Here is an 86,422-nt window from a genome sequence, read left to right as displayed (position 1 = left end):
CGGTAGTCCACAAATACTGCGTACACCCACTAACCCTGTGGGAGCGGGCTTGCTCGCGAAGGCGTCGGCACAGCCAACATCATCGGTGGCTGAACTACCGCTTTCGCGGGCAAGCCCGCTCCCACAGCAGATTCGGTAGTCCACAAATACTGCGTACACCCACTAACCCTGTGGGAGCGGGCTTGCTCGCGAAGGCGTCGGCACAGCCAACATCATCGGTGGCTGAACTACCGCTTTCGCGGGCAAGCCCGCTCCCACAGTAGATTCGGTAGTCCACAAATACTGCGTACACCCACTAACCCTGTGCGAGCTCGCGAAGGCGTCGGCACAGCCAACATCATCGGTGGTTGAACTACCGCTTTCGCGGGCAAGCCCGCTCCCACAGTAGATCCGGTAGTCCACAAATACTGCGTACACCCACTAACCCTGTGGGAGCGGGCTTGCTCGCGAAGGCGTCGGCACAGCCAACATCATCGGTGGCTGAACTACCGCTTTCGCGGGCAAGCCCGCTCCCACAGTAGATTCGGTAGTTCACAAATACTGCGTACACCCACTAACCCTGTGGGAGCGAGCTCGCTCGCGATGGTCTCAAGAACACCGCGCTTAGCCAGCAAGCACGCGTTTTCGTTAACGTCCATCGCGAGCAAGCTCGCTCCTACAAAAGCAACAACGGGTTTGTCAGTTGTTTTTCGCGAGCCGGGTGTCGCCGCTGTCCCATCCGCCGCCCAGGGATTTGTAGATCGCCACAATGGCCCGGTACTGGTCGGTTTCACCCAGTGCCTGGGCATCTTCGGCGTTCAGGCGCTCGCGTTGTGCGTCGAGCAACACCAGGTAGTCCACCACCCCTTCCTTGTATTGGGTCGCCGCCAGGTCGGCCGCGGCACGGCTCGACTCGCTTTGCTTGATCAGCGACAGCAGGCGTTGCTGGCGCTTGCCATAGTCGCTGAAGGCGTTTTCCGACTCTTCCAGGGCGAGCAGCACCTGTTGCTCATAGGTCGCCAGTGCACCCTCGGCCTCGGCGTCTGCACCACGAATGCGCGCCCGCACGCTGCCCAGGTCAAACGCGGCCCAGGTGATGCTCGGGCCCAGGCTCCAGGCGCGGGCGGCACTGGAGCCGATTTGCGAACCACGCCCCGCGATGAACCCCAGGAATCCGCTCAGGCTCACCCGTGGAAACAGGTCGGCGGTGGCCACGCCGACATCCGCCGTTGAAGCCGCCAGGCGACGCTCTGCCGCGCGCACATCCGGGCGCCGCTGCAACAGCTCGCCGGGATCACCCACCGGCAACGCCTTGGCGATGGCCGGCAAGTCCTTCGGACTCAAGTCGATGCCCAGCGTGTCCGGGCGTTCACCCAGCAGCGTGGCGATGCGGTTTTTGTGATGCACCTGCTCCGCCTGCAGTTGCGGCACGCTCGCCTCGACGGCCGCCAGGCGGGCATCGGCACGTACCACGTCGAGTTCATTGCCCACGCCCGCGTCACGCAGGCTCACCGTGACGCTGCGCGATTCGCTCTGGTTCTTCAGGTTGGCCAGGGCGATTTTTTCCCGCAGTTGCGCACCCCGCAGCTGACCATAGGCATCCACCAACTCGGCAATCATGCTCACCCGCAGTTGGTACAGGTCCGCCGCCGTGGCGTCTTCCCGGGCATCGCTGGATTCCAGTTCGCGCTGGATGCGCCCGAACAGATCGATCTCCCAGGTCATGTCAAGGCCCAGGTCATAGCGATCGGTGTTGACCCGCTGCTCGGTCAGGCCCGGCACCTGTGACTTGCCCTGCTGGCTGCTGACCCGGCTGGTGACCACCGGCAGATTGTCGTTGCTGATGTCATCGCGGATGGCCCGCGCGGCTTTCCAGCGGGCGAAGGCCACGCGCAGATCGCGGTTGCCGTTGAGCGCTTTACCGACCAGCTGATTCAACGTGGGGTCATCGAATTGCTGCCACCACACCGTTTCGAAACGCGTTTGATCGTAGTTGGCCCCTTGGGCCGAGACGACATGGGCCGGTGCCGTGTCCGGGGTTTTGTAATCCGGCCCGACGGTGCAGGCGGCCAACGCGGTGACCAGCAGGCTCGGTAAAAACAGCTTGAAAGCCTTCATCAGTGTGCCTCCGGATCAATGACCTTGAGCGATTGAGCGCGGGCCGCCTGGCGCGCGGTTTTACGTTCGATGTAGCGACGGATAAGGACGTAGAACACCGGCGTCAGCAACAGACCGAAGAAGGTCACCCCGAGCATTCCGGAGAACACGGCGACACCCATGGCCCGACGCATCTCGGAACCGGCGCCGGTGGACGTCACCAGCGGGATGACGCCCATGATGAACGCGAACGACGTCATCAGGATCGGGCGCAGACGCTGCCGGCAGGCTTCGAGAACTGCGTCCAGCGGCGACAGGCCCTGGTCCTGTTTGTCCTTGGCGAACTCGACGATCAGGATCGCGTTCTTGCACGCCAGCCCCACCAGCACGATCAGGCCGATCTGGGTGAAGATGTTGTTGTCGCCCTTGGAGATGATCACCCCGGCAATCGCCGACAGCAGGGTCATCGGCACAATCAGGATCACCGCCAGCGGCAGGCTCCAGCTTTCATACAGGGCCGCCAACACCAGGAACGCCAGCAGGACGCAGAGCGGGAACACCAGCAACGCGGTGTTGCCGGAGAGGATCTGCTGGTAGGTCAGGTCGGTCCACTCGTAGGTCATGCCGTTGGGCAGCTCTTGCTTCAACAGCTTTTCAATCGCCGCCTGCGCCTGGCCGGAGCTGTAGCCCGGGGCCGCGCTGCCGTTGATTTCTGCGGTGACGAAACCGTTGTAGTGCGAGACCCGGTCCGGCCCCGACGTCGGGCTGACCTTGACGAAGGTGGCCAGTGGAATCATCTCTCCACGGTCGTTGCGCACCTTCAACTGACCGATCTGCTCCGGCTCCTGGCGGAACTGTTGCTCAGCCTGGACGTTGACCTGATAGGTACGGCCAAAACGGTTGAAGTCGTTGGCGTACAGCGAACCCAGGTACACCTGCAGCGTGTCGAAAATGTCGTTGATCGCCACGCCGTGGGTCTTGGCTTTTTCGCGATCGATGGCGGCTTCGACCTGCGGCACGTTCACCGTGTAGCTGGTGAACAGGTTGGCCAGTTCCGGCACGCTGCGGCTCTTGCCGATGATGTTCATGGTCTCTTTGTACAGCTCGTCGTAACCCAGGTTGCCGCGGTCTTCGATCTGCAGGCGGAAGCCACCAATGGTGCCCAGGCCTTGAACGGGCGGCGGCGGGAACACCGCGATGTAGGCGTCTTGAATGCCACCGAACTTGGCGTTCAGCGAAGCGGAAATCGCTCCGGCGGACAGGCTCGGGCTTTTGCGTTCATCGAAAGCGCTCAAGCCGATGAAGGCAATACCGGCGTTCGGGCTGTTGGTGAAACCGTTGATCGACAAGCCCGGGAAGGCCACGGCGCTGTCAAAGCCCGGTTCGTTCATGGCGATGGTGCTCATGCGCCGGATCACCGACTCGGTGCGATCCAGGCTGGCCGCATCCGGCAGTTGCGCGAAGGTCACCAGGTACTTTTTGTCCTGGGTCGGCACGAACCCGGTCGGCGTGGTGCTGAAGCCCATGTAGGTCATGGCGATCAGACCGGCATAGACCAGCAACGCCACGCTGCTGCCACGGATGACCTTGGACACGGTCCCGACATACCCGTTGCCGGCCTTTTCGAACAGCCGGTTGAAGGGCTTGAACAGCCAGCCACCGAACAGGCGATCCAGAATCTTCGAAAAGCGATCCTTGGGTGCGCTGTGGGACTTGAGCAGAACCGCCGCCAATGCCGGCGACAAGGTCAGCGAGTTGAACGCAGAGATCACCGTGGAGATCGCGATCGTCAGGGCGAACTGTTTGTAGAACTGCCCCGTCAGGCCGGAAATGAACGCCGCCGGGACGAACACCGCGCACAACACCAACGCCGTGGCGATGATCGGGCCGGTCACCTCGCCCATGGCTTTTTGGGTCGCTTCGACCGGATCGAGCCCTGTCTCGATATTGCGCTCGACGTTCTCCACCACGACGATCGCGTCGTCGACCACGATGCCGATGGCCAATACCAGGCCGAACAGCGACAAGGCATTGAGCGAAAAACCGAACAGGTGCATCACGGCAAAGGTGCCGATCAACGACACCGGCACCGCCACCAGCGGAATGATCGAGGCGCGCCAGGTTTGCAGGAACAGGATCACCACCAGCACCACGAGGATCAGCGCTTCGAACAACGTGTGAACCACCGCCTCGATCGAGCTGCGCACGAAGATGGTCGGGTCGTAGACGATCTCGTAGTCCATGCCCTCGGGGAAGCTCTTTTTCAGCTCGGCCATCTTCGCCCGCACCTGATCGGAAACGTCGATGGCATTGGAACCCGGGCGCTGGAAGATCGGCATCGCCACCGCTTCCTGGTTGTTGAGCAAGGCGCGCAAGGCGTACTGGTTGGAGCCGAGTTCAATCCGCGCAATGTCCTTGAGGCGGGTGATTTCGCCGTCCGCACCACTGCGGACGATCACGTTCTCGAACTCTTCTTCGGTGACCAGGCGGCCCTGGGAGTTGATCGACATCTGGAAGCTGGTGGCGTTGGGTGCAGGCGGTGAACCCAGTTGGCCGGCCGCCACTTGGCGGTTCTGTTCACGCACCGCATTGACCACGTCGGTGGCGGTCAGGTTGCGTGATGCGGTCTTGTTCGGATCGAGCCAGATACGCAGCGAGTAGTCGCCGATACCGAACATCTTCACGTCACCGATTCCGTTCAGGCGTGACAGCTCATCCTTCACGTTGAGGATCGCGTAGTTGGACAGGTACAGCATGTCGTAGCGCTTGTCCGGCGAGGTCAGGTGCACCACCATCGTCAGCTCGGGCGACGCCTTGTCCACGGTGATACCGATGCGCGTCACTTCCTCGGGAAGCTTCGGCTCGGTGCGGGTCACGCGGTTCTGCACCTGCACCTGGGCGTTGTCCAGATCGGTGCCCAGGGCGAAGGTCACGGTGAGCGTGAGTCGACCATCGGCCGTCGACTGCGAGGACATGTACAGCATGTTCTCCACGCCGGTGATGGCTTGCTCCAGGGGCGCGGCCACGGTTTCACCGATGACCTTGGGGTTGGCCCCCGGATAGTTGGCGTGAACGACGACAGTGGGTGGCACCACTTCCGGGTACTCGCTGATCGGCAACTGGAACAGCGCGATGGCGCCGGCGATCAGGATCAGCAGCGAGAGCACGGCGGCGAAAATCGGCCGCGTGATAAAGAACCGGGAGAACTTCATGGCTGTGTTCCTTTATCCGCGAGGCGAAACGGCGGCATCGGTTTTCACCAGCGCCGGTGACGGAGCGACGGGCTGATTACCCGCCTCGACGGCCTGCCGCTGACGGGCCAGGTTGGCGACGGTTTGCGCATCGGCCATCGGCGCGTCCTGAGGCGCGACCACCGCGCCGGGACGAACCCGTTGCAGGCCGTTGATGACGATCCGGTCGTCTTTTTGCAAACCGCTGCGCACGATGCGCAAACCTTCGAGCTTCGGCCCCAGATCGACGCTGCGGTACACGGCCTTGTTGTCCTGGTCGATCACCAGCACGAACCGCTTGCCGAGGTCGGTGCCCACGGCCTCGTCCTTGATCAACAGGCCGGCATAGGCCGCGCTGCCCACCAGTTTCAATCGGGCATACAGGCCCGGGGTGTATTGACCGTCGGCGTTGTCGAACACCGCGCGGCCACGGATGGTGCCGGTCTTGGGATTGACCTGGTTGTCAACGAAGTTCATCTGCCCCAGGTGGCTATTGCCCTCCTCGTTCGACAAGCCCATGTACACCGGCGTGGATTGACTGCGCCGGCCTTCACGGGAGAGCTGGCCGTACTTGAGGAACAGGCGTTCGTCGGCGTCGAAATAGGCGTAGACCTTGTCGGTGGATACCACGCTGGTCAGCGCCGAGGTGTCGGCGGTGACGATGTTGCCGGCGGTGATTTCGGCACGGCTGACCCGGCCGCTGATCGGCGCAGTGACGCGGGTGAAGCTCAGGTTCAGGCGCGCCAGATCCAGCTGCGCCTGAACCGAATCGACACCGGCCTTGGCTTCCTGGGCCGTGGTGCTGCGCGTGTCGGCCAGTTCCGCAGAAATGGCATTGCTGCTCAGCAGGCGCTGGCCGCGTTGCGCTTCGTTGGCGCTTCGAACCAGCGCGGCGCGAGCCTGTTGCAACTGCGCTTCGAGGCGATGCACTTCGTGTTCGAACGGACGTGGATCGATCTGGAACAGCAGATCCCCTTTCTTGACCGACTCGCCATCGGTGAAGGCGACACGATCGATCTGCCCCGAAACCCGCGGACGAACCACGACGGTTTCCGGCGCTTCCAGACGGGCGGTGACTTCGTCCCATTCGGTAATGGGTTGCTCAAGCACTTTGGCGACGGTGACAGTGGGCGCACCAGGCGCCTTGGCGGCATCGGGCGCGTGACCGCAGGCCGTGATGGCCGCCAGGGTCAGGGCAGCAAGGGGATAACGCAAAGGTTTGAGTGACTGTTCCATGGGGGTGTCCGCCAGACGGTTTAAGGGTTGGAGAATTCTCGGCCGCACAAGGAGCAGCGACGAATCGAACGGAGTGAACTTGGGTATCACCATTAATGATGACCATCATGTATAAGCACAAAAAAAAGGTTTTTCACGCAATTCCGGGAAACTGTAGGAGCCAGCCTGCTGGCGATGAACGCCAGTGCGCCGCGTTCATCCAGCTAACCCGCGTTATCGTTAACGACCATCGCTGGCAAGCCAGCTCCCACAGGGGACCGTGCCCACGCTGAAACCTTGCTGGCGATGGACTCCAGTGCGCCGTGTTTACTCGGTTCGCACGCCTATGAATCAGCAGGTTTTTTCATTACAAGCCGTCAGACTGACGGCGGAACAAATGGAGTCCAGTGCCGGCCCGAGCGTTTGCGCCACCTGCAAGGCTCGGGTGGTTGGTTCCATTTTGTGGCCAATGCGTTTAAACAGGGGGTCGTTGAACAGTGTGCGCAGACGAGCCAATGCGCCGCTGACCGCCGGTTGGCCCAGGGACAGTCTTTGTGCGGCCCGAGTGACGTTGCGCTCCTGAATGAGCGCCTCGAATACCACCAGCAGATTGAGGTCGATATTGCGCAGATCATTACGTTTCATGGGTCAGCACCTGTGAGGTGTTTTTCCTGCAAGGCCATTGCCGCGAATTTATATTACGACCATCATTAATACCAGCCCTTCAGCAAAAAATTGCCATGGCGCCCATTGGAAGACAGGACTCCACTCATGAAAGTGACGAAAGACAAGGCAGCGGCCAACAAGGAAGCGATCCTCGGCGCAGCCTCGAGGATGTACCGGGAAAAAGGCATCGACGGTATCGGGATCGGCGAACTGTCCCGTTCGGTGGGCCTGACCCACGGCGGCTTTTACGGACAGTTCCCAGGTGGCAAGGAGCAGTTGGCGTCGGAGGCCGTGAGCCGTACGTTCGAAACCAACATCGACGACTGGCGAGCGGCCAAATCCATCCCCGAACTGCTCAAGAGATACTTGAGCCAAGGCCACATGAACAACTGGACCGAAGGCTGCCCGATCCCTGCCCTGGCGGCCGATGTCGCGCGCAACGGCGGTACCGTCAGCCACTCGTTCACCCAAGGCGTGCAGACCCTGATCGAAACGCTGATGCCATTGGTCGACGGCGAAACCGATGATGAAAAGCACCAGGAAGCCTTGCGCATCCTGTCATCGATTACCGGGGCGATACTGATCGCCAGAGCCCTGGACAACCCGCGATTGTCGCAGCAGTTCCTGCAATCGGTGATCGATGCCTGGCCTGCCAAGGCCGAAAAAACCGCACAGGACGCACCGGTGCGACAAACCGGCGATACAAGTCAAGGATGAGGAGCCGCATCAGCGCTCCGGGCAGCTTCAACAAGACTGAACTAGCTTTACCTGCAACGATCCACGGCCACCCGGCAAGGAGTTGTGATGCGTGCCACGGCATTTTCAGTCGGTCAACCAGCCCCCTGGTTTCATTGCCGCACTCAACTACGAGAACGCTTTTGTTTCGACACCATTGCCGGTCGGTATGTCGTGCTTTGTTTTTTGGGTTCTGCGGCCGACCCTGTATCCACCAAGGTTCTGGAAGATATTCAGGCCCATCGCCCGCGATTCGATGATGACCAAGTCTGCTTCTTTGGTGTTTCCGTCGATCCAGAGGATGAAAAGCTGAAGCGGGTGGAGAGTTCGATACCCGGCATACGCTTCATCTGGGATTTCGATCGGTCAGTCAGCAAGCTCTACGGTACATTGCAGCCAGACGGCAGCATCAGGCAAATAACCTATGTGCTGGACCCTGCGCTACGTGTCCTGGCCATCGTCCCGATAAGCCCCCCCATTGATAACCATGTCCCATCGTTAATGCGTTTTCTGGATCGATTGCCGGCAACGGCCGCGCCACGTGCCGCCACACCACACGCCCCCGTCCTGGTGGTTCCCCGTATATTTGAGCCGTCCTTGTGTAAAGCACTGATCAGTTATTACGAAGAGCGCGGCGGAGAGGAATCCGGGTTCATGACGGAGCAGTCGGGTAAAACTGTCCACATCACCGACCATAATCACAAACGACGTCGTGACTGCGTCATTGAAGATGAGGCTCTGGCCAAAGCCTGTGAATCGCGCATAGCCAGCCGTTTGCTTCCGGAGTTACAGAAAGCGTTCCAGTTCAATGCCACTCGAATGGAGCGCTATCTGGTGGCCTGCTACAACAGCGAGGAAGGCGGGCATTTCCGGCCCCATCGGGATAACACCACGAAGGGTACGGCCCATCGCCGTTTTGCCGTTTCCCTGTTTCTTAATTCGGGAGAGTACGAAGGTGGTTTTCTGCATTTTCCAGAGTATGGAAAAGTCTATTACAACGCGCCGACAGGCGGGGCCGTGGTGTTTTCGTGTTCACTCTTGCACGAAGCCACTTCAGTTACCCAAGGTCGCCGTTACATGTTTCTGCCGTTTCTCTACGATGATGCTGCCGGCGTCATTCGAGAACAGAACCTCTCATTTATTGAAAAACAGCCTTGAGTGCCGGTTCGGACACGATCGCCAGGGTTCATGATCGCCGGATGCCCTCCGCTGATGTAAAAGCCGGAGGGCGAGCCGAGGCACTTTTTGCCGGTGGTGCCGGCGTTATCTCCTCTAGACGCGGCGATTCACGTCAAAGCGATCCAGGTTCATCACCTTTGTCCACGCAGCCACGAAGTCCTTGACGAATTTCTGCTGCGCATCGGCGCTGGCATAGACTTCGGCCAGCGCACGCAATTGCGCGTTGGAGCCGAAGACCAGGTCAACCCGGGTGCCCGTCCACTTCACCGCACCGGTTTTGCGATCACGCCCTTCAAACTCCTGCTGGGCATCCGACACCGGTTTCCACTCCACGCCCATGTCCAGCAGGTTGGTGAAGAAATCATTGGTCAGCGCTTCCGACCGTTGGGTGAACACACCGTGTTTGCTCTGGCCGACGTTGGTGTTCAACACCCGCAGGCCGCCCAGCAGTACCGTCATTTCCGGTGCGCTGAGCGTCAGCAGTTGTGCCTTGTCGATCAGCAAGGCTTCGGCGGGCACGCGGTACTGGGTTTTCAGGTAGTTACGGAAGCCGTCGGCAATAGGTTCAAGGAAACCGAAGGACTCGACATCGGTCTGTTCCTGGCTGGCGTCCGTGCGTCCCGGAGTGAACGGCACCGTCACACTGTGGCCGGCGTTTTTCGCCGCCTGTTCGACACCCGCGCCACCGGCGAGCACGATCAGGTCGGCCAGGGAGATTTTCTTGCCGCCGCTGTTGAACTCCTTCTGGATACCTTCCAGTTTGGCCAGCACATTGGCCAGTTGCTCCGGCTGGTTGGCCGGCCAGGACTTCTGCGGCGCCAGGCGCAGGCGCCCGCCGTTGGCACCGCCGCGTTTGTCGGAGCCACGGAAGGTGGAAGCGGCGGCCCACGCCGTCGATACCAGCTGCGACACCGACAGGCCGGACGCCAGGACCTTGCTTTTCAGGCCCGCCACATCGCTGTCGTTGACCAGCGGATGATCGACGGCAGGGATCGGGTCTTGCCACAGCAGTTCCTCGCCCGGCATTTCCGGGCCGAGGTAGCGCGAGAGCGGGCCCATGTCACGGTGAATGAGTTTGTACCAGGCGCGCGCGAAGGCATCGGCCAGTTGATCGGGGTTGGCCAGGAAACGCCGGGCAATCGGTTCGTAGATCGGGTCGAAGCGCAGGGCCAGGTCCGAGGTCAGCATGGTCGGATCACGGCGTTTGGACGGATCAAAGGCATCGGGAATGATCCCGGCACCGGCACCGTTCTTCGGTTTCCACTGATGGGCGCCGGCCGGGCTCTTGGTCAGTTCCCAGTCGAAACCGAACAGGTTTTCCAGGTAGTTGTTGCTCCATTTAGTGGGCGTGGTGGTCCAGGTCACTTCCAGGCCGCTGGTGATGGTATCGGCCCCCTTGCCGGTGCCGAATGTGCTCTTCCAGCCCAGGCCTTGCAGCTCAAGGCCCGCGGCTTCAGGTTCAGGCCCGACGTGGTCGGCGGGCCCGGCGCCGTGGGTCTTGCCGAAGGCGTGGCCACCGGCGATCAATGCCACGGTTTCCTCATCGTTCATCGCCATGCGGCCGAAGGTTTCGCGGATGTCCTTGGCCGAGGCGACCGGGTCCGGTTCGCCTTCCGGGCCTTCCGGGTTCACATAGATCAGGCCCATCTGCACTGCGGCGAGGGGGTTTTCCAGATTGCGGCCATTTTCGGTACGGCTGTCCTCGTTTCTGCCAGGCTCAGCCACCAAGGGCACATCGCCGGGTTTCTGCACCGGCTTGTCTTCTTTGCCGTAACGTGAGTCACCGCCCAGCCATTTGCTTTCGGAACCCCAGTAAACGTCTTCGTCCGGCTCCCAGACATCCGCGCGTCCACCGGAAAAACCAAACGTCTTGAAGCCCATGGATTCCAGGGCGACGTTGCCGGTGAGGACGATCAGGTCGGCCCAGGAGATTTTGTTGCCGTACTTTTGCTTGATCGGCCACAGCAGCCGGCGGGCCTTGTCGAGGCTGACGTTGTCCGGCCAGCTGTTGAGCGGTGCAAAGCGTTGCTGGCCGGAACCGGCGCCACCACGGCCGTCACCGGTGCGATAGGTGCCTGCGGCGTGCCAGGACATGCGGATAAAGAAAGGCCCATAGTGACCGAAGTCCGCCGGCCACCAGTCCTGGGAGTCGGTCATCAGCGCAGTCAGGTCTTTTTTCAGCGCCTGGAAGTCCAGGCTCTTGAAGGCTTCGGCGTAGTTGAAGTCGCCCCCCAACGGGTCAGACTTGGGCGAGTGTTGACTCAGGATCTTCAGGTTCAGTTGGTTCGGCCACCAGTCGCGGTTCGTCGTGCCACCGCCAGCGGCGTGATTGAACGGGCATTTCGATTCAGTTGACATGGCATCTCCTCTTGATTTTGTTTTCAGCTAACCACCCTTGAGCGTGGATCCGGATCACCGATTGATGAAATAGCTTTTCGGTATGGGATCCATAGCCTTGAGGCTATGACAGCCCCGCGATCAGTCGCTCCAGACCATCCATTAAAGTACCGGTCCGGGAAACTGTCGCTGTATCCGGCGGAGATAGCTGATAAACAGCGCAAATCAGTCATGCGATGCAAGATCATCAACACCTGCCACAATGGATTAATACTATTGCTACAGGGACGTCGGCGATCGGAAGGATCGTTTTGCGCGAGAGGTTTCGCCATGTACGTGAAAGCCATTGTCATCTGGGTAGTGCTGGCGATCATCGTCGTCGCCGTGCTCTGTCGCCTGGTGCATAACGCCAAGGCCGCCGACCGGGCGCTGAAGATCGCCAAGCCGGATCATCAGCCTCACGGGCGAAAGAATGACAAGGCCCCATGACTGACCCGGGGCAACAGGGACGGCGACGATTCGGATCGCCGCGCGGCCTCCATCACTCGGGACTTTGCTCCAGGCAATAAAAAACCGGCCTTTCAGCCGGTTTTTTATTGCTCACTCAACAGCACTTGGGTCCGGCTTTACTGCCGTAACGGGCCTCCTGGCGCTCGCGGAAGAACGCCTCGTAGTCCATCACCGGTTTGTCCGGGTGCTTGCTCTGCATGTGCTCGACGTAGTTGTCGTAGTCGGGCATGCCGACCATCAGGCGCGCGGCCTGACCGAGGTATTTGCCCAGGCGACTCAGGTCATTGAACATGCTGCGCTCCTCGCCTATGCATTCGGCAGCGCCTGGAATGGCGCTTCTTTATCCGTACGCTCTTTGCTGCCCCAGGCGGCGATACCGACCTTGAGTGCGAAGAACAGGATGCTGAACACCACGAACAGGAACAGCGCGGTCAGCGTGGCGTTGGTGTAGGCGTTGAAGATCACGTGCTGCATCTGCTCGATGCTCTTGGCCGGGGCCAGCACCTGACCATTGGCCAGGGCATCGCTGTACTTCTTCGCCAGGGCGAGGAAGCCGATCGCCGGGTTGGCATCGAACAGCTTGATGAAGCCGGCGGTGGTGGTGCAGATCAGCAACCACACAGCCGGCAGCAAGGTGACCCAGGCATAACGCTGGCGCTTCATCTTGATCAGCACCACGGTGCCGAGCATCAGCGCGATACCGGCCAGCATCTGGTTGGAGATACCGAACAGCGGCCACAAGGTGTTGATGCCGCCCAGCGGGTCGATCACGCCCTGGTACAGCAGATAACCCCACATGGCCACGCAACCGGCGGTGGCGATCAGGTTGGCGGTCCAGGACTCGGTGCGGCGCAGGGCCGGCACGAACGAACCGAGCAGGTCCTGGAGCATGAAGCGCCCGGCACGGGTGCCGGCATCGACCGCGGTCAGGATGAACAGCGCTTCGAACAGGATCGCGAAGTGGTACCAGAACGCCATGGTGTTCTCGCCCGGCAACAGCTGGTGCAGGATCTGCGCGATCCCCACCGCCAGGGTCGGCGCACCGCCGGCACGGGCCAGGATGGTGGTTTCACCAATGTCATGGGCCACCGCTTGCAACGCTTCCGGCGTGATCGCAAAGCCCCAGCTGCTGACGGTTTGCGCAACGGCCACCGCATCGGCGCCGACTACGGCCGCCGGGCTGTTCATGGCGAAGTACACACCCGGATCGATCACCGACGCCGCGACCATCGCCATGATCGCCACGAAGGACTCCATCAGCATGCCGCCGTAACCGATGTAGCGGGCATGCCCTTCATTGGCGAGCAACTTCGGCGTGGTGCCGGAAGCGATCAGCGCATGGAAGCCCGAGACCGCGCCACAGGCGATGGTGATGAACAGGAACGGGAACAGACCGCCTTTCCAGACCGGGCCGGTGCCGTCGATGAACTGGGTCAGGGCCGGCATTTTCAGCTCGGGCATGGTCACCAGGATGCCGATGGCCAGGGCGACGATGGTGCCGATCTTCAGGAAGGTCGACAGGTAGTCACGGGGTGCCAGGATCAGCCACACCGGCAACACCGCGGCAACGAAACCGTAGCCGATCAGCATCCAGGTGATCTGGATACCGGTAAAGGTAAAGGCCTTGGCCCACACCGGATCCGCGGCAATCTGCCCGCCAAGCCAGATCGAACCGAGCAGCAACAGCACGCCGATCACCGAGATCTCACCGATGCGGCCCGGGCGGATGTAGCGCATGTAGATGCCCATGAACATCGCGATCGGGATGGTCGCCATTACCGTGAAAATGCCCCAAGGGCTCTCGGCCAGGGCCTTGACCACGATCAGCGCCAGCACCGCAAGGATGATGATCATGATCAGGAAGCAACCGAACAGCGCGATGGTGCCGGGGATGCGGCCCATTTCTTCACGGACCATATCGCCCAGGGAGCGGCCGTTGCGGCGGGTGGACATGAACAGGACCATGAAGTCCTGCACGGCACCGGCCAGCACCACACCGGCGATCAGCCACAGGGTGCCGGGCAGGTAGCCCATCTGCGCCGCCAGTACCGGCCCGACCAGCGGACCTGCACCGGCAATGGCCGCGAAGTGGTGACCGAACAGCACGTGTTTGTTGGTCGGCACATAGTCCAGACCATCGTTATTGAGCACAGCCGGCGTGGCCCGAGTGGGATCGAGCTGCATCACTTTGTTGGCGATGAACAGGCTGTAATAGCGGTAGGCAACGAGGTAGATGGCGACGGCTGCGACTACGATCCACAGGGCGTTGATCGCTTCGCCGCGGCGCAAGGCCACGACACTCAGCGCAATCGCTCCCAGGACAGCCACGGCAAACCAGGCGAGGTGTTTAGCCAGACGGGGCATAGCGTGTCTCCTGCCGACAGCCAGTGACTGCGGCGGTAATTTTTATAATTGTGTCCGCATTGCGGAGCTGGCCCAATATCTGCGCATGCCGTCCACAAATAAATCCGCGTTACTACGTACGCGGCGTCTACGTAGTACTACGTAGACGCCGCGTACGTAGCCGCAACACCACCCCTGTAGGAGCTGCCGAAGGCTGCGATCTTTTGACTTTTTTGGGTATCAGGATCAAAAGATCGCAGCCTGCGGCAGCTCCTACAGAAGCGTATCTTTGGCATATGATGCCGGCCCCGCCGTCCCTCGGTCGGGCGCAAGCGCGGGGACAGGAGTAGAGATGCAGCTCAAACACAAGATCGTCGCCCTCGGGATTCTGCCGCTGGTGCTGGCCATTGCAGTCATTTGCGCGCTGGTGATTTCCCTCAACCGCCAATTGGGTGATCAACAGGCGCAACTGATCGAAGACAGCATTCTGGCGAGCAAACGCGCGGAACTGAAAAACTACGTGGAAATGGCCCAGAGCCTGATCGCCCCGCTGTACGACGACGGCCATGGCGACGCCCGCGCCCAGCAACAAGTGCTGGAAGAACTGCGCAAGCTCAGCTTCGGCATCAACGGCTACTTCTTCGTCTACGACCACGAAGGCCGCAGCCTGATGCATGCGCGCCAGTCGGACCTGGTGGGCCAGTACCTGTGGGACATGAAGGATCCCCACGGCCTGCCGGTGATTCAGGCGTTGCTCAAAAGCGCGCAATCCGGTGAAGGCTTCCAACGCTACGCCTGGAACAAGCCCTCCTCCGGCCAGGTGACCGACAAGCTCGCCTACGTGGTGATGCTCGACCGCTGGGGCTGGATGCTCGGCACCGGCATCTACCTCGAAGACGTAGAGCGCGCCACCCAGCAGGCCCGTGCCGAAGTGGCCATGGGCATCCGCAAGACCATGATGGCGATTGCCGTGGTCGCACTGGTCGCGGTGCTGTTCGTCTTCGCCACCGGCATGACCCTCAACGTCAGCGAGCATCGCCTGGCGGACAAGAAACTGCAGCGCCTGACCCAACGCATCGTCAGCCTACAGGAAGAGGAACGATCCCGGGTGTCCCGCGAGTTGCACGACGGCGTCAGCCAGGTGTTGGTCTCGATCAAGTTCCAGTTCGAACTGGCCAGCCATCTGCTGGAAAGCGGACAAGCCCGGGACAAGGGCCTGAACACCCTGAAGGACGCCACCGAACGCCTGGGCGATGCCATCGGTGAAGTCCGCAGCCTCTCCCATGACCTGCGCTCATCCTTGCTCGACACCCTCGGCCTGCCGGCGGCCATCGGCCAGTTGGCGGCAGAGTTCGAGCAGCGCAGCGGGCTGACCGTGACCTACAACGAAAATGAATTCGACTGCCAACTGGTCGACGGCGCGGCGGTGTCGCTGTTTCGCATCGTCCAGGAAGGCCTGACCAATATCGAACGCCACGCCCAGGCGAAGCACGTGTCCATTACACTGCGCGGCTGCGACGAGTCCGTGCGGCTGACGCTGGTCGATGACGGCATCGGTTTCAATGTCGCCCAGGTCGAACGGCGTCAGGCCGGCATTGGCTTGCGTAACATCCGCGAACGCGTCGAACATTATGGCGGGCGCTTCGACTTGATCTCGATGCCGGGCAGAAGCGAGCTGGACGTACGACTGCCGATGAAGCCTGGCGCAAAACACTGAGCCGGCCCCACCACTACAAGAGTGAATAGCTGCGATGAACCTGCCCTCCCCGATCCGCATCGCCCTGGTCGACGATCACTCCCTGGTGCGCGACGGCATCAAGGCACTGCTGGCCGTGATGTCGCCCCTGGAAGTGGTCGGCGAAGCGGAAAACGGCGCCGACGCCATCGACATGGTCGGGCGCTGCCAGCCGGACCTGCTGCTGGTCGACATCAGCCTGCCGGACATGAACGGCCTGGAACTGACCCGCGTGCTGCGCAGCCAGTACCCATCGCTCAAGGTGCTGGTGCTGAGCATGTACGACAATTACGAATACGTCAGTGAGTCGGTGCGCTCAGGCGCCAGCGGCTACGTGCTGAAAAACGCCCCGTCACGGGAAATCATCGCCGCCATCGAAGCCATCACCAGCGGCGGCACCTTCTACAGCGCCGACATCGCCCAGCGGCTGATCGCCGACAGGAACACCGACAACGAACTGACCCCGAGGGAAAGCCAGGTGCTGTCGAAGATGGCGCAAGGGCTGAACAACAAGGAAATGGCCCGGGAACTGGACATCAGCGTGCGCACGGTGGAGACACACCGCTTGAGCATCCGCCGCAAGCTCAACATCGACAAACCGGCGGCGCTGGTCAAATACGCCATCGACCACGGCCTCATTTCCCGCTAACCCCCCGCCGCCCCCCCCTGTGGCCACTGCAAAAACCTGTGGGAGCGGGCTTGCTCGCGAAAGCGTCGGCATTGCCAGCAATGTTATCGACTGACACACCGCCTTCGCGAGCAAGCCCGCTCCCACAGGGGGGGGGCACCGAATCATCCATTGACTGCATCAATAGTCACCATCAACTCAATGAAGTTCTCATAAAAAATCCACGGCGTAACATCTGCTCCATACCAACCCATCAGCACCCCGGAGCACACCATCATGAAACGCCAGACCCTCCTCAGCATCGCTTTCTCGGTTTTCGCAGTTAACGCTTTCGCCGCAACTTCTGCTCAACCTGTGGTCGCTGAAGGCGGCTCGGATCGTCTGATTGAAAGCCGTGTGGCTGAAGGTGGTTCCGATCGCCTGATCGAAAATCGCGTCGCCGCCGATGGTTCCGACAAGTTGATGGAGAACCGCGTTGCTGAAGGCGGCTCCGACAAACTGCTGCAGAACCGCGTTGCTGAAGGTGGTTCTGACAAACTGCTGCAGAACCGCGTTGCTGAAGGTGGCTCTGACAAACTGCTGCAGAACCGCGTTGCTGAAGGTGGTTCGGACAAACTGCTGCAGAACCGCGTTGCTGAAGGTGGTTCGGACAAACTGCTGCAGAATCGGATTGCCGAAGGTGGCTCGGATCGTCTGATCCAGAATCGCACTGCCTGAATACGTTGCTCTACCACCGCCCTCAAAAAAACCGGCCTGATCAGCCGGTTTTTTTGTATTGTTCAGCCTGACGGTGCTCTGGGATTCTCAGGCCAGACTCTCAACAGTCTCACCGCTGCTTGCCCGTTGAGCATCCAGCAGCACCTCCAGCGTCGTAAGGAACAGGTCATGACTCATGATGCCGGTGCACACCGTTGATAGAATCTGATTCCCCGCCTCGTCTTTCAGAGTGACCTTCTCACTCCAGGCGTTCAAATTGACTGAAGCAAGGGCCGACACCGGGACTTTACGTCCGTCAACTTCCAGAAACTCGCGTGTCACAATAATTGTTTGAGTGACGACATTCAGGAAGTCCCCCGAGACTCGCTTGCGCCAGACCTGCCCGGTCGGCACATACTTGAAGGTCACTGCGCCGTTAGACTCAAGTTTGTTCATCACAACCGGCAGACACTCGCGAACATGCAACTCACGCACCAGTTGCTGGAATTCCTGAAAGCCTTTCAGCGACTCGATGACGCGATGAAACGGCTCGCTTTCGTTACGACGGTACGCCAGGTTGGTGATCAGGCCAGTGAATACGGTTTGCCCTGAACTGAACAGGTAAAGGTCTTCTATTTCAGTAAACGCCGTATATTGTTGCTGTTTTCCACTGACAGCAACAATGCCGTGCTCGTAAACCTCATAATGGGTTCCGCGCAACTTCTTCTGCCACGGATAAAGCCCGAACAAGACCGCCGAAGTGACGACCAACAGGCCACTGACTGAATAGATCAACAACTGCGGACTGGAACCACGACTGGTGTTCGCCCCGGAACTGGCCACCGGCAGTATGGTACCCAGGTACAACACAAATCCCGCCATACAGAACAGGACAATTGCGAGCAACAGCAAGAAGACCAGAAAGCCTTTACCGTGACGGAAGGTAGAGATCAGTTGACCTGTCACCGTTGAAGCGGGTTTGGGTGATTGCTGCATGAGATGGTTACTTCCCTAGTGGTTGATTGTAAAAAACAACGTAATCCAGACGACTATCTTTCATTAAGAGGCGTTGCCTGCGAACACTGTCGACTCCATTGCAAACCTTCAGATACAGGTTGTACGGTTCAGCCCATTGATCACAGAGTCAAAGGATTGCCCAAAAGTCTTGGCATCTCGCTCGATGGGATTATTCATTTTCCACATCATTTGTCGTTGCTCATCAGGCTTGTAGCCACCGCTTCTCGCCGTGTTGATCGCTTCACGCCCTTTACCGACAAAACGGTTCAAATCACTGAGCAAGACACTGCATTTGAGAGCTGGTGTCTGAGCCTTGCCCTTCTTGTCCCAACCATCGATCATTTGGGCGGTCTTATTCAGGCTGTCTTCAAAATGTTTGGTAGCTTCCTGCGCACCAGATGACTGGAAAAAATCGCCAGACAATCGAACGGATTGCTTGGCGTAAAGCACGATGCCTGCACGGTAATAACCCAGGCTGTCTTTCTCGGCGCTATCAAAGGCTGTCTGGGTATTTATTTCGTCGAGCTTGTTAATACCGGCATAAAACTTCGCCTGCTCAACGGCAACGGCTTCCAAGGCTGCATCCAGCAATGGCTCCATTTCCCTGGCTTTTTTTCCGTCATCGGCCAGGTATCCCTTGGAATTGGCATAATTGGCGAGTTCTGCGTGGACAGGTTGCAATTTTGCGAGCGCTACAAGCATGCCTTTCGCAGGTTCATCCAGCTCTGGCATCGGGTAAGAGAGTTCCAATGCTTTGTTAAGGTTATTTTGCAGAATGCTGATATCATAACTGTTGAAGATGTAATAACTCGTCAGTTTCTTTTCTGACGCGAGGGTTTCCGAATATTCGGCCCTACGCTTCTCCAGTGTGGTGACGAAATCCCCGCCCCTGTTCGCGGCCTCGACATAAATATTGTATTTTTCTATCTCTGCCTGGCTTGAGTTCCGCGCCTCCAAATGCTCCTGATTGTGGGTCGCAACGTCTTGGGTGTTGTCGGATTTGTCACATCCGCTCAGAAAAACCCCTACCAACATCAACATCCCTGTCAGCATATTCCTTGAATACATGTTACTTCTCCCTATCCATACAGAAACCTATCTACCCCCGCCAAAACCACCTTTCAGTACAGCTTATGCACACCCTTCAGCCTCATGCCCCTTTTAACCACTCTTAGTAGTTAAAAACCGCCACAGCAAAGTGCGCAAAGACCTGTAAAACTAACAGATCACCAACTTAACGACCAACTAGCCTTGAAAGTCATCATTCTCAAGATAGTAAAGTGTCGCCTCCAAATACTTATTTAAATCAGGCTTGATTTTACTTCGATCCGCGACAGCCTTAACATCCAGCAAAGTAGGACATTCGACAAACGTACGCTTAGACTTCTCACACGCAATTTCCTCCAGATCATTTTCTGCCACATAAAAAACTGCAGAACTCACAGCATCCTTCGATGCTCTATCAACTGTAGAGTCGACGAAGATCCACCCAACAGCAGGTAGATGCTCTAGATTCAGAATAAGATCAGAAAAACCTTTATATTCTTTCATGAAACCCCTCTTTATTATCGACAGGCAGTACCACCGCCCCATTTATTCCGTCCACCCTTGCCATCTGGATGGTATATTTTGTGATATGTTTGATGATCTAGCCTATCAACCAACTGAAGCGATCCGGGCTTGTCTCCATGATGCCAGGTCATACCCGGAGGAGAACTACCACGGAACGAACCATCTACCCGAGGCTGAACATGCTCCACAACGCCAGGATACTTCGACTGCAACGTCTTTTTAAACTCATAGTCAACTTTAACGCGTTCATATACTGATTGATTGGCACGACTGAAGTGCTCAACATCTGTCATTTTGAACTCTGATTTCATCAGGGTATGTTCGTGACTAGCATGGTATTTACCTAAGTCACGTACGCCTTCTCCATTGTACCAGCCAAGTGGATCTATCCAACGTACTGCATTAATCGCATATTGATATAGATTATCCCCCCCCATTAACCCAATCGGATCCTGCGTAACAAACCGCCCCACCCCCGGATCGTAATACCGAAACGTGTTGTAGTGCAGCCCTGTCTCATCATCGAAATACTGCCCCTGAAACCGCAGGTTCTGCTCGACTTCGTTGACGTCCAATCGCTCCAGCGAGCCCCACGCCTTGTACGTCGCCTGCCAGACGATCTGCCCTTCCCGGTCAGTCATCTCCAGCGGCGTACCAATCTGGTCGGTATGGAAGTAGTAAAGCTGCTGCTCCCCACCCTCCTCATGGTCGACCCGCGCCAAAGGTGCATAACTCCCCGGCTCATACAGATACAGACTGCTCCGCCCCGGACTTTCCTCCCGCAGCATCCGCAAGCCTTGCCACAAAAAGTGCTTCTGCTCGGTCCGACCCTTGATCTCTGAAACCTTGGCAACCCGCCGCCCCAGACTGTCGTACCGATACGAACCGGTACTCTCCAATTTGCCGTTGACCAATGTCTCAGCCCGGACCAGCCGATTCTCACAGTCATACCGAAACGTCTGCAGCGTGCCCATGCCGCTGCGTTTTTCAATCAGGTTGCCCCACGCATCGTAGGCATACTCCTGATCCCGCCAGTGCTTGAGGCGGTTGTCCTTGACGTGGTCGAACTGGCTGGTGTTGAAGTTCAGCCGGTTCGCCGCGGCGTCGTAGCGGAACTCTTCGCTGTCGATCAGCTGGCCGGTGTCGCGGCTGTGCAGTTGGCCGTTGGCTTCGTATTCGTACTTGATCTCGCCGCGCAGTTTGTCGAGGGTGCGGGTCAACTCGCCGGCCGGGTCGTACTGGTGACGGCGGTGGATCGGGTTGTAGGCGTGCTCGACCAGCAGGTCGGGCTGGATGCCGGGGTTGTGGAGGCGCGAGAGTTTTTCCGCCGGCAGGCGCGAGGCGAACTGCCAGCTCTTGCGGCCCATCGCGTCGTAGCCGAAGCAGCTGGTGAGCGTGCCTTGGGTGCGCAGGACTTCGCGATGCAGGTCGTCGCGCTCGATGTCGCTGATCAGTTGGCCGTCGAGGTTGAGTTGATGCAGGTGGCCGCTGCCGTAGTACAGGTGGTTGAGGTGTTGGCCGGTGGGCAACGTCAGCGTGGTGAGGTTGCTCAGTGGGTCGTATTCGTAGGACAAGGCGCCTTGCGCCGTAGTCTCCTGGATCAGGCGGCCGAGCAGGTCGTAGGAGAATTCGAGGGTTTCTTCGCTGACGCCGAGTTGCTTGCCCTGCGCGGTCGGAAGGCGCTGGATCGACAGCAGGCGATCAGCGTCGTCGTACACGTAATCCTGACGGGCATCGGCATTGAGTTTGGCCAGCAGCCGGCCAATGCTGTCGCGCTCGAATTCAGTGCGGCGCTGTGGCCGTTCGCCGCGCTCGCCGTAGCCGGTTTCGTCGACCTGGGTCAGATGTCCGCCGAGGTTGTAGCTGAAGCGCCGGGTCAGGTTGTCGATGCGCGTTTCTTCGACCAACCGGTCGGACGCATCGTAGGCGAACTGGTACGCCGCGTTGTTTTCGTTGATCAGTGCCGTCAGGCGAATCGCCGGGTCGTACTCGTAGCGGATGCGCTGGCCCTTGGCGTCCTGGCGGCTGCTCGGCAGGCCCCGGGCGGTGCGTAGCAGGCGCGTGGTCTGGCCTTTGCCGTCGGTGTGCGTCAGTACCTGGCCGAGGGCGTTGTAGGTGAAGGATTCGGCGCTGCCGTCCGGGTGATGGATGCGCAGCACTTCGCCGTCGGGCTTGCGTTCCAACGTGGTGGTCTGGCCCAGCGCGTCGGTGACGGCGACCAGGTGCTGGCGCTCGTCGAAGCGATACGTGGTGTTTTTACCCGAGCAATCCTGGAAGCGCTCGACCTGGGCCAGGGTGTTCCACCACAGGTATTTGGACTTGTGGGTCGCGTCGATGATGGTGTGTGGCAGGCCATCGTCGCCGTTGAGGTATTCGGTGGTGTGACCGAGGGCGTCGACTTCGGCGATGAGGTTGCCCTTGGCGTCGTAGCGGGCCTGCCAGATGCTGCCGTCGGGGTAGTCCACCTGCGTGATCAGCGGGGTCAGGTGGTGATAGCGGTATTTGATTGTGCGCCCGAGCGGGTCGGTCTCCTCGAGCAGCCGTGCGTACTCGTCGTACTTGAGCGTGATCCTGTTGCCGTCAGGCAGCGTCAGGCCGGTCATGTTGCCCGTGTCATCGATGTCGATGACGTAGTGCTCGCCCCCGAAATCGCGGCTGGCGATGACGCGATGATCGGCGTTGTAGTGAATCTCGGCTTCGCGCCCGAGCACGTCGGTGACCCGGGTGGTGCGGCCCTTGATGTCGTAGCGGAACTGGAAACGTTCGCCATCGCTGGTCCAGTGTTCCACTACCCGTTGCTGGCCTTCGATGGGTTCCCAACGGTAGTTGCAGGTCAGGCCCAGGGCGTTGCTGTGGCTGGCCATCACGCCGTCGATGTAGCTGAAACGACGCAGCGAATCGCCGTTGCGGTTGATCACTTCAGCGAGCTGGCCGCTGTCGTCGTAACGGTACTGCACCAGGGTTTCAACGGCCTCGTTGTCGACCACGCGCCTGACGTCGGTCAGGCGGCCCAGCGGGTTGTCGTAATGCAGGTGCACTCGCACGCCCCCGGTGGCGCTGATGTCGGTGAGTGTGCCCTCGGCGGTGCGGGTGAAGTGCAGGAAGTGGCCCAGGGCGTTTTCGATGCGTTGCAGCGGTACCGGGACATTGTCGTCCGCGACTTCGCCGAAGTAGAAAAAGCTGTTGTCGAGGGTTTGCAGCAGATAATGACCGCCCTCGGTGCAGACCAGATACACCTGTTCATGGGGATTGTAGATGCGCTCCCCCGGCTGCACGTCCACGAACGGAACGCTGCGCCCCTGATTGTCGGTGAGGTACACGAAGGTGCCACTGCGACGCAGGCTTTGCTCCCAGGGCAAGACCCAGCCCTTGCCGAGCACGCTGTCGACGCTCAGGTCGCTGGCATAGAAACGGGACCATTGAATGGGCATCAGGCCCGGCAGGCTGAAGTCGGTTTCGTCGGTAATGACCTTGCGGCCGGTGGTGGCGTCAACGGGGTTGCCGATCAGGCCACCCACCGCGCGCTCGATGGCCGGTCCCACGACGTAACGTGAGGCAACCTCACCGGCGACAAACCCGGCGGTAAATTTCAGTGCGCAGGGCATGATGGCTTTCATGCCGGCCTGGGTCCCGGCCTTGATCAATTGGGCGATACCGCCCGCTGCACCGGCGACCGCCATGAGGATGTCGACCGTGGTCCGCAGCCAACCGGGAATCTCGTCGTCCACCGGCAGGTAGCGAAAGGTTCCGCCACCGATGAAGACATTGTCCGAGCCGCTGGAGAGCGTCGCGCCGCAGGTCATCTTGTCGCCCTTGCGGGCGGCGGCCGTACCGTTGATGAAGACGTTGGTCGAACCTTCGGCGACCTTTACCGGACCGGGATGCTTGTCGCAGGCCCCCGTGCTCTTTTCGACGTGGGCAGCCTTGCGACTGTTGATGAAGACGTTGGGCGACGCGGTGACGATCGTCCCCGCGGGTGAAGAAAACATACTGCCTATCTTCTCCCCGGCCGCGGTGAGCAGGCTACCTCCGACGCCTGCGGCCAAACCCGCCAACAAGGCCACGCCAAACCCACAGGTGAACGTCGCGATCGCCACCGTGGCAATCAGCGCAATACCGAGCGCCGCGCCGATGAGAAACCCGCCCAGGGCGCTGGTGTGCGACAGTTCATCGCCAAACCTTGCGGCTTCGAACATGGCCGTTACTCCTGTGCGCTGGAGTCGGTCTTGGAGCCGCCGGGCTGGCGAGGCTGAAAGCTCGCCAGCAGGTCTATCCAGTTCTGATTCTGCTCGCTGCTGAAGTCAGCCTGGGCTGTGGTGGAAAAAATGATCGCGCGTCCGGGCTCGATCAGAAAGGCCGCCTGGCGCTGATAGAAAGGTCGGCCATCGGTCATGTAATACGCATCGATCTGCACGCCCTCGATCGGCGCCGTGGTCGACAATGCAACGGCCTTCTTGCCCAGCAGCGTATAGCCACGCAGCTTGGACGCGAGCATCTTGATCTGACGCTCGACGTAGGCTTTGAGCACTTCGCCGGGCAGCAATGTGTCCCGGGAAATGGTGATGCTCAACGGCGCTGGAATACTCGCCCCCAACACAAACATGTTTACCGTACGGTCCTGAAAACCTTGCGGCAACGCGATGCTGCCTTCCTGCAACTCATAATCCATTCTGGGTAACTTCCTTGAATCAAAAAAATTAGGCGTTCAGCGCAAGGCAAGGCCGTCGAGCATGCCGTCAAAATCAACCAGCCACAGACTGAGCGCGGGCCGGGCCGGATCAATCTCGCAAGCAATACTCAGCCATTGCCCATCGTCACGCCCGGCGACAGGCACCAGGGCACCGACAAGGCGCGCGTGACGATCGGCATGACCGGTCTTGAAATGCAGATCCACGGCCTTCGCCGCACTGCCGGCCACACTGACATCGCGCTGGCGGATGATGCGCACGTCCGGATGCTCCTGGCGAAACGCTTGCACCGAGGCCTCGAAAAGCTGCTCCAGGGTCTGCCCCTGTTGCACATCACGACGACTGATCGTCAGGTTGACCGGCTCGCCTTCGTGCTCGAGGGTGGTCTGGACTTCGCGGAAGTTGAACCCCGTCGGAAATGCCAGGTTGAAACCAGCGAAGGTGAAACTGCTGGGCGTATCCTGCAGCGCCACCACCGGCTCGGGTTCTGGCTCGGGCTCAGGCTGGACGAGGAGCACGTTCTGCTGGGCAAGGCGTTCGACTTCCTCCTGCGCAATGCGCTTTTCGGAGATGCGATCGTAGAGACTGACTCTGGTCATGGCGCCGTTACCTCAGTCATTGACCCTGACCTCGGAACCGGTGATCTGGGTCGTGCCGGTGCTCGTCGTGGTGATCGCCTTGCCTTTGATATCGATGCCGTCCGGTGTGAGGGTGATGCTGCTGTCCCCCACCTGAAGAATGATGTGCTGATTGGCACTGACCTGAATGAACTGGTTGTCGACCTGAATCGTCAGCGAGCCTTCCTGGACATTCATCACCGTGTCTTTCTTGATCGTTTCGGTGTGCGTGCCACCGACCTTGATCGTGCGGTTGCTACCGACGGTATGGACTTCATCGACCTCGATCTCGGTGTCCATGTTGCGCTCGGCGTGCATGATGATCTGCTCGGCACCTGCTTTGTCTTCGAAGCGAAAGAAGTTCGCCGTGCCGCCGTCACCTTTCATCGACCGGGTCAAAAAACCGCTCTGGGTCTTGTTCGCCGGCAACGACCACGGCGGGGTGTTCTGGCTGTTGTAGAGGCTGCCCATGACCAGCGGGCGGTCGGGGTTGCCGTCGAGGAACACCACCACGACTTCATCGCCTATCCGGGGAATCTGGATGCTGCCGAAGCCGCCGCTGGCACCGGACTGCGCGACGCGGACCCAGCAGGAGCTCTTGTCGTTGTGCTCGCCCTTGCGGTCCCAGTGAAACTGCACCTTCACGCGGCCGAGTTCGTCGGTGAAGATTTCCTCCCCCGGCGGGCCGACGATGATCGCGGTTTGCGGACCCGAGATGGTCGGGCGCGGGGTGGTGAGCTGAGGGCGGAAGACGATCTTTTTGCGCACGCAGGAGAAGGTGTTGTAGTAGCTCGCCTGGTGCCCGTTGAGGTAGTTGTTGTGGCCTTCGCTTTCGACGCTCATCAGCAGGAACTGACGCTCATCGGCAGGGCCTTGATCGTGATCGTAATGCTGCAGCAGTTCGAAGGTATAACCGGGCTTCATCGCGCGGCAGTTACTGGCGCCATGAAAGCTCTTGCCCTTGAGTTCAAGCGCTTCGACCCGCAACCGCAGCAGCGCTTCGCCTTCGTCGTAGGTGCCGTGGGTGTATTGACCGGGGAAGTCATAGATTTCGAACTCGTCGACATCGCCCTGCTTGTTCAGGCTCTTCATGGCGACCGGCAAGCGGTTGGACGGCTGACGATAATCGAAGGTCTGGACCGCGATTTTCCCCGACTGCAACTGGCGGTTGCCGCTCCATTGGGTGATGGAGTCGGCGGTCTCGGTGACCGATGCCGTGTGGAAACGGATCTGCGGCTGCTCAGGCAACGGCACCAACGTAGTGGAGTCGTCGCAGATGATCATGGTGTGGCCTTCGGCGGTGTGCTCGAAGTAGTAAAACATCCCCTCTTCTTCCAGCAGGCGCTGGACAAAATTGAAGTCGGATTCGCGGTACTGGGTGATGTAGGTGTAATGCTTGAGCGGCTTGCTCAGGCGGAACTCGTGTCGGGAAAACGCGGTGCACAAGGCAAACACCTGGGTGACGACATCTTCCACCGTGCAACCCTGGAAAATGCGCGTGTCGAAACGGTTCTTCAGCATGGAGAACCAGGGGTTCAGCGTCGCCGTATAGCGGGCCATGCCACCATCGCTGCCGATACTGGCAAAACGCGTGAGGTAGCCTGCCAGGTAACGTGGCGTGGTGTCTGCCAGTTCGATTTCAAGAACCACGTGCTGACCCATCATCGACTTCAACTCGACGCCGGAGTCCTGGCACACCAGCAGCAACTCGAAGTTGTACGCACGCGACAGACCTTCAGTCCCCTTGAAGGACTCAAGCAACAATTGCTGTTCGGGGTTGGCGAGGTTCTTGAACTTGAACAGGCGCCGATTCTGCGGGGAAAGCATTGCGGCAAGGTCCATCAACATGTGTATCTCCTTGAAAACAGTGGAAAGCTACCGCCCTCTCTCAACCACTGCGCATAACGAATCAGATAAGAGGGTCAAAACCCTGTCTGCCACATCATCGATCTGGGCGAACACCTCGCCGCCCCATGTTTTCGGACTGTGGCAATTTGCAAGTCTTGTAAGCGACTGCCGGCAAAAACGCTTCATTTTCATCGGGTTTGTTTAAACGCCGAGTGAAATTCCTCACACGAAACAGGCGTCAGAAACTGCGACCGCAAGACAGTATGAAAGTGCCATCACTCATTAAAATATTTGAGAAATTTGTCACACTTTTGCAGGCATCACCGATGCTCGAACGCGGGAAGGAGACACCCATGTCATGCACTGTGTCAACCCGCACGCCGTATAGGCGCGCACTTCCACGCACCTGGAACTCAGTTCAGGATAATCCCTGAAAAATAATTATCGCCACACTGGCCGACCAGAAACGTCGATATATCAAGGATGAACGGGAAGTTAGTGGCCACTTGTTGGCGACTAATGCCTTATTGCCATCATTGCCGAATGTAACGCGAATAACAAAAATGGGATCCATGTTGAAATTTTCTACCCGCGCCGCAGTCTGAAGTGCGGCTGATAGCCATCACTTGGGCAATGATGTGAAGTCGGAGATTCGACAGCTCGACCGCAGCAACAAGGAAGCGCCTTACCCCCAAGGACAGTGACGTGTAAATGGATCTTTTAGCCAACGTGCCCAGCTGGGCCGATGTCGAACGCAACCTCGACCAGAAATTCAACGAGCTGAACCAGGGCGTCAACGACGGCTTGCAGAGCGTGCACGACAACTGGAACGGCTTCACCCGGCGTGTCAGCAATGGCGCGAGCCAGGCCTACGGCTACATGGGCGGTCGTCGCATCGATGCGGTGCATCAGGCGATGACCCTCTCTTACCCGATCATCCAGATGGACCTCAAGCGCAAGTGGGCCTCGATTGAAATCGAGCAGATCCTGCCGGTACTGCTGCAACTGGTCAAAGAAGTCTCGATGATTCTCGGCGGCAGCGTGGCGATCGGCACCGTGGCCGGCGGCGCAGCGGGGGCCTTCGCCTTTGGCGTCGGTGCGGCCCCCGGAGCCGCTGCCGGGGCCGGTATCGGCTTGCAGGTCGGCAACCTGATTCTCATGGGTCTGGGCCTGTCCGCCATCGCCGAATATTTTTACCAGGGCCTGCCCGCCTGCCTCTCGACCTTGCAGGAAGGCATCGCCACGGCCTGGCACGCCGAAGAAGGCGTCAAGCCGTCCGGCCTCGACCCCAGCGGCGGCTCCGCCGCACTGGTCCAGGAACGCATCGAACGCGCGGCACGACAACTGGCTCGCGGGCAGGAGCAGCTTGTACTCCTGTTGCTCACCGCCATCGTCACCTACCTGACCCGGGGCCAGATGAAAGCCGGTGTGATGAACAGCATGGAAAGCATCGCGACCCGCAGCGCGAAGCTTCAGGCGGAGATATCGAACAAGCAGTTGGCGGGTTGGTTGGCAAAGAATGAGCAGAAGCTGCTGGCTCGGGATGAGTTGCGGGTGAAGGAGCCGGCGCCTTTGGTGAAGGCTGAGGAGCCGCAGACGTTACGTGAGATTCCGGCGCAGCAACCGACAACCAAGCCCGCCAATCAACCGCTTATGGACTCAGCCGCACGTCGAGATTACTTAAATAAGAAATTTGGCCGAACGGGCGACGTGAAACAAGATATCTATATACGTGGAAACCAGGAAACCGCAGAAAATTTCTTCAAATCTGAAGGTTACAAACCAGCAGATTACGAAAACTACATGAACGGCTTGGATTTTTCTCAACCGGTTTATGTAGAGACCATTAATCGAGGCAAGAAGCTCTGGCAGTACCAAGTACCAGAAGGAAGGCAAGGCATTTGGTATTCTCCTACCCCAGAGGTGGTACCATCACAGCTAGGGATCAACCCCCTCGGTGAGATCTACAAAACGAAAACTGTTGTTCCGAAGGTCATAAACAGTTATCAAACCACGGAAAAAGTTACCTTGTTACGCAGCACATCTGCCCCGATTATGGACACGTGGTCCGTGCCGTCAAAACCTTTTCCAGCAACGGGGGGGGCACGACAGATGACATCTGGCCAGAAAGATCTGTTTAACTTAATTACTCCAGGTACACCATGAAACCAACAACACCACTTGAGTATGTTGAAAAAGCGATCATAGTCACGACTGATAGGCGTGATGGATGCCCACAGTTCTCGGTCTACACATCATTGCTCACACAGCTAGAGTATGTGAAAGCTGTATTTGACGGTTCCGAAAAAGACAAGTCCGGACTCCATAAACTTAGTATAGGAGCGATTGCTTCAAAGGAATTTGAAGAGAATGATCCAGAACTAGCCCGTGCACTCAAGGATGCGTATTACGTCGCGATACAGTCTGCACGAGGTCTGAAGATCAAGCTACCCGAGTAAATTTGGTGTCCGATAGCGCATGACAAATTCACACCTGACCGAACTATTTATTACGCTCAAAGAAATTTTTCACAGCGAGAACTGCCGAAACTTTGATTCGGGAATAAATGCGATAATCCGCATACTTTCCGATGACCCTTCACCGAACAGTAATGAATGGGCACAAGCCACCTCAATTTATAGGACCATGGCTGGCAGTAAATCAGGTTTCTCAGACGTCTACATTGATCGAGGGACCTCTGAACAACGAATCGCAGCTAACGCAAGACTGGATGCTATTCGACAGATTTTATGGGACGCATTTGAACGGGTCTGAAATCAGACGATAGGTCGTGACAGATCATTGCCTGGCGCCGAGTTTTTAAAAGATCTTGTTGATCTTGGGTTTTCAGATAGGGTTCACGATCAACGACGCAACACTACAACGTCGCGAGAGAATTAAATGGCAATTGCGAAGGGTGGGCGTTTCTCCAACGAAGACATTTTCATTGACTACTCATACGAAGAAGTTACCTATCGATGGGACCATCATTCGAAGCTGATATTCGTACGTTTCTACGGCAACGAAGAGAGCAGTCAACCCGTCCCTCATGACAACCGTTTATTCAATGAAGCTCTGTGCTGCGGCGAGGAGATCACCCGCCAGGACTACAATAGAGGTCGCTCTCGCCGATGATGGTACGTGATGTCACGCTATCGACGGCTACACCTCTGCAATGTGGTAAATACCGCTTGGCAAAAACCTGGGACCTTCACTGCACTATGGAAAGATGAGTATTGACAGATTGACAACAGTGGCAAACAACGTCCGAGACAGGCAATGAATAAACCACCAACACTTGAGCTAGAGAACCTGATCAAACAACATCCGGATATCGCCGCGTTTGGATCCCCCGCTGACGCCGTATCTGATGACTGGCTGGTCAAAGCCGAGAAACAAATCCGCCATAAACTGCCTGCATCCTACAAATGGTTCCTTCTCAATTATGCAGGAGGAGAAATCGGGACCGAGGAAATATATAGTATCTATGGAATGGACTTCGAGGACATCAATGGTGGAGATATAGTTTTCCAGCACATCAATGGCCTCAAACACAAATCAACAACCGCTAAAAAAGTAGTCATCAGCGAAACCGACTTTGGCGAGGTTTTTTTCTTCGACTACGATACATATAACGCCGAAGAATGCCAGATTTTCGTTAGAATTCCGTCGGGGCAAAACTTATTGTATGCGAACAACTTTTACGAATTTCTCACCAAGAGAATTAAAGCGCTTTTGCCATAACGGACGCCTTGTCGTGAAACATCATTGCCTCGCACCGAGAGGTTAAAAAACCATGTTTGATCTAAGAAGCTCAAACGAAGCGCTCACCCAATACACTGAACGCTACGACCACCTGCTCCCACCGCCCTCTCCTCAACTGCGCCAGCGCATGGATTACATGTTGCAGCCGGACGCGCCCAGATATCCGAACAGGAAACCTGAGTGGCTGACTTCCAGGCCTTGCACCCTCACTGAAGAGCAGGCGCTGAACCGCGCCAAGGGTTGCCTGTTGGGGCTCGCGATTGGCGACGCCGTGGGTACAACGCTCGAGTTTCTGCCCCGTGATCGTGAACATGTCAGTGACATGGTTGGCGGTGGCCCCTTCAAGCTGAAACCGGGTGAGTGGACTGACGATACGAGCATGGCACTGGCTCTCGCAGACACTTACGTTGCAAACAATAAATTCGATTTCCGCGACTACACGCAGAGGCTTTGTCGCTGGTATACAAATGGCGAAAATAGCCATAACGGAAAATGCTTTGATATTGGCAACGCCACTCGCGCTGCGCTTGAAGGTCGATTGGCGCAGGGCGTCGACTGGTACGGCAACGATCATCCATCCACAGCCGGCAACGGATCGATCATCAGGCTGGCACCGACCGCCATCTTCCGTCGCCACTCCTTGTCCGGTACCTGGCGAGAAAGCGCGGCACAAAGCCGCTGCACTCACAAGGCTGCAGAAGCCGTAAATTGCTGCGAACTGCTCGGCGCTCTACTGCACCTGGCCCTCAATGGCGCGGACAAGGAAGAAACCTTGTCGTCAATGGTTCGCGCGTTGTATCCCCGCCCCTTGATCATCAACGCTGGCGAATACAAACAAAAAACCCGCGATCAGATCCGCTCCTCCGGCTACGTCATCGATACGCTGGAAGCAGCTCTGTGGGCGGTCTGGAACACCGACAACTTCAAGGATGCAATCCTGTTGGCGGCCAATCTGGCGGACGACGCCGACAGCGTGGCAGCGACCGCCGGCCAGATAGCCGGGGCGCTGTACGGGGTGACGGGCATGCCTGAGGAATGGGTCAAAACGGTCGCCTGGTCAGAACACATTCAGGACCTGGCGCAAAAATTATTCGAATGCGCCCCACTCCATGACGAGATGGATGAAGTGATTTATGGGAATCGCTGAAACGAGACTGGCTATCAGAATAAAATGGACAGGATCGCCCTGAAAACAGCAGCACTGCTCCTGCGAGAAAAGCTGGATCTTTACACGCATAAAGATCCGGCAGCTGCATTGTTGCTTTCCGATCTAAACAAATTGCTATCCATGGCAGAACTGGAAAGCATCAAAGAAAACATGGAACCGCGCGATATTCCTGGTCACCGCCTTTTCGAAGAAACAAACCTGAGAATGCTGAGTGATCTGAAAGTCGCTTACACGAACTTTTACATTGAGCTGATTGGTGGTCGCGACTGGTCATCGTACAAATTAATTGAATCCAGAATGCGCGAAGATAAAAACCGCCAACCACCAGATCAAGGACAGGATGAAATTCAGTGACGCGTTCAAAAGCCGTGAACACATGTTTGCCCTAGGCATCGAAGAGACCACTGGCCGCTTTTACTTGTCGATTCCGGTTAGCAACGGCATGGTCGACTACGAGGAGTATTACCAAATTGACCGGGCACGCTTCGATCTCTTCCAAACGGATCTTGATACGGCCCTGGCGTTTGCCATGAGCTGTCGCCGCAGAGAGCTGGATGACCTGCTGATTGTGCAGCCGGGGGCCAATAGAGGAACGGCTATCTAAGGCAAGCTCGACACTCCGGCCCCATGGACCGCGGTCCTCAAAATCCTTGAACGGATATCCCATGTCAAAACTACTGCAGCGCTTGAAAACCTTTTTCGGGCAAAAGACCGCTCCTCCACCCGCCCCCACCGAGCAGGTTGTCGATACAGCCACCATGACCGAAGTGGACAAGCCACCTTCCCGAGTGGAAAGGAACCTGTCCTGGCTGCCGATCAATCGTGAGCTAGAGGTTTTTGTACCGTTGATGCCCCCCGCCTGCCCGGACCTGACGCTAGTGGATGCCCTCCTGTTGCAGCGTTATCGGGTATTCGTCATCGCAAATGACCGGGCCGGATGGATATCAGAGACGACGATAAACCGCGATAAAGCCAGCCAACTGGCTCGTGACTTGTACGGCAAAGGGACAGATATTGGTTATTGTCGAGGCACCGAATCCTCGTTCGAAATCTATTGGCTCATACAATGTGCGGCCATTGTTTCGTTGCTGGCCCATGGACCACAATCGGAACAATTCCTGACCTATAGAAAACATGTTGATTACAATCGAGACTCTGCCCGGATCGGAGAGCAGGTTCGAATGTTTGATCAATACGTGGCGTCACGCAGCAATCAAAACGCTGATACCGAGAGGGACCGCCTCTTGAAAACGCCGATAACCGCCCTCGACTACATCGACAATGCGATAACAATCACCGCGCTGAGATACAACGGCTGTCCAGAGTTCCAGATTTACTCAAGTTCGTTGATCCAGTTGCAATTCATCAAAAACGTGTTGCTGGGCGTTGAAAAAGATAAAGCCCGGTTGCACCAATTGACCATCGGCGTTTGGGCCGGCAAAGAGTTTGAAGCCGACGATCCTGAACTTGCTGGCGTACTGGGGGATGCCTTCTACATTGCCGATCAGATTGCACATGGCCTGAAGATTCAGCTGCCTAATGGATTGCCGCCGGAAAGTCTTCCTCGCACATGAAATTGCTGCGACTTCACGGATAACGCTAGAGGTAACGTCATGACCGAAACCTGGTACCACGTTGACAACGGCATCCTTTGGATAGCAGATCAATCCATTCACCTGCCTCACCCGGTCAAAGTCGCCTTGCAGCATGACGATAGGCTCGCGGTCCTGATCGAGCCCCCTTCAGATGTCACTTTCAACAAAAACATCCTTGCTCTATCGAGGCATGGAAAAGTGCTTTGGTTCATCCAGGAAAGTCCCCACGGCACGCAAGCAGACAAGCCCTACATGAGTCTTCAGTGCGACAAAAACGGGGCGTTGATCGTTGGTAACTGGAATGGCCTCAGTTACTCGGTCGATTGGCACAATGGTTCCGTCAGCGTTGTGAACGTTGATAAATGATTCGCTCAGGACTGGCGCCATGAAAGACATCCGCAAGATCTCCTCGAACCTTGTCCGAACAGCAGAACTGCTGAGGAGATTCGGTCACCCGCAATGGGCCGACAGACTTGAGGAGTGCAGCCTTGCGCTGCCCCAGGATACGGCATACGTACTGTCTCGACTGATGTCGCTGTACGGCGGCATGGGCTCGATCAACGACGTTGTTCTGTATGAAGACGAAACGCCCTTGCTGGCCGAAAATAACGAGCTTCAGACGCTGCTATCAGACCTCCATCAGCTCTGCGCAGGGTGCCATTGAACTTCGCACCCCACGCTTGCAGGCCAAAATCGGCGATGTGCCGGATCGGCAATGGCGCCTTTAGGTTCGCAAATACCAAGTGCTCGGGCGTCCGCAACAACGCCGTCTTGTTCGCTCGCTTGAGCATGCGCAACGAGAATGGCAGCAGGCACGCCATCAATACGACCAGCCCCCCGCCAGCAACCACTATCATCGATTTGCCGATGCAGTGGCCGGCGCTGGCGATTGCGGTTGTCTGCGCGGTGATTGCCTTGCTGAAGCAAGCTTACCGACCGCTCGCCAAGGGCGGTCGCGTTTCGACTTGTTCAAGGCTTACACGGTAGGTGGTGTAAGTGTCGCCGTCTTCAAGGTAAAGGTTGCTCTGGTAATTCGAGACTGCGCCTTTGAGTTTGATGTGCAGGCCGTTGGAGACACGCTGGATTACCACGTCTTTCAAGTCAGTGTCCGAGACCAGGAAGGGTGGGGTCTTTCCGAGGAGCACCTTCATCGTCTCATTATTCCTGCCGTCGCCATTGTTGACGTAGAACCTCAGGCTTTTGGGCTCATCTGCATCCCTGGCATCTTGAACGATGTAGATCGACTGCCCCGGAATGAAGTCTTGCTTGAGGACTATCTCAGAAGGAAACTCCGGTTTGTGCAGGTACGCATAGATGACAACGCCTACAAGGCAGAGCAAAAAGATAATCGCGAGATACTTTTTAACTCTGACTACAAGCGTTTGCAGTTCGGCCTTATTCATGGGATTCAACTGTAATCGAAGGTGAATAGCACCAAGCCTTCAATCGGCTCGTAGAACATGACGATCATGTCTGCGCCGGCCGTCCGGTAATGCCAGCCCGGAACGCTTGCCACGTGGAAAAACCGGTTACCCGCAGGGCTCAGGGGGTAGACATTCGAATCTCCGCGGTCGGGGTCCAGTTCAACGGTGTGCATTGGAAATTCGACCGCCTCCACCCAGTTGGCGCAGCCATCGACTTCGCCGCCCAGTTGCGCGACAAATTCCACTGCATACAACGGTTCACCATCCTCACGCGCCAGCACACCGCTGGTTTTAAACCTTTCAACGGTGGCGGCAAAAGCGCTGTGCTGATCGGCGTAGTGCCGCTCCAGATCCGCTCTTGCCTCCGGGTGAGGATCAGCCAGCTGTGCATTCTCCTCGTGCAGAAAGAAGTAGCGTGGATCGCCGCACAAGCGATAGCGCCCCTGCTCGACCTTGAAGCCGATCCAGTTGGTTTTCAGCAGGTAGCTATGGCACCCGTCCCACTCGGTCAGCTCGCCGACAAAGCCCTCGTACGGTTCCAACGGGTTGAGCATGTGCAGCACGCCCGACCACTCGGGGTTTACCGTGCTGATATCCAAGCTGAACAAAGGGTGCAGATGGTTGGCCAGCTCCAGTTGATCGGCGACAAACACGTCTTCAACAGGCGGGAACGGCAGCATGCCGGTGGGGACTTTGGTGAAATCGGGGGTGTGATCGTCGGTCATCAGAGCTTCTTCCTTGTAGGTCGCCATGGATTGAGCACTTTGGGTATCAATGGCTGTCCTGGTAAGCGCACAGCGTGGCGCAGTGGTGACATTTGAACAGGTAGGCGGTAGGTCCATGATCCTTATCCATGACATTGAAGAACGCTTGCCACTGCAGACCGTCCTCCAAGCCTGTTGAGCCATTGAACCCCGAACCCCACGCTTGCCGATGCTGAAAGCCTTCAGACCTGCTCGAATCGCTGCTGCAGCAAGTGCCGCGCAGTGCCTGCATTCAGATAGGTGCCAATCAGGTCCGCCAACTCCTGGTCCTTGAGTTTTTTGTCGTCACGGCAGATTTGAAGCAGCTGCAACTGGACCCAGCGCTTCTTCTTGTCGAGTTTCGCATCCGGCGAAAAGAACGAACGCGAGGCCAACTCAGGCATGGGGGCGTCGTCTTCCAGCAGCAAATTCAAGTGCACCCCGTGCCCCACTTGCAGACCAAAATCGGCGACGTGCTGTATTGGCAATGGCGCCTTGAAGTTGGCGAATACGAAGTGCTCGGGCGTCAGCAGCAACGCAGTCTTGTTCGCCCGCGTGAGCATGCGCAAGGAGAGTGGCAGCAGGAACGCCATGCTGATCAAGAGCAGAATGCCAACCAACTTCATTGTGGAATCCGCGTCCACGAAAACCTGCGGTAACAGGTACGGCAGGATCAGCAGGCCCAAACCCAACAATATGAAGAGCGAGAAGCAACCCAGGGTAATCCACCCGCGCAATCGTGCGCCTTCATGCAGCCGGACTTCCTCCGTGGCATTGCCGGCATGGCTACGCAACGCTTGCACAACCGCCGCATCCTGCTCCACATAGTGGCCGAGAAAGTCCTCGGTAATGCGCGCACGCAATGCCTGGGGATCGGCGAAATAGTGATCCATCGCGGCGCTGGCTTGTGCCGCGATGATCGGTCGGGCGCCACGGCTGACGGCCTCTTCGACCGTGACTTGCAGAGACGCCAGCCGCTCGCGATTGGAGGGGTGAGTGTCCGACGGATGAGGCAGGCTGGCTGCCATTTCCTCCTCGGGCAGGGTCAGCGGCTGCGCGGCCAGCTCCTGCAGCACGCTGCCTGGCAAGTCGCGGGTCAAGACGTGTTCGGCGCTGGGGTTTGTCGCGCGGACCACATGGGTCGATACTCCTTGGTGCAACAAGGGGTCGATGGCAGAGATGCGCACCAGCGCCGAAGCGATGGCGATATTCCCCGTCAACTGCGCACCCGCCGCGTCCGCCGCCAGCTCCCGCACGCGGCTCCAGTGGCTCACCGCATGATCGAAACGCTCCATGAAGTACTCACCGAGCATGTAGGCCGGCCACAGCGTCGTGCGTTGCAGCACGTCGCTTTGCAGCATGGTTTCGGCAATAACCCCGAGACTGCGGCCGATCCCCTCGTAGATCGGTACGAAGCGCAGGCTGTATTCGGTATCGGCACCGGCGAAGTGCGCCAGTTCGTGACCGATGACCGCGCCGGTTTCTGCCGAATCGAGCAAGCCCAGGTACATCATCGGCAGGTGCAGGGTGCGGCCCTTGAGCGCGGTGCCTGACGGGAGCAGGTTGACGTCGCTGGAGGTGACGTAAAAGCCTTCGGTCATGCCCAGCACGATGTGCTCGGGTGCCAGCGCTCCGAGCTGGTCCGCCAGTTCGCGAACATAGGCCCACAGCGCCGGCGCCTGTTCCGGTGTGACCACCTGGCCCAGCACGCTCATCGGCGTGGACTGGAACATGTGCAGCATGACCGGCAGCTGCTTGCCCATCTGCCAGATCGAATACAGGAAACCGAGCATCAGCATCAGCACGATGAGCATCAGCTTGAATTCACCGGCGGCCATTTTCCCCATGTGCCACAGTCCCAGGCCTTCGAAACCGAGGATGGCCGCCACCGCCGCGCCCATGGCGACGATGTGCCCCACCAGCAGGTACGGCAACAGGCGGCTCACTAGGCTGAAGGTGTGCAGCAATCGTTCACGGGAATGACTCGCGCGGGCACCGGCCCAACGCAGACCCAGCAACCCCAGCACACCGACCAGCGAGGCCAGCAGGCCGAGGACGATGACGCCTTTGGCCAGGTTGCCCATCACGGCACTTACCGGTTGCAGGATGGTCAGGTCGTGCTCGGCGTCAGTAATACGCGATAGAGCCATGGCAACACTCATGCGCTTGCCATTGATATCGACCAGTGCCGAGCTCGATCCCGGCTTTGCTGCCATCGCCTGGAGTTCAACACGCATATCGCTCAGTTCGGCGTTGATATCCGCGAACTCCGTGATGCACTCAGTACTGCGTTGCAACTCCCAGACGCCAAACAAACCCAGGCAAAGCGGCAGGAGAATAAGTACGGCAATGAGTTTCAACGTTCTCATGAGACAGGGCCTCAATAGTCGCGTCGCCAGATATCCGTGGCGAGCATAAATTCCATTTAACAAAGGCCCGAAAGGCCTCGCGCTATTGCACGGCCCGACATGAAAGTTACGGGGTGCAGTCGTACCTGGCGCGTTATACAGAAATATCGACGATATGTAACGCCATATTGCCCGAACACTCGTTCAGCATTGGAAAGGCCGCCTTGTATATCCCGGACACCCGAGATGCCATCACTTCGTTGGCGGCTATATGACACTCATCCTGCAATCTTTTCTTCAACGGACCCTCAAGCGGGTATTGGGTGAACCGGTTCACCTTTTTCAAATTATTTTCAATTAAAAATTGGATCCATTACCTGCCTGAAACCATTGAATTAATTGGGTTTCAGACACTTTCGCCATTCAGATCCAGCAAGTGATGGCAACAAGACATCATTGCGACCTGTATCAAAAAAAAGAAAAAATCCGCGCCTCGTAGGAACTTTCCTACACATCCTGTTGCCATACACGACGTTACTGGCAACTCGATATCCATATGCCAGCATCGCACTCCCAATGATTCCTGGCAGTGTGATTTTTTGATGTCAAACATCAGCAATCACAACTCGTGAACAGGTGTTCACTCGAGAAATTAGTCGCTCCGCACCCACTCCCGTTATATCCGGGTAGTGGTCGCGAAGTGTTCAAGGACGATGTACCGATGACTCAGACGTTTTTTGATGTTGAAGCATTGATCCAGCTGCGAAGCCAGACCCGGGCCATTTCCGATGCGCTCAAGGCGCAGGCCTCGGATTACCTGGCGACCCTGGCTTTGCTGATTCGTCCGCAAGCGTTTTTCGGTGAATACCTGCAAGGTGCGCAACGCAGCAGCGGGCGCGAGACCCAGCACCATTTCAAGGAACTCAAGGAGCTCTTCGACCGCATTGGCTCGGCCGCGCCGTTCCAGCTGGTCAATGAACTCGAAGTGCCCCTCAACCTGCTCAGTACGACCCCGCAATTGTTTGCGCTGGAGTACGACAAGGTGCTGTCCCAAAGCGGTCAATCCATTCGCATCACCAGCCCCGTGCGCTGGGTGGTGGGCTTCAGTTCGTTCGACCTGGCCCGTTTTCGCACCGTCATCAAAGACCCCAATCGCAGCAGCGCCGAGCTGTACCGCTTCGTGGTGCATTACCTGGTGCTGTTCTACTGCCTGAGCAAGTCGCCCGGCATCAGCCGTCTGCTCGAAGGCCTGCGTTTCCCCGTCAGTTTCGAACGCTTGAAGGAGTTCGGCGACCTGCCCTTCTGCGTCATCAGCTCGCCGGTTCGCTCGCAGTTGCCCGACGAGGCCGTGATCCGCAGCAGCACCCAGATCGCCGGCAACACCAGCTTCGAAGAGTTGGTGGGGCACGCCAACATCATGGAAATGAACGATGAAATCCGTCAGCGCCTGCTGCTGACGATCGAAGGAATGTAACGCGCTCGGCCACCCATTGAACCGACACGCAAACGACTTGCAGCGAATTGTTCGCACAGGAGATCACGATGGCGAAGAAGGAAAGTACCCAGCACAAACTCGACCGCGTCCGCGCGCCTCGGGTCCATATCACCTACGACGTGGATATCGGTGACGCTCAGGAAAAGAAAGAGCTGCCCTTTGTCGTCGGTGTGCTGGGCGATTTCTCCGGCAACCCGCTGGAGCCGCTGCCGAAGCTCAAGGATCGCAAGTTCATTTTCATCGACCGCGACAACTTCAACGGCGTGCTCAAGGGCATCAAGCCGCGCCTGACCTACCGCGTCGACAACACCCTGGCGAAAAACGGCACGCAGCTGGGCGTCGAGCTCAACTTCAACGCCCTCGAAGACTTCGAACCGCAGAACGTGGTCAAGCAGGTCGAGCCGCTGCGCAAGCTGCTGGAAGTGCGCAACAAGCTGGCGGACCTGCGCAACAAGATGGGTGGCAACGACAAGCTCGAAGAGCTGCTGATGGACGTGTTGCAGAACACCGAGAAGTTGAAAACCCTGGGCAAGGAATTCGGCCGTGAAGCCGCCGTTCCGGCCACCGACGGCAAAGCGTAGGAGCCTGACGATGAACGACAAGCAAACCGTGACTCAACAGGACAGCACGCTGGTTGAAGTGGACAGCTTCACCGCGCAATCCTCGTTGCTCGACAGCATCATTTCCGAAAGCCGCGTGGCCCGTTCCGAGACTGAACGCACCCGTACCCGCGACCTGATCGGCGAACTGGTCAACCAGATCCTGGAAGGCGAAATGACGCCGAGCAAGGACCTGATCGCCGTGCTCGATGCGCGCATCGCCGAGATCGACGCGATGCTCTCCGAACAGATGAACGAAATCATGCACGCCAGTGAGTTCCAGCAGCTGGAAGCCTCCTGGCGCGGCCTGAAGTATCAGGTGGACCAGACCGAGACCAGCACCACGCTGAAGATCCACTTGCTCAACGCGTCGAAGAAAGACCTGGTGCGCGACCTCAAGGCCGCTTCCGAATTCGACCAGAGCGCGCTGTTCAAGAAGATCTACGAAGAAGAATACGGCACCTTCGGCGGTGCACCGTTCGGCATGCTGCTGGGTGACTACGAGTTCAACCGCAGCCCGGAAGACATGTACCTGCTCGAAGAGATTTCCCACGTCGCCGCGGCCGCCCATGCGCCGTTCATCTCGGCGGCTTCGCCTGAGCTGTTTGGCTGGGATTCGTTCACCGACATGTCCGGCCCACGGGATCTGGCGAAGATTTTCGACACCGTCGAATACGCCAAGTGGAAGTCGTTCCGTGCTTCCGAAGACTCGCGTTATGTCGGCCTGACCCTGCCCCACGTGCTCGGTCGCCTGCCTTACGGCCCGGATACCACGCCGGTCGAGGAATTCAACTTCGTCGAAAGCGTCGACGGACGCGACCACAACAAGTACCTGTGGATGAACGCCGCCTACGCGCTGGGCACCCGGGTCACCGATGCGTTTTCCCGTTACGGCTGGTGCGTGGCGATTCGTGGCGTCGAGGGTGGCGGTCTGGTGGAAGGCCTGCCGACCCACACGTTCAAGACCGATGACGGTGAAATCGCCCTTAAGTGCCCGACCGAAATCGCGATCACCGACCGCCGTGAAAAAGAGCTGTCGGACCTCGGCTTCATTCCGCTGGTGCACTGCAAAGGCACGGACTACGCCGCGTTCTTCGGCACCCAGTCGGCGCAGAAGCAGAAGCAGTACAACACCGACATCGCCAACGCCAACGCCCGGCTTTCCGCGCAGTTGCAGTACATCTTCGCCACCTCGCGCATCGCCCACTACATGAAGGCGATCATGCGCGACAAGATCGGCAGCTTCGCCTCGCGCAAGGACGTCGAGCTGTTCCTCAACAAGTGGCTGTCGAGCTACGTGTTGCTGGACGACACCGCGAGCCAGGAAGCCAAGGCCAAGTTCCCGTTGCGCGAAGCCCGCGCCGAGGTGTTCGAAGTGCCGGGCAAGCCGGGGGTGTACAAGGCCGTGACCTACCTGCGCCCGCACTACCAACTGGACGAGCTCACCGCTTCGTTGCGCCTGGTCGCTGAATTGCCGCAATCGACCCGCGGCTGATCGAGCACATTGCCAGGGAGGCAATATGAGTAGTCAACACAAGCTGTTGCCATCACTGCTGGACCGGTTGCTGGACGATCGTCCGCACCAGTCCATCGAAGCGTCATCGCAGCGCTTGTGTTCGCTGGCCGATTACAAGGCCAGCATCGTTCGCGACCTGGAGATCCTGGTCAACACCCGCCAGTCCCTGGTCGCCAACGAGCTGGAAGGTTTCGTCAATCTGGGCGGCACCATCCTCGACTACGGCATGCCGGATTTCACCAGTCGCAGCGTGCTTGACCCCAAGGATCGCCTGTTGATCCAGCGGCAGCTGGAGAAGGCGATCTCGGTCGGCGACCGGCGCTTTCGCAGCGTCAAAGTCCAACTGCTCGCCCAACAGACCGGCCAACGCATGCTGACCTTTCGCGTGGACGCGGTCCTGCGCCTGCAGGACGTCACCCGTCAGGTGTCCTTCGACGCGGTGCTGCAGGTCAACACCCAGGAATACAAAGTGCAGAACCTCAACTGATGCTCGACGATCTGCTGCCCTATTACGAAAAGGAACTGTCGCACCTGCGCTTTTTGGGCCAGGAGTTTGCGAGCCAGTATCCGAAAATCGCTTCGCGGTTGCTCATCGAGGGCGATAACTGCGAAGACCCGCATACCGAGCGCTTGATCGAAGCCTTCTCGTTCCTGTCTGCACGCGTACACAAAAAACTCGACGACGAGCTGCCGGAAATCGTCGAGTCGTTTCTCGAAGTGCTGTACCCGCACTACCTGCGCCCTACCCCGTCGATGTCGATCGTCGAGTTCAACCTGGGCAAGCAGGAAAAAGTGACCGAAGCCTTCCACGTGCCCCGGCATACCGAAATCAGTGCCAACCCGATCGATGGCGTGGTGTGTAAATTCCGCACCTGCTACCCGGTCGAGCTGTGGCCGGTGGCGGTGCAACAGGCGTCGTTCATCGAGATGGAACGTTCGGCGTTCAACGGCCACAGCGCTGACCTGGTCGCACGCTTGCGCATCGGCCTGGTGGCGACCGGCGACATGATGTTCGGCAAGCTGGAACTGGACCGCCTGCGGTTCTTCCTCGACGGCGAAAGCACGTTGATGCTGCAACTGTACGAACTGCTGTTCAACAACCTGGCCAAGGCCACGCTGACCTTCGAAGATCAGGGCCGCACCCGCGAAGTCGCCTTGCCGGCCAACGCACTGAAAACCGTCGGCTATGGCCTGGACGAAGGCCTGGTGGATTACTCGGAGCGCTCGTTCCTCGGTTACCGCCTGCTGCACGAGTACTTCACCTTCCCCGACAAGTTCATGTTCTTCGACCTGTCGGGCTTTGCACGGATTCTGGCGGGCAAGGAGGTCGAGAAAGTCGAGGTCAATTTCTACTTCTCCGACTATGACCTGAACGACCGCCTGGCGCGCCTGACGCAGAACATCGGGCGCAATAACTTCAAGCTCAATTGCACGCCGATCATCAACCTGTTCCGCCAGCAGGCCGAGCCGATCAAGTTGACCCACGCCCAGCACGAGTACGCGGTGACGCCGGATGTGCGCCTGCAAAGCTCGGCCGAAGTGGTGTCCATCGATCGCGTGCGGCGCGTGCGCAAGGTGGGCAGCATCGACCAGGTGGGCACTTGTCATCCGTTTTTCGAGCCCCGTGGCGATCAGGGTCCGGGCCAGAGCTTCTGGATTGCCCGCCGTCGAGCGGTACAGACCGGCCAGCGCGATGGCTCGAACGTGTTTATCCGGGTGGTCGATCGAGAACTGGGGCTGATGGAAGCCAACAACGATACGTTGAGCATCCGCCTGACCTGCAGCAACCGCGACCTGCCCCTGATGCTGCCTTTCGGTGGCGAGCGCGGCGATTTCACTATCCCGGGCAACTCGGTGATCAAGGACATCCGTTGCCTGCGCAAGCCCACCGCCACCGCTCGCGTGCCGCTGGGCAACGGCGTGATCTGGCGACTGATTTCGCACCTGTCGCTGAACCATATGTCGCTGGTGTCCCGTGGTCGCGAAGTGCTGCTGGAGCTGTTGTCGCTCTACAACTACCGCAACCTGTCGGCACTGCGCAAACAGATCAACGGCATCGTCTCGGTGAGCAGCGAGCCGGTGGTGGCGCGCATCGGCCACCCGCGGCCGAACTTCGTGCGCGGCGTCGGCATCACCCTCAATTTCGATGAAAGCCAATACACCGGCAGCGGTGTGTTCCTGTTCGGCATGGTGCTCGATCACTTCTTTGGTCAGTACTGCAGCATGAACAGTTTTACCCAATTAACCCTTCGCACCTTGCAGCGCGAAAAGAGAGTCGTCCAATGGCCACCGCGAACCGGCGATCAACCCCTGGTCTGATCGACCAGGCAAGGGCTGAGCCGCACCGATTCGAGTTTTTCCAATTGGTGCGCCTGCTTCGCCTGCATTACAGCAGAACCGGGCGCATGGACCTGGAAACCCGACCGCACGAAGACCCTCTGCGTTTTCGCTCGCAGCTGTCGCTCAACTTCCCGGCCAGTGAAGTCAGCGATCTGCAGTTCGAGCGTGAAGGCAAGGTGTCCGTGGCCGGCCTGCCGCTGTCCGAGATGCAAGTCACCTTCATGGGCCTGGTCGGGCCCTCGGGTGTGTTGCCGCGCCCGTACACCGAGCTGTTGATCGAGCGGCACATCCAGTACCGCGATGACGCGGCCCATGCCTTCCTCGACATCTTTTCGCACCGCATGACCACGCTGTTCTACGAGGCCTGGCAAAAGTACAAGTTCTACATCGAGTACGAACGCAACGGTACTTCGGATTTCGATCGCTACCTGCTCAACCTGGTGGGTTTCGGCCCCGAGGCGCAGAAGCAGAAATTCGAGCGGCAAGGCTCGCCCTTGCGCCGTGAACTGTTCAGCTATTTCTCCGGGCTGTTTGCGCAAAAACCGCGCAACGCGTTGAACCTGGAAGCGATGCTGTCTTTTTATTTTTCGCTGCCGTTCAAGGTCAAGCCGTTTGCCGGTCGCTGGCTGAAACTCGACGCCGGCCAGTGCACGCAGCTGGGGCGCAAGAACGCCGTGCTCGGGCAAAGCGCCGTCGCCGGCAACCGGGTCTGGGACTACCAGTCGTGCGTGCGCATCGAGATGGGTCCACTGGAGTTGGCCGACTATCAACGCTTCCAGCCAGGCACCGAGGACTACCGGAAACTGGTGGAACTGGTGCGTTTCTATGTCGGTGCGGAACTCGACTTCCAGTTGGCGCCCAAGCTCAAACCCCAGGCCGTGCCCGTTGCCCGCCTGGGGCGCCAAGGCAACGTTTCGCTGGGCTGGCTCGGCTGGCTCAAGCGCCCGGACGCCGACGTCGAGCCATCCCGTTGTGCCCTCTTCCACATTCCTTTTGATGGGGTCTCCCTGTGAACCTGAAGTCCCTGTTTGCCAAGCTCAACGACACCAGCCGCGCCGCCACTGAAAGCGCCGCGGCCTTGTGCCTGTCGGAACACCATTACGATGTCGAAATCGAGCACCTGTTGTTGCAGTTGCTCGACAGTCACGACAACGACCTGCCGGCCATCCTGCGTCATTACGACGTGGTGCCCGAGCGCTTGCAGGCGCAGCTGGTGACGGCACTGGGGACGTTCAAGAAAGGCAATACGCGCACGCCGGCGCTGTCGCCGCACCTGACCCGCATGATTGAACAGGCGTGGGTCCTGGCCTCTATCGAATTCGGCCAGGCGCAGATCCGCACGGGTCATTTGCTGCAAGCCTTGCTCGATGACGACGAGCTGCGCCGCGTGGTGGTCGCCAGCGCCGCCGAGCTTGAGAAAATCAACGCTGACGACTTGCGCGTCAACCTCGGCGCGCTGGTGGACAGCAGCGCCGAGTCGAAACAGGCCAAACCGCTGGGCACATCCGACGTCGCCAGCGCCGGCACGGTAAAAGGCAACGGCAAGACCCCGGCCCTCGATCAATACACCATCAACCTCACGCAAAGCGCTCGCGAAGGTCGGATCGACCCGGTGCTGGGCCGGGAGTTCGAGGTGCGGCAGATGGTCGATATCCTGACCCGCCGCCGCCAGAACAACCCGATCCTCACCGGTGAGGCCGGCGTTGGCAAAACCGCCGTGGTCGAAGGCCTGGCCCTGCGCATCATCCAGGGCGACGTGCCGTCGGTGCTCAAGGGCGTCGCCATCCACACCCTGGACCTGGGCCTGTTGCAGGCCGGTGCCGGCGTGAAGGGCGAATTCGAAAACCGTCTCAAGTCGGTAATTGAAGAAACCAAGCGCAGCCTGCATCCGATCATTCTGTTCATCGACGAAGCGCACACCCTGATCGGCTCGGGTGGCCAGGCCGGGCAGAACGATGCCGCCAACCTGCTCAAGCCAGCCCTGGCCCGAGGCGAACTGCGCACCATCGCCGCGACCACCTGGGCCGAGTACAAGAAGTACTTCGAGAAAGATGCCGCACTGGCGCGGCGCTTCCAGGTAGTGAAGGTCGAAGAGCCGGACGAAGACAAGGCGATCCACATGCTGCGCGGCCTGCTGGCCAAGATGCAGGAGCATCACAAGGTCACGGTGATGGACGAAGCACTGGTGCAGGCGGTGCGCCTGTCCAATCGCTACATCACCGGCCGCCAGTTGCCGGACAAGGCCGTCAGCGTGCTGGACACCGCCTGTGCCCGGGTGGCCCTCGGTCAATCGGCGCAGCCGGGGCCGCTGGAAGACTGCAAACGCCAGATCGACAACCTGCAGGCGGAAATCGCGGTACTGCAGCAGGAAGCCGCCAAAGGCAGCGACCATGCCCGACGCCTGACCGCCCTCAATACCGAACTGCAAAGCGCACAGCAGACCCGCGACGCCCTCGAACAACAGTGGCAACGCGAACTGCAACTGGTGGAAAAACTCGGCGCCCTCAGCCACCCGGAGAATCAGACGCCGGATGCCCAGGAGATTGCCGCGGTGCGCGCCGAACTGGCCAGCGTCCAGGGTGAGCAACCGCTGGTGCATGCCCTGGTGGATGGCGGGACCATCGGCGAAGTGATTTCCGGCTGGACCGGCATTCCCTTGGGCAAGATGCTGCGCGACGAAATCGAAACCGTGCAGCGCCTGCCGGCGTTGCTGGGCGAGCGGGTGCTCGGCCAGGACCACGCACTGCACGAAATCGGCAAGCGCATCAAGATTTCCCGCGCGCGCATGGAAGACCCGAACAAACCTATCGGCGTGTTCCTGCTGCTCGGCCCGAGCGGCGTCGGCAAGACCGAAACCGCACTGGCGCTGGCCGACACCCTGTACGGCGGCGAGCGCAACGTCATCACCATCAACATGTCCGAGTACCAGGAAGCCCACACTGTCTCCAGCCTCAAGGGTTCGCCACCGGGCTACGTCGGCTATGGCGAGGGCGGCGTGCTGACCGAGGCGGTGCGACGCAAGCCGTACAGCGTGGTGCTGCTCGATGAAGTGGAGAAAGCCCACCCGGACGTGCTCGAACTGTTTTTCCAGGTGTTCGACAAAGGCGTGCTGGATGACGGCGAAGGTCGCGAGATCAACTTCCGCAATACCGTGATCATCCTCACGTCCAACACCGGCACCGACCGCATCATGCAGTGGTGCCTCAATGCTCAGCCGCAACCGACGCCACAGGACATCGTCGAAGGGCTGCGTGACGAGTTGAACCAGGTGTTCAAGCCCGCGTTCCTCGGCCGCCTGACCATCGTCCCCTACTACCCGGTCAAGGACGCGATTCTCGAGCGTATCGTCGCGCTCAAGCTTGCGCGCATCCGCCAGCGCTTCGAGCGCAATCATCAAGCGCAGTTGAGCTATGACGAGGCACTGGTCAAGGCGATTGCCTCGCGCTGCACCGAGGTCGACAGCGGCGCCCGCAACATCGACAACATTTTGTCCCAGACCCTGATGCCGGAACTGGCCCAACGGGTTCTGGAGCGCATGGCGCAGGACAAACCGATTCAGAGTTTGAGCATCGAGTTGGGCAGCGACGGCGATTTCGCCTATCGCCTGAACTGATCGGGCATTAACAGGTAGTGGTCATGGACAAGAGATATTCAGGGAAGCGTCCCGCGAGGACGACATTGGCCAAATGCCTGACGGCGGTGGCGATGATGACGGTACTCAGCGCGTGCGGCGTCACCGACCGGGTCGGCAAGCGGGTCGACAATACCTGGGCCGGCGACATGCTGTTCGAAGATAACGAGAAGGTCATCCTGACGTCCGACGGCGGCAATCAGCTCAATCCCGATGCGTCCGGCAAGCCGCTTTCGGTGGTGCTGCGGGTGTACCAGCTGACATCGCTGGAGCGCTTTGCATCGGTGGATGCCGACTCGCTGTGGGACGACCCGCAAAAGGCCCTCGGCAATACCCTGATCGAAAACCGCGAAATCACCTTGTTGCCGGGCATGGGGCAAGTCGACAAGTGGCCGCTGAACAAGGCGGCGGGCTATGTCGGCGTCGCGGCTTTTTTCCGCAACGACGAGAACAGCCGCTGGAAGGTCGCGTTCGACGCCAACTCCCTGCGCAAGGACGGCATCTGGTTCTCCTCCGACGGCTTGCGTGTGCTGGTGGACAACAACACGGTGTCTGCCGTCAGTGGTGTCGATGTCCTCGATAAACCCAAGACCCAGGAACAACTGGCCAAAGCCGCTGAGCAACCGGCCGAACCCACACTGACCGAACGCGTGCAGGACGCCGTGGTGCAGAAAGCCCAGGACCAGGCGAGTGCCTCCGCGCAAAAAGCCGTGGAGTCGAAATTGAATTCATTATTGGAAGGCGCTCAATGAGTAAGCAAAGCCGGGTGATGTGGTCCGAAGGCATGTTCCTTTTGCCACAACATTTCCAGTATCAGGATGAGTTCCACCAGCATCAGCTGGCGCAGGCGACCCTGCGCAACACGCCTTTTCACTGGGGCGTGCAGTTGCTCGAAGTGGACGAGGAAGCCCTCGCCACCGGCTCCCTGCAGCTCAAGCGCCTGAAGCTGGTGTTTCCCGACGGCAGCCTGTTCGACGCACCGCAGCACGACCCGCTGCCGGCGGCCCGTGACCTGAAGGACCTGCTCAAGGGCAACGACCTGAAGGTCTACGCCGCGCTGAAACTGCCCGAGCCATTCGGCCTCAATTACGTCGAAGACGGCCAGGAGCAGAAGACCGGGCGGCGCTTTCGCAAGCAGTTCGACACCTTGCCGGACCTCAACGAAGGCGACCTGGAAAACGAAATCACCAGCCTGCGCCTGAACGTGGTGATGCTGATCGACGGCGACAACCTCGATGGCTACACCTGGTGCCCGATTGCCCGGCTGTCGCGCAACAACATCGGCGGCTTCAACCTCGACGGGCATTTCGTGCACCCGACGCTGCACCTGGGCACCCACGACACCCTGGTCGGACTGGGCAAGCGTTTGCTCGGCGCCCTGCAATCCAAGAGCAAGGCGTTGTCGGGGCGTCGTCGCGAGCGCGCGGACCAGATCGCCGAATTTGGCTCCAGCGACGTCACCCTGTTCTGGCTGTTGAACACGGTGAACCGTGCCCACCCGAGCCTGGCGCACCTGCTCGCGCATCCGCGCCTGCACCCCGAGCGCTTGTATCTGTTCCTGGCCGAACTCGCCGGCGGCCTGCTGACGTTCTCGCTGGATACGCAGCTCAACGACATCCCCGAATACGACCACCACGACCCGGCGGCCTCGCTGGTCAAGCTCGACGAAATGATTCGCGTGCTGCTCGACAACGTCGTGCCGAACCAGTGCGTGGTGATCAACCTGACCCAGACCAAACCCTCTTACTGGCAAGGGCAATTGCACGACCCACGGCTGGCCGAGGCGGACTTCTACATCTCCGTGCACGCCGACATGCCGGGCGCAAGCCTGCTGGAGCTGGTGCCACGGGCGTTCAAGGTCGGCTCGCCGGAAGACATCGAAGTGGTGGTCAACAGCGCCATGCCCGGCGTCACCCTCAATCACTCGACCCGCCTGCCCAATGCGATTCCGGTGCGACTGGACAATCACTACTTCTCCATCGAGCCCCATGGCCGGGTGTATGAACGAATGATGAGCGCCCAGGCCATCTCTTTCTACGCGCCCAGCGCCTTCACCAACCTCAAGCTTGAACTGATGGCGGTACTCAAATGACCGAAGCCGTACTGCAAGGCGCCGTTGCGGCCGCCCGTGAAAAACCGACGCTCAAAGACCTGGTGCAAGACTTCATCAGCATGGCGCTGATCGTGCGCAAGGGCCGGCAAGTGACGTCGGTCAGCGCCTTCGAGGCCAGCGTCGACACCTTCTTCAAGGCACTGGAACGCGATGCCCGCAGCGCCAACTACAGCGTCGAACAAGTGAAGGACACCCAGTACGCCCTGTGTGCGTTCCTCGATGAAAGCGTGTTGCGCTCCGGGGACAACGAGTTGCGCCGGCACTTTGAATTGCAGCCGCTGCAGTTCCGCTATTTCGGTGTGCACCTGGCCGGCGAAGGCTTCTTCGAAAAAATCGATGCCCTGCGTGGCGACGTCAAACAGCACCTCGATGTGCTCGAGGTCTACCACCTGTGCCTGGCCCTGGGTTTCGAAGGCAAGTTCAGCCTCGGGCAAAAGGATCAGCTGCGTTACCTGGCCAATACCCTGGGCCAGGACATCGCGCGTTATCGCAAGACACCCAAGGCCCTCTCGCCTGACTGGGCGTTGCCAGACCAGGTCTCGCAAATGCTGCGCCATGAAGTTCCCCTCTGGCTCTACCTGGCGCTGATTGCGCTGGTCTGCGCAGGTGTCTACCTGACGCTGGACTGGTTGCTGGCCAAGGACGTAGCCGCGTTGTCCGAACAAATCAGCCAGCTGTTCAGTGCCTGAGCACAGGTCAGGTAACCGAGTCAGGAAGACATGAAGACATTATTGCGTTTGTTGAAAAGCTTTTGGTTCCTCGTTCCCGCCCTGTGGCTGGCGAGCCTGGCGGTCTGCTGGTTCGTCGCGCCGCATGTGAGCTGGCTGCGCGGTTATGCGCCGGAGGCGATGGCGATCGTCAGCGCCTTCTACCTGCTGATCATTGTGCTGCGTCAGTACAAGCGTATCCGGGCCGAGCACAACCTTGAAAACCTGGTGCAGATCGAAGTCGATCGTTCGCTCAAATCCGCCGGTGAGTTCCGCGATCAGCAGGTGCTGCGCGAACGCCTCAAGCACGCCATCGCGATGCTGCGCACCGACCGCTCGGCCGGTGGCGGCGGCTCGTCGGCACTTTACGATTTGCCGTGGTACCTGGTCATCGGCATGTCCGCGGCGGGCAAGACCTCTTTGCTGACCCGCTCGGGCCTTTCCGCAAGCATTGCCAGCAGCGCCAACGACACCGAAAGCGGCACCCAGCATTGCGATTGGTATTTCAGCCCCGAGGCCGTGATGATCGATACGGCCGGCCGTTACCTGCGCGACGACCCTTCGGCCAGCGAGTTCGCCGCCTTCCTGCGCATGCTGAAAAAGCAACGCAGCAAGGCCGCCGTCAACGGTCTGGTGCTGGTGGTGAGCCTGCCTGAACTGCTGGCATGCAGTGCCGCCGAGCGCAACGAACTCGCCGCACAACTTGTGTCGCGCATCGAGGAGTACAACGCTTGCCTGGACGCCAGTCCACCGATCTACCTGATGCTGAGCAAGACCGATCAACTGCCGGGCTTCAGCCAGGCGTTCGAGGGCCTGGACCTGAACGAACGCCAGCAACCGCTGGGCATGACCTTCGGTTTGTCCGAGATCCGCAACCAGGGCCTGCGCCCCGTGCTGGATGCCAAGCTGGCCAACCTGCACAACCATATTCGCCGTCACGTCGACGCCCAGATGATTGCGCTGGGTGCCGATGCCAACAGCGCACTGCTGAACTTCCCGAACTATTTCGCCGAGCTTTCCGGGGTGCTGGAGCAGTTTCTCCAGCACTTCGCCGAGACCGGTCGCAGCGGTGCGCCGCTGTTGCTGCGCGGGCTGTATTTCACCAGCGCCCTGCAGACCGACCAGCAGCTGGGCCAGGTGTATGAAGACGACCTGGCCGAGTCGTTCGCCCTGCAACCGGAACATGAGCAAGGGTCGCCAGGCACCGGCAAGAAAATCAGCGACCGCAGCTATTTCATTACCGATACGTTCCGCCGGGTGATCTTCCCGGACCGCGACCTGACCCTTTATCAGTCGCGCCTTGGCAAGAACACCTCCGTCAGCCCTGCCCTGCTGGGCCTGGCGGTACTGGCCGGCGTCGCGTTCATTGGCTGGCAAGCCCTGTCGTTCCAGAACAACCGTCAGTGGCTGGCCACGTTGCGCGAGCAACTGACCGAGCTGCAACAGTCCCCGGAGCGTGCCGGGTTGCTCGCCTCGGGCCAAGGCCTGGAGCTGTTGCGCGAGCAGCTATCGGCCATCGAGAAGAACCGTGCCAAAGGCGTGCCGTTGCAGCTGGGCGCAGGCCTGTATCGCGGTGACGATATCTACCGCGTCGCGCAAGCCGCCTATCTGCAACAACTGCGTACCCAGGCGCTGGAACCCGTCACCTTGCAACTGCAATTGCAGATGCGCGCCTTCAACGAGTTCGCCAAAACCATGGACCCGCAGAACAGCTTTGCAACTGCGTCGTCCAAGGCCGACGCTGCCAAAGGCCGTGCGCAAGGCCTGAAGCTGCCCACCCGCCTGAACGGCTTGCCGCGCAGTACCGGTGAGGCGGCCAGTCGCCTGAGCGGCGCGGCCAAGGGCGCTGCCAACAAGGCACGCGGCGAAGCGCTGGCAGCACTGCGCAACCCGGCCACGGCCAGCGATGCCGCGGATTTGTCGGCGACCACCGGCGGGCTGTCGTTGTCTGAAGAAATGCTCGGGCGGTTGGATGAGCGACAAGTCGCGTCCATCATCGAGTCGTATAACGCACTGAAGCTCTACCTGATGCTGACGCAACCCGGCACCCACCCTGACCCGGAGTTCGTCGGTGCTGCGTTGCCGGTGGCCTGGGCCAATACCGCCAGTGCCGACAATCCTGTCAGCACGGCGGTGATCCAGGACAACTCGCCGGTCTACGTGCAATTGCTCAAGAATGGCCAGGCACCGTCCTTGTCGCGTAATGAGCAACTCATCAGCGAAACCCGCAACAGCCTGAAGTCCTTCATGATTTCCAGCTCGCTGGTGGACCGTGAATACCTGCGCCTGCAACTCGAATCCAGCCGTCAGTTCCCGGCCGTGGGCTTGAGCGACCTGGTGCCGATGCCCGGCCGGCAGTTGCTGTACGGCACCGAGGCGGTGCCGGCGATTTTCACCCGCCAGGGTTGGGAACAGTTCGTCAAGCCTGAGCTGATCAAGCTGGTGTCGGGCAACCTGCAGAACGAATCGGACTGGGTGCTCGACGGCGAAGGCGGCGACAGCATCGTGCAGAAAGCCAATTTCATCCGCGAGTTCATGACGCGCTACAAGCGCGACTACACCCAGGCCTGGTACACCCTGATCGACAGCGTCGGTGTTCGCCATTTCACCGACATGGCCAACGCCACCCAACAGCTGGCCCTGCTCAGCGACGTGCAGAACTCGCCGGTGAAAATCCTCCTGGCGGCGGTCAACGACAACACCCAATGGGATGTCCCGGCCCCCCGCGAAACACTGCCGGCGGGCGTCAAGCCCGATGACGGCTTCTGGAGCAGCGTCAGCGGGATTTTCGATGGTAAGAACACGTCGCCCAGCGCGCTGATTTCGCCTTTGCCGGCGGTCGATGACGGCAGCCTGGCGAAGCGCTTCGAGCCTGTGTCGCGGGTGTTCGCCGTGCAAAACGCCGAAGGCGCCGACAGCACGATCATGGACCGCTACCTCGCGGCCTTGCGCAAGCTCAAGGTGCGGATGAACAACATCCAGCGCTCCCAGGACGTGGGCAAGAGCAGCAAGCAGCTGATCAGCGAAACCCTCGAAGGGCTGCCAAGCGAAGTGACCAGCGTGCGCAACTATGTCGAGACCACCGTCGATACCAGCCAGGGTGGCCTGTCCGAATCCTTGCAGGGCCTGTTCAGCCTGCCGATCCAGTTTGCCTGGGAAACCCTGCGCGACCCGGCCGGCCAGCAGATTGCCAAGGCCTGGGCACAGCAGATCGCCAAGCCGTGGGAGCAAGTCATGGCGCACCGTTACCCGATTGCGCCAGGCAGCCGCAATGAAGCTTCGGTCAAGGACCTGCAGCGTTTCGTCGACCCGGAGTCCGGGCTGCTGCCGAACTTCAAGCGCAACGAAATCGGCAACCTGTCCGGAGGCGAAGGCCTGGGGATGAGCAGCAACAGCAAGGCAACGCCGCTGGTCAACCCGAACATGGTCAACAGCATCGACAAGGCCAGTTCGTTGGGCCAGGTGATCGCCAGCCTGTCGGACCGCGACAACGGCTTCGAGATCATGCTCGAACCTTCCGCCAACCTGACCGACATCATCTTCACCCTCGATGGCCAGGTGCAGCACTACCGCAACGGCAAGACCAGCTGGAGCCGCTTCTCCTGGCCGGGCACCACTACCACGCCGGGCGCACGCCTGGATGTGGTGACCCTGACCGGCGAGCGCATCACGGTGTTCGACTACCCGGGCCGCTGGGGCCTGCTGCGCATGAACGACAGCGCACGGGTCAGCGATCTGGACGGCATCCAGCAGCGCTTCAGCTGGAACACCGGCAGTGGCCCGGTCAGCCTCGCCGTGCGCAACTACGGCGGCGTCAAGTTGACCGACCTGGCCAACGTCAAGGCCTTGAGCGCGCTCAACGCCAAAGAAGGTCAAGCGCTGTGAGCCGCCGAACCTTGAATCCGGGAACCGGCCAATGATCGGCTGCTTCGGCAAGGTCCCCGCGAGTCCGGACTTCGTCAGCCTGCAAGGTGCGGGCGACGAGGTCTGCGAGTTCGATAGCTGGCTGCAAGGGGCGCTGGCCGCCCTGCAGCATCGCGAAGACTGGAGAGCGTTGTTCGACGCTTTGCCGGTGTGCTTTTTCAGCTATCGCGCGCGCAACGGCAACTGGTTGCTGGGTGGGTTGATCAGCTCGAGGGATTCGAGTGGCCGACGCTACCCGTTCTTCATTTTCCAGACGCTCAAGGCCAGCGAAGCCGAACCGCTGGTCAATCCGTTCACCCTGAGCGAACTGTTCAGCGGGCAGATCAGGCCGCTGCTGCACATGGCCGTCCAGGGCGAAAGCACTTCGGTGCTGTTCGAACGCATCAAGGCCCTGCGCCCGTTGCAAGGACAGGACTTCGAGTTGTTCCGGCGCGTGCATGACAAGTTCCTGGTGAACTTCAACCTGGGCGACATCGCCTGCGCGCTGCAGGGCACCTACCCGGAGTTCGTCACCAACGCCGTGCTGACCCGGCTCCAGGCCCTGAGAAGGCACCTCGATCAGGCCACGCCGATCGGCATCGCCCTGCCCTTGCCGGCGGAACGGGGATTGAAAAACCCGACCGCCGATTTGTGGGTCACCTGGCTGACGCAAATGACACCCGAACGCGCCGTGCCGCACATCAACCTGCTGGCGGACGACTTCATGCGCCCCCGGCTGATCTGCTTTGCCTCACGCAATACCAGCGATGCCTATCGCCTGCTGACCGGCATCCACGACCGCTCGCAAAGCTATGACGTGCTGGCGTCATTCGATGCCTTTGACGAGCACCACCGCACACACGCCTTTCCCGAAACCGACCGCCCTCTGGGTGACGTTATCGACCGTTTTGTCGATGCCCTGGATTCGAAGTCCGTATGAACAAGATCAAGTATTACTTCTTGCGCTATCAGCCCTACATCCTGGGGGTGTGCTTTTTCCTCGCAATCTTCGTGGTGTGGGGCATCGGGCGTGCGTTCGGCTTCAGTTCGCTCAACAGCCTGTTGACCGGCATCGGTGTGTTCCTGGGACTGTCGGCAGGCTATGTGCTGCTGCTTTATCGCGGCGTGTCCCGGCATCACAACCTCGAAGGACTGCTGCGTGAGGATGCCGACCAGGCCGTGTTGAACGCGAGCCCGGCGGATCGCGAGGAGGTCAGCCTGTTGCGCGAGCGCCTGTTGCAGAGCATCGAGCGCTTGCACAGCAACAAGCCACGGGGCAGCAACCCCAAGGATGCGCTGTATGCCCTGCCCTGGTACCTGGTGGTCGGCCAGCCTGCGGCAGGCAAGAGCACCATGCTTTACCAGTCGGGGCTCAACTTCCCTTACGCCGAGCGCGAAGGCGTGCGGGTGGCCGGTCTGGGTGGCACGCGCAATTGCGACTGGTTCTTCAGCTCCGAGGCCGTGCTTCTGGACACCGCCGGGCGCTACATGAACAACCAGGAAGAGGCCGGCAAATGGCGTGCCTTCCTGCAACTGCTGCGCCAGCATCGCCAGCGCCGGCCGCTCAATGGCCTGATCGTCACGGTGAGCATCCACGACATCCTGCAAGCCTCGCTCGAAGATCAGGAGCGCATCGCCAAGCGCCTGCGCGAACGCATCCAGGAAACCCATGCCTTGCTGGAAGTGCGCCTGCCGGTCTACCTGGTGTTCACCAAGTGCGACCTGGTGCCGGGCTTCGCGCCCTTCTATCGCCAACTGGACGAGACCGCCCGAGGCGAAGTGATGGGCAAGACCTTTTCCCACAAAGGCTATGAGCAGGCCGACTGGGGGCAGCGCTTCGGCGTCGCGATGGACGAACTGGTCAGCTATTGGCAACAGGTGGCGAGCCAGCAACTGGTCACGCAGGACATCCAGATCACCCGGCAGGATTCGGCGGTGTACCGGTTCCCGCTGGAGCTGGCGGCCCTCAAGCCCCGGCTTCAACTGTTCGTCGATGCCCTGCTGCGCGCCAATCCTTACCAAAGTGCGGAACTGCTGCGCGGCTTCTATTTCACCAGTGCCCTCGATGCCGACCAGCCGGAACTGGGTGGTCATGCACGCCAGGTGACCGAGCGTTTCTCGCTGGAAGGTGAGCGGGAGATCGCCGACGGCAACGCGCAGCCGCGCCCGTTGTTCATCAACAGTCTGTTCCGCAAGGTCATCATTCCCGACCAGCACCTGGTGGCGCTGTACACCACCAACCACCGCGAGCGTCGGCGCAAGGCAGCCTGGATCGGCGGTGCCGGACTGATCGCTGCATTGCTGTGCAGCCTGTTGGGCTGGTCGTACGTCAACAACAAGAACACCCTGCAGAGCCTGTCCACAGAACTGACCCAAGCCGCCGCCGACGATCACTCGGCCACCGGGCAATACACCACCTGGCAAACCCTGGATCGCCTGCGCTTCTGGACTGCGCACTACTACGCGCAACACCACGACCAGGGCGTGCCGCTGCGCCTGCGCCTGGGGCTCTATCAAGGTCACAAGGTCGAGCCACTGGTGCGCAGCCGCTATTTCGAACGCCTGGAAAGCGTGATGCTCAAGCCCACGGCCGACAACCTGACCCGTTCGTTGTATTTGCTGACCACCCTCAAGGTCTATCAGCGCAACGCCAAAGAGTTGATGCCCGTGACCGGCGTGGACAGCGTCGAACCCAAGGCGCTGCCCAATGACAACCGGGCGCAGTCCATCGCCGGTTTCGGCAAGGCGACGCTGGACACCTACGTCATGCTGTCGCGCGCCCAGCGTGAAAAGGCCGACCCCGGTTTACTGAAAGCGAAGATCCCGGATTACTGGTACCCGGCGATTGCCCGTCAGGTCGGCAACGCCAGTGTCGCCGCCTCGGACTATGAGTTCGCCAGCCGCCAGATCAACTTCTACAGCGACCAGATCCACGAGCCGGACGTGCCGCGGATCCTCGACAATGCGTTCCTGATCTCCAGCTCGCGCAACTACATCAACAGCCTGCTGACCCAGTCGTTGCGCTCGATCGAAACCATCACGCTGGAGTCGGACACCCTGTTCGCCTTCGCCCGTGCGGATTTCCAGAGCCTGAAGACTGAAGGGCAAAGCCAGCTGAGTGCGATCGCCGGCAAGCTGCTTAGCACCCCCAACATCGGAAAAATCATCATCGCCGGGCACGCCGATCAACTCGGCGATCCCCAAGGCAACCTGCAGGTGTCCAGACAGCGGGCGCAAACCATCAAGACCTACCTGGTGGGCAAAGGCGTACCCGGCGAGCTGGTGGAAGCGATCGGCGAAGGCAGCACCAAGCCTCTGGTCAAGTGCGACATGCAGCAACCCAGGGCCCAGCTGATCCGCTGCCTGGAGCCTAACCGGCGAGTAGAAATCGAAGTGCGGGCACTCAACTGAGCAGGCGCGCCTTGTGAAGAAATACCGGCATCCGGGTCATCTCGACGAGAGGCCCGGGCCGGCATAAGACACCTCTCTTGATCGTTTCAAAGAGGTTAAAGCGAAGGGCTGTGACTTGCTCGCAAGTCGCCTCCCTTTAAATGAAGGTAAGGAGAAAATAGAAATGGCATTTGACGCATACATCCAGATCGACGGCATTCCAGGTGAAGTTCTGGACGACAAACACAAGGATTGGATCGAAGTGCTGGGCTACGAGTACGGCGCCACCCAAGCGACTTCCGCGACGGCCAGCTCGTCGGGCGGTGCTTCGTCGGAGCGTGTTGCGTTGAGCGACTTCAGCATCCGCAAAGCCGTGGACAAGGCTTCTGCCAAGCTGTTCGAAGCCTGCTGCAAAGGCACTCACATCGCCAAGATCCAGCTGAACGTGAACCGCGCCGGTGGCGACAAGGTGACCTACCTGACCATCAACCTGGAAGAAGTCGTGGTGTCTTCCGTGAAAGCGGTCGCCGGCGGCAGCCAGAACGGTGAAGACAAAGCCGTTGGCGATCTGCCGATCGAAGAAATCAGCTTCAACTTCGCTCGCATCAAGACCACCTACACCCAGCAGAGCCGTGCAGATGGCCAGGGCGGCGGTAACGTCACCGGTGGCTGGGACCGCACCGCGAACAAGGTTTTCGCATAACACCGTGGTAACGACGGGCCGCGCAAGCGGCTCGTTTTCAGCACCGTGCCTGCCCGGCGGGCACGGTGTTCTTTTAGCCTGATCAGAGTTTCCCATGTCTGAATTTCTCAACGACCTTTCGCTGGCCGAACTGACAGCGCCCATCAACGAGGGGAGCGGCGAAGACCTAAGCTTTTCCACCTTGTTCGATCAGGTGAAAGAAGCACGGCGAGCAGACCCCGACTACCTGACCCAGGGTGACTGGCAAACTGACCTGAAGTCATCCGACTGGGACCTGACCCTCACCCTGGCTGCCCAAGGCCTGGCTCGCCAGAGCAAGGACCTGATGCTCGTCGCCTGGCTCAGCGAAGCCCTGGCGCACAAGCACCATTTCACCGGTATCACCTTCGGCCTGACCCTGGCCGAACGCATACTGGACAATTTCTGGACCGACCTCTTCCCGTCCCTCGAGGATGGGGTCGATGAACGCGCTGCCCGCCTGGCGTGGATGAAAACGTCGCTGGCGGATGTGGTGGGCGGACTGCCCATCACCCAGGGCCAACAGTACGGCCTGCTGCGCTATGACGAATCCAGGCACGTGGAAAACCTTGGGTTGCAGAACCCCCAGGCCATGCGTGCCGCCCTCGACGAAGGCAAGATCAACGCCGAGGTGTTCCAGCGTTCGGTGGTGCTGACCGACTCCGATCACCTGCGCCTCAAGGCCGGCGAAATAGCCGCCAGCCTCAACGCTTGCCAACGGCTGCAGAACACCGCCGACAGGCTGTTCGGCCATGACGCGCCGAGTTTTGCCGGGCTCCACGACGTGTTGTCCCGCGCCGGCCAACTGGCCGAGAAACTGCTCAAGGATCGCGGTATCGAACTGAACCCCGCCCCTGCCGCGCCCACCCCGGCCGTCTTCGAAAGCGCTGGCGTACAACCCACAGGTGCTGCAATGACCCAGACCCAGCAAGACCTTCCAGTCACGCCGCTGCGCACCACGCCACAGACCCGCGACGAGGCGTTCACCCTGCTGGCGGGTATCGCGCAATTCTTCAAGCAGACCGAACCCCAGAGCCCTGTTCCCTACCTGATCGAACGCGCGATCAAATGGGGCAACATGCCACTCGAGGGTTGGCTGAATGATGTGATCAAGGACAGCAATGTGGTGGACAACATCCGTGATGTGCTGGGGACCAAGGAAGCGAAGTCCTGACGACCATCAAGCAACGTCACTCCCTCCTCCCCCCCTGTTAAAGATCAATAGATAACCCTGTGGCGAGGGAGCTTGCTCCCGTCGGACTGCGCAGCAGTCCCTGTTTTTTGGCAGCTTCGCACTGGAGCGCCCAACGGGAGCAAGCTCCCTCGCCACAGATAAAGTATTCATCCCTTCCTGAACAACATTCTCCCCACCCGACGTAAACCCCTGCCTGCCGTTTGTCCGCTGCGACCGGTGGCACACACTTTTGCACGCCATCCAGCCAGAAACTCCGTTCGGGGACTTGTGCTTCCGGTATTATGGTATACCATCAGACGCACAGACACCCAAAACCTCCACGGAGCAGCTCATGAGTTTCGAAATCCGCAAGATCGTCAGCTATGTCGAAGAAACCTTTATTGAAGGCGGCAAAGCCACCGATAAGCCCGTGACCATGGTCGGCCTGGCCGTGGTGATGAAAAACCCCTGGCTGGGCAACGGTTTCGTCGAAGACCTGAAACCACAGATCCGCGCCAACTGCTCTGACCTCGGCGCACTGATGGTTGAGCGTCTGGTGGGCATCATCGGCGGCGCCGAGAAGATCGAGGCTTACGGCAAGGCTGCGGTGGTGGGTGCCGATGGCGAAATCGAGCACGCTTCGGCGGTGATCCACACCCTGCGCTTCGGCAACCACTACCGCGAAGCGGTCAAGGCCAAGAGCTACCTGAGCTTCACCAACAAGCGCGGCGGCCCGGGCACTTCGATCCAGATCCCGATGATGCACAAGGACGACGAAGGCCTGCGTTCGCACTACATCACCCTGGAAATGCAGATCGAAGACGCCCCGCGTGCCGACGAAATCGTCGTGGTCCTGGGTTGCGCCGACGGCGGCCGCCTGCACCCGCGCATCGGCAACCGCTACATCGACCTGGAAGAACTGGCCGCCGAAAAAGCCCAGTAACCGGCCGGTAGAACGACAACAAGAAGGCATTGCAGGAGCGCTCCATGATTCGGCTCACCGCTGAACTCACCCCGGCTGGCACCAGTTACCTGGCGACCGGCCAAGGCCAGCCCGTGGTCTTGATCCACGGCGTGGGCCTGAACAAAGAAATGTGGGGCGGCCAGATCGTTGGCCTGGCCACGAAGTACCGCGTCATCGCCTACGACATGCTCGGCCATGGCGCCAGTCCGCGGCCAGAGAGTGGCACACCGCTGCTCGGCTATGCCGACCAGTTGCTGGAGCTGCTCGACCACCTGCAATTGCCCAAGGCAACGGTGATCGGCTTTTCCATGGGCGGGCTGGTGGCGCGGGCGTTTGCCCTGCACTACGCGCAACGCCTGGAAGGCCTGGTGGTGCTCAACAGCGTGTTCAACCGCAGCGCCGAACAGCGCGCCGGGGTCATCGCCCGCACCAGCCAGGCTGCCGAACACGGGCCGGACGCCAATGCCGAAGCGGCGCTGTCGCGCTGGTTCAGCCGCGAATACCAGGCGGCGAACCCGGCGCAGATCGCCGCGATCCGCCAGACCCTGGCCGGCAATGATCCTCAGGGTTACCTGACCACCTATGAACTGTTCGCCACCCAGGACATGTACCGCGCCGACGACCTGGGCAGCATCCGCGTGCCGACGCTGATCGCCACCGGCGAACTGGACCCCGGCTCGACCCCGGAAATGGCCCGGCAACTGGCCGAACGCATTCCCGGCGCGACCGTTGCCGTGCTCGCCGAGCAACGGCATATGATGCCCGTAGAATCGCCGCGCCTGGTCAACCAGCTGTTGCTGGAGTTTCTGCAGGCCGCGCACTCCCAACAAAACCAGATCAAGGGGATCGTTGCATGACACTCGCACGCTTCCAGATGTGCATCGGCGGTGAATGGGTCGATGCCCTGTCCGGCAAGACCTTCGAAAGCCTCAACCCGGCGCTGGCCGAACCTTGGGCCGAATTGCCCGATGCCGACGAAGCCGATGTCGAGCGCGCCGTACAAGCCGCGCAAACCGCCTTCGACAGCCCGGCCTGGCGCGGCTTGACCGCCACCGCGCGCGGCAAACTGCTGCGACGCCTGGGCGACCTGATCGCCGAGAACAAGGAACAACTGGCGCAGCTGGAAAGCCGCGACAACGGCAAGCTGATCCGCGAAACCCGTGGCCAGGTGGGTTATCTGCCGGAGTTCTTCCACTACACCGCAGGCTTGGCCGACAAGCTCGAAGGCGGCACCCTGCCGCTGGACAAGCCGGACCTGTTTGCCTACACCGTGCACGAAGCCATGGGCGTGGTTGCCGCGATTATCCCGTGGAACAGCCCGCTGTACCTGACCGCGATTAAACTCGCTCCGGCCCTCGCCGCAGGCAACACCATCGTGATCAAGCCGTCGGAGCACGCCTCGGCGACCATCCTCGAACTGGCGCGTTTGGCCCTGGAAGCCGGGATTCCGCCGGGGGTGGTCAACGTCGTCACCGGTTATGGCCCAAGCACCGGCGCCGCCCTCACCCGCCATCCGCTGATCCGCAAGATCGCCTTCACCGGCGGCGCGGCCACGGCGCGGCATGTGGTGCGCAGCAGCGCGGAGAACTTCGCCAAACTGTCGCTGGAACTGGGCGGCAAATCGCCGAACATCATCTTCGCCGACGCCGACCTCGACAGCGCGATCAACGGCGCCATCGCCGGGATTTATGCCGCTTCCGGGCAGAGCTGCGTCTCCGGTTCGCGCCTGCTGGTGCAGGATGAAATCTACGACGAGTTCGTCGGTCGTCTGGTGGAACGCGCCCAGCGCATCCGCATCGGCAACCCCCAGGAAGACAGCAGCGAAATGGGCCCGATGGCCACCGCGCAGCAACTGGCGGTAGTCGAAGGCCTGGTGGCCGATGCCATCGCCGAAGGTGCGCGCCTGCGCCTGGGCGGCAAGCGTCCGCAGAATCTGGGCGACGGCTGGTTCTACGAACCGACGCTGTTCGAGTGCGACCGCAACTCGATGAAGATCATGCAGGAAGAAGTCTTTGGCCCGGTGGCTTCGGTCATCCGTTTCAAGGACGAAGCCGAAGCCCTGGCGATCGCCAACGACTCGCAGTTCGGCCTCGCCGCCGGCATCTGGACCCGCGACCTGGGCCGTGCCCACCGCCTGGCCCGGGACGTGCGTTCGGGGATCATCTGGGTCAACACCTACCGCGCGGTCTCGGCCATGGCGCCGATCGGCGGTTTCAAGAACAGCGGCTATGGACGCGAAAGCGGCATCGATTCGGTGCTGGCCTACACCGAGCTGAAAACGGTGTGGATCAACCTGTCCCAGGCACCGATGCCTGATCCCTTCGTGATGCGCTAGGAGTCCTGGAAAATGATCGAACCCGGCATTTACAAAGACGTGATGAGCTCGTTCCCGTCCGGGGTCACGGTGGTCACCACCCTGGACCCGGACGGCGGCATCGTCGGCATCACCGCCAGCGCCTTCAGTGCGCTGTCGATCGACCCGGCACTGGTGCTGTTCTGCCCCAACTACGGCTCCGACACCTACCCGGTGCTGCGCGACAGCAAGCAGTTCGCGATTCATTTGCTGTCCGCCGAGCAGACCGCCGAAGCCTATGCCTTCGCCGGTAAAGGCAAGGACAAGGCCAAAGGCATCGAGTGGCACCTGAGCGAACGGGGCAACCCGATCCTGGCCAAGGCGACGGCGATTATCGAGTGCGAGCTGTGGCGCGAATACGACGGCGGTGATCACGCGATCATCGTCGGCGCGGTGAAGAACCTGATCCTGCCCGAGCAACCGGTGACGCCGATGATCTACCACAAAGGCAAGCTGGGGCCGCTGCCTGCCCTGGCTTGATGGTTCACCACAAAACCCCTGTGGGAGCGGGCTTGCTCGCGAAGGCGGAGTGTCAGTCGACATTAATATGACTGACCCACCGCTTTCGCGAGCAAGCCCGCTCCCACAGGTACCGCGGTGCATATTCTTTTTTTGTCAGGAGCCGGCATGAGCCCAGCAGCCTCGTTACTGTTCCGCCAGCAGGCCTACATCAATGGCCAGTGGCTGGACGCGCCGGATGGCGCCTGTCAGGACATCTTCAACCCGGCCACCGGCGAGTTGATAGGCCAGGTGCCGAACCTCGGCGCCGGGCATGCACGCCTGGCCATCGACGCCGCCAACAAGGCCTGGCCGGCCTGGCGCGCGCTGACCGCCAAAGAGCGCAGCAATACGCTCAAGCGCTGGCATGCCCTGATGCTGGAAAATGCCGACGCCCTGGCCGAAATCCTCACCCTCGAACAAGGCAAGCCACTGGCCGAAGCCAAGGGCGAAATCCTCTACGCCGCAAGCTTCATCGAGTGGTTCGCCGAGGAAGCCAAGCGCATCTACGGCGACACCATTCCCAGCCACAAGGGCGATGCGCGCATCGTGGTCAGCAAGGAGCCGATTGGTGTGGTCGCGGCCATCACGCCGTGGAATTTCCCGGCGGCGATGATCACCCGCAAGGCCGGCCCGGCGTTGGCCGCCGGTTGCCCGTGCATCGTCAAGCCGGCTCCGGAAACACCCTTCTCGGCACTGGCCATGGCTGCGCTGGCGGAACAGGCCGGCATTCCAGCGGGTATTTTCAACGTGATCACCGGCGACGCCATCGCCATCGGCGCCGAGCTGACCAGCAGCCCTCTGGTGCGCAAACTGTCGTTCACCGGTTCCACCGCCATCGGCAAACTGCTGATGGCCCAGTGCGCACCGACGCTTAAAAAAGTCTCGCTGGAACTGGGCGGCAACGCGCCGTTCATTGTCTTCGACGACGCCGATCTGGAACGCGCCGTCGACGGTGCGCTGATCGCCAAATTCCGCAACGCCGGGCAGACCTGCGTCTGCGTCAATCGCTTCCTGGTGCAGGCCGGCATCCACGATGCCTTTGTCGCACGCCTTGCCGAGCGGGTTTCGCAGCTCAAGGTCGGCAGCGGTTTCGAAGAAGGCGTCACCCAGGGCCCGCTGATCAACGAGCGTGCCGTGGCCAAGGTCGAAGAGCACGTGCAAGACGCCCTGGCCCAGGGTGCACGACTGCTGTGCGGCGGCGAACGTCATGCGCTGGGCAACGGTTTCTTCCAGCCGACCGTCGTCACAGGCGTCACCCCACAGATGAAAGTCGCCCGCGATGAAACCTTCGGTCCGCTGGCCGCGGTGTTCCGTTTCGACACCGAAGCCCAGGCCATCGAGATGGCCAACGACACCGAATTCGGCCTCGCCGCCTACTGCTACACCCGCGACCTGGGCCGCGCCTGGCGCATGAGCGAGGCGCTGGAGTACGGCATGGTAGGGATCAACGAAGGGCTGATTTCCACCGAAGTCGCACCCTTCGGTGGCATCAAGTCCTCGGGGCTGGGCCGTGAAGGCTCGAAGTACGGCATCGAGGATTATCTGGAACTCAAATACACCTTGATGGGCGGCCTTTGAGCCCACGGGAGCTACGCAAATGAGCAACGAAAAATACGAGAAAGGCCTGAAGATCCGCACTCAGGTATTGGGCGAAGCCTACGTCAAGCGCTCCATCGAGAACGCCGACGACTTCACCCGACCGTTGCAGGAGATGGTCACCGAGTATTGTTGGGGTCATGTCTGGGGCCGTGAGGGTTTGTCCCTCAAGGAACGCAGCATGATCAACCTGGCGATGATCTCGGCCCTCAACCGGCCCCATGAACTCAAGCTGCATGTGCGCGGCGCCTTGCGTAACGGCCTGAGTCGTGAGCAAATACGCGAAATATTGCTTCAGGTCGGCATCTATTGCGGTGTCCCCGCTGCCGTAGACAGTTTCCGGCTCGCCCGTGAAGCCTTCGCCGAAGCCGATGCCGAGGCCTCCAGTTAACCCTTGGCTGTTTGATCCGACCGAGCACCGGGATTCCCGTAATCGAAGTGCTCTTTTTGCATGGACAGCCACAATCAGAGCGGACCCCATGAAACGCCTGCCACTCGACGACAGCTTCAAGGTCAATCGCAACCCCGTCACCCTGCGCGAAATCGTGCTGGATAAACTGCGAAGCGCCATCATGAACTTCCAGCTCCTGCCGGGAGACCGTCTGGTCGAACGCGATCTGTGCGATCGCCTGGGCGTCAGTCGTACTTCCGTGCGTGAAGCCTTGCGTCACCTGGAATCCGAAGGCCTGGTGGAATTCGCCGATGCCAAGGGCCCGCGTGTGGCGATCATTACCCTGGCCGACGCCGTGGACATCTACGAGCTGCGCTGCGTGCTCGAAGGGCTGATCGTGCAACTGTTCACCCTGCGCGCCAAGGCCAAGGACATCAAGGCCCTGGAAAAAGCCCTCGAAGAAAACCGCAAGGCGCTCAAGGACGGCGAGCTGCAACAGGTCATCGACTCGGTGCAGGGTTTCTACGACGTGCTGCTCGAAGGCTCGGGCAACCATGTCGCGGCCACTCAGTTGCGCCAATTGCAGGCACGCATCAGCTACCTGCGCGCGACCTCGGTGTCCCAGGAAAACCGTCGCGGCGCCAGCAACCAGGAAATGGAACGCATGGTCGAAGCGATCAAGGGCGGCGATCCGCTGGCCGCCCACCAGGCTTGCGTCGACCACGTGCGCGCGGCCGCGGCCGTGGCCCTGGACTACCTCAAGCGCAAGCAGGAAGAAACCGGCGACGTGCCGGCGATCACCCTGCCCATCGCGCTGAAAGAACCGCGCATAGGTCGCTGAGATGTTCAGCCCGAGCTTTTGCCCCAAGTGCGGCAGCGCTGATCTCGGTCAGCAGCTGCCGCCGGGCGATACGCACGAGCGCCTGATGTGCCGCAGTTGCGGCTACATCCACTACATCAATCCGAAAATCATCGCCGGCTGCATCATCGAGCAGGACGGCAAGTACCTCCTGTGCCAGCGCGCGATTCCGCCGCGCCCCGGCACCTGGACCCTGCCCGCGGGCTTCATGGAAAGCGGCGAGACCACCGAACAGGCGGCCTTGCGCGAGGTCTGGGAAGAAAGTGGCGTACGTGCGGAAATCGTCTCGCCCTACTCGATTTTCAGCGTGCCGCAGATCAGTGAGGTGTACATCATCTTCCGCGCCATCGCGCTGGAAATCACCGGGCAATACGGGCCGGAAACCCTCGACTACAAGTTCTTCGCGCCTGAGGAGATTCCTTGGGACAGCATCTACTATCCGGCGATCCGGCAGATTCTCGAGCGTTATATCGAGGAGCGGCAGGCCGGGGTATATGGCATTTACATGGGCAATGATGACAGCGGGAAGATTCACTTTATTCGCTGATTAGTTGTGGATTTTTCCGTGTGCATATCCGTTTTTGCGGTAACGGCTACTAATGGTTCCGCCGTTACAGCGGGTTACTTGGAAAAACAGAACGCCGCCCGCCTGTAGGAGCTGCCGCAGGCTGCGATCTTTTGATTTTTGACAATGTCGAAAGAGCGAAAGCTCAAGATCAAAAGATCGCAGCCTGCGGCAGCTCCTACAGGCCGAGTGTTAGCTCGCCTGCCGCTCTTGATCTTGATCCACCCGCCCCCGGCGAGGGGCCGGACGTAAGGGCGAAACCATAAGTCGTCGTTACCCAACAAATGGATATGTACTCAATCAATAACCCCCACAACCCCCTCCCCATGCATCTGTCGCAACAACACCAACCCACCCTCGAGAAACTCCAAAGCCCCCACCGCCCCCGCCTCCACCGCCAACCCCTGCAACTGCTCACGCCCGGTCAACTCGGGAATCTCGCCAATACGCTGCAACAACCGCCACGCCAACGGACTCAACTCGGAAAACTTCACACCCCAGTCCTCGGCCCGACGCACCAGCAACAACGTCGGCTGAGCCGGCAAAACGTCCGGCTGATAATCCGGCCCCACCCGTTGCACCGGCCAGGCATACGCTAACGGCCAGGCCAGCGGCGACACCTGCAAGGCCCGATCCAGCAACAACGCCGCATCACCGGCAGCCACAGGCTCGGCGTCGGACTGTTGCAGCGCCATTTCCACCCACTCGTAATGCGCCAGCTCCACCATGAACGGCGGCCACGAACCATCGGCCAACGCCAGAGGTTCACTGGCAAGAAACTCGACAAACTCCTGAGCGATCTCACCGAATTTCGGCGTGCGGGCGCGGTAGTCCCGCAGAAAGATCCGCACCAGCGAACGCCAATCCTCATCACCCAGAATCTTCACCAGAACCGGAAAGGTGCCACTGAGCAATGAAGACAGGTTGGCGAACACCAGATCGCGGTAAACCTGGGCCCGGGCAGGGTCCATTTCGGTGGGTGGCGCGTTGTGTTCAGGGTCGCGCAGGTACAGGCCCATGGTGGTTTGTTGCTGCACAAGGCTCGACTTATCCACGGTTCATGCCCTCCTGTTGCAAGCGGCGAATGGTCTGCAATTCCGCCACCAGTTCGGCGAATGCCGGAAAGTTGAAATCGCGCTCCAGCAAGGTCGGTTGAGCACCGAACCGGACGTAGGCCTGGGCCAGCAACGACCACACCGCCGGCTTCACCGAGGCGCCATGGGTATCGATTTTCAAGGTATCGGACTCATCGAAATGCCCGGCAATATGCATGGCCACCACCCGTCCCGCATCGATACCGGCGAGAAACGCCTGGGGATCGAAACCGTGGTTGATCGAGTTGACGTAGACGTTGTTGACGTCCAGCAACAGGTCGCAATCAGCCTCGCGCAACACCGCATTGGTGAACGTCACCTCGTCCATGTCCTGCTGGGGCGCGGCGTAGTAAGAAACGTTTTCCACCGCCAGGCGCCGACCAAGAATGTCCTGGGCCTGGCGGATACGCGCTGCGACGTGGTGCACCGTTTCTTCGGTAAACGGCAGCGGCAACAGGTCGTACAGGTGACCGTCATCGCTGCAGTAACTCAGGTGCTCGCTGTACAGCGGCACGTGGTAGTGATCGAGAAAACCCCGGACTTCCTGCAAAAAGCCGACGTCCAGCGGCGACGGCCCGCCCAGGGACAGGGACAGTCCGTGACAGGACAACGGATAACGCTCGGCCAGTGCCCGCAGCGCCGCGCCATGGGCGCCGCCGATGCCGATCCAGTTTTCCGGCGCGACCTCCAGAAAATCGAAATGACCGGCCGGGGCCGCTTGCAGGTCTTTGAGTAAGCCGCGACGCAGGCCAAGCCCGGCGCTGGTCTTGGCTACGGGGGGAATGGATGTCTGCATGGTATCGATCTCGCCTGTGTCCAATGGCGCGGGCCGGTGCCCGCCATGAGGCACAGTTAATCGAAGGGGTGTATCGGGACTGTGTTTGGCTGGGAGCGACAATGGATGTCTGTGTATCGAAACCGGGGTTGGATACATTGGAATACACACGATCCTTGCGGGCACTGCTGATCCCTGTGGGAGCGGGCTTGCCCGCGAAGGCGGTGGGTCAGTCAACATCTCTTTTGAATATGCCGGCCTCTTCGCGAGCAAGCCCGCTCCCACAGGGGTTTAGTGTCAATCAGGAGGACTTTCGTCGCTCGAGACAGCAGTACACACGCCCCGGACTAGACTTAACGCACACAGGACCGGCTCAGCGTCCTGCACATCCCCACGACCACCGCCCAGCGGCGCATGCCTCGCCAAACGATGCCTCTGGACCGTGATCCTGCCAAAGGAGCACACGTGATGGACGAGGCCAGACTCAACGATTTCATGGGCAAACTGGTGAATGACATGGGCGGCGCGGCGATGCTCGCCAACGTCATCCTCGGCGAAGAGCTCGGCCTGTACCGGGCGATGGCCGACAGCCAGCCCATCACCCCCGAAACCCTTGCCGAGAAAACCGGCTGCAACACCCGCCTGCTGCGCGAATGGCTCAGCGCCCACGCCGCCTCCGGCTACATGGAACACCGCGACGGCCAGTTCCGCCTGCCCGAAGAGCAAGCCCTGGCCCTGGCCATCGAAGACTCTCCGGTCTACATCGCCGGGGGCATAGGCGTGGTCGCGTCGTTTTTCCACGACAAGGACAAGCTGGTCAACGCCATGCGCGGCAACGGCGCCCTGCCCTGGGGCGAGCATCACCCGTGCATGTTCAGCGGCACCGAACGTTTCTTCCGCCCCGGCTACAAAGCCCATTTGATTGCCGAATGGTTGCCGGCCCTCGACGGCGTGGTGGCCAAACTGGAAGCCGGGGCCAAAGTGGCGGACATCGGCTGCGGTCACGGCGCCTCGACGGTGATCATGGCCCAGGCATTTCCGGATTCGCGCTTCGTCGGCTTCGACTATCACGCGCCATCCGTCACCGTCGCCACCCAACGGGCCGAAGAAGGCGGTGTGTCCAGTCGGGCCCGGTTCTTCCAGGGCACAGCCAAAAGTTACCCCGGCAGCGATTATGACCTGGTCTGCTACTTCGACTGCCTGCACGACATGGGCGACCCGGTAGGCGCGGCCAAACATGCCTATGATTCGTTGAAAGACGACGGCACGGTGCTGCTGGTCGAGCCCTACGCCAATGACTTGCTCGACGACAACGTCAACCCGGTCGGACGCCTGTTCTACGCCGCCTCGACCTTCATTTGCACGCCGAACTCGCTGTCCCAGGAAGTCGGCCTCGGCCTCGGCGCCCAGGCCGGTGAAGCGCGGTTGCGCAAGGTGTTCAACGAGGCCGGGTTCAGCCGTTTCCGTCGGGCCACGGAAACACCGTTCAACCTGATTCTGGAGGCACGTAAATAACCCCGGAGGGTTGTAGGAGCTGCCGAAGGCTGCGATCTTTTGACTTTGCTTTTGAAAAACAAGATCAAGAGATCGCAGCCTTCGGCAGCTCCTACAAAAGGCCATGCCAATCTGCGTCCCCAGAGTGCTGAACATGCTCGACAGCCTTATCCACGAACAACTCGACCGCCTCCATCAACGCATGGCCGACGCGCCGTTTGCAGTGCTGACCGGTGCCGGCATCAGCACACCGTCGGGCATCCCCGATTATCGCGACAACCAGGGCGTGCGGCGGGGCCGGCAGCCGATGATGTACCAGGAGTTTCTCTCCACCCCGGAGTCCCGGCGACGTTATTGGGCGCGGGCGATGCTCGGCTGGCCACGGGTGCGCCTGGCACAGCCGAACGTGGCCCACGACACCCTGGCCCGTTTGCAGGGCACGCGACAGATCAGCGGGTTGATCACCCAGAACGTCGATACCCTGCACGACCAGGCCGGCAGCCATGACGTGATCGAACTCCACGGCAGTTTGCACCGGGTGTTGTGCCTCGATTGCAGCAGGCTCTGCGAGCGCGATTCGATCCAGCGCTTGATGGAAACCCGCAACCCATACCTGGCCGGCGTCGACGCGGTGCAGGCGCCGGACGGCGACACCCTGCTTGACCCGGCCTTCGAGGCACGTTTCCAGGTCCCGCATTGCCCGCATTGCGCCGGGGAACGGATGAAACCGGATGTGGTGTTTTTTGGTGAAAACGTCGCGCAGGCCACGGCGGCCAAGGCGATGGCGGCCGTTGAACAGGCTGCGGGGTTGTTGGTGATCGGGTCTTCGTTGATGGCCTATTCGGCGTTCCGCTTGTGCCGGGCGGTGGTGGACCAGGGCAAGCCGTTGATCGCGATCAACCTGGGCAAGACCCGGGCGGATGACATTCTGGATCTGAAGATCGAGGGGTCATGCGAGCAGCTGTTGCCCTTGTTGGCCCAACGCCTGAACAACTGCCCTCCCCTGTAGGAGCTGCCGCAGGCTGCGATCTTTTGATCTTGTTTTTTAAAAGCAACGTCAAAAGATCGCAGCCTGCGGCAGCTCCTACAGGGATGGTGTCTGCCTCAGGTTTTCTTCTTTGAGCACATCGAACAAGGCCTGCGCCGCCGCCGACAGTTCGCCCCCAGGCAAGGTCAACACCCCGAGCGCCCGCTCCACCACCGGGTCACGCAAGGTGATGCAGCGCGCCCCCAGTTCACGCATCTGCCCGGCACACAAGGCCGGCACCGCGCTAACGCCAAGGCCGCTGGCGACCATGCGCCCGACCGTCGCCAGTTGATGACTTTCAAACTCCACCGACAGCTTCATGCCGCGGGCCTGCAGGTGCTCTTCAAGCATGACCCGTACGGTGGAAGGTCGCTGCAAGGTAATGAACGGCTCCTTGAGCAGGGTCTGCCAATCGATGTCATCGAGTTCGGCCAGCGCCGAATCCAGGGGCACCACCGCCACGAATCGATCGATGTACAACGGCGTGAATTGCAGCGGCGAACTCTGGGTCGGCTCGAACGCCACCCCCAGTTCAACCTGGCGGTCACGGACCATTTCCAGCACCTGCTCGTTGATCACGTCATTGACCGTCACGTTGACGTTCGGGTAACGGGCGCGGAAGGTCTTGAGGATCGGCGGCAGCAGGTTGCCGGCGAACGATGGCATGGCCGCCAGGGTCACGCGACCGCGCTGCAGGGTGAAGCGTTGACGCAACTCGTCCTCGACATTGTCCCAGTCGGCGATCAACCGGCGCGCCAGCGGCACCAGGGCTTCGCCTTCGGCGGTGAGCGCCACGTTGCGCGTGTTGCGGGTGAACAGGCGCCCGCCGAGGCCCTCTTCCAGCGCCTTGATGGTCAGGCTCAGGGCCGATTGCGACAGGTGCAGGCGTTCACAGGCCACGGCAAAGCTCAGGCTCTGGGCCACGGCCAGAAAGGCACGGATCTGCTTGACGGTCATACTCGGTCTCTCCAGGGTCTTGTAGGAGCTGCCGAAGGCTGCGATCTTTTGATTTTGATCTTGCCCCCAAAAAACAGGATCAAAAGATCGCAGCCTTCGGCAGTTCCTACACATTGTTGAGTTTTATCTATTAATCAACCTTAAAAATCAACTTAACAAATGAATATTTCGGCGAGACACTCCTTCCCATTCGGCTAGCCAGCCGCCCACAAAGAATAAAAGAGGTGCATATGGCAGGTTTCGACAAGCGCGTGAGTTCCTACGAGGAAGCTCTGGCAGGTCTTGAAGACGGCATGACCGTGATCGCTGGCGGCTTCGGCCTGTGCGGCATCCCGGAAAACCTGATCGCCGAGATCAAGCGCAAGGGCACTCGCGATCTCACCGTGGTTTCCAACAACTGCGGCGTCGACGGTTTCGGCCTCGGCGTACTGTTGACCGACCGCCAGATCAGCAAAGTGGTGGCGTCCTACGTCGGCGAAAACAAGCTGTTCGAAGAGCAACTGCTCAAGGGCGAAATCGAAGTCATCCTGACCCCGCAAGGCACCCTCGCCGAGAAAATGCGCGCGGGCGGCGCCGGCATTCCGGCCTTCTTCACCGCCACCGGCGTGGGCACCCCGGTCGCCGAAGGCAAGGAAGTGCGCGAATTCCATGGCCGCAAGTACCTGATGGAAGAGTCCATCACCGGCGACTTCGCCATCGTCAAAGGCTGGAAAGCCGACCATTTCGGTAACGTGATCTATCGCCACACCGCCCAGAACTTCAACCCGCTGGCCGCCACCGCCGGCAAGATCACCGTGGTCGAAGTCGAAGAAATCGTCGAACCCGGCGAGCTGGACCCGGCGCAGATCCACACCCCTGGCATCTACGTCGACCGGATCATCTGCGGCACGTTCGAGAAGCGCATCGAACAGCGCACCGTGCGTAAGTGATCCCCTGCCCCCGGACCGAATGAAGGAATAACGACAATGGCACTTTCCCGCGAACAAATGGCTCAACGCGTCGCCCGCGAAATGCAGGACGGCTTCTACGTGAACCTGGGCATCGGCATTCCGACCCTGGTCGCCAACTACATCCCCGAAGGCATGGAAGTCATGTTGCAGTCGGAAAACGGCCTGCTGGGCATGGGTCCGTTCCCGACTGAAGAAACCATCGATGCCGACATGATCAACGCCGGCAAACAAACGGTGACCGCGCGCATCGGCGCTTCGATCTTTTCCTCGGCCGAGTCCTTCGCGATGATCCGCGGTGGCCATGTCGACCTGACCGTACTGGGCGCCTTCGAAGTGGACGTGCAAGGCAACATCGCCTCGTGGATGATCCCCGGCAAGCTGGTCAAGGGCATGGGCGGCGCGATGGACCTGGTGGCCGGCGCAGACAACATCATCGTCATCATGACCCACGCGTCCAAGGACGGTGAGTCCAAGCTGCTGTCCCAATGCAGCCTGCCGCTGACCGGCGCCGGGTGCATCAAGCGCGTGCTGACCGACCTGGCCTACCTGGAAATCGAAAATGGCGCATTTGTCCTCAAGGAACGCGCACCTGGCGTCAGCGTTGAGGAAATCGTCGCCAAGACCGCTGGTAAACTGATCGTCCCGGACCACGTTCCGGAAATGCAGTTCGCTGCCCAGTGAGGAATCATTCCATGCAAGAAGTCGTCATTGTTGCCGCCACGCGCACCGCGATCGGCAGTTTCCAGGGTTCCCTGGCCAATGTTTCTGCCGTTGACCTGGGCGCTGCGGTGATCCGCCAGTTGCTGGCACAGACCGGCCTGGACCCTGCGCAAGTCGATGAAGTGATCATGGGTCAGGTGCTGACCGCCGGCGCCGGGCAGAACCCTGCGCGCCAGGCCGCGATCAAGGCCGGCCTGCCCTTCGCCGTACCGGCCATGACCCTGAACAAGGTCTGCGGTTCGGGCCTCAAGGCCCTGCACCTGGGTGCCCAGGCGATTCGCTGCGGCGATGCCGAGGTGATCATCGCCGGTGGCCAGGAAAACATGAGCCTGGCCAACTACGTCATGCCCGGCGCGCGCACCGGCCTGCGCATGGGCCACGCGCAGATCGTCGACACCATGATCAGCGATGGCCTGTGGGACGCATTCAACGACTACCACATGGGCATCACCGCCGAGAACCTGGCCGAGAAATACAGCCTGACTCGCGAGCAGCAGGACGCGTTCGCCGCCGCCTCGCAGCAGAAAGCCGTGGCCGCCATCGAAGCCGGGCGCTTCGTCGATGAAATCACCCCGATCCTGATCCCGCAGCGCAAGGGCGATCCGCTGTCCTTCGCCACCGACGAGCAGCCACGGGCCGGCACCACTGCCGAATCCCTGGGCAAACTCAAGGCGGCCTTCAAGAAGGACGGTTCGGTGACCGCCGGCAACGCTTCGTCGCTGAACGACGGTGCCGCCGCCGTGATCCTGATGAGCGCCGAAAAGGCCAAGGCCCTCGGCCTGCCGGTACTGGCGAAAATCGCGGCGTACGCCAACGCAGGCGTCGACCCGGCGATCATGGGCATCGGCCCGGTGTCGGCCACCCGTCGTTGCCTGGACAAGGCCGGCTGGAACATCGACCAGTTGGACCTGATCGAAGCCAACGAGGCCTTCGCCGCGCAATCGCTGGCAGTGGCCAAGGACCTGGAATGGGACTTGAACAAGGTCAACGTCAACGGCGGCGCCATTGCCCTGGGCCACCCGATCGGTGCTTCGGGTTGCCGCGTGCTGGTGACCCTGCTGCATGAAATGCTCAAGCGTGACGCCAAGAAAGGCCTCGCCACCCTGTGCATCGGTGGCGGTCAGGGCGTGGCGCTGGCGCTCGAAAGGGCTTAAAGCGTTCAACAGACGGCGCGGGGACCCACGAAGATCTGTCGCCGTCTGGACAACTGTGGCGAGGGGGCTTGCCCCCGTTGGAGTGCGAAGCACTCCCAAAATACTCGACTATTGCCGGGATTCTGGGGCTGCTGCGCAACCCAACGGGGGCAAGCCCCCTCGCCACATCCTGGTTTTTTTATCCCCGCTTTTTCATGTAGGCCGCGTCATCGTTCTTCGCGAGCAGTCACCCCAAGAACTGCAAAGTCAACCCACTGTCCGCCCCACTGATCACCGCAGATGCCCAGGAAACGCAGGCGCAAAAGATCCTTTCGTACAAATTCCGAAGGCTGCATGTATACAAAATCCGCATACAGATAAAGCAATCTGGCCGATGCAATGTTACCGTTGCCACCTCACACAGGTCGGAGATATGCGCGTGTTGATCCTCAAACTGCTGGTAATTCCAGGCTTCCTGCTGCTGATTTCCCTGGCCGGCAAACGCTGGGGACCGAGCGTGGCCGGTTGGCTGTCGGGGTTGCCAGTGGTGGTCGGACCGATCCTGTTGTTCCTTGCCCTTGAACAAGGCCTGGCGTTCGCTGCGCAATCGGCCACGGCGGCGCTGTCGGCCATGTTCGCGATGATTGCGTTTTGCGTGACCTACGCCCAGGTCGCACAACGCGCCGGATGGCCACTGGCGTTGCTGATCTCGCTGTCGGTCTGGGCGCTGGTGGCGATTGTCCTGTCGCTGATCCCGGGATCCCTGGTGTTTTCCCTGTGCGCCGCCGCGACCGCGCTGCTCGCCGCGCCTTATCTGTTCCCCGCTGTGCAACCGGTGCTAAGTGGCCCGGGGCCGAAATCCGACAAGCTTGTGTTGCGCATGATGGCGGGTGCATTGCTCACCCTGGTCGTGACGCTGCTGGCCAGCACCGTCGGCGACCGCTGGAGCGGTCTGCTGGCGGTGTTCCCGGTATTGGGCAGCGTGATGGCGGTGTTCTCCCAGCAAACCCGTGGACCGGCCTTTACCGCCGCGTTGCTGCGCGCCACCGCCACCGGCATGTATTCGTTCGCCGCGTTTTGCCTGGTATTGGCCCTGGCCCTGCCGTCGATGGGGATGAACGCGTTTGCCCTGGGCGTTGCGGTGTCGGTGGCCATGCTGGGGGTAACCAAACGCTTGCTGGCGCGGCCGGTCGGCCCGACGACGGACACTGGAGGAACGGCCATCAAGCGCTAAGCTGCATGATGTCATCGGGCCAGGATGTTGCCCGCCTCTACGCGCTGAAGGAACAGACATGACTGCATCTCGCTTGCGCACTGCCCGATCGGCAACCGCCGTGGGCGTGATTGCGATCTTCCTCTGGTCCTGCCTGGCGTTGTTGACCACCCTCACCGAAGGCATCCCACCCTTTGAACTGCTGACCTTGAGTTTCGGCGTGGCGTTTGCCGCCAGCCTGATCACCCTCGGCCGCCATGGCATGAGCGGGTTCAGCAGCTGGCGCCAGCTCTGGGCTGTCTGGGCCACAGGTTTCGTCGGGATTTTCGTATATCACGCGCTGTATTTTTTCGCGCTCAAGGTCGCGCCTGCCGCCGAAGCCAGCCTGATCAATTACCTGTGGCCGCTGATGCTGGTACTGCTGTCGGCCTTTACCGCCGGAGAAAAACTGCTCAAGCGCCAGGTGCTCGGTGCGGTGCTGGGGCTGGCGGGCACGGCGTTCATCATGCAGCAACGCGCCACCCACACGGCGGCGACCATGCCCGTCGCCGGGTATCTGGCAGCGTTCGGCTGCGCGCTGATCTGGGCCGGCTACTCGGTGTTCAACCGTCGTTTCAGCGCAGTACCCAGCAGCATCATCGGTGGCATCTGCGGCATGTCGGCTGCCGCCGGGCTGGTCTGCCACCTGGCCTTCGAAACCACCGTGTGGCCTGACCTCAATCAATGGGCGGCGATCGTCGTCCTCGGCCTGGGGCCAGCCGGACTGGCGTTCTTCGCCTGGGACCACGCCACCAAACACGGCAACCTGGCAACGCTGGGGGCGCTGTCCTACCTGGCGCCCTTGATCTCGACCTTGCTGCTGATCGTCGTCGGCCATGGCCATGCCAGCCCGATCCTGATCGTGCCGGCGCTGCTGATCATCGCTGGCGCGGTGATTGCCACCGCACAGGCGCCCGAAAAAGCACCCGCAACCCGTTCGATGGTTTCGCACGAGTAGAACAACTACCCCGTACGTCAATCGAACGGGTTTGATTCAACATCAGCCTCAGTTCCACCCCCTACCCGACTGAGGCCTGCCCCATGAAATTCTTCTTCCACCCTTCGCCGAACCCGATGAAAGTTGCCCTGCTGCTCGAAGAACTGCAAACGCCCTACGAACTGATCGGCGTCGACACCTTCAAGGGCGAGCAACACCAGCCAGCCTTCCTGGCGATCAACCCGAACGCCAAGGTACCCGCGCTGGTGGATGGCGATGCCAGCGTGTTCGACTCCCAGGCGATCCTGCTGCACCTGGCGCACAAACATCAGCGCTTTGTGCCAACGTCCGTTGCCGGCCAGGCCGAAATGCTTTCCTGGCTGATGTTCATCGGCACCGGCCTGTCACCGTTCTCCGGCCAGGCGGTGCACTTCCTGCACCATGCACCGGAAGATCTGCCTTACGCAAAAAACCGCTATTTCAAGGAAGTCGAACGCCATTACCGCATCCTCGACGAACGCCTGGCCACGCATCAGTACCTGGCTGGCGACACCTACAGCATCGCCGACATGGCCCTGTGGGGCTGGGCCAACTACGCGCCGTACATCCTCGGAGAGAACGGTCTGGCGGCGTACCCCAACGTCAAGCGCCTGTACGACGAAATCAGCACCCGCCCCGCCGCCCTGCGCGCCCACGGCCTGAAAGAGAAACTGGTGCTCAAGGCCGAATTTGACGAAGAAACCCGTCGCAACCTGTTCCCGCAAAACCAGGCGTAATCCGCCGGTTCCAGCCTGTGAGGGTGAAATGAGTGATCAATATGGAGTGGGGGCTTGCCTGTGGCGAGGGAGCTTGCTCCCGCTCGGCTGCGAAGCAGTCGCCAATCCTGCCCGCACAGTACATCTGAAAGAAAGCAGGGGGCCGCTTCGCGGCCCAGCGGGAGCAAGCTCCCTCGCCACATGAAAATCGCCTCACCTCCAGATCGCCACTCGGCCAAAGTGACCACTCGTTAGGGCACACTGGAATGCAGCACAACCTCCGTGGGATGATCGCGCCCCACCGCGCGCCCATCCCTGGAGATTCCGATGTCTTTGTTGAGTAAAAAAGCCCTTGTCCTGCTGTTGGCAGCCGCTACCGGCCTGGGGGCTTTGAATGCGCAGGCCGCCAAGGCCACTTCCAGCGATGCGCCAGCGCAGAAAGTTTCGATGCTCGGCAGCAAGTTCACCTTCAACCTGCCCAAGGGTTTCATCGCCAACCCGCTGCCGGCCAGCCCGGACGGTGCCAGCGGCACCCTGTACAGCAACGAATCCACCAAGACCGTGGTGATCGCCGCTGAAAACACCCTGCCCAACGGCATCAGCGTCAAGGACAACGATGGCGGGTTCCTCGACGGCACCGTGGCCGACTTCGATGCGGCGCAACACAAGTCCCTGCCCGACTACAACAAGCTCAGCGAGAAAACCCTGACCCAGAAATCCGGGCTGGGCCTGCGCCAGATCGACGGCACGGCCACGCAAGGCGGTGGCATGACCCTCACCACCACGCTGATGGCCGCCTCCGGCACCCGCATGGCGGTGATCCAGGTGATTTCCCGCCCTGGCGACATGGCGGCCCATGAAACCCTGATCAAACAGATCGTCAGCGGAAAATAAGGCTCAGGGGTTAAGACGCTGCAACCAGGCGCTCAAGTCCTGGATCTCTTCGGCGCTGATGTTGTGGCCGACACCGGGGTAGCCGTGAAACTCGGGTTCGAGTGACACGCTCTGCAACAGGCTGTTGGCTTCAGTGCCGTCGCTGTAGGGAAGGCGTTTGTCCTGCTCGCCATGACCAATGAAAATCGCCAGCGACTGGCGCTTTTCATCCGGTTTGAGCTCGGACTTGAGCACCGGCAGAATCCGCCCGCTCAACGCCGCGATCCCGCCGAGCGCTTCGGGGTGCCGCAAGCCCACTTCGTAGGACATGATCGCGCCCTGGCTGAACCCCACCAGGAACACCTTCTCCGGTTCGGTGTGATATTTCTTTGCGGCCTGTACGACGAAGTCCAGCAACAATTGGCCGCTGGACTTCAAATCATCGGTCTCACCGTTGTAGGCCCCTTCGCCCTTCTTGCGGAACCACTGATAGCTGCCCGCCTCCATCACCAAAGGCGCCTGCACCGACAGGTAGGTGTAGGACGCGGGCAAGTCATCCTTGATGCCGAACAGGTCCTGCTCGTTACTGCCGTAACCGTGAAGGAAAATCACCAGGGGCTGATGGTTCGAATCGGTGGTGGCCTGTGCCAGGTACTTGAGTGGCAGGTCGGTTTGCAGCGGGGTTTGGGCGTGGACGGCAGTGGATGCCAACAGCGTGAGCAGCGCGAGAATCTTCAACATGGGTCTTCCTTCACGGAATGCAGGATTCGCGCAAGAGCCTAACACTGGTCAGCAGGCAGGAACATCTCGGGCGTAGCTGATGCCGCCTTCGCGAGCAAGCTCGCTCCCACAAGGACCGCATTTCAAATGTGGGAGCGAGCCTGCTCGCGAAGAGGCCCGGACGGGCACTGAAGATTCCGAAGTCAGTCGTTGATCAACTTCCCCACCCGAATCGGTTCACGCCCGGCGACTTTCGCCTGCCAGGTGCCAGGCTGGGTGTAGCGCCCACGATCGATGGCGAACAGCACACCACTGGTGCCGGCCTGCACGGTGGTGACCTTGTCGTTCAACGGGTCGACCACCTCGAACAGCGCATCGCCCTTTTCTACCCACTCCCCGGCTTCACGCAGGAAACTGACCACGCCGTGATGCGGTGCGAACAGGTACTGGGTGCCTTCGAAAGGCATGCCTTCACAGCAGTCGGCCGGTGCCGCCGGCCAGATGCCGGAGATGAAACCCTGCTCGGCGAGGAAGCCGAGAATGGCCTCGCCATTGGCCCGGGCCTGGTCGACCCGAGTGTCCCCCATGCTGCCCAGCTCCAGCGTGGTCGCCAGGTTGGCCGGGGGAATCGCCGCCGCCGGGAATGCCCGGGCCAGGCGTAACCAGGGAGAAGAACAGGACTCGTCGAACGAGCTGCCGCCGGAGTCCTCACACAACAGCGCCACGCCAGCTTGCAAGCGCGCCGCCAGGGATCGCCATTGTGGCCAGTGCTGCGGCAACGCGTAGATGTGGATCGCAGCGTCGAAATCGCAATGCAGGTCGAGGGTGATGTCGGCGTCGCAAGCATGGCGCAGCAACAGGCGGTGCATGGCTTCCAGCTGCGATGTCGCTGCAGGCAAGTCATCGAGGACCTGACCCATGGTCTGGCGAATCAGCGCGATGTTGGCTTGGGCGTCGCTGCCGAGGCGATCACCGACCCGCTCGGCCACCGGCGCGCTGAGTTCGACGAACGAGCGGTTGAAGTTCTTGCCGCTGCCCAACTCGAATCGCCCCATGTGGCTGCCTTGCAGGTGCTGGTCGAGGCCAATGGGATTGGCCACCGGCACCAGTTCGATCACACCGTTCAACTGTCCTTGTTGTTCAAGTTCGGTCAGGCGCTTCTTCAACTCCCAGGCCGTGCGCATGCCCGGCAATTCGTCGGCGTGCAGGCTGGCCTGGATGTACACCTTGCGCGGGCCCGCGCCATAACGAAACACGCTGAGGGTGCGCTCAGTGCCCAGGTGGCTCCAGGGAAGTGTGTGATCGATACGTTGCATGGGAACTCCGAATTTTGAACGGCGAAATCACCTGTGGGAGCGGGCTTGCTCGCGAAGGCGTCGATATATTCAACATCCATGCTGCCTGACACGACGCCTTCGCGAGCAAGCCCGCTCCCACAGGTCTCTCTCTGCTGAAAATGATTGCACAAAAAAAGTGGCAGCCGCGTCAACGGCTGCCACTTTCTCGAACGGCTGGATTACTCGCCGTAAACGTCAAACTTGAAGTACTTGTCCTGCACTTGCTTGTACTTGCCGTTGGCGCGGATTTCGGTGATGGCTTTGTTGAACTGCTCGGCCAGGGCGGTATCGCCCTTGCGCACGGCAATGCCGGCGCCGCCACCAAAGTACTTCGGATCGTTGTACTCAGGGCCGACGAAGGCAAAACCTTTACCGGCGTCGGTTTTCAGGAAACCGTCGTCCAGGTTGACCGAGTCGGCCAGCAGCGCGTCGATGCGGCCGGAGACCATGTCCAGGTTGGCTTCCTGCTGGGAGCCGTAGCGCACCAGGACAATCCCTGCCGGTTGCAGCACTTCAGTGGCGAAGCGGTCGTGGGTACTGGCGCGCAGTACACCGACTTTCTTGCCCTTGAGTTCGGTCAGCGGGTCCTTGACGTCGGTGCCTTCCTTCATCACGAAGCGCGCCGGGGTGTGGTAGTACTTGATGGTGAAATCGACGTTCTTCTTGCGGTCGTCAGTGATGGTCATGGACGACAGGATGGCGTCGATTTTCTTGACCTTCAGCGCAGGGATCAGGCCGTCGAACTCTTGCTCGACCCAGGTGCACTTGACCTTCATCTGCTCGCACAGGGCATCGCCGATGTCCACGTCGAAACCGGTGAGTTTGCCGTCAGGGGTTTTCATCGAAAATGGCGGATAGCCGGCTTCGATGCCGATGCGGATCGGCTTGGCGTCGTCAGCCACGGCGGTCAGGGACAACATCGACAGTGCCAGGGCACCGAACATCACTAGCTTCTTCATTTATAACTCCTGTGTGCGGAGGCTTTTATTGGCAGCTTCGATTGGCAGCGTTCGGTCCTTGCTTTGTGAGCGGAAACCGAAGTGGCCGGCAGTCTAGAGCGGCTACAGGAGGGTAAATTACGCCAAGGCGACAAATATTTATAAAAAAGTGGCACCAGGATCGAGTCATTGCGGTGCATTCGCCATGACGGCGCAACGTCTTTCGGACAGATCGCGTTTTCAGACCAGGACTACAGCTCTTTCGGCGCCAACCGACGTACCGGGCCGACTGGCGATACCGAGTGTTTTACGGCACATTGGGCACCCTTGCGTCCCATCGAGAGTAGCCCGATGCCCACGTTGAACCTGATCCAGCACCACCCTGCCGAAGGCCCGGGTGCCATCGCCGTTTGGGCCGAGTCCATAGGGCTGACGCTGAAGGTGTTTCGCGCCGACCTGGGGCAGTTGCCGCCCGTCAGCGCCGATCCGGTGATCCTGTTGGGCGGGCCTTATGAATCCAATGCCGGCCCGGCCTGGCTTGCGGCCGAACGGCAATGGCTCAAAGGCAGTCTGGATCTGGGCGGCGCCGTGTTCGCCATCTGCCTGGGGGCTCAGTTGCTGGCGTTGAGTCTGGGCGGCCATGTACGGCGCATGGACCGGAGCGAAACCGGATGGACCACGGTGAGCTTTATCGATGGGCAAGCGCTGAAGGTACTCGAGTGGCACGAAGACGCCATCGACCTGCCGCCTGGCGCGCAGTTGTTGGCCAGCAGCGAGCACTGTGTGCAGCAGATGTACCGCGCCGGGCCGGCGCGGCTGGGGTTGCAGTTTCATCCGGAGTGGAACGCCGAGTCGGTGGCCGCGCTCAATGCGCATTTTGGTGAGGAGTCGCCATTGCCACGGGGGGTGCAGGACGGTGCAGCCTATGCCGAGGTGTTGGCGTGGTTGCAGGCGACACTGGATGAGTGGTGGGCGGCCGCTAACGAACACTGATCCGTATCAAAGCACATTCCTGTGGCGAGGGAGCTTGCTCCCGCTCGGCTGCGCAGCAGACGCAGTTTTTGGGGTCGCTACGCGCCCCAGCGGGAGCAAGCCCCCTCGCCACAAAAATCAACGGGGTTTGAAGGTCAGCATTCGCAACCGATCACTTCACGGGCCGGGCGCTGCTGGGCGACACTCAACTCAAACCCTTCATCCAGCCACCCGGTCACGCCGCCGATCATCTCCTTGACCGGATAACCCAGGGCCGCCAACTTCACCGCCGCCTTGTTGGCGCCGTTGCAGTGAGGCCCGGCGCAATAGACCACAAACAAAGTGTTTTTCGGATAACCGGCCAAACCTTCGGCGGTCAGCAAGCGCCCGGGAATGTTGATCGCTCCCGGTACATGCCCGCGCTCGAACGCCAGCGGGCCACGCACATCCACCAGAATGAAATCGATTTCGCCAGCCTGCTGGCTGCCGTAGACGTCGGAACAATCGGTCTCGAACGTCAGACGGTTGCTGAAATGCATCAGGGCGATGGCCGATGGGGCGGCGGGAATTTCGCGAACCAGACTGGTCATGGGCAGTACTCCAAAGAGGCGGTGGGTGTGGGGAGACTTTATCCGCCAGGCACTTGCGGCTACAGTGGCGCACAAGACACCGATCGGGAATTTTCCGCCAAATGCATCCCAACCCAACCAAGGTCGCGATTCTGGCCTACGACGGCCTCTGCACATTCGAGTTCGGCATTGCCGTGGAGATCTTCGGCCTGCCACGCCCCGAGTTCGATTTCCCGTGGTACGAACATCGTATCGTCGCCGTCGATCAAGGCCCGATGCGTGCCATGGGCGGCATCCAGGTCCTGGCCGATGGCGGCATGGAATTGCTCGCCGATGCCCGCACCATCATCATTCCCGGCTGGCGCGACCGCAACGCCACGGTCCCCGCAGAGCTCATCGATGCCCTGCGCCAGGCCCATGCGCGGGGCGCACGGTTACTGTCAATCTGTTCCGGGGTGTTCGTCCTTGCCGCCACCGGGTTGCTCGACGGCCACAGTGCGACCACGCACTGGCGCTACACCTCGGAACTGGCCGAGCGGTTTCCCGGCATCCTGGTGGACCCGGACGTGCTGTATGTCGATTCGGGCCAGTTGATCACCTCCGCCGGCAGCGCAGCCGGCATCGATGCCTGCCTGCATCTGGTGGCCCGGGATTTCGGCACGCAAGTGGCTAATTCCGTGGCGCGCCGCCTGGTCATGTCGCCGCAACGCAGCGGCGGCCAGGCGCAATTCATTCCGACGCCGGTCAGTCCCACACCGCGCAGCGATCTTTCCCGCGTCATGCAGTGGGCACGTGAGCGCTTGCACGAACCGCTGGAAGTGCGCGACCTGGCCAGCGAAGCCGCCATGAGCGAACGCACCTTCCTGCGTCGCTTCACCGAAGCCAGCGGCCAGTCACCGAAAACCTGGTTGCAGCAGCAACGTCTGGGCCGCGCCCGCGAACTGCTGGAAAGCAGCGACCAGAACACCGAACAGATCGCCGAACGTTGCGGTTATCGCTCGGTGGAAAGTTTTCGGGTGGCCTTTCGCACTGTGGTTGGCGTGCCGCCTTCGGTGTATCGGGAGCGGTTTGGGCGTGGGGGCAGTGCTGGTTTTTGAGGTGTTCTCGAGGGCCTCTTCGCGGGCAAGCCCGCTCCCACAGGGATGGTGTGAACAACACAATACCTGTGGGAGCGGGCTTGCTCGCGAAGGCGTCAGCCCGGTCACCCACTGGTCAAGGCTTGCGCAACAGATAGGTATCCATGATCCAGCCATTGGCCAGCCGTGCCGCCTTGCGCACCCGTTCGATTTCATCCGCCACATCCCTGAGCTTGCCGCTGATCAGGATTTCATCCGGCGTCCCCAGATAGGCCCCCCAGTAAATCTCGGTGTCCCGGTCCGCCACCTGATGGTAGGCATCCTGGGCATCGAGCATCACCACCAGGCTGTCGGCATCGCTCACCTGCCCTGCCGCCAACCGTCGGCCCGTGGTGATTTCAACGGCGCGGCCAATCTGGTTGAGCGCCACCTTGTGCTGTGCCGCCAGGGCCTGGACGCTGGTAATGCCGGGGATCACCTCGAACTCGAACGCGCTGGCGCCCGAGGCCTGGATCGCCTGAAGGATACGGATTGTGCTGTCGTACAGCGCGGGGTCGCCCCACACCAGGAAACCACCACACTGGTCGTCGGACAGTTCTTCATTGATCAGCCGTTCGAAGGTCTGCTGTTTGGCCAGGTTCAAGTCGTCGACACTGCTCCTGTAGTCCACCTCACCGCGCTCGCGCTCGGGGCTGTGGGCCTGGACAAAACGGTAATCGTGGTCGGTGATGTAGCGTTCGCAGATTTCGCGCCGCAAGTCGATGAGTTTGTCTTTGCTCTCGCCCTTGTCCATGAGGAAAAAAACGTCGACCTGATTCAGCGCCTTCACCGCCTGCATCGTGATGTAGTCGGGATTGCCGGCACCGATGCCGATGACCAGGAGTTTTTTCATCACAGCAGGTCCTCGGGGTCGGTACCCGGCAAGCGCAACCGCCAGCGGCCATGGAACCTCAACTCGACCGCCGACAGGGGTTCGACGTCGATCATGTCGGATGCCGCACCCTGCAACACCTGCGTCAGAGCGGCGCGGATGACAAAGGGATGGGTAATGGCAACGATGTGTCCGGGTGTCGATTGCAACGCGGTCAACCACGCCCCCACCCGCTCGCCCAGTTGCACCAGCGACTCGCCACCGTGGGGAGCCGAAGCCGGATCCCCCAGCCAATGCTCGAGGGCCCCGGGATCGTTTTTTTGCAGGTCGCCGATGCGCTCACCGCCCCAACGCCCGAAGTCGCAATCCTTCAGTGAGTCGACAATCTGCGCCGCGCTGCCGAACAGCTCAGCGGTTTGCCGGGTGCGCAGTTCCGGACCGCAGACAAGGCGTGGAACGCCCTTGAACTGATTGCAACGGGAAAGCCTGAGCGCTTGCCAATCCGTTTCCAGAGGTTCGTCCAATGGAAAACGCGCCAGTTTCTGTGCGACGGTTCGAGCGTGACAAATCAGGGTTAAACGGGTCGCCTGCACCGGCAATCACTCCAGGGATGGAAAGGAACAACGGCGTCAGGGGACTGCCATCGCGCAATTGTGCCGCAAGCGAGCAGGCCTTGGGGTAATGCCGATCAGTTAAGAGTGACACTGACCTGTGGCGAGGGAGCTTGCTCCCGTTGGGCAGCGAAGCGGCCCCATCAAACGGGCCTGCTGCGCAGTCCAGCGGGAGCAAGCTCCCTCGCCACAGGTTGATCAGCGCTGACCGGCCCCTTGACTGATTGGCATTAGGCCCTGGGGGCGTTTAATTTTGCTGTTTGAAGCGGACTCCTTCAGGCATTTCCTGGCAGATTTTCTGTTATCGCTGACTGCAACTCAGGCAATGGCCTACAAGACTTTGCGACATCGGCGTAGCCCTTTGCTGCAGGCACTTCGCCCCTTTTTCGGGCACGACCGGACCACGCG

At 60.2% G+C, this 86,422-nt stretch carries 75 protein-coding genes and 1 pseudogene; 50 read left to right on the top strand and 26 right to left on the bottom strand.

The window, feature by feature from the left end:
• Positions 1-678 precede the first annotated feature (678 nt).
• The 4 genes from KW846_RS17780 to KW846_RS17765 all read right to left on the bottom strand — a co-directional run bounded on the left by KW846_RS17780 (position 679) and on the right by KW846_RS17765 (position 7,166).
• Entirely contained in the window at positions 679-2,097 is a 1,419-nt protein-coding gene (locus tag KW846_RS17780; RefSeq protein ID WP_218483857.1) for an efflux transporter outer membrane subunit, read from the bottom strand.
• Complete coding sequence (locus tag KW846_RS17775; RefSeq protein ID WP_116581738.1) at positions 2,097-5,288, bottom strand: efflux RND transporter permease subunit; 3,192 nt, start codon at positions 5,286-5,288, stop codon at positions 2,097-2,099. The genes KW846_RS17780 and KW846_RS17775 overlap by 1 nt, the downstream gene beginning before the upstream one ends.
• Before the next feature lie 12 nt (positions 5,289-5,300).
• The gene (gene mexE, locus KW846_RS17770; RefSeq protein ID WP_218483855.1) at positions 5,301-6,542 is read right to left on the bottom strand and encodes a multidrug efflux RND transporter periplasmic adaptor subunit MexE; all 1,242 of its coding nucleotides are present in this window, start codon (positions 6,540-6,542) and stop codon (positions 5,301-5,303) included.
• Positions 6,543-6,872: 330 nt separating this feature from the next.
• A complete protein-coding gene (locus KW846_RS17765) occupies positions 6,873-7,166 on the bottom strand; it encodes a LysR family transcriptional regulator (protein ID WP_218483852.1) in 294 nt (97 codons plus the stop codon).
• Positions 7,167-7,292: 126 nt separating this feature from the next.
• Between KW846_RS17765 and KW846_RS17760 the strand changes: the two genes are divergently transcribed.
• Positions 7,293-7,904, top strand: a complete 612-nt coding sequence (locus KW846_RS17760; protein ID WP_218483850.1) for a TetR/AcrR family transcriptional regulator — start codon at positions 7,293-7,295, stop codon at positions 7,902-7,904.
• Between the two features lie 87 nt (positions 7,905-7,991).
• Positions 7,992-9,080, top strand: a complete 1,089-nt coding sequence (locus KW846_RS17755) for a redoxin domain-containing protein (protein WP_218483848.1) — start codon at positions 7,992-7,994, stop codon at positions 9,078-9,080.
• 114 nt (positions 9,081-9,194) lie between these two features.
• On the opposite strand, the gene katG is transcribed toward KW846_RS17755, so the two are convergent.
• The gene (gene katG, locus KW846_RS17750; RefSeq protein ID WP_218483846.1) at positions 9,195-11,459 is read right to left on the bottom strand and encodes a catalase/peroxidase HPI; all 2,265 of its coding nucleotides are present in this window, start codon (positions 11,457-11,459) and stop codon (positions 9,195-9,197) included.
• Positions 11,460-11,768: 309 nt separating this feature from the next.
• Here katG and KW846_RS17745 point away from each other — a divergent pair, with 309 nt between their 5' ends.
• Positions 11,769-11,927 carry a hypothetical protein gene (locus KW846_RS17745; protein WP_218480507.1) on the top strand — a complete coding sequence of 53 codons (159 nt, stop codon included), beginning with the start codon at positions 11,769-11,771 and terminating at the stop codon, positions 11,925-11,927.
• A gap of 115 nt (positions 11,928-12,042) precedes the next feature.
• On the opposite strand, the gene KW846_RS17740 is transcribed toward KW846_RS17745, so the two are convergent.
• Both KW846_RS17740 and KW846_RS17735 read right to left on the bottom strand, forming a co-directional pair.
• Positions 12,043-12,240 carry a YbdD/YjiX family protein gene (locus KW846_RS17740; RefSeq protein WP_008051268.1) on the bottom strand — a complete coding sequence of 66 codons (198 nt, stop codon included), beginning with the start codon at positions 12,238-12,240 and terminating at the stop codon, positions 12,043-12,045.
• Between the two features lie 14 nt (positions 12,241-12,254).
• A complete protein-coding gene (locus KW846_RS17735; RefSeq protein ID WP_102702207.1) occupies positions 12,255-14,312 on the bottom strand; it encodes a carbon starvation CstA family protein in 2,058 nt (685 codons plus the stop codon).
• 331 nt (positions 14,313-14,643) lie between these two features.
• Between KW846_RS17735 and KW846_RS17730 the strand changes: the two genes are divergently transcribed.
• The 3 genes from KW846_RS17730 (at position 14,644) to KW846_RS17720 (ending at position 17,371) form a co-directional block, all read left to right on the top strand.
• The gene (locus KW846_RS17730; protein ID WP_218483844.1) at positions 14,644-16,008 is read left to right on the top strand and encodes a cache domain-containing protein; all 1,365 of its coding nucleotides are present in this window, start codon (positions 14,644-14,646) and stop codon (positions 16,006-16,008) included.
• A 34-nt stretch (positions 16,009-16,042) separates the two neighbouring features.
• Positions 16,043-16,675, top strand: coding sequence for a response regulator transcription factor (locus KW846_RS17725; RefSeq protein ID WP_007970873.1), 633 nt, complete (start codon positions 16,043-16,045; stop codon positions 16,673-16,675).
• Positions 16,676-16,930: 255 nt separating this feature from the next.
• Positions 16,931-17,371, top strand: a complete 441-nt coding sequence (locus KW846_RS17720; protein ID WP_218483843.1) for a phage infection protein — start codon at positions 16,931-16,933, stop codon at positions 17,369-17,371.
• An 87-nt stretch (positions 17,372-17,458) separates the two neighbouring features.
• Here KW846_RS17720 and KW846_RS17715 read toward each other — a convergent pair whose 3' ends face one another.
• From KW846_RS17715 to tssI, 7 genes are all read right to left on the bottom strand, one after another.
• Positions 17,459-18,346 carry a hypothetical protein gene (locus KW846_RS17715; protein ID WP_218483841.1) on the bottom strand — a complete coding sequence of 296 codons (888 nt, stop codon included), beginning with the start codon at positions 18,344-18,346 and terminating at the stop codon, positions 17,459-17,461.
• 108 nt (positions 18,347-18,454) lie between these two features.
• Complete coding sequence (locus KW846_RS17710) at positions 18,455-19,435, bottom strand: YiiG family protein (RefSeq protein ID WP_218483839.1); 981 nt, start codon at positions 19,433-19,435, stop codon at positions 18,455-18,457.
• A 177-nt stretch (positions 19,436-19,612) separates the two neighbouring features.
• Positions 19,613-19,918, bottom strand: coding sequence for a hypothetical protein (locus tag KW846_RS17705; RefSeq protein ID WP_218483837.1), 306 nt, complete (start codon positions 19,916-19,918; stop codon positions 19,613-19,615).
• A gap of 14 nt (positions 19,919-19,932) precedes the next feature.
• Entirely contained in the window at positions 19,933-24,135 is a 4,203-nt protein-coding gene (locus tag KW846_RS17700; RefSeq protein ID WP_218483835.1) for an RHS repeat-associated core domain-containing protein, read from the bottom strand.
• Between the two features lie 5 nt (positions 24,136-24,140).
• Entirely contained in the window at positions 24,141-24,608 is a 468-nt protein-coding gene (locus KW846_RS17695; protein WP_218483833.1) for a DcrB-related protein, read from the bottom strand.
• Positions 24,609-24,644: 36 nt separating this feature from the next.
• Positions 24,645-25,226, bottom strand: coding sequence for a DcrB-related protein (locus KW846_RS17690; protein ID WP_218483831.1), 582 nt, complete (start codon positions 25,224-25,226; stop codon positions 24,645-24,647).
• A 12-nt stretch (positions 25,227-25,238) separates the two neighbouring features.
• Entirely contained in the window at positions 25,239-27,092 is a 1,854-nt protein-coding gene (tssI, locus tag KW846_RS17685) for a type VI secretion system tip protein TssI/VgrG (protein ID WP_218483830.1), read from the bottom strand.
• 711 nt (positions 27,093-27,803) lie between these two features.
• On the opposite strand from tssI, the gene KW846_RS17680 reads away from it, so the two are divergent.
• The 9 genes from KW846_RS17680 to KW846_RS17635 all read left to right on the top strand — a co-directional run bounded on the left by KW846_RS17680 (position 27,804) and on the right by KW846_RS17635 (position 34,284).
• Positions 27,804-29,258 (top strand): polymorphic toxin type 46 domain-containing protein, encoded by a 1,455-nt coding sequence (locus KW846_RS17680; protein WP_218483828.1) that lies wholly within the window; start codon positions 27,804-27,806, stop codon positions 29,256-29,258.
• A complete protein-coding gene (locus KW846_RS17675) occupies positions 29,255-29,551 on the top strand; it encodes an immunity protein Tsi6 family protein (protein ID WP_218483827.1) in 297 nt (98 codons plus the stop codon). The genes KW846_RS17680 and KW846_RS17675 overlap by 4 nt, the downstream gene beginning before the upstream one ends.
• Positions 29,552-30,371: 820 nt before the next feature.
• Positions 30,372-30,836 (top strand): SMI1/KNR4 family protein, encoded by a 465-nt coding sequence (locus KW846_RS17665; RefSeq protein WP_218483823.1) that lies wholly within the window; start codon positions 30,372-30,374, stop codon positions 30,834-30,836.
• Positions 30,837-30,888: 52 nt separating this feature from the next.
• Positions 30,889-32,004 (top strand): ADP-ribosylarginine hydrolase Tri1, encoded by a 1,116-nt coding sequence (tri1, locus tag KW846_RS17660; RefSeq protein WP_218483820.1) that lies wholly within the window; start codon positions 30,889-30,891, stop codon positions 32,002-32,004.
• Positions 32,005-32,028: 24 nt separating this feature from the next.
• Positions 32,029-32,379, top strand: coding sequence for a hypothetical protein (locus tag KW846_RS17655; RefSeq protein ID WP_218483818.1), 351 nt, complete (start codon positions 32,029-32,031; stop codon positions 32,377-32,379).
• Positions 32,366-32,629, top strand: a complete 264-nt coding sequence (locus tag KW846_RS17650; RefSeq protein ID WP_218483816.1) for a hypothetical protein — start codon at positions 32,366-32,368, stop codon at positions 32,627-32,629. The genes KW846_RS17655 and KW846_RS17650 overlap by 14 nt, the downstream gene beginning before the upstream one ends.
• A gap of 61 nt (positions 32,630-32,690) precedes the next feature.
• Positions 32,691-33,599, top strand: a complete 909-nt coding sequence (locus tag KW846_RS30055; RefSeq protein WP_256356768.1) for an immunity protein Tsi6 family protein — start codon at positions 32,691-32,693, stop codon at positions 33,597-33,599.
• Between the two features lie 39 nt (positions 33,600-33,638).
• Positions 33,639-33,986 (top strand): hypothetical protein, encoded by a 348-nt coding sequence (locus tag KW846_RS17640; protein ID WP_256356767.1) that lies wholly within the window; start codon positions 33,639-33,641, stop codon positions 33,984-33,986.
• 19 nt (positions 33,987-34,005) lie between these two features.
• On the top strand, positions 34,006-34,284 hold the full coding sequence (locus KW846_RS17635; protein ID WP_218483814.1) for a hypothetical protein: 279 nt from the start codon (positions 34,006-34,008) through the stop codon (positions 34,282-34,284).
• Positions 34,285-34,549: 265 nt separating this feature from the next.
• Here KW846_RS17635 and KW846_RS17630 read toward each other — a convergent pair whose 3' ends face one another.
• From KW846_RS17630 to KW846_RS17620, 3 genes are all read right to left on the bottom strand, one after another.
• Entirely contained in the window at positions 34,550-35,023 is a 474-nt protein-coding gene (locus tag KW846_RS17630) for a hypothetical protein (protein ID WP_077046706.1), read from the bottom strand.
• Between the two features lie 5 nt (positions 35,024-35,028).
• Positions 35,029-35,796, bottom strand: coding sequence for a hypothetical protein (locus KW846_RS17625; protein ID WP_256356766.1), 768 nt, complete (start codon positions 35,794-35,796; stop codon positions 35,029-35,031).
• A 194-nt stretch (positions 35,797-35,990) separates the two neighbouring features.
• Positions 35,991-38,156 (bottom strand): M48 family metallopeptidase, encoded by a 2,166-nt coding sequence (locus tag KW846_RS17620; RefSeq protein WP_218483812.1) that lies wholly within the window; start codon positions 38,154-38,156, stop codon positions 35,991-35,993.
• A 700-nt stretch (positions 38,157-38,856) separates the two neighbouring features.
• On the opposite strand from KW846_RS17620, the gene KW846_RS17615 reads away from it, so the two are divergent.
• The 23 genes from KW846_RS17615 (at position 38,857) to KW846_RS17505 (ending at position 66,935) form a co-directional block, all read left to right on the top strand.
• Positions 38,857-39,609, top strand: a complete 753-nt coding sequence (locus KW846_RS17615; protein ID WP_007978741.1) for a hypothetical protein — start codon at positions 38,857-38,859, stop codon at positions 39,607-39,609.
• 68 nt (positions 39,610-39,677) lie between these two features.
• A complete protein-coding gene (gene tssB, locus KW846_RS17610) occupies positions 39,678-40,211 on the top strand; it encodes a type VI secretion system contractile sheath small subunit (RefSeq protein WP_007978739.1) in 534 nt (177 codons plus the stop codon).
• A gap of 10 nt (positions 40,212-40,221) precedes the next feature.
• On the top strand, positions 40,222-41,724 hold the full coding sequence (tssC, locus tag KW846_RS17605; RefSeq protein WP_007978737.1) for a type VI secretion system contractile sheath large subunit: 1,503 nt from the start codon (positions 40,222-40,224) through the stop codon (positions 41,722-41,724).
• Between the two features lie 25 nt (positions 41,725-41,749).
• Positions 41,750-42,232 carry a type VI secretion system baseplate subunit TssE gene (gene tssE / locus KW846_RS17600; protein WP_102701753.1) on the top strand — a complete coding sequence of 161 codons (483 nt, stop codon included), beginning with the start codon at positions 41,750-41,752 and terminating at the stop codon, positions 42,230-42,232.
• A complete protein-coding gene (gene tssF / locus KW846_RS17595) occupies positions 42,232-44,064 on the top strand; it encodes a type VI secretion system baseplate subunit TssF (protein WP_218483810.1) in 1,833 nt (610 codons plus the stop codon). Before tssE ends, tssF begins: the two co-directional genes overlap by 1 nt.
• Positions 44,028-45,098: a type VI secretion system baseplate subunit TssG gene (gene tssG / locus KW846_RS17590; protein WP_218483808.1), complete on the top strand. Its 1,071-nt coding sequence runs from the start codon at positions 44,028-44,030 to the stop codon at positions 45,096-45,098. The genes tssF and tssG overlap by 37 nt, the downstream gene beginning before the upstream one ends.
• On the top strand, positions 45,095-47,698 hold the full coding sequence (gene tssH, locus KW846_RS17585) for a type VI secretion system ATPase TssH (RefSeq protein WP_218483805.1): 2,604 nt from the start codon (positions 45,095-45,097) through the stop codon (positions 47,696-47,698). Before tssG ends, tssH begins: the two co-directional genes overlap by 4 nt.
• Before the next feature lie 23 nt (positions 47,699-47,721).
• A complete protein-coding gene (tssJ, locus tag KW846_RS17580; RefSeq protein ID WP_218483792.1) occupies positions 47,722-48,468 on the top strand; it encodes a type VI secretion system lipoprotein TssJ in 747 nt (248 codons plus the stop codon).
• Positions 48,465-49,808, top strand: a complete 1,344-nt coding sequence (tssK, locus tag KW846_RS17575; protein WP_007978722.1) for a type VI secretion system baseplate subunit TssK — start codon at positions 48,465-48,467, stop codon at positions 49,806-49,808. Before tssJ ends, tssK begins: the two co-directional genes overlap by 4 nt.
• A complete protein-coding gene (gene icmH / locus KW846_RS17570) occupies positions 49,805-50,518 on the top strand; it encodes a type IVB secretion system protein IcmH/DotU (protein ID WP_102701748.1) in 714 nt (237 codons plus the stop codon). The genes tssK and icmH overlap by 4 nt, the downstream gene beginning before the upstream one ends.
• Before the next feature lie 30 nt (positions 50,519-50,548).
• A complete protein-coding gene (locus tag KW846_RS17565; protein WP_218483791.1) occupies positions 50,549-54,421 on the top strand; it encodes a type VI secretion protein IcmF/TssM N-terminal domain-containing protein in 3,873 nt (1,290 codons plus the stop codon).
• Positions 54,422-54,452: 31 nt separating this feature from the next.
• Positions 54,453-55,379: a type VI secretion system-associated protein TagF gene (tagF, locus tag KW846_RS17560; RefSeq protein WP_218483790.1), complete on the top strand. Its 927-nt coding sequence runs from the start codon at positions 54,453-54,455 to the stop codon at positions 55,377-55,379.
• Positions 55,376-57,850 carry a type VI secretion system membrane subunit TssM gene (tssM, locus tag KW846_RS17555; protein ID WP_218483788.1) on the top strand — a complete coding sequence of 825 codons (2,475 nt, stop codon included), beginning with the start codon at positions 55,376-55,378 and terminating at the stop codon, positions 57,848-57,850. The genes tagF and tssM overlap by 4 nt, the downstream gene beginning before the upstream one ends.
• 163 nt (positions 57,851-58,013) lie before the next feature.
• On the top strand, positions 58,014-58,532 hold the full coding sequence (locus KW846_RS17550; RefSeq protein WP_007978712.1) for a type VI secretion system tube protein Hcp: 519 nt from the start codon (positions 58,014-58,016) through the stop codon (positions 58,530-58,532).
• Between the two features lie 94 nt (positions 58,533-58,626).
• Entirely contained in the window at positions 58,627-59,724 is a 1,098-nt protein-coding gene (gene tssA / locus KW846_RS17545; RefSeq protein WP_218483785.1) for a type VI secretion system protein TssA, read from the top strand.
• Between the two features lie 352 nt (positions 59,725-60,076).
• Positions 60,077-60,667 carry an amino acid synthesis family protein gene (locus KW846_RS17540; protein ID WP_007978708.1) on the top strand — a complete coding sequence of 197 codons (591 nt, stop codon included), beginning with the start codon at positions 60,077-60,079 and terminating at the stop codon, positions 60,665-60,667.
• Between the two features lie 44 nt (positions 60,668-60,711).
• Positions 60,712-61,545 carry an alpha/beta fold hydrolase gene (locus tag KW846_RS17535; protein WP_007978706.1) on the top strand — a complete coding sequence of 278 codons (834 nt, stop codon included), beginning with the start codon at positions 60,712-60,714 and terminating at the stop codon, positions 61,543-61,545.
• Complete coding sequence (locus KW846_RS17530) at positions 61,542-63,023, top strand: aldehyde dehydrogenase (protein WP_218483783.1); 1,482 nt, start codon at positions 61,542-61,544, stop codon at positions 63,021-63,023. Before KW846_RS17535 ends, KW846_RS17530 begins: the two co-directional genes overlap by 4 nt.
• A 12-nt stretch (positions 63,024-63,035) precedes the next feature.
• A complete protein-coding gene (locus KW846_RS17525) occupies positions 63,036-63,521 on the top strand; it encodes a flavin reductase family protein (RefSeq protein ID WP_007978701.1) in 486 nt (161 codons plus the stop codon).
• Positions 63,522-63,668: 147 nt separating this feature from the next.
• Positions 63,669-65,120 carry an NAD-dependent succinate-semialdehyde dehydrogenase gene (locus KW846_RS17520; RefSeq protein WP_218483780.1) on the top strand — a complete coding sequence of 484 codons (1,452 nt, stop codon included), beginning with the start codon at positions 63,669-63,671 and terminating at the stop codon, positions 65,118-65,120.
• Between the two features lie 19 nt (positions 65,121-65,139).
• On the top strand, positions 65,140-65,529 hold the full coding sequence (locus KW846_RS17515; protein ID WP_007978697.1) for a carboxymuconolactone decarboxylase family protein: 390 nt from the start codon (positions 65,140-65,142) through the stop codon (positions 65,527-65,529).
• 88 nt (positions 65,530-65,617) lie between these two features.
• Positions 65,618-66,370, top strand: a complete 753-nt coding sequence (locus KW846_RS17510; RefSeq protein WP_007978695.1) for a GntR family transcriptional regulator — start codon at positions 65,618-65,620, stop codon at positions 66,368-66,370.
• 1 nt (position 66,371) lies between these two features.
• Positions 66,372-66,935 carry an NUDIX hydrolase gene (locus KW846_RS17505; RefSeq protein WP_218483778.1) on the top strand — a complete coding sequence of 188 codons (564 nt, stop codon included), beginning with the start codon at positions 66,372-66,374 and terminating at the stop codon, positions 66,933-66,935.
• Positions 66,936-67,249: 314 nt separating this feature from the next.
• Here KW846_RS17505 and KW846_RS17500 read toward each other — a convergent pair whose 3' ends face one another.
• A complete protein-coding gene (locus KW846_RS17500; protein ID WP_218483776.1) occupies positions 67,250-68,008 on the bottom strand; it encodes a putative DNA-binding domain-containing protein in 759 nt (252 codons plus the stop codon).
• A complete protein-coding gene (locus KW846_RS17495) occupies positions 68,001-68,843 on the bottom strand; it encodes a DUF692 domain-containing protein (protein WP_218483774.1) in 843 nt (280 codons plus the stop codon). Before KW846_RS17495 ends, KW846_RS17500 begins: the two co-directional genes overlap by 8 nt.
• Positions 68,844-69,290: 447 nt before the next feature.
• Between KW846_RS17495 and KW846_RS17490 the strand changes: the two genes are divergently transcribed.
• Complete coding sequence (locus KW846_RS17490) at positions 69,291-70,337, top strand: class I SAM-dependent methyltransferase (RefSeq protein WP_218483772.1); 1,047 nt, start codon at positions 69,291-69,293, stop codon at positions 70,335-70,337.
• 133 nt (positions 70,338-70,470) lie between these two features.
• The gene (locus tag KW846_RS17485) at positions 70,471-71,325 is read left to right on the top strand and encodes an NAD-dependent protein deacetylase (RefSeq protein ID WP_218483770.1); all 855 of its coding nucleotides are present in this window, start codon (positions 70,471-70,473) and stop codon (positions 71,323-71,325) included.
• 75 nt (positions 71,326-71,400) lie between these two features.
• On the opposite strand, the gene KW846_RS17480 is transcribed toward KW846_RS17485, so the two are convergent.
• Complete coding sequence (locus KW846_RS17480; protein WP_218483768.1) at positions 71,401-72,300, bottom strand: LysR family transcriptional regulator; 900 nt, start codon at positions 72,298-72,300, stop codon at positions 71,401-71,403.
• 230 nt (positions 72,301-72,530) lie between these two features.
• On the opposite strand from KW846_RS17480, the gene KW846_RS17475 reads away from it, so the two are divergent.
• The 7 genes from KW846_RS17475 (at position 72,531) to KW846_RS17445 (ending at position 78,941) form a co-directional block, all read left to right on the top strand.
• Entirely contained in the window at positions 72,531-73,229 is a 699-nt protein-coding gene (locus KW846_RS17475) for a CoA transferase subunit A (protein WP_007975747.1), read from the top strand.
• A gap of 36 nt (positions 73,230-73,265) precedes the next feature.
• Positions 73,266-73,931 (top strand): CoA transferase subunit B, encoded by a 666-nt coding sequence (locus KW846_RS17470; RefSeq protein ID WP_007975748.1) that lies wholly within the window; start codon positions 73,266-73,268, stop codon positions 73,929-73,931.
• An 11-nt stretch (positions 73,932-73,942) separates the two neighbouring features.
• Positions 73,943-75,124: an acetyl-CoA C-acetyltransferase gene (locus KW846_RS17465; protein WP_116582576.1), complete on the top strand. Its 1,182-nt coding sequence runs from the start codon at positions 73,943-73,945 to the stop codon at positions 75,122-75,124.
• Between the two features lie 418 nt (positions 75,125-75,542).
• Positions 75,543-76,337, top strand: coding sequence for a hypothetical protein (locus tag KW846_RS17460; protein ID WP_218483867.1), 795 nt, complete (start codon positions 75,543-75,545; stop codon positions 76,335-76,337).
• 58 nt (positions 76,338-76,395) lie between these two features.
• Positions 76,396-77,313, top strand: coding sequence for a DMT family transporter (locus tag KW846_RS17455; protein ID WP_218483766.1), 918 nt, complete (start codon positions 76,396-76,398; stop codon positions 77,311-77,313).
• A gap of 83 nt (positions 77,314-77,396) precedes the next feature.
• Positions 77,397-78,068: a glutathione S-transferase family protein gene (locus tag KW846_RS17450; RefSeq protein WP_218483764.1), complete on the top strand. Its 672-nt coding sequence runs from the start codon at positions 77,397-77,399 to the stop codon at positions 78,066-78,068.
• Between the two features lie 306 nt (positions 78,069-78,374).
• On the top strand, positions 78,375-78,941 hold the full coding sequence (locus KW846_RS17445; protein ID WP_116582578.1) for a hypothetical protein: 567 nt from the start codon (positions 78,375-78,377) through the stop codon (positions 78,939-78,941).
• 3 nt (positions 78,942-78,944) lie between these two features.
• Here the strand turns inward: KW846_RS17445 and KW846_RS17440 are convergent, their stop codons facing one another.
• Positions 78,945-79,661: an alpha/beta hydrolase gene (locus tag KW846_RS17440; RefSeq protein ID WP_218483762.1), complete on the bottom strand. Its 717-nt coding sequence runs from the start codon at positions 79,659-79,661 to the stop codon at positions 78,945-78,947.
• 182 nt (positions 79,662-79,843) lie between these two features.
• Complete coding sequence (locus KW846_RS17435) at positions 79,844-80,956, bottom strand: succinylglutamate desuccinylase/aspartoacylase family protein (protein WP_218483760.1); 1,113 nt, start codon at positions 80,954-80,956, stop codon at positions 79,844-79,846.
• 33 nt (positions 80,957-80,989) lie between these two features.
• Here KW846_RS17435 and KW846_RS30490 point away from each other — a divergent pair.
• Positions 80,990-81,085, top strand: a pseudogene (locus tag KW846_RS30490) (metal ABC transporter ATP-binding protein); the annotation flags it as partial.
• Positions 81,086-81,156: 71 nt separating this feature from the next.
• Here the strand turns inward: KW846_RS30490 and KW846_RS17430 are convergent.
• On the bottom strand, positions 81,157-81,936 hold the full coding sequence (locus KW846_RS17430; RefSeq protein WP_007975754.1) for an ABC transporter substrate-binding protein: 780 nt from the start codon (positions 81,934-81,936) through the stop codon (positions 81,157-81,159).
• 330 nt (positions 81,937-82,266) lie between these two features.
• On the opposite strand from KW846_RS17430, the gene KW846_RS17425 reads away from it, so the two are divergent.
• Positions 82,267-82,908 carry a type 1 glutamine amidotransferase gene (locus tag KW846_RS17425; RefSeq protein WP_218483758.1) on the top strand — a complete coding sequence of 214 codons (642 nt, stop codon included), beginning with the start codon at positions 82,267-82,269 and terminating at the stop codon, positions 82,906-82,908.
• A gap of 134 nt (positions 82,909-83,042) precedes the next feature.
• Here KW846_RS17425 and KW846_RS17420 read toward each other — a convergent pair whose 3' ends face one another.
• Positions 83,043-83,477 carry a rhodanese-like domain-containing protein gene (locus tag KW846_RS17420; RefSeq protein ID WP_218483756.1) on the bottom strand — a complete coding sequence of 145 codons (435 nt, stop codon included), beginning with the start codon at positions 83,475-83,477 and terminating at the stop codon, positions 83,043-83,045.
• A gap of 101 nt (positions 83,478-83,578) precedes the next feature.
• On the opposite strand from KW846_RS17420, the gene ftrA reads away from it, so the two are divergent.
• Positions 83,579-84,553, top strand: a complete 975-nt coding sequence (gene ftrA / locus KW846_RS17415) for a transcriptional regulator FtrA (protein WP_218483755.1) — start codon at positions 83,579-83,581, stop codon at positions 84,551-84,553.
• A gap of 115 nt (positions 84,554-84,668) precedes the next feature.
• On the opposite strand, the gene cobF is transcribed toward ftrA, so the two are convergent.
• Positions 84,669-85,424, bottom strand: a complete 756-nt coding sequence (gene cobF, locus KW846_RS17410; RefSeq protein ID WP_218483753.1) for a precorrin-6A synthase (deacetylating) — start codon at positions 85,422-85,424, stop codon at positions 84,669-84,671.
• Complete coding sequence (locus KW846_RS17405; protein ID WP_218483751.1) at positions 85,424-85,996, bottom strand: histidine phosphatase family protein; 573 nt, start codon at positions 85,994-85,996, stop codon at positions 85,424-85,426. Before KW846_RS17405 ends, cobF begins: the two co-directional genes overlap by 1 nt.
• Positions 85,997-86,422: the final 426 nt, after the last annotated feature.

Origin of the sequence: Pseudomonas sp. PDM32 (assembly GCF_019219225.1) — a bacterium.
GTDB classification, from domain to species: domain Bacteria; phylum Pseudomonadota; class Gammaproteobacteria; order Pseudomonadales; family Pseudomonadaceae; genus Aquipseudomonas; species Aquipseudomonas laurylsulfatiphila.
The sequence above is the reverse complement of the archived record's forward strand: the minus strand, read 5'-3'. Positions and strand labels throughout refer to the sequence as shown.

Excerpts from the sequence above, each read along its gene's own strand:
- KW846_RS17530 (WP_218483783.1), top strand. The coding sequence starts at position 61,542 with ATGACACTCGCACGCTTCCAGATGTGCATCGGCGGTGAATGGGTCGAT.
- KW846_RS17725 (WP_007970873.1), top strand. The coding sequence starts at position 16,043 with ATGAACCTGCCCTCCCCGATCCGCATCGCCCTGGTCGACGATCACTCC.
- KW846_RS17435 (WP_218483760.1), bottom strand. The coding sequence starts at position 80,956 with ATGCAACGTATCGATCACACACTTCCCTGGAGCCACCTGGGCACTGAG.
- tagF (WP_218483790.1), top strand. The coding sequence starts at position 54,453 with ATGATCGGCTGCTTCGGCAAGGTCCCCGCGAGTCCGGACTTCGTCAGC.
- KW846_RS17440 (WP_218483762.1), bottom strand. The coding sequence starts at position 79,661 with ATGTTGAAGATTCTCGCGCTGCTCACGCTGTTGGCATCCACTGCCGTC.
- KW846_RS17705 (WP_218483837.1), bottom strand. The coding sequence starts at position 19,918 with ATGAAAGAATATAAAGGTTTTTCTGATCTTATTCTGAATCTAGAGCAT.
- tssF (WP_218483810.1), top strand. The coding sequence starts at position 42,232 with ATGCTCGACGATCTGCTGCCCTATTACGAAAAGGAACTGTCGCACCTG.
- KW846_RS17495 (WP_218483774.1), bottom strand. The coding sequence starts at position 68,843 with ATGCAGACATCCATTCCCCCCGTAGCCAAGACCAGCGCCGGGCTTGGC.
- KW846_RS30055 (WP_256356768.1), top strand. The coding sequence starts at position 32,691 with ATGTCAAAACTACTGCAGCGCTTGAAAACCTTTTTCGGGCAAAAGACC.
- KW846_RS17540 (WP_007978708.1), top strand. The coding sequence starts at position 60,077 with ATGAGTTTCGAAATCCGCAAGATCGTCAGCTATGTCGAAGAAACCTTT.
- KW846_RS17525 (WP_007978701.1), top strand. The coding sequence starts at position 63,036 with ATGATCGAACCCGGCATTTACAAAGACGTGATGAGCTCGTTCCCGTCC.
- KW846_RS17630 (WP_077046706.1), bottom strand. The coding sequence starts at position 35,023 with ATGAATAAGGCCGAACTGCAAACGCTTGTAGTCAGAGTTAAAAAGTAT.
- tssM (WP_218483788.1), top strand. The coding sequence starts at position 55,376 with ATGAACAAGATCAAGTATTACTTCTTGCGCTATCAGCCCTACATCCTG.
- KW846_RS17515 (WP_007978697.1), top strand. The coding sequence starts at position 65,140 with ATGAGCAACGAAAAATACGAGAAAGGCCTGAAGATCCGCACTCAGGTA.
- KW846_RS17490 (WP_218483772.1), top strand. The coding sequence starts at position 69,291 with ATGGACGAGGCCAGACTCAACGATTTCATGGGCAAACTGGTGAATGAC.
- KW846_RS17430 (WP_007975754.1), bottom strand. The coding sequence starts at position 81,936 with ATGAAGAAGCTAGTGATGTTCGGTGCCCTGGCACTGTCGATGTTGTCC.
- KW846_RS17690 (WP_218483831.1), bottom strand. The coding sequence starts at position 25,226 with ATGACCAGAGTCAGTCTCTACGATCGCATCTCCGAAAAGCGCATTGCG.
- KW846_RS17420 (WP_218483756.1), bottom strand. The coding sequence starts at position 83,477 with ATGACCAGTCTGGTTCGCGAAATTCCCGCCGCCCCATCGGCCATCGCC.
- tssE (WP_102701753.1), top strand. The coding sequence starts at position 41,750 with ATGAGTAGTCAACACAAGCTGTTGCCATCACTGCTGGACCGGTTGCTG.
- tri1 (WP_218483820.1), top strand. The coding sequence starts at position 30,889 with ATGTTTGATCTAAGAAGCTCAAACGAAGCGCTCACCCAATACACTGAA.
- KW846_RS17565 (WP_218483791.1), top strand. The coding sequence starts at position 50,549 with ATGAAGACATTATTGCGTTTGTTGAAAAGCTTTTGGTTCCTCGTTCCC.
- KW846_RS17635 (WP_218483814.1), top strand. The coding sequence starts at position 34,006 with ATGAAAGACATCCGCAAGATCTCCTCGAACCTTGTCCGAACAGCAGAA.
- mexE (WP_218483855.1), bottom strand. The coding sequence starts at position 6,542 with ATGGAACAGTCACTCAAACCTTTGCGTTATCCCCTTGCTGCCCTGACC.
- KW846_RS17755 (WP_218483848.1), top strand. The coding sequence starts at position 7,992 with ATGCGTGCCACGGCATTTTCAGTCGGTCAACCAGCCCCCTGGTTTCAT.
- KW846_RS17680 (WP_218483828.1), top strand. The coding sequence starts at position 27,804 with ATGGATCTTTTAGCCAACGTGCCCAGCTGGGCCGATGTCGAACGCAAC.
- tssC (WP_007978737.1), top strand. The coding sequence starts at position 40,222 with ATGAACGACAAGCAAACCGTGACTCAACAGGACAGCACGCTGGTTGAA.
- KW846_RS17720 (WP_218483843.1), top strand. The coding sequence starts at position 16,931 with ATGAAACGCCAGACCCTCCTCAGCATCGCTTTCTCGGTTTTCGCAGTT.
- tssJ (WP_218483792.1), top strand. The coding sequence starts at position 47,722 with ATGGACAAGAGATATTCAGGGAAGCGTCCCGCGAGGACGACATTGGCC.
- KW846_RS17620 (WP_218483812.1), bottom strand. The coding sequence starts at position 38,156 with ATGAGAACGTTGAAACTCATTGCCGTACTTATTCTCCTGCCGCTTTGC.
- ftrA (WP_218483755.1), top strand. The coding sequence starts at position 83,579 with ATGCATCCCAACCCAACCAAGGTCGCGATTCTGGCCTACGACGGCCTC.
- KW846_RS17520 (WP_218483780.1), top strand. The coding sequence starts at position 63,669 with ATGAGCCCAGCAGCCTCGTTACTGTTCCGCCAGCAGGCCTACATCAAT.
- KW846_RS17715 (WP_218483841.1), bottom strand. The coding sequence starts at position 18,346 with ATGCAGCAATCACCCAAACCCGCTTCAACGGTGACAGGTCAACTGATC.
- KW846_RS17550 (WP_007978712.1), top strand. The coding sequence starts at position 58,014 with ATGGCATTTGACGCATACATCCAGATCGACGGCATTCCAGGTGAAGTT.
- KW846_RS17625 (WP_256356766.1), bottom strand. The coding sequence starts at position 35,796 with ATGGCGACCTACAAGGAAGAAGCTCTGATGACCGACGATCACACCCCC.
- tssB (WP_007978739.1), top strand. The coding sequence starts at position 39,678 with ATGGCGAAGAAGGAAAGTACCCAGCACAAACTCGACCGCGTCCGCGCG.
- KW846_RS17760 (WP_218483850.1), top strand. The coding sequence starts at position 7,293 with ATGAAAGTGACGAAAGACAAGGCAGCGGCCAACAAGGAAGCGATCCTC.
- KW846_RS17675 (WP_218483827.1), top strand. The coding sequence starts at position 29,255 with ATGAAACCAACAACACCACTTGAGTATGTTGAAAAAGCGATCATAGTC.
- KW846_RS17535 (WP_007978706.1), top strand. The coding sequence starts at position 60,712 with ATGATTCGGCTCACCGCTGAACTCACCCCGGCTGGCACCAGTTACCTG.
- KW846_RS17780 (WP_218483857.1), bottom strand. The coding sequence starts at position 2,097 with ATGAAGGCTTTCAAGCTGTTTTTACCGAGCCTGCTGGTCACCGCGTTG.
- KW846_RS17470 (WP_007975748.1), top strand. The coding sequence starts at position 73,266 with ATGGCACTTTCCCGCGAACAAATGGCTCAACGCGTCGCCCGCGAAATG.
- KW846_RS17765 (WP_218483852.1), bottom strand. The coding sequence starts at position 7,166 with ATGAAACGTAATGATCTGCGCAATATCGACCTCAATCTGCTGGTGGTA.
- KW846_RS17480 (WP_218483768.1), bottom strand. The coding sequence starts at position 72,300 with ATGACCGTCAAGCAGATCCGTGCCTTTCTGGCCGTGGCCCAGAGCCTG.
- KW846_RS17735 (WP_102702207.1), bottom strand. The coding sequence starts at position 14,312 with ATGCCCCGTCTGGCTAAACACCTCGCCTGGTTTGCCGTGGCTGTCCTG.
- KW846_RS17650 (WP_218483816.1), top strand. The coding sequence starts at position 32,366 with ATGAAATTCAGTGACGCGTTCAAAAGCCGTGAACACATGTTTGCCCTA.
- KW846_RS17695 (WP_218483833.1), bottom strand. The coding sequence starts at position 24,608 with ATGGATTATGAGTTGCAGGAAGGCAGCATCGCGTTGCCGCAAGGTTTT.
- KW846_RS17475 (WP_007975747.1), top strand. The coding sequence starts at position 72,531 with ATGGCAGGTTTCGACAAGCGCGTGAGTTCCTACGAGGAAGCTCTGGCA.
- KW846_RS17505 (WP_218483778.1), top strand. The coding sequence starts at position 66,372 with ATGTTCAGCCCGAGCTTTTGCCCCAAGTGCGGCAGCGCTGATCTCGGT.
- KW846_RS17485 (WP_218483770.1), top strand. The coding sequence starts at position 70,471 with ATGCTCGACAGCCTTATCCACGAACAACTCGACCGCCTCCATCAACGC.
- KW846_RS17450 (WP_218483764.1), top strand. The coding sequence starts at position 77,397 with ATGAAATTCTTCTTCCACCCTTCGCCGAACCCGATGAAAGTTGCCCTG.
- KW846_RS17730 (WP_218483844.1), top strand. The coding sequence starts at position 14,644 with ATGCAGCTCAAACACAAGATCGTCGCCCTCGGGATTCTGCCGCTGGTG.
- KW846_RS17665 (WP_218483823.1), top strand. The coding sequence starts at position 30,372 with ATGAATAAACCACCAACACTTGAGCTAGAGAACCTGATCAAACAACAT.
- KW846_RS17775 (WP_116581738.1), bottom strand. The coding sequence starts at position 5,288 with ATGAAGTTCTCCCGGTTCTTTATCACGCGGCCGATTTTCGCCGCCGTG.
- KW846_RS17455 (WP_218483766.1), top strand. The coding sequence starts at position 76,396 with ATGACTGCATCTCGCTTGCGCACTGCCCGATCGGCAACCGCCGTGGGC.
- KW846_RS17700 (WP_218483835.1), bottom strand. The coding sequence starts at position 24,135 with ATGTTCGAAGCCGCAAGGTTTGGCGATGAACTGTCGCACACCAGCGCC.
- tssK (WP_007978722.1), top strand. The coding sequence starts at position 48,465 with ATGAGTAAGCAAAGCCGGGTGATGTGGTCCGAAGGCATGTTCCTTTTG.
- tssA (WP_218483785.1), top strand. The coding sequence starts at position 58,627 with ATGTCTGAATTTCTCAACGACCTTTCGCTGGCCGAACTGACAGCGCCC.
- KW846_RS17445 (WP_116582578.1), top strand. The coding sequence starts at position 78,375 with ATGTCTTTGTTGAGTAAAAAAGCCCTTGTCCTGCTGTTGGCAGCCGCT.
- KW846_RS17465 (WP_116582576.1), top strand. The coding sequence starts at position 73,943 with ATGCAAGAAGTCGTCATTGTTGCCGCCACGCGCACCGCGATCGGCAGT.
- KW846_RS17640 (WP_256356767.1), top strand. The coding sequence starts at position 33,639 with ATGACCGAAACCTGGTACCACGTTGACAACGGCATCCTTTGGATAGCA.
- cobF (WP_218483753.1), bottom strand. The coding sequence starts at position 85,424 with ATGAAAAAACTCCTGGTCATCGGCATCGGTGCCGGCAATCCCGACTAC.
- katG (WP_218483846.1), bottom strand. The coding sequence starts at position 11,459 with ATGTCAACTGAATCGAAATGCCCGTTCAATCACGCCGCTGGCGGTGGC.
- KW846_RS17745 (WP_218480507.1), top strand. The coding sequence starts at position 11,769 with ATGTACGTGAAAGCCATTGTCATCTGGGTAGTGCTGGCGATCATCGTC.
- KW846_RS17740 (WP_008051268.1), bottom strand. The coding sequence starts at position 12,240 with ATGTTCAATGACCTGAGTCGCCTGGGCAAATACCTCGGTCAGGCCGCG.
- tssI (WP_218483830.1), bottom strand. The coding sequence starts at position 27,092 with ATGTTGATGGACCTTGCCGCAATGCTTTCCCCGCAGAATCGGCGCCTG.
- icmH (WP_102701748.1), top strand. The coding sequence starts at position 49,805 with ATGACCGAAGCCGTACTGCAAGGCGCCGTTGCGGCCGCCCGTGAAAAA.
- KW846_RS17655 (WP_218483818.1), top strand. The coding sequence starts at position 32,029 with ATGGACAGGATCGCCCTGAAAACAGCAGCACTGCTCCTGCGAGAAAAG.
- KW846_RS17510 (WP_007978695.1), top strand. The coding sequence starts at position 65,618 with ATGAAACGCCTGCCACTCGACGACAGCTTCAAGGTCAATCGCAACCCC.
- KW846_RS17425 (WP_218483758.1), top strand. The coding sequence starts at position 82,267 with ATGCCCACGTTGAACCTGATCCAGCACCACCCTGCCGAAGGCCCGGGT.
- tssG (WP_218483808.1), top strand. The coding sequence starts at position 44,028 with ATGGCCACCGCGAACCGGCGATCAACCCCTGGTCTGATCGACCAGGCA.
- KW846_RS17615 (WP_007978741.1), top strand. The coding sequence starts at position 38,857 with ATGACTCAGACGTTTTTTGATGTTGAAGCATTGATCCAGCTGCGAAGC.
- KW846_RS17710 (WP_218483839.1), bottom strand. The coding sequence starts at position 19,435 with ATGTATTCAAGGAATATGCTGACAGGGATGTTGATGTTGGTAGGGGTT.